The sequence below is a fragment of the Rhodoferax sp. GW822-FHT02D07 genome, from assembly GCF_058802405.1.
Window position 1 is genome coordinate 1 of record NZ_JBXAOD010000009.1, and the last position, 110,160, is coordinate 110,160.

Annotated in this window: 104 protein-coding genes and 4 tRNA genes (1 of these 108 only partly in view); 69 read left to right on the top strand and 39 right to left on the bottom strand. The window is 64.3% G+C overall.

The genetic code is table 11. From position 1 onward, the window contains the following. Positions 1-328 precede the first annotated feature (328 nt). The 4 genes from AC1RNN_RS17800 to AC1RNN_RS17815 all read left to right on the top strand — a co-directional run bounded on the left by AC1RNN_RS17800 (position 329) and on the right by AC1RNN_RS17815 (position 3,931). Positions 329-886, top strand: a complete 558-nt coding sequence (locus tag AC1RNN_RS17800; RefSeq protein ID WP_493090888.1) for a hypothetical protein — start codon at positions 329-331, stop codon at positions 884-886. A gap of 185 nt (positions 887-1,071) precedes the next feature. Continuing rightward, entirely contained in the window at positions 1,072-2,157 is a 1,086-nt protein-coding gene (locus AC1RNN_RS17805) for a RelA/SpoT domain-containing protein (protein ID WP_493090887.1), read from the top strand. 568 nt (positions 2,158-2,725) lie between these two features. Further along, positions 2,726-3,223, top strand: coding sequence for a GlcG/HbpS family heme-binding protein (locus AC1RNN_RS17810; RefSeq protein WP_294766193.1), 498 nt, complete (start codon positions 2,726-2,728; stop codon positions 3,221-3,223). A gap of 9 nt (positions 3,224-3,232) precedes the next feature. Next, positions 3,233-3,931, top strand: a complete 699-nt coding sequence (locus AC1RNN_RS17815) for an ankyrin repeat domain-containing protein (protein WP_294766195.1) — start codon at positions 3,233-3,235, stop codon at positions 3,929-3,931. On the opposite strand, the gene xdhB is transcribed toward AC1RNN_RS17815, so the two are convergent. After that, positions 3,912-6,260, bottom strand: coding sequence for a xanthine dehydrogenase molybdopterin binding subunit (gene xdhB, locus AC1RNN_RS17820; protein WP_493090885.1), 2,349 nt, complete (start codon positions 6,258-6,260; stop codon positions 3,912-3,914). The genes AC1RNN_RS17815 and xdhB overlap by 20 nt on opposite strands. After that, the gene (gene xdhA / locus AC1RNN_RS17825) at positions 6,257-7,735 is read right to left on the bottom strand and encodes a xanthine dehydrogenase small subunit (protein ID WP_493090884.1); all 1,479 of its coding nucleotides are present in this window, start codon (positions 7,733-7,735) and stop codon (positions 6,257-6,259) included. The genes xdhB and xdhA overlap by 4 nt, the downstream gene beginning before the upstream one ends. Positions 7,736-7,820: 85 nt before the next feature. Between xdhA and AC1RNN_RS17830 the strand changes: the two genes are divergently transcribed. From AC1RNN_RS17830 to AC1RNN_RS17860, 7 genes are all read left to right on the top strand, one after another. Continuing rightward, the gene (locus AC1RNN_RS17830; protein WP_493090883.1) at positions 7,821-8,753 is read left to right on the top strand and encodes a LysR family transcriptional regulator; all 933 of its coding nucleotides are present in this window, start codon (positions 7,821-7,823) and stop codon (positions 8,751-8,753) included. Positions 8,754-8,776: 23 nt separating this feature from the next. After that, on the top strand, positions 8,777-10,363 hold the full coding sequence (locus AC1RNN_RS17835; protein WP_493090882.1) for an ABC transporter ATP-binding protein: 1,587 nt from the start codon (positions 8,777-8,779) through the stop codon (positions 10,361-10,363). Then, complete coding sequence (locus tag AC1RNN_RS17840) at positions 10,356-11,441, top strand: ABC transporter permease (RefSeq protein ID WP_493090881.1); 1,086 nt, start codon at positions 10,356-10,358, stop codon at positions 11,439-11,441. Before AC1RNN_RS17835 ends, AC1RNN_RS17840 begins: the two co-directional genes overlap by 8 nt. Next, positions 11,441-12,361, top strand: coding sequence for an ABC transporter permease (locus AC1RNN_RS17845; RefSeq protein ID WP_493090879.1), 921 nt, complete (start codon positions 11,441-11,443; stop codon positions 12,359-12,361). Before AC1RNN_RS17840 ends, AC1RNN_RS17845 begins: the two co-directional genes overlap by 1 nt. Positions 12,362-12,412: 51 nt before the next feature. Next, the gene (locus tag AC1RNN_RS17850; protein WP_493090877.1) at positions 12,413-13,570 is read left to right on the top strand and encodes a BMP family ABC transporter substrate-binding protein; all 1,158 of its coding nucleotides are present in this window, start codon (positions 12,413-12,415) and stop codon (positions 13,568-13,570) included. A 71-nt stretch (positions 13,571-13,641) separates the two neighbouring features. After that, entirely contained in the window at positions 13,642-14,622 is a 981-nt protein-coding gene (locus AC1RNN_RS17855; RefSeq protein ID WP_493090875.1) for an aromatic ring-hydroxylating dioxygenase subunit alpha, read from the top strand. After that, positions 14,622-15,674 (top strand): adenosine deaminase, encoded by a 1,053-nt coding sequence (locus AC1RNN_RS17860; RefSeq protein ID WP_493090873.1) that lies wholly within the window; start codon positions 14,622-14,624, stop codon positions 15,672-15,674. Before AC1RNN_RS17855 ends, AC1RNN_RS17860 begins: the two co-directional genes overlap by 1 nt. Before the next feature lie 39 nt (positions 15,675-15,713). Here AC1RNN_RS17860 and AC1RNN_RS17865 read toward each other — a convergent pair whose 3' ends face one another. Further along, positions 15,714-16,517, bottom strand: coding sequence for a tetratricopeptide repeat protein (locus AC1RNN_RS17865; protein ID WP_493090872.1), 804 nt, complete (start codon positions 16,515-16,517; stop codon positions 15,714-15,716). 139 nt (positions 16,518-16,656) lie between these two features. On the opposite strand from AC1RNN_RS17865, the gene AC1RNN_RS17870 reads away from it, so the two are divergent. From AC1RNN_RS17870 to AC1RNN_RS17905, 8 genes are all read left to right on the top strand, one after another. Beyond that, the gene (locus AC1RNN_RS17870; protein WP_493090870.1) at positions 16,657-17,760 is read left to right on the top strand and encodes a BMP family ABC transporter substrate-binding protein; all 1,104 of its coding nucleotides are present in this window, start codon (positions 16,657-16,659) and stop codon (positions 17,758-17,760) included. Positions 17,761-17,769: 9 nt separating this feature from the next. After that, the gene (queE, locus tag AC1RNN_RS17875) at positions 17,770-18,405 is read left to right on the top strand and encodes a 7-carboxy-7-deazaguanine synthase (RefSeq protein WP_493090868.1); all 636 of its coding nucleotides are present in this window, start codon (positions 17,770-17,772) and stop codon (positions 18,403-18,405) included. Next, on the top strand, positions 18,402-18,806 hold the full coding sequence (locus AC1RNN_RS17880; RefSeq protein WP_493090866.1) for a 6-carboxytetrahydropterin synthase: 405 nt from the start codon (positions 18,402-18,404) through the stop codon (positions 18,804-18,806). The genes queE and AC1RNN_RS17880 overlap by 4 nt, the downstream gene beginning before the upstream one ends. Positions 18,807-18,889: 83 nt before the next feature. Beyond that, positions 18,890-20,200: a guanine deaminase gene (gene guaD, locus AC1RNN_RS17885; protein WP_493090865.1), complete on the top strand. Its 1,311-nt coding sequence runs from the start codon at positions 18,890-18,892 to the stop codon at positions 20,198-20,200. A gap of 109 nt (positions 20,201-20,309) precedes the next feature. Further along, entirely contained in the window at positions 20,310-21,539 is a 1,230-nt protein-coding gene (locus AC1RNN_RS17890; RefSeq protein ID WP_493090864.1) for an MFS transporter, read from the top strand. A gap of 68 nt (positions 21,540-21,607) precedes the next feature. Further along, positions 21,608-22,144 carry a deoxycytidylate deaminase gene (locus tag AC1RNN_RS17895; RefSeq protein ID WP_493090863.1) on the top strand — a complete coding sequence of 179 codons (537 nt, stop codon included), beginning with the start codon at positions 21,608-21,610 and terminating at the stop codon, positions 22,142-22,144. Next, on the top strand, positions 22,141-23,049 hold the full coding sequence (gene ypfJ / locus AC1RNN_RS17900) for a KPN_02809 family neutral zinc metallopeptidase (RefSeq protein ID WP_493090862.1): 909 nt from the start codon (positions 22,141-22,143) through the stop codon (positions 23,047-23,049). The genes AC1RNN_RS17895 and ypfJ overlap by 4 nt, the downstream gene beginning before the upstream one ends. 152 nt (positions 23,050-23,201) lie before the next feature. Further along, the gene (locus AC1RNN_RS17905) at positions 23,202-24,665 is read left to right on the top strand and encodes a DEAD/DEAH box helicase (RefSeq protein ID WP_493090861.1); all 1,464 of its coding nucleotides are present in this window, start codon (positions 23,202-23,204) and stop codon (positions 24,663-24,665) included. Positions 24,666-24,728: 63 nt separating this feature from the next. On the opposite strand, the gene AC1RNN_RS17910 is transcribed toward AC1RNN_RS17905, so the two are convergent. Then, a complete protein-coding gene (locus AC1RNN_RS17910; RefSeq protein WP_493090860.1) occupies positions 24,729-25,568 on the bottom strand; it encodes a symmetrical bis(5'-nucleosyl)-tetraphosphatase in 840 nt (279 codons plus the stop codon). Between the two features lie 24 nt (positions 25,569-25,592). On the opposite strand from AC1RNN_RS17910, the gene AC1RNN_RS17915 reads away from it, so the two are divergent. Further along, positions 25,593-26,894, top strand: a complete 1,302-nt coding sequence (locus AC1RNN_RS17915) for a hemolysin family protein (protein WP_493090859.1) — start codon at positions 25,593-25,595, stop codon at positions 26,892-26,894. Between the two features lie 12 nt (positions 26,895-26,906). Here the strand turns inward: AC1RNN_RS17915 and AC1RNN_RS17920 are convergent, their stop codons facing one another. The 9 genes from AC1RNN_RS17920 to AC1RNN_RS17960 form a co-directional block, all read right to left on the bottom strand. Further along, entirely contained in the window at positions 26,907-27,677 is a 771-nt protein-coding gene (locus AC1RNN_RS17920) for a YdcF family protein (RefSeq protein WP_493090858.1), read from the bottom strand. A 14-nt stretch (positions 27,678-27,691) separates the two neighbouring features. Next, positions 27,692-27,907, bottom strand: coding sequence for a hypothetical protein (locus tag AC1RNN_RS17925; protein ID WP_493090857.1), 216 nt, complete (start codon positions 27,905-27,907; stop codon positions 27,692-27,694). A gap of 55 nt (positions 27,908-27,962) precedes the next feature. Next, a tRNA-Thr gene (locus tag AC1RNN_RS17930) sits at positions 27,963-28,038 on the bottom strand. Between the two features lie 37 nt (positions 28,039-28,075). After that, positions 28,076-29,107 carry a class 1 fructose-bisphosphatase gene (locus AC1RNN_RS17935; protein ID WP_493090856.1) on the bottom strand — a complete coding sequence of 344 codons (1,032 nt, stop codon included), beginning with the start codon at positions 29,105-29,107 and terminating at the stop codon, positions 28,076-28,078. 26 nt (positions 29,108-29,133) lie between these two features. After that, positions 29,134-29,982 (bottom strand): tetratricopeptide repeat protein, encoded by an 849-nt coding sequence (locus AC1RNN_RS17940; RefSeq protein WP_493090855.1) that lies wholly within the window; start codon positions 29,980-29,982, stop codon positions 29,134-29,136. A 15-nt stretch (positions 29,983-29,997) separates the two neighbouring features. After that, a complete protein-coding gene (gene pepN, locus AC1RNN_RS17945; protein ID WP_493090854.1) occupies positions 29,998-32,706 on the bottom strand; it encodes an aminopeptidase N in 2,709 nt (902 codons plus the stop codon). Continuing rightward, on the bottom strand, positions 32,690-33,364 hold the full coding sequence (locus tag AC1RNN_RS17950) for an HAD family hydrolase (protein ID WP_493090853.1): 675 nt from the start codon (positions 33,362-33,364) through the stop codon (positions 32,690-32,692). Before AC1RNN_RS17950 ends, pepN begins: the two co-directional genes overlap by 17 nt. A 5-nt stretch (positions 33,365-33,369) precedes the next feature. Then, positions 33,370-34,474 (bottom strand): peptide chain release factor 2 gene (prfB, locus tag AC1RNN_RS17955; RefSeq protein ID WP_493090896.1). Its coding sequence is split into 2 segments (ribosomal slippage): positions 33,370-34,392 and positions 34,394-34,474, totalling 1,104 coding nucleotides; the frame shifts between segments, so codons are not numbered across the junction. Positions 34,475-34,548: 74 nt separating this feature from the next. After that, complete coding sequence (locus tag AC1RNN_RS17960) at positions 34,549-35,847, bottom strand: hypothetical protein (RefSeq protein WP_493090852.1); 1,299 nt, start codon at positions 35,845-35,847, stop codon at positions 34,549-34,551. A 103-nt stretch (positions 35,848-35,950) separates the two neighbouring features. Between AC1RNN_RS17960 and AC1RNN_RS17965 the strand changes: the two genes are divergently transcribed. After that, positions 35,951-38,659: a polysaccharide deacetylase family protein gene (locus AC1RNN_RS17965; protein ID WP_493090851.1), complete on the top strand. Its 2,709-nt coding sequence runs from the start codon at positions 35,951-35,953 to the stop codon at positions 38,657-38,659. Positions 38,660-38,680: 21 nt separating this feature from the next. On the opposite strand, the gene AC1RNN_RS17970 is transcribed toward AC1RNN_RS17965, so the two are convergent. After that, complete coding sequence (locus AC1RNN_RS17970; RefSeq protein ID WP_493090850.1) at positions 38,681-39,583, bottom strand: alpha/beta fold hydrolase; 903 nt, start codon at positions 39,581-39,583, stop codon at positions 38,681-38,683. Positions 39,584-39,618: 35 nt separating this feature from the next. On the opposite strand from AC1RNN_RS17970, the gene AC1RNN_RS17975 reads away from it, so the two are divergent. From AC1RNN_RS17975 to AC1RNN_RS17985, 3 genes are all read left to right on the top strand, one after another. Next, on the top strand, positions 39,619-41,412 hold the full coding sequence (locus AC1RNN_RS17975; RefSeq protein ID WP_493090848.1) for an acetate--CoA ligase: 1,794 nt from the start codon (positions 39,619-39,621) through the stop codon (positions 41,410-41,412). Continuing rightward, positions 41,393-42,232 carry a glycine-rich domain-containing protein gene (locus tag AC1RNN_RS17980; protein ID WP_493090846.1) on the top strand — a complete coding sequence of 280 codons (840 nt, stop codon included), beginning with the start codon at positions 41,393-41,395 and terminating at the stop codon, positions 42,230-42,232. The genes AC1RNN_RS17975 and AC1RNN_RS17980 overlap by 20 nt, the downstream gene beginning before the upstream one ends. A 69-nt stretch (positions 42,233-42,301) precedes the next feature. Next, positions 42,302-43,369, top strand: coding sequence for an aldo/keto reductase (locus tag AC1RNN_RS17985; protein WP_493090845.1), 1,068 nt, complete (start codon positions 42,302-42,304; stop codon positions 43,367-43,369). Here AC1RNN_RS17985 and AC1RNN_RS17990 read toward each other — a convergent pair. Next, positions 43,366-43,596: a hypothetical protein gene (locus tag AC1RNN_RS17990; RefSeq protein WP_493090844.1), complete on the bottom strand. Its 231-nt coding sequence runs from the start codon at positions 43,594-43,596 to the stop codon at positions 43,366-43,368. The two genes, AC1RNN_RS17985 and AC1RNN_RS17990, sit on opposite strands and share 4 nt — an antisense overlap. Before the next feature lie 87 nt (positions 43,597-43,683). On the opposite strand from AC1RNN_RS17990, the gene AC1RNN_RS17995 reads away from it, so the two are divergent. Continuing rightward, positions 43,684-44,175 carry an aminoacyl-tRNA deacylase gene (locus AC1RNN_RS17995; protein WP_493090842.1) on the top strand — a complete coding sequence of 164 codons (492 nt, stop codon included), beginning with the start codon at positions 43,684-43,686 and terminating at the stop codon, positions 44,173-44,175. A 6-nt stretch (positions 44,176-44,181) separates the two neighbouring features. Further along, positions 44,182-44,823: a glycerol-3-phosphate 1-O-acyltransferase PlsY gene (gene plsY / locus AC1RNN_RS18000; RefSeq protein WP_493090841.1), complete on the top strand. Its 642-nt coding sequence runs from the start codon at positions 44,182-44,184 to the stop codon at positions 44,821-44,823. Between the two features lie 21 nt (positions 44,824-44,844). On the opposite strand, the gene AC1RNN_RS18005 is transcribed toward plsY, so the two are convergent. Genes AC1RNN_RS18005 through AC1RNN_RS18015 form a run of 3 tightly spaced genes read right to left on the bottom strand, consistent with a single transcriptional unit; the run spans position 44,845 to position 46,951 of the window. Then, the gene (locus tag AC1RNN_RS18005; RefSeq protein WP_493137486.1) at positions 44,845-45,816 is read right to left on the bottom strand and encodes an HD-GYP domain-containing protein; all 972 of its coding nucleotides are present in this window, start codon (positions 45,814-45,816) and stop codon (positions 44,845-44,847) included. Beyond that, positions 45,816-46,460 carry a retropepsin-like aspartic protease family protein gene (locus AC1RNN_RS18010; RefSeq protein WP_493090839.1) on the bottom strand — a complete coding sequence of 215 codons (645 nt, stop codon included), beginning with the start codon at positions 46,458-46,460 and terminating at the stop codon, positions 45,816-45,818. Before AC1RNN_RS18010 ends, AC1RNN_RS18005 begins: the two co-directional genes overlap by 1 nt. 5 nt (positions 46,461-46,465) lie before the next feature. Continuing rightward, a complete protein-coding gene (locus tag AC1RNN_RS18015) occupies positions 46,466-46,951 on the bottom strand; it encodes a YajQ family cyclic di-GMP-binding protein (protein WP_493090837.1) in 486 nt (161 codons plus the stop codon). A 33-nt stretch (positions 46,952-46,984) separates the two neighbouring features. Here AC1RNN_RS18015 and murB point away from each other — a divergent pair, with 33 nt between their 5' ends. The 7 genes from murB to AC1RNN_RS18050 all read left to right on the top strand — a co-directional run bounded on the left by murB (position 46,985) and on the right by AC1RNN_RS18050 (position 57,948). Further along, complete coding sequence (murB, locus tag AC1RNN_RS18020; protein WP_493090836.1) at positions 46,985-48,058, top strand: UDP-N-acetylmuramate dehydrogenase; 1,074 nt, start codon at positions 46,985-46,987, stop codon at positions 48,056-48,058. Between the two features lie 25 nt (positions 48,059-48,083). Then, a complete protein-coding gene (locus tag AC1RNN_RS18025) occupies positions 48,084-49,052 on the top strand; it encodes a complex I NDUFA9 subunit family protein (protein ID WP_493090834.1) in 969 nt (322 codons plus the stop codon). A gap of 385 nt (positions 49,053-49,437) precedes the next feature. Further along, positions 49,438-51,861 carry a type I restriction-modification system subunit M gene (locus AC1RNN_RS18030; RefSeq protein ID WP_493090832.1) on the top strand — a complete coding sequence of 808 codons (2,424 nt, stop codon included), beginning with the start codon at positions 49,438-49,440 and terminating at the stop codon, positions 51,859-51,861. 5 nt (positions 51,862-51,866) lie between these two features. Further along, positions 51,867-53,141: a restriction endonuclease subunit S gene (locus AC1RNN_RS18035; RefSeq protein WP_493090830.1), complete on the top strand. Its 1,275-nt coding sequence runs from the start codon at positions 51,867-51,869 to the stop codon at positions 53,139-53,141. Continuing rightward, complete coding sequence (locus AC1RNN_RS18040; RefSeq protein WP_493090828.1) at positions 53,138-54,085, top strand: endonuclease NucS domain-containing protein; 948 nt, start codon at positions 53,138-53,140, stop codon at positions 54,083-54,085. Before AC1RNN_RS18035 ends, AC1RNN_RS18040 begins: the two co-directional genes overlap by 4 nt. Then, positions 54,082-57,228, top strand: a complete 3,147-nt coding sequence (locus AC1RNN_RS18045; protein ID WP_493090827.1) for a type I restriction endonuclease subunit R — start codon at positions 54,082-54,084, stop codon at positions 57,226-57,228. The genes AC1RNN_RS18040 and AC1RNN_RS18045 overlap by 4 nt, the downstream gene beginning before the upstream one ends. A gap of 3 nt (positions 57,229-57,231) precedes the next feature. Next, positions 57,232-57,948, top strand: a complete 717-nt coding sequence (locus AC1RNN_RS18050) for a M48 family metallopeptidase (RefSeq protein WP_493090826.1) — start codon at positions 57,232-57,234, stop codon at positions 57,946-57,948. A 134-nt stretch (positions 57,949-58,082) separates the two neighbouring features. Here AC1RNN_RS18050 and argG read toward each other — a convergent pair whose 3' ends face one another. The 3 genes from argG to AC1RNN_RS18065 all read right to left on the bottom strand — a co-directional run bounded on the left by argG (position 58,083) and on the right by AC1RNN_RS18065 (position 60,262). Beyond that, positions 58,083-59,414, bottom strand: coding sequence for an argininosuccinate synthase (argG, locus tag AC1RNN_RS18055; protein ID WP_493090825.1), 1,332 nt, complete (start codon positions 59,412-59,414; stop codon positions 58,083-58,085). Between the two features lie 92 nt (positions 59,415-59,506). Further along, a complete protein-coding gene (gene ppnP / locus AC1RNN_RS18060; RefSeq protein WP_493090824.1) occupies positions 59,507-59,833 on the bottom strand; it encodes a pyrimidine/purine nucleoside phosphorylase in 327 nt (108 codons plus the stop codon). Between the two features lie 78 nt (positions 59,834-59,911). After that, on the bottom strand, positions 59,912-60,262 hold the full coding sequence (locus tag AC1RNN_RS18065; RefSeq protein WP_493090823.1) for an ArsC family reductase: 351 nt from the start codon (positions 60,260-60,262) through the stop codon (positions 59,912-59,914). Between the two features lie 256 nt (positions 60,263-60,518). On the opposite strand from AC1RNN_RS18065, the gene folC reads away from it, so the two are divergent. The 9 genes from folC to AC1RNN_RS18110 all read left to right on the top strand — a co-directional run bounded on the left by folC (position 60,519) and on the right by AC1RNN_RS18110 (position 67,757). Further along, positions 60,519-61,847 carry a bifunctional tetrahydrofolate synthase/dihydrofolate synthase gene (gene folC, locus AC1RNN_RS18070; protein WP_493090822.1) on the top strand — a complete coding sequence of 443 codons (1,329 nt, stop codon included), beginning with the start codon at positions 60,519-60,521 and terminating at the stop codon, positions 61,845-61,847. Between the two features lie 14 nt (positions 61,848-61,861). Then, complete coding sequence (locus tag AC1RNN_RS18075) at positions 61,862-62,713, top strand: SPOR domain-containing protein (RefSeq protein WP_493090820.1); 852 nt, start codon at positions 61,862-61,864, stop codon at positions 62,711-62,713. A gap of 13 nt (positions 62,714-62,726) precedes the next feature. Further along, complete coding sequence (locus AC1RNN_RS18080) at positions 62,727-63,212, top strand: CvpA family protein (RefSeq protein WP_493090819.1); 486 nt, start codon at positions 62,727-62,729, stop codon at positions 63,210-63,212. A gap of 14 nt (positions 63,213-63,226) precedes the next feature. Continuing rightward, the gene (gene purF / locus AC1RNN_RS18085) at positions 63,227-64,729 is read left to right on the top strand and encodes an amidophosphoribosyltransferase (RefSeq protein ID WP_493090817.1); all 1,503 of its coding nucleotides are present in this window, start codon (positions 63,227-63,229) and stop codon (positions 64,727-64,729) included. Positions 64,730-64,737: 8 nt separating this feature from the next. Beyond that, on the top strand, positions 64,738-65,952 hold the full coding sequence (locus AC1RNN_RS18090; RefSeq protein WP_493090816.1) for an O-succinylhomoserine sulfhydrylase: 1,215 nt from the start codon (positions 64,738-64,740) through the stop codon (positions 65,950-65,952). Continuing rightward, positions 65,949-67,349 (top strand): glutamate--tRNA ligase, encoded by a 1,401-nt coding sequence (gene gltX / locus AC1RNN_RS18095; RefSeq protein WP_493090815.1) that lies wholly within the window; start codon positions 65,949-65,951, stop codon positions 67,347-67,349. Before AC1RNN_RS18090 ends, gltX begins: the two co-directional genes overlap by 4 nt. 76 nt (positions 67,350-67,425) lie before the next feature. Then, positions 67,426-67,501 (top strand) — tRNA-Ala (locus AC1RNN_RS18100). Between the two features lie 33 nt (positions 67,502-67,534). Next, positions 67,535-67,610 (top strand) — tRNA-Glu (locus AC1RNN_RS18105). Between the two features lie 70 nt (positions 67,611-67,680). Then, positions 67,681-67,757: transfer RNA gene (locus AC1RNN_RS18110), tRNA-Asp, on the top strand. A 71-nt stretch (positions 67,758-67,828) separates the two neighbouring features. Here AC1RNN_RS18110 and tam read toward each other — a convergent pair. Both tam and AC1RNN_RS18120 read right to left on the bottom strand, forming a co-directional pair. Continuing rightward, positions 67,829-68,593, bottom strand: coding sequence for a trans-aconitate 2-methyltransferase (gene tam / locus AC1RNN_RS18115; RefSeq protein ID WP_493090814.1), 765 nt, complete (start codon positions 68,591-68,593; stop codon positions 67,829-67,831). 62 nt (positions 68,594-68,655) lie between these two features. Then, positions 68,656-69,756, bottom strand: coding sequence for a GlxA family transcriptional regulator (locus tag AC1RNN_RS18120; protein ID WP_493090812.1), 1,101 nt, complete (start codon positions 69,754-69,756; stop codon positions 68,656-68,658). 152 nt (positions 69,757-69,908) lie between these two features. On the opposite strand from AC1RNN_RS18120, the gene AC1RNN_RS18125 reads away from it, so the two are divergent. The 10 genes from AC1RNN_RS18125 (at position 69,909) to AC1RNN_RS18170 (ending at position 79,729) form a co-directional block, all read left to right on the top strand. Next, complete coding sequence (locus tag AC1RNN_RS18125) at positions 69,909-70,775, top strand: ABC transporter substrate-binding protein (RefSeq protein ID WP_493090811.1); 867 nt, start codon at positions 69,909-69,911, stop codon at positions 70,773-70,775. A 67-nt stretch (positions 70,776-70,842) separates the two neighbouring features. Continuing rightward, on the top strand, positions 70,843-71,619 hold the full coding sequence (locus AC1RNN_RS18130; RefSeq protein WP_493090810.1) for an amino acid ABC transporter ATP-binding protein: 777 nt from the start codon (positions 70,843-70,845) through the stop codon (positions 71,617-71,619). Further along, entirely contained in the window at positions 71,616-72,275 is a 660-nt protein-coding gene (locus AC1RNN_RS18135) for an amino acid ABC transporter permease (RefSeq protein WP_493090809.1), read from the top strand. Before AC1RNN_RS18130 ends, AC1RNN_RS18135 begins: the two co-directional genes overlap by 4 nt. Further along, on the top strand, positions 72,272-72,958 hold the full coding sequence (locus AC1RNN_RS18140) for an amino acid ABC transporter permease (protein ID WP_493090808.1): 687 nt from the start codon (positions 72,272-72,274) through the stop codon (positions 72,956-72,958). The genes AC1RNN_RS18135 and AC1RNN_RS18140 overlap by 4 nt, the downstream gene beginning before the upstream one ends. Then, on the top strand, positions 72,955-74,358 hold the full coding sequence (locus AC1RNN_RS18145; protein WP_493090807.1) for an amidase: 1,404 nt from the start codon (positions 72,955-72,957) through the stop codon (positions 74,356-74,358). The genes AC1RNN_RS18140 and AC1RNN_RS18145 overlap by 4 nt, the downstream gene beginning before the upstream one ends. After that, on the top strand, positions 74,355-75,221 hold the full coding sequence (locus AC1RNN_RS18150) for an amino acid ABC transporter substrate-binding protein (RefSeq protein WP_493090806.1): 867 nt from the start codon (positions 74,355-74,357) through the stop codon (positions 75,219-75,221). The genes AC1RNN_RS18145 and AC1RNN_RS18150 overlap by 4 nt, the downstream gene beginning before the upstream one ends. A 46-nt stretch (positions 75,222-75,267) precedes the next feature. Continuing rightward, entirely contained in the window at positions 75,268-76,857 is a 1,590-nt protein-coding gene (locus AC1RNN_RS18155; RefSeq protein WP_493090805.1) for a methyl-accepting chemotaxis protein, read from the top strand. 12 nt (positions 76,858-76,869) lie between these two features. Next, a complete protein-coding gene (locus AC1RNN_RS18160) occupies positions 76,870-77,814 on the top strand; it encodes an ornithine cyclodeaminase family protein (protein WP_493090804.1) in 945 nt (314 codons plus the stop codon). Then, a complete protein-coding gene (locus AC1RNN_RS18165; RefSeq protein ID WP_493090803.1) occupies positions 77,811-79,037 on the top strand; it encodes a D-amino acid dehydrogenase in 1,227 nt (408 codons plus the stop codon). The genes AC1RNN_RS18160 and AC1RNN_RS18165 overlap by 4 nt, the downstream gene beginning before the upstream one ends. 32 nt (positions 79,038-79,069) lie before the next feature. Next, positions 79,070-79,729, top strand: coding sequence for a DUF1345 domain-containing protein (locus tag AC1RNN_RS18170; protein WP_493090802.1), 660 nt, complete (start codon positions 79,070-79,072; stop codon positions 79,727-79,729). Here AC1RNN_RS18170 and AC1RNN_RS18175 read toward each other — a convergent pair. From AC1RNN_RS18175 to AC1RNN_RS18185, 3 genes are read right to left on the bottom strand one after another with little or no spacing between them, the layout of a single operon-like run. Continuing rightward, complete coding sequence (locus tag AC1RNN_RS18175) at positions 79,701-80,630, bottom strand: DMT family transporter (protein ID WP_493090801.1); 930 nt, start codon at positions 80,628-80,630, stop codon at positions 79,701-79,703. The two genes, AC1RNN_RS18170 and AC1RNN_RS18175, sit on opposite strands and share 29 nt — an antisense overlap. Beyond that, entirely contained in the window at positions 80,627-81,121 is a 495-nt protein-coding gene (locus tag AC1RNN_RS18180; protein WP_493090800.1) for a methylated-DNA--[protein]-cysteine S-methyltransferase, read from the bottom strand. The genes AC1RNN_RS18175 and AC1RNN_RS18180 overlap by 4 nt, the downstream gene beginning before the upstream one ends. 43 nt (positions 81,122-81,164) lie before the next feature. Beyond that, positions 81,165-82,676, bottom strand: coding sequence for an AlkA N-terminal domain-containing protein (locus AC1RNN_RS18185; protein WP_493090798.1), 1,512 nt, complete (start codon positions 82,674-82,676; stop codon positions 81,165-81,167). Between the two features lie 145 nt (positions 82,677-82,821). On the opposite strand from AC1RNN_RS18185, the gene AC1RNN_RS18190 reads away from it, so the two are divergent. From AC1RNN_RS18190 to AC1RNN_RS18200, 3 genes are read left to right on the top strand one after another with little or no spacing between them, the layout of a single operon-like run. Continuing rightward, entirely contained in the window at positions 82,822-84,198 is a 1,377-nt protein-coding gene (locus AC1RNN_RS18190; RefSeq protein ID WP_493090797.1) for a phosphomannomutase/phosphoglucomutase, read from the top strand. Continuing rightward, the gene (gene waaC / locus AC1RNN_RS18195) at positions 84,195-85,262 is read left to right on the top strand and encodes a lipopolysaccharide heptosyltransferase I (protein ID WP_493090796.1); all 1,068 of its coding nucleotides are present in this window, start codon (positions 84,195-84,197) and stop codon (positions 85,260-85,262) included. Before AC1RNN_RS18190 ends, waaC begins: the two co-directional genes overlap by 4 nt. Further along, positions 85,231-86,589, top strand: a complete 1,359-nt coding sequence (locus AC1RNN_RS18200) for a 3-deoxy-D-manno-octulosonic acid transferase (RefSeq protein ID WP_493090794.1) — start codon at positions 85,231-85,233, stop codon at positions 86,587-86,589. The genes waaC and AC1RNN_RS18200 overlap by 32 nt, the downstream gene beginning before the upstream one ends. 42 nt (positions 86,590-86,631) lie before the next feature. Here the strand turns inward: AC1RNN_RS18200 and AC1RNN_RS18205 are convergent, their stop codons facing one another. The 6 genes from AC1RNN_RS18205 to AC1RNN_RS18230 all read right to left on the bottom strand — a co-directional run bounded on the left by AC1RNN_RS18205 (position 86,632) and on the right by AC1RNN_RS18230 (position 94,060). After that, on the bottom strand, positions 86,632-87,936 hold the full coding sequence (locus AC1RNN_RS18205; protein WP_493090792.1) for a TolC family outer membrane protein: 1,305 nt from the start codon (positions 87,934-87,936) through the stop codon (positions 86,632-86,634). A gap of 92 nt (positions 87,937-88,028) precedes the next feature. Continuing rightward, entirely contained in the window at positions 88,029-88,370 is a 342-nt protein-coding gene (locus AC1RNN_RS18210) for a rhodanese-like domain-containing protein (protein WP_493090790.1), read from the bottom strand. A gap of 18 nt (positions 88,371-88,388) precedes the next feature. Then, positions 88,389-89,042 (bottom strand): protein-L-isoaspartate O-methyltransferase family protein, encoded by a 654-nt coding sequence (locus AC1RNN_RS18215; RefSeq protein ID WP_493090789.1) that lies wholly within the window; start codon positions 89,040-89,042, stop codon positions 88,389-88,391. 51 nt (positions 89,043-89,093) lie between these two features. Then, on the bottom strand, positions 89,094-92,243 hold the full coding sequence (locus AC1RNN_RS18220) for an efflux RND transporter permease subunit (RefSeq protein WP_493090788.1): 3,150 nt from the start codon (positions 92,241-92,243) through the stop codon (positions 89,094-89,096). Beyond that, on the bottom strand, positions 92,244-93,377 hold the full coding sequence (locus AC1RNN_RS18225; RefSeq protein ID WP_493090787.1) for an efflux RND transporter periplasmic adaptor subunit: 1,134 nt from the start codon (positions 93,375-93,377) through the stop codon (positions 92,244-92,246). It lies immediately after the preceding gene. Further along, positions 93,374-94,060 carry a TetR/AcrR family transcriptional regulator gene (locus AC1RNN_RS18230; protein WP_493090786.1) on the bottom strand — a complete coding sequence of 229 codons (687 nt, stop codon included), beginning with the start codon at positions 94,058-94,060 and terminating at the stop codon, positions 93,374-93,376. Before AC1RNN_RS18230 ends, AC1RNN_RS18225 begins: the two co-directional genes overlap by 4 nt. A gap of 137 nt (positions 94,061-94,197) precedes the next feature. On the opposite strand from AC1RNN_RS18230, the gene msrA reads away from it, so the two are divergent. Then, positions 94,198-94,737 (top strand): peptide-methionine (S)-S-oxide reductase MsrA, encoded by a 540-nt coding sequence (gene msrA / locus AC1RNN_RS18235; protein ID WP_493090785.1) that lies wholly within the window; start codon positions 94,198-94,200, stop codon positions 94,735-94,737. A 17-nt stretch (positions 94,738-94,754) separates the two neighbouring features. Here the strand turns inward: msrA and AC1RNN_RS18240 are convergent, their stop codons facing one another. The 6 genes from AC1RNN_RS18240 to AC1RNN_RS18265 form a co-directional block, all read right to left on the bottom strand. After that, on the bottom strand, positions 94,755-94,937 hold the full coding sequence (locus AC1RNN_RS18240; RefSeq protein WP_493090784.1) for a hypothetical protein: 183 nt from the start codon (positions 94,935-94,937) through the stop codon (positions 94,755-94,757). A 126-nt stretch (positions 94,938-95,063) separates the two neighbouring features. After that, entirely contained in the window at positions 95,064-96,290 is a 1,227-nt protein-coding gene (locus AC1RNN_RS18245; protein WP_493090782.1) for a hypothetical protein, read from the bottom strand. A gap of 9 nt (positions 96,291-96,299) precedes the next feature. Further along, positions 96,300-97,229, bottom strand: coding sequence for a metal ABC transporter substrate-binding protein (locus AC1RNN_RS18250; RefSeq protein ID WP_493090781.1), 930 nt, complete (start codon positions 97,227-97,229; stop codon positions 96,300-96,302). A 46-nt stretch (positions 97,230-97,275) separates the two neighbouring features. Then, positions 97,276-98,166 carry a metal ABC transporter permease gene (locus AC1RNN_RS18255; protein WP_493090779.1) on the bottom strand — a complete coding sequence of 297 codons (891 nt, stop codon included), beginning with the start codon at positions 98,164-98,166 and terminating at the stop codon, positions 97,276-97,278. An 8-nt stretch (positions 98,167-98,174) separates the two neighbouring features. Next, positions 98,175-98,984 (bottom strand): metal ABC transporter ATP-binding protein, encoded by an 810-nt coding sequence (locus AC1RNN_RS18260; RefSeq protein ID WP_493090778.1) that lies wholly within the window; start codon positions 98,982-98,984, stop codon positions 98,175-98,177. After that, entirely contained in the window at positions 98,981-99,133 is a 153-nt protein-coding gene (locus AC1RNN_RS18265; RefSeq protein ID WP_493090776.1) for a hypothetical protein, read from the bottom strand. The genes AC1RNN_RS18260 and AC1RNN_RS18265 overlap by 4 nt, the downstream gene beginning before the upstream one ends. A gap of 103 nt (positions 99,134-99,236) precedes the next feature. Between AC1RNN_RS18265 and AC1RNN_RS18270 the strand changes: the two genes are divergently transcribed. From AC1RNN_RS18270 to AC1RNN_RS18295, 6 genes are all read left to right on the top strand, one after another. After that, the gene (locus tag AC1RNN_RS18270; RefSeq protein ID WP_493090775.1) at positions 99,237-99,749 is read left to right on the top strand and encodes a Fur family transcriptional regulator; all 513 of its coding nucleotides are present in this window, start codon (positions 99,237-99,239) and stop codon (positions 99,747-99,749) included. Then, complete coding sequence (locus tag AC1RNN_RS18275) at positions 99,746-100,435, top strand: ABC transporter ATP-binding protein (RefSeq protein ID WP_493090773.1); 690 nt, start codon at positions 99,746-99,748, stop codon at positions 100,433-100,435. The genes AC1RNN_RS18270 and AC1RNN_RS18275 overlap by 4 nt, the downstream gene beginning before the upstream one ends. 11 nt (positions 100,436-100,446) lie before the next feature. Then, positions 100,447-101,655: an ABC transporter permease gene (locus AC1RNN_RS18280; protein WP_493090771.1), complete on the top strand. Its 1,209-nt coding sequence runs from the start codon at positions 100,447-100,449 to the stop codon at positions 101,653-101,655. A gap of 19 nt (positions 101,656-101,674) precedes the next feature. After that, on the top strand, positions 101,675-101,917 hold the full coding sequence (locus AC1RNN_RS18285; protein ID WP_493090770.1) for a hypothetical protein: 243 nt from the start codon (positions 101,675-101,677) through the stop codon (positions 101,915-101,917). A 65-nt stretch (positions 101,918-101,982) separates the two neighbouring features. Then, complete coding sequence (locus tag AC1RNN_RS18290) at positions 101,983-102,513, top strand: DUF3299 domain-containing protein (RefSeq protein WP_493090768.1); 531 nt, start codon at positions 101,983-101,985, stop codon at positions 102,511-102,513. A gap of 24 nt (positions 102,514-102,537) precedes the next feature. Beyond that, on the top strand, positions 102,538-103,488 hold the full coding sequence (locus AC1RNN_RS18295; RefSeq protein ID WP_493090895.1) for an AEC family transporter: 951 nt from the start codon (positions 102,538-102,540) through the stop codon (positions 103,486-103,488). Between the two features lie 428 nt (positions 103,489-103,916). Here AC1RNN_RS18295 and pdxH read toward each other — a convergent pair whose 3' ends face one another. After that, a complete protein-coding gene (pdxH, locus tag AC1RNN_RS18300) occupies positions 103,917-104,555 on the bottom strand; it encodes a pyridoxamine 5'-phosphate oxidase (protein ID WP_493090766.1) in 639 nt (212 codons plus the stop codon). A 36-nt stretch (positions 104,556-104,591) separates the two neighbouring features. Between pdxH and AC1RNN_RS18305 the strand changes: the two genes are divergently transcribed. The 7 genes from AC1RNN_RS18305 to AC1RNN_RS18335 all read left to right on the top strand — a co-directional run. Beyond that, positions 104,592-105,164 carry a nucleotidyltransferase family protein gene (locus AC1RNN_RS18305; protein ID WP_493090764.1) on the top strand — a complete coding sequence of 191 codons (573 nt, stop codon included), beginning with the start codon at positions 104,592-104,594 and terminating at the stop codon, positions 105,162-105,164. A gap of 178 nt (positions 105,165-105,342) precedes the next feature. Continuing rightward, the gene (gene edd, locus AC1RNN_RS18310; protein WP_493090763.1) at positions 105,343-107,208 is read left to right on the top strand and encodes a phosphogluconate dehydratase; all 1,866 of its coding nucleotides are present in this window, start codon (positions 105,343-105,345) and stop codon (positions 107,206-107,208) included. A gap of 33 nt (positions 107,209-107,241) precedes the next feature. Further along, positions 107,242-107,883, top strand: coding sequence for a bifunctional 4-hydroxy-2-oxoglutarate aldolase/2-dehydro-3-deoxy-phosphogluconate aldolase (eda, locus tag AC1RNN_RS18315; RefSeq protein WP_493090762.1), 642 nt, complete (start codon positions 107,242-107,244; stop codon positions 107,881-107,883). Positions 107,884-108,042: 159 nt separating this feature from the next. Next, the gene (gene arfB / locus AC1RNN_RS18320; RefSeq protein ID WP_493090761.1) at positions 108,043-108,507 is read left to right on the top strand and encodes an alternative ribosome rescue aminoacyl-tRNA hydrolase ArfB; all 465 of its coding nucleotides are present in this window, start codon (positions 108,043-108,045) and stop codon (positions 108,505-108,507) included. Between the two features lie 97 nt (positions 108,508-108,604). Continuing rightward, positions 108,605-109,255 (top strand): dihydrofolate reductase family protein, encoded by a 651-nt coding sequence (locus AC1RNN_RS18325; protein WP_493090759.1) that lies wholly within the window; start codon positions 108,605-108,607, stop codon positions 109,253-109,255. Positions 109,256-109,285: 30 nt separating this feature from the next. Then, positions 109,286-109,765 carry a VOC family protein gene (locus AC1RNN_RS18330; protein WP_493090758.1) on the top strand — a complete coding sequence of 160 codons (480 nt, stop codon included), beginning with the start codon at positions 109,286-109,288 and terminating at the stop codon, positions 109,763-109,765. An 11-nt stretch (positions 109,766-109,776) separates the two neighbouring features. Beyond that, positions 109,777-110,160: the 5' portion of an SRPBCC domain-containing protein gene (locus tag AC1RNN_RS18335; protein ID WP_493090757.1), read on the top strand. It continues 51 nt past the right edge of the window; the window shows 384 of its 435 coding nt (coding positions 1-384); its start codon is at positions 109,777-109,779; its stop codon lies beyond the right edge, outside the window.

Sequence of the window (110,160 nt, forward strand, 5' to 3'; positions counted from 1 at the left end):
CCACGGATGACACTAGACTACGAAACGCCTGCTGAACGATTCAGCCAACTTGTTGCAGCGACCGGTTGAATCCGCCGTTGATTAGTACGGAAATCTGCAGTCTGGGGCAGAAGCTGACGTTCGCAGATTCACCCGAACGGGGGATATTCAAGGCTTAGCTGAATAGGCAAACTAAGGGGGAATTACTGGAGCTTCCGCTGTTTTATAAGTGCATACCGCGCAGACAGAGTAACAAAAAATCCTATCTTCTATAGACCGAGCTCCCACTGTATTCCGCGATTCCTTACGAAACATATTGCATTTGGCAGCCCACTACTTTGAATAATCTATGAGTAACAACAACGAGAGCGACAACGATGACAAGGTACTCGCAATTGATGAAGCAATTCAGCAATGCGACGTGATAGTGAAGCATCACAACGGAGGAGCTAGAAATTTGCTGGTAATGGTGATCATTGCATTCTTGTTTACGCTACTTCTTGGCTTCTTCTTTGTCTTTCAGAACACCGTCATACGATCTGATAAACCGATGGGTGACATTTTTGCCTACCTACTATTTGGCTCTTTCGTCACAGTATTCGCCGTACTGATGGCTACGCATAGGTTTCACCTAGCTGAAGCGTCGAGAATGAATCATATTCGGATGGGGTTTATGAGGGTACGTGTAGCAGGTCGCAATTCCAAGCCGGGTTGGCAAGGTGAGGTTCGCCAAGCCCTTACAGGGGGAGCTTTTGCAAACATTGATCATTCAAACGGATTTTCCTTAGCAAGAGGCAAGTCTTCATTGGATAGCCCGCTTCCTGGTCATCCAGTATCCGATTTATCTGCACAGTTCTTCAATAAAGTACTTGAAAAACTTGACGTCACGGTGAAGGCCAAGGATTGAGTAAAAAGCATGAAGTGGTTGACCAAATTCTAGTTAGGGCCTCTGTCTTGGTCCCCGCCTAACTGCTGGGTCAAGCGGAGGCCCAATGGGGCCATAACGCCACCATTTTTCTGGTACTTGTTGATGCCCTGCACCCTATCGGGCTCCCGCGCTGCGTCCTTTGGGCGTTAGGTAGCACAAATCCTATGTCTCACTCCATTCCGCTTTTCAGCAAGAGCACCGTTGATAGAGCTGGCCGAACGCTCGCCGCTACGAGTAGCGCCGATGAGTTTGATGACGCGGCATGGGACATATTAGGCAACTGGCGCGCATCTCACGCCTTTCCACTGAACACCATCACGGTCAGTTTAAAAGGAAAAGTTACCCGACTCCATTTGAATGCGGTGGTTGTTCAGCGCTTGAAGCGCTCACGTTCTATCCTGTCAAAACTTTCGCGGGACTCTATGCGACTCACGCAGATGCAAGACATCGGTGGATGTCGCGCGGTAGTCCCTTCGATTGAAGACGTTTACAACCTGCGCGATAAGTTCTACAAGAGTCGATCAAAGCACGTCTTGATATCAGAGGACGACTACATTGCGACCCCAAAGGCGTCTGGCTATCGGGGAATACATCTGATTTACAAGTTCCAAAGCTCCGTCAAACCTGAGTACAACAACCTTCTTTTAGAAGTTCAACTTCGCTCTCACGTCCAGCATGCATGGGCGACTGCCGTCGAAACTGTTGGAGCCGTAGTCGGACAAGCGCTTAAGTCCAGTCAAGGCGAGAGTATGTGGCTTTCCTACTTTCAGACTGCTTCACTCGCGCTCGAGTACTCCGAGACGCCAGCATTCGGAAGAAACCCACACATGTCACGCGGCCAAGTTGCGAGAGATCTGGAGAGGCTCAACACGAGGTTAGATGTCAACAAGAAGCTCACTGCGTTCCGCGCTGCGCTTCGCGCAACGGAGCAACCCAAGGCGAAGAACGCCGGTTACTTTCTCCTAGTGCTTCTTCCGGATGAGCCTGGATTGCAGGTGTTCTCCTTTGCAAAGGAGGAAGCGGATGCCGCGCAGAAAGAGTATCAGCGGTACGAGCGTCTACTTCCTTTTCGGTCACGCCAGATTCCGCTTTTCCCTGAGCTTGCCGACTATTCAGGCGCTCAAGTCGTTCTTGTCGGTGCAGAGTCGTTCAGGTCAATTCGAGAGGCATATCCGAACTACTATCTCGATACGGAGCAGTTTTTGTCGCTCATCACACAGTTCATACATAGGTATCGGCGTGCGGCATAGCCTTTAGATTGGGAGTGACGTCCCCGGCGTGGGCGAATTAATCGGATAGATCAGGCTCTTTCAGAGCTATATGAATGACAACAAATGGCCTTCTGTGCTGCTTAGACCAAGCTCAATGCCGCTACGTTGTTGGAACTGCAATCGTGTCGAACTTTTGACTGATCAAGGCACGGATGCTTGGACTCGCAACTGTTGGTGAATGCCTCGGTAATGGCGGTGTGGCCTCGGGTTAAACCGCTGGCACCGCGGCATTGCGCTGGCTAGTCTAGTGAGTAAACCAGCAAGTGTTTACAGCATCTGGTCAAGGAACAAGGCATCAAATGCAGCATGAGCCGGGCCGGCGAGGCCTTACTAAATGTCTGTAATCAGACCGCGTAAATTGACTTGGCGCATGTAGCCATGGGTAGCATCCCATCCCCCGGTTGGCTTAGCTTCGTCACTCCACCTCCGTATTTCTACGGACCCCCGCACGTAAGCCTACGAATACCCCGCAGCGCCCCCTTTTTCTACAGTTCTCCCAACGGCAAACAACTGTCTGCCGTCCCTCAAAACCCTTTAGGAGAACCGTATGAACAAGTCCCTGTCTGCCCTCGCTATCGCTTCCATCACCCTGTTGGCCGCCTCCGGCGCACAAGCCGAGGCCGTGCGCACCGAGCGCAATATGTCGCTGGAGCTGGCCAGCCGCATTGCCACCGCTGCCGTGGCCGCCTGCCAGGACAAGGGCTATGCGGTGACTACCACCGTGGTGGACCGCGCGGGCACTGTGCGCGCTGTGCTGCGTGCCGACAACGCCGGTCCCCACACCGTGGACGCCAGCCGCGCCAAGGCTTACACCTCGGCCTCTGCCAAGAACACCACGCTTGCCATGATGGAGAACGCGCAGAAGAACCCCGCAGCCGCCACGCTGGTCTATCTGCCCGGCATGTTGCTGGTGGGTGGTGGTGTGCCGGTGAAGGTGGGCAATGAAGTGATTGGTGCCGTGGGCATTGGCGGTGCGCCCGGCGGTCACCTGGACGAACAATGCGCAGTGGCGGCCCTGGACAAAGTTGCCGACCTGCTGAAGTAAGGAGCTGCCATGCGCCCGCGCTCTTCCGTTCTTGCCATCAGCCTTGCCTGGGCTTTGCTGGGGCTGGCCCCCGCCCAGGCGCAGATTGCGCCCAACGCCGCGCAGGCGGCGCAGTACACCGGCCTGCTGGGCGCGGCGCACCGTGGCGACGTGGCCAAGTTGCGCACGCTGCTGGCGGGCAAGCCCAACCTGGAAGTGCGCGACGCGCAGCAGCGCACGCCGTTGCATGTGGCCACCTATGCCAGCCAGCGCGAAGCGATTCGCCTGCTGGCGGCAGCCGGGGCGGACCTCAACGCCATGGAGTACCAGCAGTACGACCCGGTGACGATTGCGGCGGTGGCGAATGACGAAGAGACGCTGGCCCTGCTGCTGCAACTGGGCGCGAGCGCCAAGAACACGACCAGCCCGTACGAGGGCACGGCGCTGATTGCCGCCGCGCACCTGGGCCACACGGGGGTGGTGCGCCAGCTCATTGCGGCCGGGGCGCCGCTGGACCATGTGAACAACCTGCACTGGACGGCGCTGATTGAGGCCGTGGTGCTGGGCGATGGCGGCGCGCGCCATACCGATGTGGTGCGCCAGCTGCTGGCGGCCGGGGCCAACCCCAAGCTGACCGACCGCAGCGGCCACACCGCGCTGCAACTGGCCCAGGCCCGGGGCTACCAGGCCATGGTGCAGCTGCTGCAGGCTACTTCTTCAAAGCCTTGAGCACGTTTTCGGCGGTGGCGGGTGCGGTCAGCCGCACCAGTTCATCGTCGCCGCGCGCCTGGGATACGGCGTCGCGCAGCGCCTCATACACACTGATGGCGAGCATGAAAGGCGGCTCGCCCACGGCCTTGCTGCCAAACACGTTGTCTTCGCGGTTGGGTTCGGGCCAGAGGTCGACCTTGAAGTGCTCGGGGATGTCGCCCGCGGTGGGAATCTTGTAGGTGCTGGGCGCGTGGGTGGCCAGGTAACCCTTGTCGTTCCACACCAGCTGCTCGGTCGTGAGCCAGCCCATGCCCTGCACAAAGCCGCCCTCGATCTGGCCCACGTCAATCGCTGGGTTGATGCTGGTGCCCACGTCGTGCAGGATGTCCACCTTGAGCACCTTGCTCTCGCCCGTCAGCGTGTCGATGACGACTTCGGTACACGCCGCGCCGTAGGCAAAGTAGTAGAAGGGGCGGCCACTCAGCGTGGTCTTGTCGTAGTGGATTTTGGGCGTGCGGTAGAAGCCGTCGCTCCAGAGCTGGATGCGGTTGGCGTAGGCCATGCCCACCACTTCGTCAAAGCTGCGCGTGGCCTTGGGCGAGAACACCTCGCCACCCTTGAACTTGATGGCGCCGGCGCCGCAGCCGTCCAGCCCGCAGACAAACGCGGCTAGGTTGTCGCGCACATGGCGGGCGGCAAACTGGGCGGCGCGCGCATTCAGGTCGGTGCCCGCGCTGGCAGCGGTGGCCGATGCGTTGGGCACCTTGCCGGTGTCACTGGCGGTGCACAGCACGCGTTCAAACGGAATGCCCAGCTCGTCCGCCACAATCTGCGCCACCTTGGTATGCAGGCCCTGGCCCATTTCGGTGCCGCCGTGGTTCACCTGCACGCTGCCGTCGGTGTACACATGCACCAGCGCGCCGGCCTGGTTGAACAGCGTGGCGGTAAAGCTGATGCCGAATTTGACCGGGGTGAGGGCGATGCCGCGCTTAAGCACCGGGCTGCCGGCGTTCCATGCGGAAATGGCATCTACCCGGCACCGATAGTGCGCGGACAGCTCCAGTTTTGATAGCAGGGGCAGGAGAATGTTGTCCTCTACCTTCATCTGGTAGTGGGTGGTGTCGCGCCGAACTGGGTTATGAGGCGCCGTGCCGGGAATGGCTTCATCGCTGTAAAGGTTGCGCTTGCGCACGTCCAGCGGGTCCAGCTTGAGTGCGCGGGCGATGTCGCCCATCACGGTCTCAATCAGGATCACACCCTGCGGCCCGCCGAAGCCGCGAAAGGCCGTGTGGCTTTGTGTGTTGGTCTTGCAGCGGTAGGAGGCAATGTCCACGTCCTGCAGGTAGTAAGCGTTGTCGCTGTGGAAGATGGCGCGGTCGGCCACGGGGCCGGACAGGTCGGCGCTGAAGCCGCAGTTCACCGCCATGCTGAGCTTGAGCGCGGTGAGGCGGCCGGTGTCGTCAAAGCCCACGGTGTAGTCGTAGGCAAAGGGGTGGCGCTTGCCGGTGACCATGAAGTCGTCGTCGCGGTCCAGCCGCAGCTTGATGGGGCAGCGCAGCTTGTGCGCTGCCACGGCCGCCCAGACGGCCAGATGGCCGGCCTGGGTTTCCTTGCCACCAAAGCCGCCGCCCATGCGCCGGCATTCCACGCGCACGGCGTGGTTGTCAATGCCCAGCGCGTGGCTCACCCAGTGTTGCACCTCGCCCGGGTGCTGGGTGCTGCTGTAGACCCACCACTGGTTTTGCTCCAGCGGCAGCACATAGGCAATCTGCCCTTCCAGGTAGAAGTGTTCCTGGCCGCCGACTTCCAGCGTGCCATGCAGGGAATGTTCTGATGCAGCCAGCGCCGCTTCGGCGTCGCCACGGCGCACATGCACCGGCGGCAGCACAAAGCTTTGGGCTTCCAGCGCCTGCTGCACGCTCAAGATGGCGGGCAGGGGCTCAATATTCAGCTGCACCTTGCGCGCGGCTTGGCGAGCCTGCATCACCGTCTTGGCCACCACCACGCCCACCACCTGGCCGACGAAGTTCACGGTGTCCATGGCAAACACGGGTTCGTCGCCCGCAAAGGCGGCCAACATGGGGTCGCCCGGAATGTCGGCGCTGAGCAGCACATCCACCACGCCGGGCATGGCGCGTGCGGCGGTGCTGTCTACGCCCAGCAACTTGCCGTGTGCCACGGTGGACAGAATGGGCGCGGCGTACAGGGTGCCGCGCACCTCGGGCAGGTCGTCGATGTAGTGCACCGCGCCGGCCACCTGGGCCACGGCGCTCTCGTGTGCCTGGCTCACGCCGGCTGCGGGGCCGCGGGCCAATTGGGAGGAGGGGGCAGAAGTGTGCGTGCTCATGCGGCTTCTCCTTCGAGCGCAAAGCTCTCCAGGTTGATGGCAGCCAGGCCCTGGCTCTCCAGCCAGTAGCGTTGCAGCAGGTTGCCCAGTACCTCGCTGCGGTAGGCGCTGCTGGCGCGCATGTCGCTGATGGGGCTGAACTCGGCGCGCAGCGTGGCCATGGCGGCCATGACGGTGTCCGCCGTCCAGGCCTGGCCGGTCAGGGCGGCCTCGGTCTTGCGGGCGCGCACCGGTGTGGCAGCGACGCCGCCCACGCCAATGCTGGCTTGGGCGACCTTGCCATCCACGATGTGCAGGTTCAGCGCCAGGCAGACGGCGGAGATGTCGTCCTCAAAGCGCTTGGAAATCTTGTAGACCCTGGAGCGCTCGGCGGCCACCGCCTTGGGCACCTTGATCCAGGCCAGCACCTCGTCTTGGGCCATCACGTTCTGGCGGTAACCGGTGTAGAGGTCTTCGAGGCGCAGCTCGCGGTGTACCGCCTTGCCCTTGCGCCAGGCCATCAGCACCACGCTGGCGCCCAATGCGATCAGCAGCGGCATGGAATCACCAATCGGCGAGCCGTTGGCCACGTTACCGCCCAGCGTGCCGGCGTTGCGCACCGGCAGGCCGGCAAAGCGGCTGGCAAACACGCCCAGCTGCGGCCGGTCCGCCACCAGGGCGGCAAAGGCGTCGGTCAGCGTCACGGCGGCGCCGATGGCGATGTGGTGTGGATAGGCTTCCACCCGGCGCAACTCGGCCACCTGGGTCACGTCCAGCACGGCCGGGAAGCTCTTGTGCATCTTGGTGACCCACAGGCCCACGTCGGTGCAGCCGGCCACGATTTGCGCGTTTGGCTGGGCAGCGCGCGCCTGCAGCAGGGCGGGCAGGGTTTGCGGGAGCTTGTAAGTCAAATCGGCCTCTGGCCCCCGTGGAATCTGCGCGAGCAGCTGCAATTTTGATAGCGTTTGCGCTTCGTCTACCGGCACGGCGGGCAGGCCCAGCATGGTCTGGGCCGCGTCCAGGATGGGGCGGTAGCCGGTACAGCGGCAGAGGTTGCCGCTCAGGGCGTGCTGGGCGTCGGCGCGGGTGATGGGCTGGCCCGCGTGGGCGTGTTTCTGGTACAGGTCAAACAGGCTCATCACAAAGCCCGGCGTGCAGAAGCCGCACTGGCTGCCGTGGCATTGCACCATGGCCTCCTGGGCGGGGTGCAATTGGCCGTCATCGGCCGCAATGTCTTCCACCGTCCAGAGGGCCTTGCCCTCCAGGCTGTGGGCCATCTTGATGCAGCTGTTGACGGCCTTGGTCTGCAGCTGGCCGTTCACCGCCTCGCCCACCACCACGGTGCAGGCGCCGCAATCGCCCTCGTTGCAGCCCTCCTTGGTGCCGGTGCAGTGCAGGTCTTCGCGCAGCACCTCCAGCAGCGTGCGGGTGGGGGGTACATCGTGCAGGGTGACGATCTCGCCCTGGCGTACAAATCTCAGTGTGTGGCTGCTCATGGATGGGTTCCTCGTGCGGGAGGGTAATTCGGGAGCGGGAGCGCTGCCATACGCATTAGCATATGGCACCAATTCCAAGCTGTGTATGAGAGACCAATCCCTTTTCGACAAGATAGACCTTCATTTGATCAGGGTCCTTCATACCGTGTTGACTGAGCGCAGCGTGTCCAAAGCCGCCATCCGTCTGGGCATGCACCAGCCGGCGGTGAGCGCGTCGCTCAAACGCCTGCGCGACTTCGCCGGCGACCCACTTTTGGTGCGCTCCGGCTCGGGCATGGTGCCCACCGAGACGGCGCTGCGCATGCTGGAACCCAGCGCGAGCATTTTGCGTGCCGCCGAGATGCTGTTTTCCGACGCGCGCGGTTTCGAGCCCGCCACCGCACGCAACACTTTCCGCCTGGCCGCCAGCGACTACCTGGATCCGCTCTTTCTGCCCCAGCTGGTGACGCAGATCAAGACCCTGGCGCCCGGTGCCGAGATCGAGATTCACCCCCTCACCGCCGCCAGCGACTACCGCACCCTGCTGGCCCAGGGCGATATCGATGTGGTGATCGGCAACTGGCCGCAGCCCCCCGATGACCTGCACCTGGGCCGCCTGTTTGGCGACGAGGTGGTGTGCCTGGTGTCCAAAAAACACCCGGCCGTGCGCCGCGGCTGGGACCAGACCTCGTGGCTGGAGGCCGAGCACATTGCGCCCAGCGCCACCCACCCCGGCGCCAAGGGCGTAATCGACGAGCATCTGGGCAGCCTGGGACTGCAGCGCCATATCGTGGCGCGCTGCCCGCATTTCAGCCTGATTCCGGGCATGGTGGCATCAACCTTGCTGGTGCTGACCACCGGCCGGCAGTACTGCGAACGCTTTGTGGACACACTACCGGTCAAAATACTGCCTTGCCCCGTGGAGTTCCCGCGCATGATGTACTACCAGCTCTGGCACGCCCGCACCCACACCAGCGCGTCCAACAAGTGGCTGCGCGAGCGCATCAAGTCGGTCGCGGCCGAACTCCGAAAAGAATAAGAGAAACAGAGAGACCCCAGTCCATGGCTTCTGCTCCCCCAGCCTCTCCCTCTGCCGCCGTGCCCCGGCTGCAGCTCACCGGCATCACCAAGGCCTACCCCGGCGTCATTGCCAACAGCGATGTTTCCCTCACCGTGCTGCCCGGCCAGACCCATGCGGTGCTGGGCGAAAACGGCGCCGGCAAGTCCACGCTGATGAAGATCATCTACGGCTCGGTCAAGCCCGACGCCGGCCAGGTGCTGTTCAACGGCCAGCCCGTCAACATCCGCAACCCCAAGGAAGCGCGGGCGCTGGGCATCAGCATGGTGTTCCAGCACTTCAACCTGTTCGACACCATCACCGTGGCCGAAAACGTGTGGCTGGGCTTGGACAAGGCGCAAAGCCTGGAGCAAGTCACCGCCAGCATCACCGCCAAGGCCACCGAATACGGCCTGGACATCGATCCCACCCGCCCGGTGCACACGCTGTCCGTGGGCGAGATGCAACGCGTGGAAATCATCCGCGCACTGCTGACCAACCCGCAGCTGCTGATCCTGGACGAGCCCACCTCGGTGCTGACACCGCAGGCGGTGGAAAAACTGTTTGTGGTGCTCAAGAAGCTGGCCTCGCAGGGCTGCAGCATCCTCTACATCAGCCACAAGCTGCACGAAATCCGCGAACTCTGCACCGCCTGCACCGTGCTGCGTGGCGGCAAGGTCACTGGCGTGTGCAACCCGGCCGAAGAATCCAATGCCTCGCTCTCGCGCCTGATGATTGGCGCCGAACCGCCGCAGCTGGAGCACCGCCCGCAGAAGGCTGGTGCCCCGGTGCTGACCGTGAACCAACTCAGCCTGGCGCGCGAGGACCAGTTTGGCGTGGACCTGAACGGCATCTCGCTCACCGTGCATGCGGGCGAGGTGGTGGGTATTGCCGGCGTGTCGGGCAATGGCCAGAAAGAACTGTTGTATGCGCTGTCGGGCGAGGACTGCCGCGCGCCCAAGGGCAGCGTGCGCATGGGGCAAGCCGATGTGTCGGCGCTGCACCCCGGCGGCCGGCGCAAGCTGGGCCTGCACTTTGTGCCCGAGGAACGCCTGGGCCGCGGTGCGGTGCCTACGCTGAGCCTGGCGGCCAATCTGCTGCTCACGCGCACCGAATCGCTGGCTGCGCCGCGCTTTGCGGGGGGCTGGATCAAGGTGCGCCAGCTCGAGGCCCACGCGGCCCGCATCATCGGCGCCTTCAACGTCAAGGCCAACGGCCCGGTGGCGGCAGCGCGCTCGCTCTCGGGCGGTAACCTGCAGAAGTTCATCGTCGGCCGCGAAATCGAAGCCGCGCCGCGCCTGTTCATAGTGTCCCAGCCCACCTGGGGCGTGGACGTGGGTGCTGCGGCGCAGATCCGCGGCGCCATCCTGGCGCTGCGCGACGCCGGCTGCGCCGTGCTGGTAGTGAGCGAGGAACTCGATGAATTGTTTGAGGTGAGCGACCGCCTGCACGTGATTGCACGCGGCAAGCTCTCGCCCTCGGTGGCCGTGGCCGATGCTACGGTGGAAAAGATTGGAGAGTGGATGAGTGGTTTGTGGGAAGGCGCCCAGCCCGCCAAGCATGCCGAGGGTGCGGAGGTGGTCCATGGCTAGCACCGGTCTGAAACTGGAGGCGCGGCCCCAGCCATCCAAGGTTTGGAGCTACGGCTCGCCGCTGCTGGCGTTGCTGTGCACCGTCATCATTGGTGTGATCCTGTTCGCTGCGCTGGGCAAGGACCCGGTGCGCGGCCTGGGGGTGTTCTTCTGGGAGCCCATCAAGAGCGGCTATGCGCTGGGCGAGCTGGTGGTCAAGGCCACGCCGCTGCTGCTCATCGCACTGGGGCTGGCCGTGTGCTTCCGATCCAATGTCTGGAACATTGGCGCCGAGGGCCAATACATCATTGGTGCGGTCACAGCCAGCGGCGTGGCCCTGCTGGCTGACAAGGCCACGGGCGGCTGGATGGTGGCGCCCGTGCTGCTGGCGGGCATTGCCGGGGGCATGTTCTGGGCCGGCATTACCGCCTTTTTGCGTGACAAGTTCAACGCCAACGAAATTCTGGTGAGCCTGATGCTGGTCTACGTGGCCGTGCAGGTGCTGGGCTACCTGGTCTATGGCCCCTGGAAAGATCCGCTGGGCTACAACTTTCCGCAGACCAAGACCTTTGAGGCGGCTGCACGCATTCCGCGCCTGTTCCAGGGCTCGCGGGTGAGCATCGGTGTGTTGTTTGCGCTCGTTGGCGTGGCCGGGGTCTGGATCTTCCTGTTCCGCACGCGCGCTGGCTTTGCCCAGCAGGTGGGTGGCTTGGCGCCTGCAGCGTCGCGCTACGCGGGATTTTCCTCGCGCAAGGCGCTGTGGACGGCGCTGCTGGTGTCGGGTGCCACGGCCGGTCTGGCTGGTGCGCTGGAAGTGGCCGGCCCCATCGGCCAGCTCACGCCCTATGTGCCCGCTGGCTACGGTTTCGCCGCCATCATCGTGGCCTATGTGGGTCGCCTGCACCCGGTGGGCATGGTGTTCTCGGCCCTGCTGATGAGCATGTTTTATATCGGTGGCGAGCTCGCGCAGTCGCGCCTGGGCCTGCCCAAGTCGCTGACGGGCGTGTTCCAGGGCCTGCTGCTGTTCAGCCTGCTGGCCTGTGACACCTTGGTCAACTACCGTCTGAAGTGGGTCTCCGCCGCCGGAGGAAAGAAGTAATGGACGCCTACGCACTGCTGATCGCAGCCACGCTCAACGCCGGCACCGTGCTGGCCATCGCCTCGCTGGGCCTGCTCATCAACGAAAAGGCCGGCATCGTCAACCTGGGCGCCGAGGGCATGATGCTCTGCGCCGCCATCGCCGGCTTTGCCGCTGTGGTGCACACGGGCAGCGACGTGGCCGGCTTTGCCGCCGGCATGCTTGCAGGCGCCGTCATGGCCGCCATCTTTGGCGTGCTGGTGATCTGGCTCAACACCAACCAATACGCCACCGGCCTGGCGCTGAGTCTTTTCGGCGCGGGTTTCTCGGCCTTTGCCGGCATCTCCTATGTGCAGGAGAAGATGCCCGACCGCCCCAGCTTCGCCATTCCCGGCCTGGCCGACATTCCCTTCTTCGGCCCGGCCCTGTTTCGCCACCACCCCATGGTCTACCTGACGGTGATCTTTGCGCTGGGGCTGATCTGGTTCCTCTACCGCACGCGCGCCGGCCTCATTCTGCGCAGCGTGGGCGAGAGCCCCGAATCTGCCCATGCACTGGGCTACCCGGTGCGTGCCATCCGCCTGCAGGCGGTAATTGTGGGCGGCGCGCTGTGCGGACTGGCTGGTGCCTATATCTCGGTCATTTACACCCCACTGTGGGTGGAGGGCATGGTGGCCGGCAAGGGCTGGATCGCGCTGGCCCTGACCACCTTCGCCACCTGGCGCCCGGCACGGGTGTTGCTTGGGGCTTACCTGTTCGGTGGCGTGACCATGTTGCAGTTCCATCTGCAGGGCGCGGGCGTGGAGGTGCCCAGCCAGTTCTTGACCATGCTGCCCTATGTCGCCACCATCGTGGTGCTGGCCCTGATCTCGCGCAACCCGCGTTGGATTCGGATTAATATGCCAGCTTCCATTGGCAAGCCCTTCTATCCGGGCTCCTGAGCCCCCGATTTTTTTCGTTCGTTTGACCTATCGTTCTACAAAGGAAGTGACATGACAGATCTGAATAAACGTTCACTGCTCCAGATTGCGGCCCTGACCGCAGTCGCGGCAGCTGCCCTGGTGGGCTGTGGCAAGAAGGAAGAGCCGGCTCCTGCGCCTGCTCCCGCTCCTGCCGCTGAAGCTCCCGCCCCCAAGGCTGAGCCCCTGAAGATTGCTTTCGCCTACGTCGGCCCCGTGGGCGACGGCGGCTGGACCTTCGCGCACGACAACGGACGCAAGGCCCTGGAAAAGGAATTCGGCGACAAGATCGTCACCTCCTTCGTGGAAAACGTGCCCGAATCTGCTGATGCCGAGCGCGTGATCCGCGAAATGGCCAGCAGCGGCAACAAGCTGATCTTCGGCACCACCTTCGGTTACATGGAGCCCATGCTCAAGGTGGCCCCCGAGTTCAAGGACGTGAAGTTCGAGCACGCCACCGGCTACAAGCAAGCCGAGAACATGCGCACTTACGACAGCCGCACCTACGAAGGCGCCTACATGGCTGGCGTGATCGCCGGCAAGATGACCAAGACCAACACGCTGGGTGTGGTGGCTTCCATCCCAATCCCCGAAGTGATCCGCAACATCAACAGCTTCACCCTGGGCGCGCAAAGCAGCAACCCCAAGGTCAAGACCAAGGTGGTGTGGGTGAACGGCTGGTTTGACCCACCGAAGGAAACCGAAGCCGCAACTTCGCTGATCAACGGCGGCGCCGACATCCTGTTCCAGAACACCGACTCTCCCGCTGTGCTGAAGACCGCAGAAGCCAAGGGCAAGCGCGCCTTCGGCTGGGATTCGGACATGACCGCCTACGGCCCCAAAGCCCACCTGGCATCCTCCATCATCAACTGGGGTCCCTACTACATCTCGGCCACCAAGGCCGCGCTGGATGGCTCCTGGAAGGGTGGCACAGGTTCCTGGCTGGGCGTGAAGGACGGCGCGATCGACATCGTCTCCATCGCTGAAGACGTGCCCGCCGAAACCAAGGCCAAGATAGACGAGATCAAGAAGGGTCTGACCGACGGTTCCTTCGCGATCTGGAAGGGTCCGCTCAAGGACAACGCTGGCAAGGAAGTGCTGAAAGACGGCGAAACCGCCGACGACAAGTTCCTGTCTGGCGTGAACTTCTACGTCAAGGGCGTGGAAGGCAAGGTTCCTGGCGCCAAGTAATGGCAACTGCCTGATGAAGGGCCGCCTCCGGGCGGCCCTTTGTCTTTCTGAACACGAAGAAAAGAGACTGCATGCGTGAATCGGCCCTCTGGCACCCCGTAGCCCTGAGTACAGCCCTGACCGAGGCCCTGCTGGGAGTGGAACTGCTGGGCGAGTCCCTGGTGCTGTGGCGTGACGCCGGCGGCCAGGCCCACGCCTGGGCCGACCAGTGCCCGCACCGCGGGGCGCGCTTTTCGTTGGGGCGCGTCTGCAACGGCCACCTGGAATGCCCCTACCACGGTTGGCAGTTCGATGCCCAGGGCCAGTGCGCCCACGTACCCGCACTGCCGCAGTTTGTGCCCCCGGCCACGCACCGTGCGCGCACCCATGCCGCGCGCGAGCAATACGGCCTGGTCTGGGTCTGCTTGGACGGAGCCACTGACAGCAAGCCACCGCCCTTTGCCGCCGAGGCCGATGCGCAGTTGCGCAAGGTCAACTGCGGCCCTTACGACGTGGCGGCCAGTGCGCCGCGCATCATCGAGAATTTTCTGGACATGGCCCACTTTGGCTTTGTCCACGACGGCTGGCTGGGCATGCGCGCCGCCACCGCCATTGACGACTACACGGTAGAAAGCACGCCCACCGGCCTGCGCGCCACGCAGTGCAAGGCCTGGCAGCCGCAGAGCAATGTGCACTCCACCGCGCCCGCGCAGGTGGAGTACACCTACGAGGTGGTCGCGCCCTACACGGCGGTGCTGACCAAGGTGCCGGATGCAGCCAGCGTGGCGCTGCAGGGCTTTCGCGAGTCCATCGCGCTGTTCATCTGCCCGCTCACACCCGAAACAAGCCGCGTCTGGTTCCGCCTGGCCATGGCCGATTTCGCTTCGCCCGACAGCAAGCTGCAGGACTTCCAGCACACCATCTTCATGCAGGACAAACCGGTGCTTGAATCGCAAAGCCCCAAACGCCTGCCACTGGACCTGCGCGCCGAATTGCACACAGCGGCGGACAAGGCATCCTCTGCCTACCGCCGCTTTCTTAAACAACAGAACATCACTTTTGGAGTCTGCTGATGGCCTCTACCTACCACACCGTCAAACCCTTTGCGGCAGACCGCTTGCCCGCGCTGCTGCGCGCCATGCCCAAGGCTGAGTTGCACATGCACATCGAAGGCTCGCTGGAGCCCGAGCTGATGTTTGCACTGGCCAAGCGCAACAACGTGCCCCTGCGCTTTCCCAGCGAACAGGCACTGCGTGACGCCTATGTGTTCAACAACCTGCAGGAGTTCCTGGACATCTACCACGAGGGCACCATGGTGCTGAAGACCGAGCAGGACTTCTACGACATGACCTGCGCGTATCTCGCGCGTGCGCAGGCCGACAACGTGCTGCACACCGAAATCTTCTTCGACACGCAGACCCATACCGGCCACGGCCTGAGCGCCGATGTGGTCATCAATGGCCTGTACCGCGCCTGCGCCGATGCGCCGGCCAAGTTCGGCATGACGGCCTCGCTGATCCTGTGCTTCCTGCGCCACCTCATCGAAGAAGAGGCTTTTGAATGCCTGGAGCAGGCGCTGCCGCTGCGCGACAAGATCGTGGGCATTGGCCTAGCGTCCAGCGAGGTGGGCCATCCACCCGAAAAGTTTGCCAAGGTCTACGCGCGGGCGCGTGAGCTGGGCTTCCGTCTGGTGGCCCACGCGGGTGAGGAGGCGCCGCCGGCCTATATCTGGAGCGCGCTCGATGTGCTGAAGGTGGAGCGTATCGACCACGGTGTGCAGGCCATTCACGATGCAGCGCTGATGCAGCGCCTGGCCAAAGACAAGATGCCGCTGACGGTGTGTCCGCTGTCCAACCTGAAACTGCGTGTGTTCCCCACGCTGGCGCAGCACAACATCGGCACCATGTTGGACGCCGGCATCATGGCCACCGTCAACTCGGACGACCCGGCCTACTTTGGTGGGTACCTGAACGAAAACTTCACCCAGACCTTTGCGGCGCTGGGCCTGGGCGCGCAGCAGGCCTACACGCTGGCGCGCAACAGCTTTGAAGCCAGCTTCATCGATGCCAGCGCCAAGCGCGCCTACATCGACCGGCTCAACGGCGTGTTCGAAACCTTTGTCTGAGGCGTAGCGCTATCGTTTTGGTAGCTGCTCGCGCACTGTTTACAGGAGCTGGTGGCCGTTTTCCTTGAGGAAACGGGCCTGCTCTAGCATCTGCTGCCCCACGGCGCGAAAGCCGGCGTGGGGTGATGCCATCAGCAGCGGGCCCACTTCTTCCTGGTAGGCGCGCGTGGCTGTGAGCGGCACCTTGCGCAGCCACTCCAGCGCTTCGTCCAGATGGCCGCGCTGCGCCAGCATGCCGGCGTAGTTGAACTGGCCGCGGAAGTCACCGCCCCTAGCGCCTTCCTCAAAGCAGACGAAGGCGGCGTCCAGGTCCTTGGGCACCACCAGGCCGGTTTCGTAGTAGCGGCCAATCTTGGTTTTGGACTTCACGTGGCCCTGGCTGGCGGCCTGGCGGTACCACTGCAGCGCGGCGTCGTGGTCCTGCGGCACGCCCTTGCCGGTGGCCAGCAGGTTGGCCAGGTTGTACATGGCGGCGTCCAGGCCCTTGTGGGCGGCCTGGCGGTACCAGTTGGCTGCGGCAAAGTTATCGGCCTGCGTGCCCCAGCCATTTTCGAAGCAGCGCCCCGTCATGTTCATGCCCATGGGGTGGCCCTGCCGGGCCGCCTTCAGAAACCAGGCCAGACCGTCGACCGCGTTGGGGGCGACGCCATGGCCGTCCAGCAGCCATTGGCCCAGGGTGATCTGGGCGTCGGCATTGCCCAGGCGCGCGCCATGCAGCATCCATTGCGCGGCGGCTGCCGGCTCTGCCGCAATGGCCGCTTCCCAGTCGGCCGGGCGCAGAGCGGCCATGTCTTCGGGGGAGGCGGGCAGGGGAGGCAAGGGAGCGTGCGAAACGGCAGACATGAGTGCAGACCAGCAGATGAGAATAGCTCTCAATTATGCCAAGACTGGCGTGCGAAGGCCCTGCGGGTAAAATACGCCCCAAGGCCCGCTGCTCCGGCGGGCCTTGCCGTTTGTATTCGGAGCCATGTAGAGGACTACCATGTATAAAAACCTCGCCGCCACGCTCGTGGCCGCTTGTTGTTTTCTGTTGGCGCCGCTGGGTGCCATTTCCCAAACCACAGACCCCGCCAAGGACCAACCGCTCAAGATCGGCTTTGTCTATGTTGCGCCCCTGGGCGATGCCGGTTGGGTGCGCCAGCACGAGGAAGGCCGCCAGGCCGTGGCCGCCGCGCTGGGCGCCAAAGTGCAAACCACCTATGTGGAAAACGTGGCCGAGGGCCCGGACGCCGAGCGTGTGATCCGCGACCTGGCGCGCCAGGGCTACCAGCTCATCTTCACCCCCAGCTTTGGCTACATGGAACCCACGCTCAAGGTGGCGCAGGAGTTTCCGGACGTGAAGTTCGAGTCCATCACCGGCTACAAGACCGCGCCCAATGTGGCCACGGCCAATGTGCGCTACTACGAAGGCCGCTACCTGGCCGGCTTGGCAGCAGGCCGCATGACCAAGAGCAACGTGGCCGGCTACGTGGCGGGTTTTCCCATCCCCGAAGTGCTGCAAGGCATCAACGCCTTCACGCTGGGCATGCGTTCAGTGAACCCGCAGGCGCAGGTCAAGGTAGTGTGGCTGGGCGAGTGGTTCAACCCGCCGCGCGAGCGCGATGCCGCCATGACCCTGTTCAATCAGGGCGTGGACGTGATGGCCTTCCACACCGGCTCCACCGCCGTCATGGCGGCCGCCCAGGAGCGCGGCAAGCTGGCCGTGGCCTACCACTCCGACATGCGCAAAGTGGCGCCCGATGCGCAGATCGTGGCGGTGACCCACCAGTGGGGCGCCTACTACACGGCGCGTGCCAAGGCCGTACTGGACGGCAGCTGGAAGAGCGGCAACGTCTGGGGCGGTGTGAAGGAAGGAATGATCCGCGTGGGCGACTTTGGCAGCAAGGTGCCCAAGGCCGTGCAGGCCGAAGTGCTGCAGCGCCAGAAGGACATTGCGGCCGGCAAGCTGCACCCCTTCCAGGCCAAGGCTGATGTGCTGGACAACGAAGGCAAGCTGGTCATCGCCAAGAGCCAGACCCTGAGCGACGCGGGCATCCTGGGCATGAACTGGCTGGTGGCCGGCGTGCAGGGCAAGCTCAGCCACTAGGGGCCTGCGATGACATACCAGGTCAAGGAAATCTTCTACACGCTGCAGGGCGAGGGCTCCAACGCGGGCCGCCCGGCGGTGTTCTGCCGCTTCGCGGGCTGCAATCTCTGGACCGGCCGCGAGCAGGACCGTGCCAGCGCCGTTTGCCAGTTCTGCGACACCGACTTTGTGGGCACCGACGGCACGCTGGGCGGCAAGTTCAAGACCGCAGAGGCACTGGCCGAGCGCATTGCCGCGCAGTGGCCTGCAACCGATGCAGCGAACCGCTTTGTGGTGCTGACCGGCGGCGAACCCCTGTTGCAGGTGGACGCCGCGCTGATAGATGCGCTGCACGCACATGGCTTCCAGATTGCGGTGGAAACCAATGGCACGATTGCCGCGCCCGAGGGCATCGACTGGATCTGCGTGAGCCCCAAGGCGGGCTCCACCTGGGTACAGCGCAGCGGGCATGAGCTCAAGCTGGTCTGGCCGCAGCCCGGTATCACACTGGCCGAGTGCGAAGCCGCTGACTTTGAGCACCGCTACCTGCAACCTATGGACAACATCCTGCGGGCCGACAACACCCGGGTCTGCATCGCCCAGTGCCTGGAGCGCCCGCAGTGGCGCCTGTCTCTGCAAACCCACAAGATCACGGGCATCCGATGACCCAAGTTCCCGCCATCCCCATTCCCCGCCGCTGCGAGGTGAGCCAGAAGTTCTTCTTCGACGCCGCCCACACTCTGAAGCGCACCCTGGACGATGCCGAAGAAGTGGCCGGCAGCCGCCGCATCCACGGCCACACCTACCACGCCGAAGTCACCGTGGCCGGCAATGCCGACGAAGATACCGGCATGGTGGTGGACCTGGGCCACCTGCGCAACGCTATCGCCCAGCTGCGCCCGCAGCTGGACCACCACCTGCTCGACGAAGTGGAAGGCCTGGGCCCGCCCACGCTGGAAAACCTGGCCGCCTTCATCTGGCGCGCCATGGCGCAGCAGTTCAGCGGCCTGTGGCAGGTGCGAGTCTGGCGCGAGGGCATTGGCGACAGCTGCACGCTGCGCGCCTGACGACCTGAACGTGTGGCCCGGTCCATAAGGCCTATGCGTGCCTTGGTATGGACATTGCTGCGCTGCGCTATATGCTTGCCCGCATGAAAGCCTACCGCGCCTCCCTTTTATGGTTTGCCCCCGACGCCCCGGGGCAGGCCCGTTTTGAAACCGATGGCCTGCTCGTTGTGGGCCCCAATGCCCAAGGCACCCAGGTGGTGCAGGCCATTGGCGCATACAGTGCCATCGCTTCCCAGTACCCCGATGTGGCAGTGGAGCACTTTCCGGGCCGCATCATCGCGCCGGGATTTATCGACCTGCACATCCACTACCCGCAGACCAACGTCATCGGCTCGCCTGCGCCTGGCCTGCTGCCCTGGCTGGAAAACTACACCTTTCCAGAAGAAAAACGCTTTGCAGCCCCCGAGTACAGTGCGCAAGCAGCTACTTTTTTTATAGCAGAACTGTTGCGCAATGGTGTCACCAGCGCGCTCACCTTTGCCACCTCGCATGTGGAATCGGTCCACGCGCTGTTTGCCGAGGCCCAGGCCCACAAGATGCGCCTCATCACCGGTCTGTGCCTCATGGACCGCCATGCGCCCGCGGACCTGCTGAACCAGGGGCAGGGCGGCGTGAGTGGCACCGAGCAAAGCCTGCGCGACACCGAGGCGCTGATCCAGCGCTGGCACGGCGTGGACCGGCTGGGCTATGCCATCACCCCACGCTTTGCCCCCACCAGCACCGACGCGCAGCTGCGCGGCGCCGGTGAGCTGGCCCGGCAGTACGGTGATGTGTGGATACAGAGCCACGTGGCCGAAAACAAGGACGAAATCACCTGGGCGCGTGAGCTGTTCCCAAAGTCCCGCAGCTACCTCGCCACCTACGACGACTTTGGCCTGATGCGCGACCGCGCCATCTACGCCCACTGCATCCATTTCGACGATGATGACCGGGCGCTGATGCGCGATACCGGCGCCGCAGCGGCCGTCAGCCCCACCAGCAACCTGTTCCTGGGGAGTGGCTTCTTCGACTATGAGGGCGCCGACCGCATGGGCTACGCCTACGGCCTGGCCAGCGATGTGGGCGGCGGCACCAGTTTCAGCCCCTTCCACACCATGCTGGCCGCCTACTACGTGGGCCGCGAGGGCCAGACCAAGCCCGGCTTGTCACTCTCGCCCCAGCACTTGTGGTGGCAGCACACGGCGGGTGCGGCGGCGGCCTTGGGGCTAGCTGGCGTGGTGGGCAACCTGCTGCCCGGCTGCGAGGCGGACTTTGTGGTGGTGAACCCCCAGGCCACACCCCTGGTGGCGCGCAAGACGGCGCTGGCCTCCAACTTGGACGAGCTGCTGTTCAGCCTCGTCGTGCTGGGGGACGACCGGCTGATTGAGCGCACCGTCATTTCCCAGGCGGTGTAGCGCTGTAGATCACCATTGATCCAGTTTTTTTGCTACCGGTGTTGCTCTGTGATTCTGCTGAGGACCTAGGGTTATCCCGTATAGTCTCCTGGGTATCCCCAAGGACCCCATGACTGCGACAGAAGAACCCCCCGCGCTGACTCGTTTTCAGATTTTTCTGGTGATCGTGGCATTGGCCTGTGGCGGCTTCGCCATTGGTACCGGCGAGTTCGCCATCATGGGCCTGCTGCCCGATGTGGCAAACACCTTTGCGGTGACCACCCCGCAGGCGGGCTATGTCATCAGCGCGTATGCGCTGGGCGTGGTGGTCGGCGCGCCGCTGATGGCCATTGCCGGCGCCAAGTCCTCGCGCCGCACGCTGCTGCTCATCTACATGGCGATCTTTGCCGTGGGTAACCTGGCCAGCGCACTGGCGCCCGGTTTCCTCAGTTTTGTGGTGCTGCGCTTCCTGACGGGGCTGCCGCATGGCGCTTATTTCGGCGTTGCGGCCTTGGTCGGTGCCTCTTTGGTGCCGCCGCATATGCGGGCGCGCACGGTGGGCTATGTGATGCTGGGGTTGACCGGTGCCACCTTGATTGGCACACCGGTGATGGCGCTCTTTGGCCAGTACCTGAGTTGGCGCGTCCTGTTCTTTGCGGTGGGCTTGATCAGTGTGCTGACGGTCACTCTCATCTGGATGTACCTGCCGCGCGACAAGCCGGAAGCTGGTGCCAGCGTGATGCGTGAGTTGGTGGCATTCACCCATCCGCAGGTGCTGCTGACCCTGACCCTGGCGGCGACTGGCTTCGGCGGCATGTTTGCCATTTTTTCCTACATCGCTGGCACCGCCACCGACGTGGCCGAGATGCCGGTGGGCATGATCCCGGTCATCATGGGTCTGTTTGGCATCGGCATGAACGTGGGCAATGTGGTTGGCTCCAAGATGGCAGACAAGGCACTCATGGGCACGATCGGTGGCATGTTGGTGTTCAACATCGTCGTGATGACCTTGTTCAGTCTGACCGCATCGTCGCCCTGGATGCTGTGCCTTACCTCGTTCCTGATCGGTTGCACCTTTGCGGCCGGACCGGCCATCCAGACCCGGCTGATGGATGTGGCCGCCGATGGGCAGACACTGGCCGCGGCGTCCATGCATTCGGCCTTCAACATCGCCAATGCACTTGGCGCCTGGCTGGGTGGGCTGGTGATCGCATTGGGCTACGGCTATGACGCGACGGGCTATGTGGGCGCCTTTTTGTCGTTCGTTGGGCTCTTCGTTTTTGCGGCATCCGTTTGGTTGGAGCGGCGCGGCAGCCCCGCGCGCGGCCTGGGGGCGCTGGCGCCCGTGCGGCAGCAGTAGGCGGCGGAAAAGCGTGTGCTGTGGCCGGTGCTAGACTGGCCCCAACTTCTGCACGCGTTTTGGGCGGTATGAAAAACGACTCCTTGATCCACTGGCATTCCATGTTCATGGGTGTGGCGCTGCTGGCCGCCGCACGCTCCAAGGACGCGCGCAAGCGCAACGGTGCCTGCATCGTCAGCCCGGATAACAAGATTTCCGGCGTGGGCTACAACGGCCTGCCGCGCGGCTGCGACGACAGCGACGAGCACTACTGGCAGGACGATGACAGCGACCCGCTGAACTCGCGCCACAGCTACATCGTCCACGCCGAGCAGAACGCCATCCTCAACTGCACCACGCTGCCGCTGCACGGCTCCACCATCTACGCCACGCAGTACCCCTGCCCCAAGTGCGTGCAGTCCATCATCCAGGTCGGCATCAAGCGCGTGGTCTATCTGGACAAGAAGGAACACCAGGAGCGGGTCAACGGCGCGTCCGAAAAAATGCTGGCCGATGCCGGCGTGGCCATCGAATCCCTGCAGGACTTGCACCCCGGTTCCGCCGACTGGTCGGCCGAACTGGCCCAGTTCATCGAAAACTCCACCCCGGAAAAGCCCACGATATGAAGTGGGAAGGCAACCGCCAGTCTGACAACGTCGAAGACCGCCGCGATGGCGGGGGCGGAGGCTTCAGCGGCGGTGGAGGTGGCCTGGGCGGCCTGCTGGGCGCGCTCTTGGGCAGTCGCTTGGGCATGGGCACCCTGGTCGTGGCCCTGTTGGGTGGCTGGGCCCTGGGCATCAACCCGCTCACCATCCTGGGCCTGCTCAGCGGCAATGGCGCCCCCACCGCCCAGGTGCAGCAGGGGCCAGCCCACCGCCCGCCGGCAGACGATCGCATGGCCAAGTTTGTGTCCACCGTGCTGGCCGATACCGAAGACGTCTGGACCGATGTGTTCAAAAAGGGCGGGGCCGACTACCAGAAGCCCCGGCTGGTGCTGTTCCGCGGTGCCACCCCCACGGCCTGCGGCCGAGGCCAGAGCGCCATGGGCCCGTTTTACTGCCCGGCCGACCAGAAGGTCTATATCGACTTGGGCTTCTACGAAACCTTGCAAAAGCAGCTGGGCGCCCCCGGTGACTTCGCCCAGGCCTACGTGATTGCCCATGAGGTGGGCCACCATGTGCAAAACCTGCTGGGCATCAGCGCCAAGGTGCAAGAGGCCCGCAGCCGGGCCAGCAAGGCGGAAGGCAACGCCCTGAGCGTGCGCCTTGAGCTGCAAGCCGACTGTTTTGCCGGCGTTTGGGCCCACCACGCCAACAACACCCGTCAGTTGCTGGAGCAGGGCGACGTGGAAGAGGCTATGAATGCCGCCGCCAAGATCGGCGACGACGCCTTGCAGCGCGGCAGCGGCCATGCCGTGGTGCCCGAGAGCTTCACCCACGGCAGCAGCGCCCAGCGCCAGCGCTGGTTCTCCACCGGCCTGAAAACGGGATCTGTAAAAGCCTGCGACACGTTTTCGACCCGGTCTTTATAGGAGTAGGGGATAATCGGGGTTTGCCCTGAGTCTTGGGGCGCCCCGCTATCGGATGGATAGCACTCATTTGGCTATGCCTGACCGAATTGACTACTGAACTGCAATCCCCCGCTTCCGCGCCTGCCAACGCCGCACCCGCCGAAGCCCCGCCCATGCGATACGCCGATCTGGCGCTGGCCGAGCCGCTCTTACGCGCCGTGGCCGACATGGGCTACGAATTCATGACGCCCATCCAGCAGCAGGCGATTCCCGTGGTGATTACGGGCAAAGACGTGATGGGCGCCGCCCAGACCGGTACCGGCAAAACCGCTGCTTTCTCGCTGCCCCTGCTGCACCGCCTGATGAAGCACGAGAACGCTTCGACCTCTCCCGCCCGACACCCTGTGCGCGCCCTAGTGCTGCTGCCCACGCGCGAGTTGGCCGACCAGGTGGCCCAGCAGGTAAAGATGTACGCCAAGCACACCAACCTGCGCAGCACCGTGGTGTTTGGCGGTATGGACATGAAGCCCCAAACCCTGGAGCTGAAAAAAGGCGTGGAAGTGCTGGTGGCCACCCCCGGCCGCCTGCTGGACCACATCGAAGCCAAAAACGCCGTGCTCAACCAGGTCGAATACGTGGTGCTGGACGAAGCCGACCGCATGCTGGACATCGGTTTTCTGCCGGACCTGCAGCGCATCCTGTCCTACCTGCCCAAACAGCGCACCACACTGCTGTTCTCGGCCACGTTCTCGCCCGAAATCAAGCGTCTGGCGAACAGCTACCTGCAAAACCCCGTCACCATCGAAGTGGCCCGTTCCAACGCCACGGCCTCTACGGTGGAGCAGCATTTCTACAGCGTGCCCGATGAAGAAAAGCGCCATGCGCTGCTGCAGATCGTGCGCCGCAAGGGCATCAAGCAGGCCTTTGTGTTTGTGAACAGCAAGCTGGGCTGTGCCCGCCTGGCCCGTTCGCTGGAGCGCGATGGTCTCAAGACCGCCGCCTTGCATGGCGACAAGAGCCAGGACGAGCGCCTCAAGGCGCTGGACGCCTTCAAGAAGGGCGAAGTGGAGCTGCTGGTGTGTACCGATGTGGCCGCGCGCGGTCTGGACATCAAGGACGTGCCAGCAGTGTTCAACTTCGACATCCCCTTCAACGCCGAAGACTATGTGCACCGCATTGGCCGCACCGGCCGAGCTGGTGCCTCTGGTCTGGCCGTGAGCTTTGTGGGCGGCAACAACGACGCCCGCCTGGTGGCCGACATCGAGAAGCTCATCAAGACCAAGATCGAGCTGGAAGCCGTCGAGTTTGACGAGGACCAGCCCGACATCCGCCGCCAGGGCCGCATCAATGATGGCCGCCGCATGTACCAGGAAGACGGTGGCGACAACGGCCGCGGCGCCGGCCGCCGCATGCGCGACGAGAGCTACGGCGCCCGCACCCCGCGTGCAGCGCGTGGTGAGTATCCCCGCCAGGTGCCCGCAGCCCCGCGCGACCCCTTCTTCGACAAGCCCTACGAGCCGTCGGCCGCGCCTGAAGCCGCGCCGGCCTGGGAGTCGGCAGCTCGTCCCACAACGCGCAGCATTTCGGCCAATATCAAGCCGAAACGCAAGGTCGCAGCCTTGTTCAAGGCGGGTTGAGCCACTCAACCTCAACAAAAAACGGCGCCTGATGCGCCGTTTTTTGTGGGTCTGCGGTGGCTCTCACTCCCCCGGCGCCTGAGACTGCTCGCAGTGCACCTGCAGCAATTCGGCGGGCCCGGGCGCCACGCGAAGTGCGCTAAGACAACCACCCCACACACAGCCGGTATCCAGCGCCAGTAAATCGGTTCGATTCAGCCAACCCAGCGTGGACCAGTGGCCACAGGCCACCGTCACATCCGCAGTGCTGCGCCCTGGCACGTCGAACCAGGGCATGTAACCCTCCGGTGCCTGATCCAGCCCGCCGCTATGGGCAAATTCCATCTCTCCTCGTGGGGTACAGAAGCGCATACGGGTCAGCGCATTCACGATCACGCGTAGCCGCTCAATGCCCGACAGCCTCTCGTCCCATTGCACAGGGGCATTGCCGTACATGGCGTGGAAGAAGCTGGTGGCCTGGTCCGAGCGCAGCACTGCCTCAACTTCGGCAGCCAGTGCTATGGTTTTGCTAGCTGTCCACGCAGGCAGTACGCCTGCGTGAACCATCAGAATGTCTTGTCCATCGATGCGTTCCAGCATGGCCAGACGCTGCTGGCGCAGCCAGTCCAGCAGGGCGAGGCGGTCGGGGGCGGCCAGCAGATCGGTTAGCGTGTCCTTGCGGCTGGGGCCGCGCGCACCGTGGGCCACGGCCAGCAAGTGCAAATCGTGGTTGCCCAGCAGGCAGCGCGCCGAGCTGCCAAAGCCCATGAGCCGGCGCAGTACGCCCGCCGAGTCGGGGCCGCGGTTCACCAGGTCGCCCAGCAGGTAGAGCGTGTCGCGGCTGGGGGAGAAGTCGATGCGTTGCAGGAGCTGGGCCAGTGCGGCGTCGCAGCCCTGAACATCCCCGATAAGGTACATTGCCATGGTGTTTATTGTCGTTTGGCTTTCATGGATTTTTTGCTCATCATCGTTTTGACCCTGTTGAATGGCGCTTTCGCCATGTCCGAGCTGGCACTCACCGCCAGCCGCAAGATCCGGCTACAGACCATGGCCGAAGCAGGGGACAAAGGGGCCAAGGCGGCCCTGGCCTTGATGGATAACCCCACCCAGTTTCTCTCTTCCGTGCAGGTCGGTATCACCTCCATCGGCATGCTCAACGGCATCGTCGGCGAGGCCGCCTTCAGCGACAACCTGGCCGCTTGGCTGCGCAGCATGGTCAGCATCTCCGACCGTGCGGCCGAAATCTCGGCCACCGCCATCGTGGTGACCATCATCACTTTCATCACCATTTTGTTTGGCGAGCTGGTGCCCAAGCGCATTGGTCAGCTCTACCCCGAGACCGTGGCGCGTGTGGTAGCCCTGCCCATGACCTGGGTGGCCACCGGTGCCAAGCCCTTTGTGCGCCTGCTCTCCATGTGCACCCACGGCATGCTCAAGCTGCTGCGCATCGACGCCAGCGACACCCGCTCGGTGACGCAGGCGGAAATCTCTGCCAGCCTCGAAGAAGGGGTGGACGCCGGCATCATCGAAGAGCACGAGCACCAGATGGTGCGCAACGTGTTCCGTCTGGATGACCGCCCCCTCACCTCCATGATGCTGCCGCGCACCGATATTGCCTGGCTGGATGGCAGCCAGACTGTGGCGCAAAGCCTGGCCCAGGCGGGTGCCAAGGCTGCGCATGGCGGCCACTCTTGGTACCCGGTGTGCCGTGATTCACTGGACAACGTGGTGGGCCTCATCAGCGTGGCGCGCCTGCTGGAGCTGGGTGCGGACCATGCAGGGCCCATCGAAGACGTGGTGGAGCCTGCCGTGTTTGTGCCCGAGACGCTCAGCGGCATGGAGCTGATCGAACAGTTCCGCGTCAAATCCGCGCGCATGGTGTTTGTGGTGGATGAGTACGGCGTGGTGCAGGGCCTGATCACGCCGCACGACCTGCTCGAAGCCATTACCGGCGAGTTGCAGCCCGATGCCCAGAACGAGGCTTGGGCTACGCTGCAGGACGACGGTTCCTGGCAGCTTGACGGCCTGATGCCCCTGGCCGAACTGAAAGCCCGGCTGGAGATTGACGATGCCTTGCCAGACGAAGAGCGTGGCCGCTACAACACGCTGGCCGGTCTGCTGATGGCCGTCTCCGGCCACTTGCCCGAGCCTGGCGAGCGCATTGCCTGCGCTCACTGGCTGTTTGAGGTGGTCACGCTGGAAGGCCGCCGCATCGACCAAGTGCTGGCCCGCCGCACTCTGAACGACTGAACCTGCTCCGGTTTACAGGCGCCCGGTCAGCTTGTAGGCCACGATGCCCACCAGTTCGTGCAGGGCGTTTTGCCAGTCCATGGCGCCGCCGCCCAGCGCAAAGTCCGTCCAGTCGCTGTCTGCGCCGGTGCGAAAGTCCACCGGGTACGCCGTCACGTTCCAGCCCGCCTTCGCAAACGTGGCCATGGAGCGGGGCATATGCGATGCAGAAGTGACCAGCAACCAGCGTTGTGTCGGGTCCACGCCGGGCAGCTTGGCGGTCAGGACGGCGTTCTCGTAGGTGTTGCGCGAGGCAGATTCGTATTGCACCTGTGAATCCTTGACGCCCAGGCTGTCAAAGAAAATCTTGGCGCGTTCGGCCTCCGTCTGCCCCACGCCCATGAGCATGCCTTCACCGCCCGTAAACACCACGCGCAGGCCCGGGTTCTGGCGCAGCAACGCCACGGTGGCCGTCATGCGCTCGCCTGCATCATTGAGCATGGGCTGCACATGGGCCATCTGGGTGCGGCCAGATTCCAGCCCTCCGCCGAGTACCACCACACCCACATAGCCTTCCAGCTTGGCGTCCGGTGCCATCTCGGTGTAGCGGTTTTCCAGCGCGCGCAGCACGGCCTCAGGCAAGGGCTTCCATGCCGTCACCAACATGCCCAGCAGCGCCAAGGCCACCAGCGCGCGGCTGATCCGCGGGCGCCGTTTTGCATACAGCAGGCTGAGCACCAGCACTACAAACACCCAGACCAGCGGTTGCGTAATCAGGGCAAGAATCTTGGAGAGAATGAACATGGGGAGGGGCTTGCTTACTTGTTGTCTTCCGGCATGGGCCGCGCCTGCTGCAGCGTGCTTTCCACCGCCTGCTTGATCTGCTGTTGCACCTGCTGGCTTTGCTGCTGCGGGGTAGCGGCAGGCGCGGCGCCGGGGACCACACTGGCCGTGGGGCTCAGCTGTTTCTTGGCCAGCACGCCGACGATGGCGAGCACGATGAGCAGACCGACAATTCCAAATATGGCACGCATGGCAACCCCTTCTGTGAAAAAACCCGCTGACCTTGCGATCAACGGGTTTCAAGAATGGTGCCGGAGAGATGAATCGAACACCCGACCTTCTCATTACGAATGAGCTGCTCTACCGACTGAGCTACACCGGCAACGTAGCCCGCCATTATAGCGGGCGGGCCACTTCGGTCAGGCGGCTTCAGCGTGGTAGCGCGTGACGCGGTCGACCTCGTTCTTGCTGCCCAGGATCACACTCACGCGCTGGTGCAGCTGGGTGGGTTGGATGTCGAGGATGCGCTGTTTGCCATCCGTGGCGGCACCGCCTGCTTGCTCAATCAGCCAGCCCATGGGGTTGGCCTCGTACATCAGGCGCAGCTTGCCGGGTTTGTGGGGTTCGCGCTTGTCCCAGGGGTACATGAAGACGCCGCCCCGGGTGAGGATGCGGTGCACATCGGCCACCATGCTGGCAATCCAGCGCATGTTGAAGTCCTTGCCGCGCGGGCCTTCCTTGCCTTGCAGACATTCGTCGATGTAGCGCTTCACGGGTGCGTCCCAATGGCGCATATTGCTCATGTTCACCGCGAACTCCTGGGTGTCTTCCGGCACGCGCACGTTTTCCTGCGTCAGCACAAAGGAGCCTTGCTCACGGTCCAGCGTGAACATGGCCACGCCATCGCCCACGGTCAGCACCAGTGTGGTTTGCGGACCGTAGATGCAGTAACCAGCGGCGACCTGCTGGTGGCCGGGTTGGAGGAAATCCTGCTCGCTGACGGCGGGCCCTTCGGGTTCCTTGTGCAGCACGCTGAATATGGTGCCGATGCTCACGTTCACATCGATGTTGCTGGAGCCATCCAGCGGATCGAACATCAGCAGGTATTCACCCTGCGGGTAACGATGCGGCACCACGTAGATGCCTTCCATTTCTTCGCTGGCCATGGCCGCAAGGTGGCCGCCCCACTCGTTGGCCTCGATCAGCACTTCATTGGCGATGATGTCGAGCTTCTTTTGGATTTCGCCTTGCACGTTTTCGCTTTCGGCCGCACCCAGAACGCCGCCCAGCGCGCCCTTGGTCACGGCCAGGCTGATGCTTTTGCAGGCGCGGGCCACCACCTCGAGCAGCAGGCGCAGCTGCGGCGGAATGGCGCCTTGGCCGGCGGCTTGGCCTTCGTGGCCGCGCTGCTTCTCGATGAGGTAGCGCGTGAGCGATATGCGTTGTGTCATGGGGAAAGTCCTTGGTTTTTTGAAAATCAGTCGGCCTGCTCGCGTGCGTCCAGCTCGGCCAAGATGGCCTGGGCTTCGTCCAGCAGGTCCTCGTCGTCGCTGGTCTGGGCAATGGCCACGCGCTGCTCAAACAGGGTACGAGCCAGGCTTGCGTCGCCACCCTCATGGGCGAGCACGCCTTGCTGGAACAGTGTGTCCAGAATGATGTCGTTGTCTTGCAGGGCCTGGCCCAGCGCCAGGCGCTGTTGCAGGTAGGTGTTGGCCTGGGCGTGGTCGCCCAGCTCGTAGGCGTTTTGCGCCAGGTTGTTGATGACGCCGGAGAGGCGCTGGTCGGTCGCAGTCCCAAAGGCCGCTTGCGCGTCGGTCAGCAGCTGCTGGTTGTGGGTCAACGCATCGGCGTAGCGTTCGGCCTCATGCAAGGCGTAGCCGATTTCTTCGCGGATGCCCAGTTTCTGCTCCAGGCTTAGCGTAGCGCTCTCGTGCGCCGACCATTCAGCTGCGGGCTGCAGTTGGGCGATGGCGGTGTCGTACGCCTCGGCCTCCAGGGCCGATTTGCCCAGGGCGTAATGCTGTTCATAGCGGTCTGTGGGGTTCAGTGCACCACGCGCCTCGCGGATCGCCAGTGCGCGCAGACCCAGGGGCAAGCCTTCGCTGTGTCGCTGGCGCTTGCCGTACACCACAAACTCCAGCCATAGCAGGTCGGCCAGCTCTGCAGACTCTGCACCCACCTTCTCGGCCAGGGGGCGCAGTGCTTCCAGGTCAGCCGACATGGCAGAGCCGCTGAACATGGCGTCCGCGTCGTACACGGTGTCGCGCAGCGGATTGAAACGCTGCGCGAACTTCTCGGCGGGGGAGGCGAATCCGAACAGGGCCATGGGCGTGCCCGCTGCTTAGTCGGCCAGCGCGCGGTCGACTACCTCGCGCACGTCGTTGCTGAGGTCGGCCTTGGCGGCCACGCGCACCAGCGCTTCGCGTGCGGCGCTGCGGTAGGGCTCGGCCAGCTTCTTCCAGCGGTCCAGTGCGCGGGCCAGGCGGGCGGCCACTTGCGGGTTGATGCCGTCGAGCTCGATCACACGGTCGGCCCAGAACACATAGCCTGCGGCGTCCGCGCGGTGGAAGCCACCGGGGTTGGCGCTGCAGTAGCTGAAGATGACGCTGCGCGCGCGGTTGGGGTTGCGGATGTTGAAGTCCGGGTGCGCCAGCAGCTGGCGCACGGCAGGCAGCACCTGGCCGCCGCGGTCGCTCGTTCCCGCCTGCAGGGCAAACCACTTGTCCAGCACCAGTGCTTCGTCCTTGAACAGGGCGTGGAAGCGGGCCAGTGCAGGCGCAGCCAGCGCGTGGCCGCTGCCCACCAGGGCGGACAGGGCGTTGAAGCGGTCGGTCATGTTGCTGGCGTCCTTGAAGCGCTGCAGCGTCTTGCCGGGCCACACCGCGTCACCGCTCTGCACGGCAGCCAAATTCAAGAAAGTGAGCGCCATGCCGGCGAGGGCACGGCGGCCGCTGGAGACGGGGTCAGGCCGGTAGGCGCCGTTGTCCTTGTGGGCCTCAAACGCCCATTCCCAGTCGGTCTGCAGGGCGGTGGCCAGTTGCAGGCGCATGGCTTCGCGCACGGCGTGGATGCGCTGTGGATCCACCACTTCCAGCTGTTCGGCGATGTAGGTTTCGCTGGGCAGGGTCAGCACCAGTTCTTTGAACGCGGCATCCAGCGTGGAGTGGCGCAGCACGGCGCGCATGGCGGCAATGTAAGCATCATTCAGGGGTTGAGCCCTCGTGGATTCTGCGCCAGCAGCTATTGAATTGATAGCGCTGCGCAGCGCCAGTCGCTGACCGGCTTCCCAGCGGTTGAAGGGGTCGGGGTCGTTGGCCAGTAGCGTGAGCAGCTGGGCATCGCTGTAGTCAAAGTCCAGTACCACGGGCGCTGAGAAACCGCGCAGGATAGAGGGAACGGGTTCCTCGGTCACGCCAGTGAAGGTGATGCTTTGTTGTGCAGCGGTCAGCACCAGCAAGTAGCTGTCGGCGCCATTCGCATGGCCGTCCTGGACGTGCAGTGGGAGCGCCAAGCCACTGGCCGCGCCCACCAGACCCAAGCTCACGGGAATCACAAAAGGTTCCTTGTTGGCCTGGCCCGGTGTGGGTGCGCAACTCTGGGTGAAGTGCAAGGTGTAGGTCTGGGCGCCAGCGTCGTATTCGCCACGGGCCGCCACGCGGGGCGTACCGGCTTGGCTGTACCAGCGCTTGAACTGCGGCAGCAAGGTCGCCAAGGGCGAGCCCAGGTTGGCGTCGGCGATTGCTTGCGCAAAGTCGTCGCAGGTGACGGCTTGGCCGTCAAAGCGCTGGAAGTACAGGTCCATCCCCTTGCGGAAACCGGCACGGCCCACCAGGATCTGCATCATGCGTACAACCTCGGCACCTTTTTCGTAGATGGTGACGGTGTAGAAGTTGTTGATCTCGATGTAGCTGTCGGGCCGCACCGGGTGGGCCATGGGGCCCGCGTCTTCTGGGAACTGGGCGGTGCGCAGCACGCGCACGTCTTCAATGCGCTTGACCGCGCGGGCGCTGGGCTCGGCGCACAGGTCCTGGCTGAACTCCTGGTCGCGGAAAACGGTCAGGCCTTCTTTCAGGCTCAGCTGGAACCAGTCGCGGCAGGTGATGCGGTTGCCGGTCCAGTTGTGGAAGTACTCATGGCCGACTACGCTTTCGATGTTGCTGTAGTCCACATCGGTGGCGGTGGCCTGGTTCGCCAACACGTATTTGGTGTTGAAGATGTTCAGGCCCTTGTTCTCCATGGCGCCCATGTTGAAGTCGCTGGTGGCGACGATCATGAAGCGCTCCAGGTCCAGCGGCAGGCCGAAGCGGGCTTCGTCCCAGGCCACGCTGGCCATCAGGCTGTTCATCGCGTGCTCGGTTTTGTCCAGGTCACCGGGGCGCACATAGACCTGCAGCAAATGCTCCTTGCCTGCGCGCGACACGATGCGCTGCTCGCGCGCCACCAGCTGGCCGGCCACCAGGGCGAACAGGTAGCTGGGTTTCCTGTGCGGATCCACCCACTTGGCGAAGTGGCGACCTTCGTCCAGGTCGCCGCTGTCCACCAGGTTGCCGTTGGACAGCAGCACCGGGTACTTGGCTTTGTCGGCGCGCAGCGTCACCGTGTACATGGCCATCACATCCGGACGGTCCAGGAAGTAGGTGATGCGGCGGAAGCCCTCGGCCTCGCACTGCGTGAAGAAGGACTCGTTGCTTACGTACAAGCCCATGAGCTTGGTGTTCTTCACGGGCGCGCAGGTGGTGAAGATTTCCAGCGCGAAGGGCTCGTTGCCTTCGGGCAGGTTTTCCAGCACCAGTTGGTTGTTCTCCATCTTGAAGCTGGTGCCCTGGCCGTTGACCAGCACGCGGGCCAGATTCAGCTCCTCGCCATCCAGACGCAGGGGCTGGGCTGCAACATCGGGGTTGCGGCGCAGCGTCATCTTGTTGAGCACGCGGGTCTTGGACGGGTCCAGATCAAAGCTCAGATCGACGGTGTCGATCCAGAAGGCGGGCGCAGTGTAGTCCGCGCGTTGGATCACCGTGACGGGGCCTGAGGCCTCACGAAGTTGCAACATGGTGGGTCTCCAGAAATTGGGATGTGATCAGGGCGTGGTAGTCGGGCACCACCGCCAGGACATGGGGGCCTTGCAGTTCTTCGGGCACGTGGCTGCTGGCGATGCCCACAGCCCGCATGCCGGCGCGGCGGGCCGCTTCGATGCCCAGCGGCGCGTCTTCAAACACGATGCAGCGCGCAGGGTCCACACCCATACGGCGCGCGGCCTCCAGAAAGATGGCTGGCTCGGGCTTGCCGGGCAGGCCCTCGTCGCCGCCCACGGTGGTCAGCGGGGCAATGGGCATGCGCAGGTGCTGGTAGGCAAAGGCCTGGTTCTGGCGGTCGCCCGCCGTACCCACACCCAGCTTGAGGCCGCGCGCATGTGCCAAACCAAAGAAGGCCTTGAAGCCCGCCACCTCGGCAAAGATGGGCGCAAAGATCTCGCGGTACACGGCCTCCTTGTCATGCACATGGGCCATGGCCTGCTCCACCGTCATCTCGGGCTGGTCGAACAGGTCGCGCATGCATTCCACACCGGTGCGGCCGGTGGTGCGGCGCATCAGGTCGGCAATGTCCACGTTCAGCCCCTGGCGCTGGGCGAACACCGCCCAGCTTTCCTTGTGCGAGGGCATGGAGTCGATCATGGTGCCGTCCATGTCAAAGATCAAAGCGTCCACCATGTCGTTCAGATACCTTGTTTGAGAGAAGCCTGGATGAACACATCCAGATCGCCATCGAGCACCTTTTGGGTGGCCGAGACTTCGACGTTGGTGCGCAGGTCCTTGATGCGGCTGTTGTCCAGCACGTAGCTGCGGATCTGATGGCCCCAGCCCACATCGGTCTTGCTGTCTTCCAGCTTTTGCTGTTCGGCCTGGCGCTTGCGCAGCTCGTGGTCGTACAGGCGGCTGCGCAGACGCTTCCAGGCCACGTCGCGGTTGCTGTGCTGGCTGCGGCCGTCCTGGCACTGCACCACGATGCCCGTGGGGATGTGGGTCAGGCGCACGGCCGAGTCGGTCTTGTTGATGTGCTGGCCGCCGGCGCCGGAGGCGCGGAAGGTGTCGGTGCGCACGTCGCTGGGGTTGATCTCGATCTCGATGGAGTCGTCAATTTCGGGATAGACGAAGACGGACGCAAACGAGGTGTGGCGGCCGCCCGAGCTGTCGAACGGGCTCTTGCGCACCAGGCGGTGCACGCCGGTTTCGGTGCGCAGGTGGCCAAAGGCGTATTCGCCTTCGATCTTGATGGTCGCGCTCTTGATGCCGGCGGTGTCGCCGTCGGTCAGTTCTTCCACATTGGCCGTGAAGCCCTTGCGTTCGGCGTACTTCAGGTACTGGCGCAGCAGCATGCTGGCCCAGTCGCAGGCCTCGGTACCGCCGGCGCCTGCCTGGATGTCCAGGAAGCAGGGCAGGGGGTCGGCCGGATTGTTGAACATGCGGCGGAACTCCAGGCCTTCGACGATTTCGGTGAGCTTGGCGGCCTCGGCCTCGATGGTGAGCAGGCCGGCCTCGTCGCCGTCTTCCTTGCTCATCTCGAACAGCTCGGTGTTGTCGGCCAGGTTGCTGGTCAGGTCATTGAGCGTGACGACCACTCCGTCCAGCAGCTTCTTCTCTTTGCCCAGTTCCTGGGCCTTTTTGGGGTCGTTCCAGACCGCGGGGTCTTCTAGCGATGCATTGACGGTGCGTAGGCGCTCGGCTTTGGCATCGTAGTCAAAGATACCCCCGAAGTTCCTGGGTCCTGCTTGTCAGGTCCGCCAGGGTGGTGCCAATCAGGTTGACGCGTTCTGCTTCGATCATGGTGTTCTCGTTCTTGGAAAGGGGAAAACACCGATTTTCTCATGCTTGGCGCCCCCCGGGCGCCCCTGGCATCAGCGGCCGAACAGGCCCTTGAGCACATTGCCCAGGCCGGGTACGCCGGGCACGGCAGGCAGCAGGGATTTGTTCTCCTGCGGCGCCTCCGGGCTCGGCGCTTCGGCCTTGGGGGCTGCTGCGGGTGCGCGCTGGCCACTGGAGCCATCCAGCGGCAGCATGGCCACGGATTTCACCCGCACGCGGGCTGCCCAGTCCGGCGCCCATGGAATCTTCTTGTCCGTGGGGCGGGGCGGGTGGGCCAGGTTCAGCTCCTGCCCGTAGGCGATGCCGCGCACCATGGCGCCATCGGCCTTGGCAAAAATGCCGGCCGGAATGGCGCACTGCGTCTGGCTGCCGGGCAGCAGGGTCTTGTCGGCCAGCCATTTGTCCAGATTGGCCGGGCTCAGGTAGTCCATCAGGCCCCAGCCGGGCTCGGGCGTTTCGGCCGAGCTCCAGAGCACCATCTCGTTGCCGCCATCCTTGCTGTCGCTGCCGCCCATGGCGCTGAGGAACACTGCGCGGGCATTGGGCTGGGCGGGCCAGCGCACCTGCGTGGCCTGGGCGCCGCCGCCACTGGCGCTCAGGCCCAGCGGGGGCATGAAGTCCTGCACCTGGTTGATGGTGAACTGCAGGCCGGCCGGAATGCCGTCGCCAGTGACCTGGTGGTCCCCCACCAACGAGGCACCCTTGGGCACCATCTGCTTGTTCTGGGCGTTGGGCCAGATGGCATGGCCGGGTGCGGCCACGGCACCGCGCTCGCGCGTGGCGCGTCCGCGCATGAATTGGGCGTAGTCCTCGGGCTTGGCGGTGGAAAAGTCCAGCACCTTGGGCTGGCCCGCGCGCACGGTCTCGCCGCAGCCCCAGTACAGCAGGATGCGGCCCTTGGGCTGCTCGGGCACGGACTCTTCGGTCTCGCCGCGCCCCTGGGGAATGGTGTTCTTGGTGGCCACGGGTTCGGGGGGCAACAGGGCCAGGCTGGGGCCCATGGTCATGCCGGCGGGGATGGCTTGCGTGCCCTGGGTGCCGGCGGGCTTGCGCTGGGTGGTGACGGCAATGTCCAACCAGCGGCCGGGCATCATGCCCTTGGTCGAGCCAAAGCTGTTCTCGCCCACGCCTTTCATGCCCATCATCCCGGCGGCCATGCCGCCGAGGCCGCCCAGAGCCGGCATCTCGTCCATCCCGGCCATGCTCATGGTGGCCACGTCCATCCAGTACTGCGCCACGGGTGGTTTGACGACCTGGGTCTGCGCATGGGCCTGGCCCATTGCCAAAAGCAGGGGGCTGAGCAGAAGGACTGTGCGACGGGGGGTGTGCATGGCGGGGGCTCCTGTGGCGTTTGCGTTGCATTATGGGTCCAGTGCATGACACAGGGCCATCGCTATGATCGCCGCACACCAATGACAAGGGCGGAGAGACGGCATGCAGAAAAAGTGGATGGGGCTTGGGGCGGCAGCGGGCGTTGCCCTCGTGGCGGGCGCTGTATGGTGGACGCAGCGTACGCCCGCGCCCGTGGCACAGCAGCCGACGACCCAGGTCAGCACGGTGGATGCTCGCCCGTTTTTGCAAGGCCTGCAGGACGTGTTGGCGGCCTATCGCCAGATCATCGTGCTGTTTGCCGATGAAAAGACCATGGCCGCCAATGAACGTGCTTTGGCCAATCAGGTGGGGCAGGGGCTGTTCCATGAAAACCGCCAGCGCGCGGTGGACCTGGAGGCCAAGCTGGAGGCGCTGACATCGGCCGGCAGCCCCCAGCGCTTCGAGGCGATAGCCGCCATGCTGGATTACGTGGAGAGTGATCCGGGCCTTTTTGATGCGGACCGGCTGGCGTTTCGCGAGTTGCTGCGCAGCCTGCAGGCCGATGTGGGGCGCGACTCCTCTTTGCCCGCCATCAAGCTGCACAAGCGCATCGGCGAAGACCTGGATGCACTCGCAGAGATCGAGCGCACCTACGAGAAAGAAATACGCCTTGTGTTCGGTCGCTTTGAGACGCGTGCCATCGACCTCAAACGCGAGCGCTGGGAGGACTACTTGGTCAAGCTCAAGACCCTGTACAGCCGCGAAATAATCCTCAAGGACTATGGCGTGGTGTTGCCCTATGCCTTGCCCAAGGAGCCGGTGGCCAAGAGCAAGAACGAGGATGAGGGCGAGGTGTTCGGCCACAGCCTCCCACCCAAGACCATCGTGCTCACCTTTGACGATGGCCCGCACGGCAGTTACACCCCCGAGATTGCAGCCATCCTCAAGCAATACGGCGCACCGGCCATCTTCTTCCAGGTGGGCAGCAACCTGGGCTCTGTGGCCGCGGATGGCAAGCCCAAACTCAACGCCAAGACGGCCGACGTCAGCCGCAAACTGCTCGACGCCGGGCATACGCTGGCCAACCACAGCATGACGCACGCGCAACTCTCCAAGCGCAGTGGTGACGCGCTCAAAACCGAAATTCTGGGTACGGACGCCTTGCTGCAGGCCGTGGACGCGCGGCGCTCCCCGCTGTTCCGCTTCCCCTATGGCGCGCGCAACGAAGAGGGCCTGGACCTGCTGGCGACGGCCCACCTGCGCTCCATCATGTGGAACATCGACTCCTTGGACTGGGCCGACCCGGTCCCCAGCGCCATTGCCGACCGTGTGCTACAGGCGGTGGCCAAAGAGGGGCGGGGCATTGTGCTCTTCCACGATATCCATGAGCGCACTGTCAAAGCCTTGCCTGCCGTGCTGGAGCGTCTGGTGGCCGAGGGTTACCAGTTTGCCGGCTGGGATGGCAAGGGTTTCACGGTGGCCAAAGGCGCGGCGGCTCCGTCTGCGGCGGTGCCCACTGCGGGCAATCCCGGCTACCGCGATTCCTGGGCCATCGTTATCGGCATTGACGACTACGCCAAGTGGCCCAAGCTGCAGTACGCCACGCGCGATGCCCAGGCGGTGCGCGAGACGCTGATCCAGAAGTTCGGCTTTCCTAGCGACCATGTGGTCTCGCTCACCAACAAGGAAGCCACACGCACCGGCATCCTCGCGGCCTTCCATGACAAGTTGGCCCACAGCGGCATGCAGAAGGGGGATCGCTTGTTCGTCTTCTTTGCGGGTCATGGCGCGACCCGGCAGCTCAGCTCCGGGCGCGATCTGGGCTACATCGTGCCCGTAGATTCGGACCCCAACCAGCTCGCCACCGATGCCATTCCCATGACCGAGCTGCAGAACATTGCCGAGAGCCTGACCGCCAAGCATGTGCTGTTTGTGATGGACGCCTGCTACAGCGGCCTGGGGCTTACCCGCGGCGGCGGCCCCGGCAACTTCCTCCGCGACAACGCCAAACGCCTTGGCCGCCAAATGCTGACCGCCGGCGGCGCGGATCAGCTCGTGGCCGATGGCGGGCCCAACGGACACTCGGTCTTCACCTGGGCGTTTCTGCAAGGCCTGTCCGGCAAGGGTGATTTGAATGGCGACGGCATCATCACCGCCACCGAACTGGCGGCCTATGTGGCGCCTGCGGTGTCGGCCGTTTCGCGCCAGACGCCCGCCTTTGGCAGCCTGCCCGGCTCGGAGGGCGGCGACTTTGTGTTCGAGATGCCGGTGGCCGACGAGTTTCTGAGCGGTCAGACGGCACAGCTCTCTGGTGACGCCATTGCGCTCAACAGCAAGCTTGACGCCACCCGCCCAGCCCTGCCTGTGGGCGATGGCAAACCTGCCACGTTGCCGGCCACCACCACGGTGGTGGTGAAAGACTTGCAGGGCGGGGAGCAGAAAATCGTCACCCCGCTGGCCGTGCCCAGCTCATCGCGCCAGTTGGCCCAGCGCGCCAACGACCGGGGCCTGCAGCTCTACAAGGAAAAGCAGTACGCCCTGGCCGAAGCCCAGTTCACCGAAGCACTCAAGCTGCGTCCCGACTTTGCCTTGGCGGCCAACAACCTGGGTTTTGTGTACTACAAGCAGGACAAGTTTGCCGAGGCTGCGCGCTGGTTTGAGAACACGGTCAAGATAGATCCGTCCCGTGCCGTGGCATACCTGAACCTGGGCGATGCCTACGCCAAGGCCAGCCAGGCAGACAAGGCGAAGAAAGCCTTCTCGACCTACCTGGAACTTGCGCCCAACGGCAGTGGCGCGGGCTACGCGCGCCAGCAGGTCGACAAGCTGTAAGCCTGGCGCCGGGTCGGGCGCCTAGGCGATGAAACGCTCGATCAGCGCGGCCAGTGCGGCCGGCTGGTCGTGGTGCATCATGTGCCCCGCGTTGTCGATGCGGGCGATCTCCACCTGCGGCACCACCTTCAGCCGCTCGTGGTATTCGGCCAGGGTGAATTTGCCTTTCCACCACATCTCCAGGCTGTTGTCGGACGCTTCCACCGCCAGCACGGGCATGGTCAGGCGCTTGTAGATCTCCAGCACTTCTTCCACGCGGTAGAGCTGGGCATTCGTCACCTTGTGGGCCGCGTCGCCCAGGATGGCCCATTGGCCATCGGGTGTTTCGGCGGCCCAGTGGCGGGCCAGCCAGTCGGCCTTGTCCTGGTCCAGGCGCGGGTTGGTCTTCATGAGACGGCGGGCCACGCCGCTGGCGCTGTCGTAGGCTTTGAGGTCCATCTCGCCCGCGTGCAGTTTTTTCAGTTCATCCATCCAGCTCGCAAAGCGGCCTGGCGCCTGCGCGGGGCGGGTGGCGGGCATGCCGAAGCCTTCCAGATTGACGAGGCGGCGAATGCGCTCGGGCCGCACGCCGCCGTACAGCATCACCACATTGCCACCCATGCTGTGACCCACCAGGTTGACTGGCTGGCCAGGTGCGTAGTGGTCCAGCAGAAAGTCCAGGTCGGCCATGTAGTCGGGGAACCAGAAGTTGTCGGCGCCGGGGGCCTTGGTTTGGCCGTAGCCGCGCCAGTCGGGGGCAATGATGTAGTGGTCCTGGGCAAACGCGTCCACCACAAACTGGTAGCTCGCTGCCACGTCCATCCAGCCGTGCACCATGACCAGCGGCACCTTGCCCGGTGCGGGCGTGCCCCAAACCTGCACGTAGTAGGTGAGATTACGGATGGGGACGAATTCGCTGCGGCAGACGCGTTTGACTTGGTACATTCGCCAAATCATAAGGACAGATGAGGAGACAGGGCATGCCAGTCAGTCAAGGCAGAGACACCACTTCCCGCCGCAAGAAATCCGGCCCGCCAGCGGCCTACACGGCCCTCCACGCCGGCTTTGGCTGGCAGGTGCCGCAACACTTCAACATGGCCCAGGCCTGTAGCCAGCGCTGGGCGGCATTGCCGGATGCTATGAAAAGAGTAGCTATTTGCGCATATTCCACGGGGGCTGATAGCACTTTTCTTACATATGCGCAGCTGCAGGAGCAGGCCAACCGGCTCTCCGATGCCTTGCGCGCATTGGGCGTGCAGCGCGGCGATCGCGTGGCCATCGTGCTGCCGCAGCGGTTCGAGACGGCGGTGGCCTATATGGCCGTACTGCAACTGGGCGCGGTGGCCATGCCGCTGTCCATGCTGTTTGGCCCAGAGGCGCTGCAGTTCCGCCTGCACGACAGTGAAGCCGTGGTGGCCATTTGCGACGCCGGTTCCCTGCAGGCGCTGCACAGCGTGCGCGCACACTGCCCGCTGCTGCGCTCGGTCATCGGCGTAGGGGATGTGGCCGCCACACGCGGCCTGGCGGACTTGCACTGGAATGCCGTTCTGGCCCAGGAGCCGCCTCAGTTCACCCTGGTGAATACGCTGGCCGAAGAACCCGCCGTGCTCATCTACACCAGCGGCACCACCGGCAACCCCAAGGGTGCGCTGATCCCCCATCGCGCCCTCATCGGCAACCTGCCGGGCTTTGTCGCCAGCCAGAACTGGTTCGGGTTTGATGGCAAGAAGAATGCGGACTCCAAGGCCATCTTCTGGTCTCCGGCAGACTGGGCATGGACCGGTGGGCTCATGGATGCACTGCTGCCCAGCCTGTACTTCGGCCGCCCCATCGTGGCGTACAACGGCCGCTTCAGCCCGCAGACGGCGCTGGAGTTGATGCGTGACTGCGGCGTCACCCACACCTTCCTTTTCCCCACCGCGCTTAAGGCCATGATGAAGGCCTACCCCGGCACCAAGAGCAAAACCGTACGCCAGCAGTTCAAGCTCAAACTGCAAGCCATCATGAGCGCGGGCGAGGCAGTGGGCGACGCAGTGTTCGGATACTGCGCCACGCAGCTCGGCGTGCCGCCCAACGAAATGTTTGGCCAGACCGAGATGAACTACATCGTGGGCAACTGCAACCGGCTCTACCCGTCCAAGCCCGGCAGCATGGGCATGGGCTACCCCGGCCACCGCGTGGCGGTGATTGACGACGAAGGCAACGAATGCCCCGTGGGTGTGCCCGGCGACGTGGCGCTGCACCGCTATGACGTGCATGGCCACCCTGACCCCATCTTCTTCCTGGGCTACTGGAAGAATCCCGCCGCCACCGAAGGCAAGTTCACCGGCGACTGGTGCCGCACGGGCGACTTGGCGGTGCGCGACGCCGACGGCTACCTCTGGTACCAGGGCCGCAGCGACGATGTGTTCAAGGCCGCGGGCTATCGCATTGGTCCCGGCGAGATCGAGAACTGTTTGGTCAAACACCCCGCCGTCATCAACGCCGCCGTGGTGCCCAAGCCCGACGCCGAGCGCGGCGCGCTGGTCAAGGCCTACGTCGTCATTGCTCCTGATTTCATAGCTGCTTGCGCAAATAACACGGGGGCCAGGGCCCAATTGCATGCCCAACTCACGCTGGAGCTGCAGGCCCACGTGAAAGGCCAGCTCGCGCCCTACGAGTACCCCAAGGAGATCGAATTTGTGGACGCCCTGCCCATGACCACCACCGGCAAGGTGCAGCGCCGCGTGCTGCGCCTGCAAGAGGAGGCGCGCTATGCGGCTGCCCGGGCTTAAACCGCTGTGGCATCCGACGCTGCTGCGCCGCATTGCGTTGCTGAGCTGGGTCAAATGGCTGCCCTGGCCGCTGTTCGCCGTGGCCCTGTATGCCTTGCGCCCCGGGGCGAGCTTCAAGGGCGTGGTGACGGTGCTCGGCCTCGCCATCGTGGGCGTACTGATGTATGTGGCGCTAACGGCGTGGGAACTCAGCCTGCGCCGACAGTTTGTGCGTGAGGCACCACTACCGCGCTTTCTGGGCACCAAGCTGCGCGAGCACTACCCCCAACTCAGCCTGCGCGACACCGAGCTGGTGTTTCACGGTCTGCGCCAGTTCTTTATCGCCTACCTGCGCAGCAACCGTGACTTTGTGGCCATGCCCTCCAAGGTGGTGGACGCGGCTTGGCACGAATTCATCTTGCACACGCGTGGCTACGCGCAGTGGTGCGACGCGGCCTTTGGCGGCCTGCTGCACCACAGCCCGGCCGAGGTGCTGGGCCGCGACCCCAAGCGCAACAGCGGCCTGCGCCGGTCCTGGTTCTGGGCCTGCAAGGAGGAGAGCATTGACCCGCACAAGCCGACCCGATTGCCCTTGCTGTTTGCGCTGGACAAAAAGTTTGCGATTGCGGGCGGCTACACCTATGTGCCTGACTGCCGCAATATCGACCGCCAGAGCAGCTCCGATACCTACTGCGGCACCAGCTTTGGGGACGGCGGTGGAGGTGGAGGCTGCGGTGGCGGGGGTGACGGTGGCGGGTTCAGCTTCAGCTCGGACGGCAGCAGCGACAGTGGCTGCGGTGGCGATGGCGGGGGATGCGGAGGAGGCTGTGGCGGCGACTAGGGTATTCAAGCCGCGCTACCATCGTTCGATCACCTTCTTTTTCCGCCACTTTTACCCTCACGCCCTGCCATGAAAACCGTACAACTCGGCTCCAGCGACCTGCACGTCACCCCCATCTGCCTGGGCACCATGACCTTTGGCGAGCAGGTGGACGAACCCACCTCCCATGCCATCCTCAGCCGCTCGCTGGAGCGGGGCGTGAACTTCATCGACACGGCCGAGATGTACTCCGTGCCCCCGCGCGCCGAGACCTTCAACCTGACCGAAAAAATCATCGGCAACTGGATCCGCAAGAATCCTGCAGCCCGCGAAAAGCTGGTCATCGCCACCAAGGTGGCCGGCCCCTCGCGCGGCATGCCCTGGGTGCGCAACGGTAGCAGCAATCTGACGGCCGAAGACATCGTGGCGGCCTGCGAAGGCAGCTTGCAGCGCATGAACATCGAGACCATCGACCTCTACCAGATCCACTGGCCCGTGCGCCACGTGCCCATGTTCGGCGGCATGTATTACGACCCCAAGAACGAAAACGTGGGCGGCAGCGCCATTGAAGAGCAGCTGCGCGCCATGGACACGCTGGTCAAGGCCGGCAAGGTCCGCGCCATCGGCCTCTCCAACGAGACGCCCTATGGCGTGCACGAGTTTGTGCGCCTGGCCGAGCAGCACGGCTTGCCGCGCATTGCCTCGGTGCAGAACAATTACGGCCTGCTGGCTCGCACGGTGGAGAACGGCTTGGACGAAACCTTGCATCGCCTGGGCGTGTCGCTGCTGCCGTATTCGCCGCTGGCTTTTGGCTTGCTGACGGGCAAGTACGATGCCGAAGGCCTCCTGGGTGAGAACGTGTCGCAGGACTGGCGCCTGCGCAAGTTCGAGTCCACGCGCAAGCAGCGCTGGGGCCGCCCCGACGCACTCAAGGCCGCACGCCGCTACAACGCGCTGGCCAAGGAATACGGCTTCACGCCCAGCCAGATGGCCCTGGCCTTCTGCTACACCAAGTGGCAGGTGGCGAGCACCATCATTGGCGTGCGTACGCTGGAGCAGTTGGACCAGAACATCGACGCCTGGGGAACCACGCTGCCCGAAGAGCTGCTCAAGAAGATTGACGAAGTCCGCTGGGAAATCCGCGACCCGGCCGTCTAGCCTTTGAGCATGTCTTCCACCGCCGCCTTGGCTTCGGCCAGGTTGGTAAAAAAGCGGGTGGGCTGGGGCGGAGCTTTGGGCATGTGAGACGGTGGCGGCCAGAGGCGCTCGTCCAGCCAGCTGGCGGCGACACCGCCTATGTCCTTGATCTTGAGGGCGCAGACGGGCACTTCATCCATCAGGGCGGTGCACACGCCGGGCGTATCGTTCCAAGTCAGTTGTGCCATGACGGCCTCGTTCTAGTTGTCGTCCCCCATATTAGGAGCCGGGGCGGGATTGGGCAAGCTGCGGTAAATACTGAGGAAAATACCCCCATGGCCAAGAAAGACCACGTCTCAGAAACCCCTGCCACCCAGCTGCTCAAGGCGAGCAAGGTGGCGTTCACCGAACACCCCTACGAATACCTGGAGCACGGCGGCGCCCAGCACAGCGCGCAGGTGCTGGGCTTTGACCCGTTCACCGTGGTCAAGACGCTCATCATGCAGGACCAGGACGCCAAACCCCTGGTGGTGCTGATGCATGGCAACCGCAAGGTATCCACCAAGAACCTGGCACGCCAGATCGGCGCCAAATCGGTGGAGCCTTGCGCGCCCGAGGTGGCCAACCGCCACAGCGGCTACCTGGTGGGTGGCACTTCGCCCTTCGGCACGCGCAAGACCATGCCGGTCTACATCGAGGAAACCATCCTGGCGCTGCCGCGCATCTGCATCAACGGCGGGCGGCGTGGTTATTTGGTGGGCATCGATCCCCAGGTCTGCGTGGATTTGCTGGGTGCCAAACGGGTACAGTGCGCGCTGGAAGAGTGATTGGAGATGGACTTGAATTCTGTGCTGTACCCCCTGCTGGCCACGGTGGCCGCCTACCTGATTGGTTCCCTATCGTTTGCGGTCATCGTCAGCCGCGTCATGGGCCTCAACGATCCGCGCACCTATGGCAGCAAGAACCCGGGAGCCACCAACGTGCTGCGCTCGGGCTCCAAGGCCGCAGCGGTGGTGACGCTGCTGCTGGACGCCCTCAAGGGCTGGGTGCCCGTGGTGGTCGTGAAATGGTGGGGCGAGCCCTATGGCCTGGGTGAAGGCACCATGGCGCTGGCGGGGCTGGCGGCCTTTCTGGGCCACCTGTTCCCCATCTTCTTCCGCTTTGTGGGCGGCAAGGGCGTGGCCACAGCGCTGGGCGTGATCGTGGGTATCAGCGGCTGGCTGGGTCTGGCCACGGGGCTGACCTGGCTCATCATCGCCTTCTTCTTCCGCTATTCCTCGCTGGCTTCGCTGGTGGCTGCGCTGTTTGCGCCGGCCTATTACGCCTTTGGTGATGGCGTGGCCTGGTCCATGGAAAAGAGTTTGTTGCTGGCGGTGTCCGCCATGTCGCTGCTGCTGATCTGGCGCCATGCCGAGAACATTTCGCGCCTGGTGCAGGGCAAGGAATCCAAGCTCGGCAGCAAAAAGAAAGCGTAAAGCTTTGGTGCGCGCTGCGCCTCAGGCCATGGCCAGCGCCTGGGCGCCCAGCTGCAGCAGGTGGAAGTGGTTGAGCGGCGCGCGCACTGCGGACGAGGGTAGGGCCGAACGGATGCGCGGATAGGCCTCGGCCGTGCTGTGCAGGCGGGGTGTGTTTTCCAGCTCGCCCCCGGGCTTGCCCACTACCACCACAAAGGGCTGGTTACTCTTGTGGCTGCGTCGCACCACCACGGCCAGCTCGTCGTTGTCCAGCCGCACATAGGTGCCGGGTGGGCACAGGCCCACGGCCCGCACCAGCGCCTGGCCAATCTCGTCAATGGATGTGGTGGCTCGCGTCATCACCGAGCGCGCGGATTCGATCGCGCTGCGCCCTGTCCGCGATTTGCGCGGGCTGATCATGGCCGCGTAGCGGTCCACCATCTTGAGAATGCGCGCCAAACGCACCGGTGCCGGCACCAGACGCATATCGTTCTTGTCCACCGCGTCGTCATGGTGGCTGGAGACCACGTCCAGCCAGTCGTCATCGGCCACGCCCAGGTTGGCCAGCATCATGGCGCCCTTGATGGCGTGGGCGCGAATCGCGTCCTGCTGGGCCGGACTGGGCTTCTCGGCCTGGTTGGCCAGCTCGTCCTGCAGCGCCGTCATGGCGATGTTCATGGTCAGCGCGGCGTGCACCAGGCTGTTGCGCTCCTTCAGCGGCAGGCCCAGCTCGCTGGCGAGCAGATGGCACAGCACGCCACAAACCAGGGAGTGCGATGCGCTATAGCCCACGGGCGAATTGCTGGCCAGCTGGAACAGCAGGTACAGGCCCACATCGGGGTCGCGCTGCAGCAAGCCCTGCATCCAGCGGTCGTACTGCAGCACGCGGTGAGCGAACTGCTGCGCGTTGGAGGGGTTGGACAGAATGATGCCCAAGCCGCTCTCCAGATCAGACCACTGGCCCAGCAGATCTTCGTAAGCGTTTACATCCCGGACGTCCATGGCACTTGGCATCAGAAGCGGCGCTCCAGCACCATCTGGTCGTTGGTGCGCGTCATCTGAAAGCGATTGAGAAAACTATTGCCAAGCAGCACATAGGGCATGCTGCCCGGCGAAACTACGGCCTCCACGCCACTTACCATCACATCTCCCACGCGCACGGTGTCCAGCGTGATGCGCCAGCCCTGTGCGATGCCGTTGGCCGTGCTCATTTGGATCGGCAGGCCGATCTGGTAATTGATGCCCAGTCGCTTGGCATCGGCCACGCTCATGGCCACGGTGGTGGCTCCTGTATCCACCATGAAACTCACCACCCGACCGTTGATCTGGCCTTCGCTCATGAAATGCCCGCCTGGCCCCACCGCCAGCACCACGCGGCTACCGCTGAGCTGCTGGCCCGCGCCACTGCCCACGCTCGCGGGCGCATCGCCCACGCGCAGGGTCTGGCGCTTGCCGCCCACTTCCAGTGTGATCTGCTCGCCCTGGATGGACACGACCTTCACGCCCTTGTGCGTCTCGCCCACAGCCACCGCCTTGGGAAACCCGCCATCCACGATCAGCAGCGCCTTGCTGCCCAGCGTGCCGTTGATAGCCACCGTCTGCGCCCCCACGGGGGCAGCCAGCAGGGCGGCAACGGCCAGAGCCAGGGCGCGGCGCATGGTGCTTAGTCCCGGAAGTTGTTGAAGTCCAGCGGCACGTCCGTCACGTCCTTGCGGATCAGCGCCATCGCCGCCTGCAGGTCGTCGCGCTTGGCGCCGGTCACGCGTACTTTTTCTTCCTGGATGGCGCTTTGCACCTTGAGCTTGCTCTCCTTGATCAGCTTCTGGATCTTCTTGGCCAGCTCGGACTCAATGCCGCTCTTGACCTTCACCACGCGCTTGACCTTGTCGCCGCCCATCTTTTGCAGGTCGCCAATGTCCAAAAAACGCACATCCACGTTCTGCTTGGTGAGTTTGTTGCGCAAAACGTCCAGAATCTGGTCGATTTGGAAGTCTGCGTCGCCAATGACGGTGATTTCTTTGTCCTTGATTTCGATAGAGGCCGATGTGCCCTTGAAATCAAAACGGGTGCCAATTTCCTTGGCGGCGTTGTCCACGCCATTGCGCACCTTGACCAGGTCAGGCTCGCACACGGTATCAAAAGAAGGCATAGCTGTAAGAGTTTGAATGCGAAAATCAACCCAATGTTAGTCGAGAACAACGTCCCCCTGCAGGGATTGAATACCTTCCGTATCGTCGCCAAAGCCCACCAGCTGGTGCGCGTGCGCTCCGAGGCCGATATCCACGCCCTGCTGGCCGATCCGGCCCTGGCCGCGGCCCCCAAGTTCGTACTGGGCGGCGGCAGCAATATCGTGCTGACCGGCGACGTCAAACCCCTGGTGCTCAAGGTGGAGGTCGCCGGCCGCTGCGTGGTGGCCGAGACCGATCGCCACGTCATCGTCGAAGCCGGCGCCGGCGAGGTCTGGCACGACTTCGTCACCTGGACGCTGGACCAGGGCCTGCCCGGCCTGGAAAACATGGCCCTCATCCCCGGCACCGTGGGCGCGTCGCCCGTGCAAAACGTGGGCGCCTACGGCGTGGAGCTGCAAGACCGCTTTGATTCGCTCGACGCCGTGGACCTGCAAACCGGCCAGGCGTTCAGCCTCAATGCTGCGCAGTGCGCCTTTGGCTACCGCGATTCTGTCTTCAAGCACAGCAGCCAGCCCGGGGCCGACGGCGCCCACCAAGCCCTGGGCCTGAAGGACCGCGCCCTCATCCTGCGCGTGCGCTTTGCGCTGCCCAAGGCTTGGAAGCCCGTGCTGGGCTATGCCGACCTGGAGCGCAAGATGGCCGAGACCGGAATCGAGCAGCCCACGGCCCGCCAGATTTACGACTGGATTTGCGAGGTCCGCCGCGCCAAGCTGCCCGACCCCGCCCAGATCGGCAACGCCGGCAGCTTCTTCAAAAACCCCACCGTCACCCCCGAGCAGTGCGCCGACATCATCGCCCGCGACCCGAAAGTGGTGCACTACCCCCTGCACGACGGCAGCATCAAGCTTGCCGCCGGTTGGCTCATTGACGCCTGCGGCTGGAAAGGCAAAAGCGTGGGCCAGGCCGGTGTGTACGAAAAGCAAGCCCTGGTGCTGGTAAACCGCGGCGCCGGGGTGAACGGCGAAGGCGCCACCGGCGGCGAGGTAATGACCCTGGCCAAAGCCATCCAGACCAGCGTGTACGAACGCTTTGGCATCCGCCTGGAGCCCGAACCCGTCGTCCTCTAATCCGCCACCTCAGGAGCACCCCGCCATGGCTTCCATTCTCGTTCTCGGCGGCACCGGTTTTGTCGGTGCCCATGTGTGTGAACAGCTGGTGCGCGCCGGCTGGCAGGTCACCGTGGCCACCCGCAAGCGCCAGCACGCCCAGCGCGTGCAGCTGCTGCCCGGCCTCACGGTGCTGGAGGTGAATGTGCACGACCCCGCCGCCTTGGCCCGCGCTGTGCAGGGCCACCAGGCCGTGGTCGACCTCATCGCCGTGCTGCACGGCAACGCCGCCCGGTTTGATGCGGTGCATGTGCAGCTGCCCCGCAGCCTGGCCCAGGCCTGCAGCAGCGCCGGTGTGCAGCAGCTGGTGCACGTGAGTGCGCTGGGGGCCAACAGCGCCCAGCCCGACGCCGCGCCCTCGCTCTACCTGCGCAGCAAAAGCCAGGGAGAGGCCGCCCTGCAGCAAGCCGCAGCGTCCGCCCCCTGGCGCCTCACGCTGCTGCGCCCCAGCGTCATTTTTGGGGCCGAAGACAAGTTCCTCAACATGTTCGCCAGCCTGCAAAAGGTGTTCCCCCTCATGCCCCTGGCCGGGGCCGACGCGCGCTTTCAGCCCGTGTGGGTGCAAGACGTGGCGCAGGCCGTGGTGCGCAGCCTGCAGCCCGGCAGCCCCGCCGTGGTGGAGGCCTGTGGCCCCGATGTGTTCACCCTGCGCCAGCTGGTGCAACAGGCGGGCCAGTGGGCCGGCGTTAACGAAGGGCGCGGCCGCCCCGTCATCGGCCTGCCGCAGTGGCTGGGCAGCCTGCAGGCCCTGGCCATGGAATGCCTGCCCGGCGAACCCCTCATGAGCCGCGACAACCTCGCCTCCATGCGCGTGGACAACGTCGCCACCGGCCAAGTGCCCGGCCTGCAGGCCCTGGGCATCACCCCCGCCGCGCTGCCCCCCATCGCCCAAGACTACCTGCGCCGCCACAGCGCAGACTACGGCCTGCTGGGTGTGCGCATGAAGCGCTATTGAGGGCACTGGCGGTGCGATACGCTATGGTTTTAATAGCTGCTCGCGCAACATCTATGTGGGCTAGTGGCCATTTTTATCCAATATCGTCAAGGCTAAGTCCCTAGGCAGCAAGAAGGCCTTTAGATCTTGCGCCGGCCAAACTGCCGCTACAGTAGTGCCCCAAAGACCGTGCCAACGGCCCAACACGCGATTCAAGGGGAGGGGAGCATGCTGCTCAAGACAGCCGACGACAACACCAAGTGCTTGGCGCTGCCGGACTTCCCCCGGCTTTGGGGCAGCGGTATTGCCGGGAACATCAAGGCTTGTTTGCTTTGACGACCTGAGCACATTTCAACTATCACGCCTCAGCACACTGCTACATTGAGTCTAAGAACAACCACAACACATGGCCATCAAAAAGTCCGACCTCTATTCCAAACTTTGGGCCTCCTGCGACGAACTCCGCGGCGGGATGGATGCCAGCCAGTACAAGGACTACGTGCTGGTGCTGCTGTTCATCAAGTACATCAGCGACAAGTACGCCGGCCAGCCCTTTGCGCCCATCCAGATCCCCGAGGGCGCGAGCTTTGCCGATATGGTGGCGCTCAAGGGCAAGAGTGACATCGGCGACCAGATCAACAAGAAGATCGTCCGCCCGCTCGAAGAAGCCAACCGCCTGCGCATCAAGGCTGACTTCAACGACGACGCGCTGCTGGGCCAGGGCAAGGAGAAGGTCGACAAGCTCACCAACCTGATCGGCATCTTCGAATCCAAAGACCTGGATTTCTCCAAGCATCGTGCCGATGGCGACGACATCTTGGGCGATGCCTACGAATACCTGATGCGCCACTTCGCTACCGAGAGTGGCAAGAGCAAGGGCCAGTTCTACACCCCGGCCGAGGTGAGTCGCATCATGGCCCAGGTGCTGGGCATCGCCCAGGCCAAGACGACGCCTGACACCACCGTGTATGACCCTACCTGCGGGTCTGGATCGCTTTTGCTGAAAGTGGCCGAGGCGGCGCGCACGCCGGTGAGCGTTTACGGCCAAGAGAAGGAAGAAGTCACCAGCGGCCTGGCCCGCATGAACATGATCCTGCACCACAACCCCGGTGCGGTGATCGAGCAGGGCAACACGTTGGCCGATCCCAAGTTTCTGGAAGGCGGCCAGCTCAAGACCTTCGACTACGTGGTGGCCAATCCTCCGTTCTCCGACAAGCGCTGGAGCAATGGCCTGGTGGGCGACGCCTACGGGCGCTTTGACGGTTTCGGCACGCCACCCGACAAGCAGGGCGACTATGCCTACCTGCTGCACATCATCCGCTCGCTCAAGAGCACTGGCCGGGCCGCCTGCATCTTGCCGCATGGCGTGCTGTTCCGCGGCAATGCCGAGGCCGAGATTCGCAAGAGCTTGGTGCGGCGCGGTCTCATCCAAGCCATCATCGGCCTGCCGGCCAACTTGTTTTACGGTACCGGTATCCCGGCCTGCATCTTGGTCATCGACAAAGCAGGCGCTTCGGCACGCAGGGGCATCTTCATGATCGACGCCGCCCAAGGCTACATGAAAGACGGCCCCAAGAACCGGCTGCGCGAGCGCGATATCCACCGCATCGTGGATGCGTTCAGCACGCTCGACTGCAGCGACCCACGCTACGCCCGCATGGTGGGCTTGGACGAGATCGAGAGGAACGACTTCAACCTGAACCTGCCGCGCTACATCGACAGCAGCACGCCTGAGGACCAACAGGATATCGACGCTCACCTCAACGGCGGCATCCCTGAGGCGGATGTGCAAGCGCTCGGCCGCTACTGGGCCGTGTGCCCCAAGCTGCGCGCCGCCCTTTTCAAGCCGCGCCGACCCGGCTATCTGGACTTGGCGGTGGCACCTGCGGCCATCAAGTCCACCATCCATCAACACCCGGAGTTCCAGGCGTTCACCACAGCGATGAACCAGCACTTCGACACCTGGCGCGTGGCGGCGGCCAGTAGCCTCAAGGCATTGGAGAAGGGCGCTTTCCAACCGAAAGACTTGATCCGCGGCGCCGAAGGCCTGCTCGCCCACTACGAGCACCAGCCCACCGCAGAGAAGCTCATCGACCCCTACGCCGTCTACCAGCACCTCATGGACTACTGGGTCGAAACCATGCAGGATGACGCCTATCTCATCGCCGAAGACGGTTGGAAGGCCACGCCCTACCGCGTGCTGGAGACCAAGAAGAGCAAAGATGGCTCACCAGGCAAGACCGTGGACAAAGGCTGGGCCTGCGATCTGGCGCCCAAGGCACTGCTGGTGCAGCACCACTTTGCCGCCGAGAAGGCGGAGTTAGACAAGCTGAACGCAGAGCTGGAAAGCACCCAGGCCGCGATGACTGAACTGGAAGAAGAGCACAGCGGCGACGATGCGGTGTTTGGCGGCTTCGACAAGATCAACGATGCAGCAGTGAAATCACGCATCAAGGAGATCGGGCGTGATGCAGATGCGGCTGACGAACTGGCTGTGCTGAAAGCTTGGCTGGCCCTGTCAGAGCAGACTGGCCGCCTGAAGCGGCTCATCAAGTCGCTGGACTTTGAGTTGGACGCCAAGGCCCTGGCCCGCTACCCCACGCTGACGCCCGACGAGGTGAGGGTCCTGGTGGTGGACCACAAGTGGATGGCGACGCTGAGTACTGCCGTGCATGGCGAGCTGGACCGCGTGAGCCAGGCGCTGACCGGACGGGTGAAGGAACTGGCCGAGCGTTATGGTCGGACGATGCCGGAGCTGGTACAGCAGGTGAATGACCTAGAAGCCCGGGTGGCGGGACACCTGGCGAAGATGGGTTTCACAGCGATATGACGGCTATGAGCTCTAACGGATTGGCAAATCCTCACCTCAAGAAGACGGAGCTTGGCGTCATCCCCCACGACTGGGATGTCAAGGCATTAGGAGATCTCTGTGAATTTGAGAACGGAGATCGAAGTAGCAACTACCCGTCAGGGAAGGATTTTTCGTACAGTGGTATTCCGTTTGTAAATGCAGGACACGTCGCCAATGGCAGGATCGATGTCAGCCGAATGGATTTCATTACTCGCGAAAGCTATTCCCGCTTAACGCGAGGAAAAGTACGCTCCGGCGATATCTTGTACTGCATACGTGGCTCCTTAGGAAAATTCGGGCTAGTTCCAAAGGGCTTCGAACAAGGCGCCATCGCTAGCTCCCTTGTCCTCGTGCGCTCCAAGCCCACAAGACTTTCACGCGAGTATTTGGCCTGCTACTTTGGATCTGCCTTGTGCTCTCAAATGATCGAGAGCTGGGCTAGCGGCGCTGCTCAACCGAATCTCGGGGTGCAGGATCTCGCAAGATTCCTGATGCCGCTGCCTGCATCACCCTATGAGCAGCAAGCCATTGCAACGTCCCTCACCGACGCCGACGCCCTGATCGACTCGCTGGAGCAACTGCTGACTAAGAAGCGCCAGATCAAGCAAGGCGCCATGCAGGAACTGCTCACTGGCAAGCGGCGGTTGCCGGGGTTCAAAGGGAAGTGGGGCAAGGCGACATTTGCCGATGTGGCCTTCATCGATCCAGAGAACCTCGGCAGTGGTACGAGTGCCGACTTTTCTTTCAACTACATCGCGTTAGAAGGTGTCAATCAAGGACGGCTGGATTCATTTGCCGAACTCCGGTTCGACAGCGCACCATCAAGGGCTAGGAGAGTACTGAGGGACGGCGACGTTCTGGTGTCGACTGTTAGACCAAACCTTAAGTCCCACCTGCTGCTTGATACGCTCCATGGAAACTGGATTGCTTCAACCGGCTTTTCTGTTGTTCGCTGCAAACCAGACATCGCGTGCCCGGGTTTTCTGTTCGCACTACTTTTTTCGGCGATCATTGAACAGCAGATAGATGCGTTGTTGACAGGATCAAACTATCCGGCAATCAATGGACGGGATGTTGCCAACCTCGCCTTTATCTGCCCCCCCTTCGATGAGCAGGTTGCAATTGCAGAGTACATGTCCGACATAGACGCCGAAATCACTGCCCTCGAATCTCGCCTCACCAAAGCCCGCGCCCTCAAGCAAGCCATGGCCCAAGCCCTGCTTACCGGCCGTATCCGCCTCGTGGAGCCCACCGCATGACACAACCCTCCAAGAATTACTACCGCGTGATGCTGGGTCGCCAAAGCGTCCATGCGTCCGAGTGTTTCGCCGGTGGTTTCATCGGCGCGGATTACGAAATCCACCAGGATCTCAGCGGCCAGTTGCCCGAGGAGTGGAGGCAGTTCAACGCCGCCTTCATCCCGGTGTTCTTGGCTGGCCACCCTGACAAAAGCAGGATCGCAGCGGGCCTAGCCTGCGGCGCGCTGTGGACGGTGGCCAAGGGCATCTGCACTGGCGATGTAGTGCTATGCCCGGACGGCACCGGCCAGTACCACGTGGGCGAGGTGCAAGGCGGCTACCACTACGCCCCCGGCCAGGTGCTGCCGCACCGCCGCCCGGTGAAATGGTTGCCGCTGACCATCGCCCGCGCGGCCATGAGTGAAGCGCTGCGCAACTCGACCGGCTCCATTGGTACAGTGAGCACCATCACCGAGTACCACCAGGAGATTGAGCAGTTCTTGGCTGCGCTGCCCGGTCAGGCCGCACCCAACATTGTTGCCACCGACCCGGTGGTGGAAGACCCAGTGGCCTTTGCGATGGAGAAGCACCTGGAGGACTTTCTGGTGAAGAACTGGGCGCAGACCGAGCTGGCGCACACCTTCAAGATTTACGAGGAAGATGGCGAGCTGGTGGGGCAACAGTACGGCACCGACGCTGGGCCCATAGACATCCTGGCCATCAGCAAGGATGGCAAACGCCTGCTGGTGGTGGAGCTCAAGCGGGGGCGCGCTTCGGACGTGGTGGTCGGACAGATCCTGCGCTACATGGGCTACGTCAAGGAGCAGATCGCCGAGCCGCACCAGGCCGTGGAAGGCGCGATCATTGCGCTGGATGACGACCAGAAGCTGCGCTGGGCCTTGGCTGCAGTGCCCAGCATCAGCTTCTACCGCTATCAAGTGAGTTTCAAACTGATCAAGCATTGACGCCAGACGACAGCGTTGCGCAGGGGGAAAAACAGATGAACAACGTGAGCAAGCCCGAACGCGCCACCCAAAATCGGGTGATTGCGCTCTTTACCCAGCAGCTGGGCTACCGCTATCTGGGCGACTGGTCAGACCGCGAGGGCAACCACTGCATTGAGGAAAGTTTGCTCGCGACGCACTTGGCCGGCAGGGGCTACAGCCCCGCACACATCAGCGCCGCGCTGCATAAGCTGCGCTCAGAAGCCTTGGTGCACGGGCGCACGCTGGTTGCCGCCAACCAGGCTGTGTACCAACTGCTGCGCTATGGGGTGACGGTGAAGGTGGCGGTGGGTGAGGCGAGTGAGACAGTGCATTTGGTGGACTGGGACCAACCCGCCCACAACGATTTTGCGATTGCGGAGGAAGTGACGCTCAAAGGCGGGCACGAACGCCGGCCTGACATCGTGCTGTACCTGAACGGCATTGCTGTGGGCGTGCTGGAGCTGAAGAGCAGCCGCGTGGGGCTGGGCGAGGGCATACGGCAATGCTTGTCGAATCAGTTGCCAGAGTTCCACGATTGGTTTTTCAGCACGGTGCAGCTGGTGCTGGCAGGCAATGACTCGGAAGGCCTGCGCTACGGCACTATTGAGACGCAAGAGAAGTACTTTCTCACCTGGAAAGAAGACGAGGCTGACAACGCGGGTTATAAGCTGGACAAGTATTTGGCCAAGCTGTGCAGCAAGGCCCGACTGCTGGAGCTGATGCACGACTTCGTGTTGTTTGATGGTGGCGTCAAAAAGCTCCCACGGGTGCACCAGTACTTTGGCATTAAGGCTGCGCAGACCCATGTGCAGCAGCGGCGCGGCGGCATTGTCTGGCACACCCAGGGAGCGGGAAAAAGCATCTTGATGGTGTTGCTGGCGCGCTGGATTCTGGAGAGCAGCCCTGCGGCGCGCGTCGCGATCATCACCGACCGGGATGAGTTGGACCGGCAGATCGAACGCGTGTTCAAGGACGCGGGCGAGACCATTCACCGCAGCCAGAGCGGCCGCAACCTGATAGCGCAACTGGCCCAGCCCAATCCGCGACTATTGTGCTCGCTGGTGCACAAGTTCGGCCGCCGGGACGTGGACGACTTCGAGGCCTTCATCCGCGAGCTTGAAGCGCAGCCCACCCAGACCCAGGGCGAGATCTACGTCTTCGTGGACGAGTGCCACCGTACCCAAGGTGGCAGGCTGCACCGGGTGATGAAGGCCATGATGCCCAACGCGGTGTTCATCGGCTTCACCGGCACGCCGTTGCTCAAGAGCGATGCCCAGACCAGCCTGGAGGTGTTTGGCGGTTATATCCACACCTACAAGTTCGCGGAAGCTGTGGAAGACGGGGTGGTGCTCGATCTGGTCTACGAGGCGCGCGACATTGACCAGAAGCTGGGCAGCAACGAGCAAATCGATCAGTGGTTCGAGGCCAAGACCAAAGCCCTGAATAGCTGGCAAAAGGACGAGCTGAAGAAGCAGTGGGGCACGATGCAGAACGTGCTGAGCTCGCGCGCCCGCATGGACCGCGTGGTGGCCGATATCGTGTTTGACTTTGCCGTGAAGCCGCGACTTTCAAACGAGCGCGGCAACGCGATTCTGGTGGCTTCCAGTATCTATGAGGCTTGCAAGTACTTTGAGCTGTTCGGCAAGACGGTGTTCAAGGGCCGCTGTGCGGTAGTGACGTCTTACAACCCGCAGGCCTCGGATGTGAGCAAAGAAGAGACGGGCGCCAACACCGAGAGCGACAAGCAATTCATCTACAACACCTACACCGAGCTGCTGAAAGACGTGGTGGCTGAGCCGGGCAAGAGCAAGACAGAAAGCTACGAGCAGCAGGCCAAGGAACGTTTCATCAAAGCGCCTGCAAAGATGAAGCTGCTGATCGTGGTGGACAAGCTGCTGACGGGCTTTGATGCACCGCCTTGCACCTACCTCTACATCGACAAGTCGATGCAGGACCACGGCTTGTTCCAGGCCATTTGCCGCACCAACCGGCTGGACGGCGAAGATAAGGACTTTGGTTACATCGTTGACTACAAGGATCTGTTCAAAAAAGTGGAGAAAGCGATTGCCGTCTACACCGCAGAACTGGATCACAGCGCAGGTGGGTCTAACCCAGAAATCTTGATCAAAGACCGGTTGGAGGCGGGACGTGAACGCCTGGACGACGCAGTGGAGGCATTGGCCTTGCTCTGCGAGCCCGTGAAGCCGCCCAAAGGTGATCTGGAGCACATTCACTATTTCTGCGGCAACACTGAGATTGCCGACGACCTTAAGGCGCGTGAGCCGCACCGTGTAGCGCTCTACAGGGCGGTGGTGGCCCTGGTGCGTGCCTATGCCAACCTGGCAGATGAGCTGGAGGCGGCCGGTTACACCCCTACACAGATCGAGTTCCTGAAGGACCTGCAGAAGCATTACCTGAACTTGCGTGAGATCATCCGCAAGGCTGCAGGCGAGACGCTGGATCTGAAGCCTTACGAGGCGGACATGCGTCACCTCATCGACACCTACATCGAGGCGCAGGCTCCAAGGAAGATTTCGCCATTTGACGGGATCGGTTTACTGGACTTGATCGTGAAGACGGGGATTGCGGACGCGATTGCCGAACGGCTGGGCGATATGAAGGGGAACAAAGAGTCCATCGCCGAGACGATTGAGAACAACGTGCGCAGCAAAATTCTGAAGGAGCAGCTGACGGACCCGGCCTACTTTGCCAAGATGTCGGCGCTGCTGGACGAGATCATTCGCCTGCGCAAAGAGAAGGCTATCGAGTATGAGGAATACCTGGCGCGCATTGCTGATGTGGCCAAGAAGGTGAGCGCCGGCAAGGCCGATGACACACCGGTGCAGTTGAAGACCTCGGGCCAACTCGCTCTGTACAACAACCTAAAGGACCACGTGGCCGCCGACCTCGCGCAGGAGCCCGTGGCACCCTATGCCGGTAAGACGGCGGCTCTGGAAACGGCGCTGAGGCTGGATACAGCCATCAAGACCAAACGACCTGACGGCTGGCGTGGCGTGGTGGCCAGAGAGCAGATGGTGAAGCAGGCGATGTTTGAGGTATTGCTGGACATCAAGGAAGTGAATCGCCTGTTCCCCATCGTCTTTGCCCAGAAGGAGTACTGACCTGTGCGGGATCTGCTCGACTTTGGCGAGTTGCACGCGGAGGTGACTCGCAAGGCGATCAAGCATGTGCACCTAAGTGTGTTGCCCCCTGCTGGCAAGGTGCGCGTGGCTGCACCGCAAGCGATGCCACTGGAGACCATACGACTGTTCGTGGTGGCCAAGCTGGCGTGGATACGTTCACAGCAGCGCAAGCTGCGCTCTCAAGAGCGCGAAACACCACGTGAGTATCTGAACAAGGAGAGTCACTATCTTTGGGGCAAGCGGTACCTGCTGGAGGTGAAGCACGCAGACGCGGCGCCCGCGGTGAGCCTGAGTCCGAGAAAGTTGTACTTGCAGGTGCGTTCTGAAGCTAACTCGGCGCGCTGCGAAGAGGTGTTGGATACTTGGTACCGGCAACAGGTGCATGAAGCGGTTCCGGCACTTCTTGCCAAGTGGGAGCCGTTGCTACGGGTCAAGGCCAAGCGCGTCTTCGTGCAGCGCATGAAGACCAAGTGGGGCAGCTGCACCCCTGAATCTGGCTATATCCGTCTCAATACCGATCTGGCCAAGAAGCCCCTGGAGTGCCTAGAATACATCTTGGTGCATGAGTTGGTTCACTTGCTGGAGCCGACCCACAACGAGAAGTTCATCACCTTGATGGATTTGTATTTGCCGAACTGGCAGCACTTAAGGAAGCGGCTCAACAGTTTGCCGGTGAGGCATGAGGAGTGGGGATATTGAGCCACTCAATTCGATTACGAAATCGATGTTGCCTTACCGAAAACTTGCCGATGATGACCACAATAACGGCCTAAATAAAAAAGCCCGTCAGGCTCCCGCCTGACGGGCTTTGTCATTGGCGCATCAGCCGGGGCTTACTTACCCAACTTCAAGAAATCATCCCCCTTGCCCAACTCCAGCAACCCGGCGTTGGAATACACCTGCAGCTTGGCGCGGGTGTCGGTAATGTCCAGGTTGCGCATGGTCAGTTGGCCGATACGGTCCAGCGGGCTGAAGGGCGCGTCTTCCACCTTTTCCATGCTCAGGCGCTCGGGCGCGTAGGTCAGGTTCGGCGATTCGGTGTTCAGCAGCGAGTAGTCATTGCCGCGGCGCAGTTCCAGGGTCACGGTGCCGGTCACGGCCTTGGCCACCCAGCGTTGGGCGGTTTCGCGCAGCATGATGGCTTGGCTGTCGAACCAGCGGCCCTGGTATAGCAGGCGGCCGAGCTTGCGGCCGTTGTCGCGGTATTGCTCGATGGTGTCTTCGTTGTGGATGCCGGTGACCAGGCGCTCGTAGGCGATGAACAGCAGCGCCAGGCCAGGGGCTTCGTAGATGCCGCGGCTCTTGGCTTCGATGATGCGGTTCTCGATCTGGTCGCTCATGCCCAGGCCGTGGCGGCCGCCGATCTCGTTGGCCTTCAAGATCAGGCTCACGAGGTCGGGGTATTGCACGCCGTTCAGCGCGACGGGGCGGCCTTCTTCAAAGGTAACGCTCACCTCTTCGGCCTTGATGGCGCAGTCTTCGCGCCAGAAGGGCACGCCCATGATGGGGTTGACGATCTTGATGCCGCTGTTCAGGAACTCCAGGTCTTTGGCCTCGTGCGTGGCGCCCAGCATGTTGCTGTCGGTGCTGTAGGCCTTCTCGGCGCTCATCTTGTAGCCAAAGCCGCTGGCGGTCATGAAGGCGCTCATCTCGGCGCGGCCGCCCAGTTCGTCAATAAAGGTCTGGTCCAGCCAGGGCTTGTAGATCTTGAGCGCGGGGTTCACCAAGAGGCCGTAGCGGTAGAAGCGCTCGATGTCGTTGCCCTTGAAGGTGCTGCCGTCGCCCCAGATGTTGACGTCGTCTTCCTTCATGGCGCTCACCAGCATGGTGCCGGTCACGGCGCGGCCCAGCGGGGTGGTGTTGAAGTAGGTCTGGCCGGCGGTGGTGATGTGGAAGGCGCCGGCTTGCAGGGCGGCAATGCCTTCGGCAGCCAGCTGCGGGCGGCAGTCCACCAACCTAGCCTTGATGGCGCCGTATTCCATGGCCTTCTTGGGGATGGCGTCGTAGTCGGCCTCGTCGGGCTGGCCCAGGTTGGCGGTGTAGGCGTAGGGCAGGGCGCCCTTCTTCATCATCCAGTGCAGCGCGGCGCTGGTGTCCAGGCCGCCCGAGAAGGCGATGCCGACCTTTTGGCCGGTGGGGATGTTTTGCAGAATGGTGTTAGACATAAAATTGGCCTCTAGCCCGCATGGATGTTGCGCGAGCAGCTATAAAAAATGGAGCGTTTGCGTCTGCTGGGGGAGCCGTAATCAACCACTGATTAGCCGAAATGGCAGATGTAGTGGTAGGCGGCGTGGCCCTCGGTCACGCGGATTTGGAACTTGGCGTTGCCGGGCACGCTGAACTTTTCGCCTTCGCCGCTGGTGACCCAGGTGTCCGTGCCGTCGAGTTTGTAATCGCAGCTGCCGCCCACGCATTCCATGATCTCGGGGGCGCCGGTGTTGAAGGTCAGCGTGGCGGGCAGGATGACGCCGACCGACTTCTTGGTGCCATCGGCCAGGGTGAAGCCGTGGCTCACGCACTTGCCGTCAAAGTAGACATTGGCCTTGGTGGTGATGGAAACGCCGGGAATCTGGGTAGTGGTCATGGTGCGGGGGCCAAAGATGGATGGTGAAAGGGGCCGGCGCGCGGCGCGCCGGGAACCCGTGATTTTACGGGCTGCGGGCTAGCCCAGCCGGGCCTGGAAAGCGGCCTCGGCAAAGCCCACGCTCACCTGGCCGTCTGCCCAGACGACCACGGGGCGCTTGATGACGCTGCTGTGCTCCTGCATCACGGCCATGGCCGAAGGCGTGTCCACCACGCTGGCCTGGGTGGCCTCGTCCAGCTTGCGCCAGGTAGGGCCCTTGCGGTTGATGATCTTGTCCAGGCCCACGGCGTCAATCCAGCCGGGGAGCAGGGCGGTGGGTACGCCCTGTTTCTTGAAGTCGTGAAACGCGTAGTCCACGCCATGGTCGGTGAGCCAGGTGCGGGCTTTTTTGACGGTGTCGCAGTTGGGAATGCCGTAGAGGGTGATCATGCCCCTGATTCTACTTTCAGGGTGTTTTAAGAACCCAGCCCCCGTGGATAGTGCGCAAGCAGCTACCAAATTGATAGTAAAAGGCTTCTGACGCCGGCGTTCCCACCCGCTGGCAGATCAGGCGGTGCGGGCGTTCTGCGAAGGTAAAGGAGGAGGCCGCAGGCCGGGGAACACGCAGCAGAACGCCCGCACCGCCTGATCCGCACAAAGCCCCGCAACCCAAAGCCCCAGAGCCAGCCCTGCGACAATCCGGCCCATGGAATCCCCCGCAACGCTACAAGACTGGCTCGCCCACTGCGAGCGCCTGCACCCCAAGGGCATCAACGGCATCGAACTGGGCCTGGACCGCGTGCGCAGCGTCGCCCAGCGCCTGAACCTGCACTTCAGCTGCCCGGTGTTCACCGTGGCTGGCACCAACGGCAAGGGCTCCACCTGCGCCATGCTCGAATCCATCCTGCGCGAGGCGGGCTACAAGACCGGCGTCTACAGCTCGCCCCACCTGGTGCACTTTGAGGAGCGCATGCGCCTGAACGGCTTGGCTGCGGACGCTAGCAAAATCGTAGCTGCTTGCGCAGAGGTGGAGCGGGCCAGGGTCGTAAATGGTGCTGAAGTCCAGCTCACCTACTTCGAGTTCACCACCCTGGCCATCCTGCTGGCGCTCTCCCGCGAAGGGCTGGATGCCGTCATTCTGGAAGTGGGCCTGGGCGGGCGCCTGGACGCCGTCAACATCATTGACACTGACTGCGCCGTCATCACCAGCATCGACCTGGACCACATGGAGCTGCTGGGCGACACCCGCGAAGCCATCGGGTTCGAGAAGGCGGGCATCATGCGCGCCGGCCGCCCGGTCATCGTCAGCGACCCGGTGCCGCCCCAAAGCGTGCTGGACCATGCGGCGCAAGTGGGCGCTGACCTGTGGACCGTGGGGCGGGACTTCAATGTGTCCGGCGACAAGCAGCAATGGGGCTGGGCCGGGCGCGGCCGGCGCTACGCGGGCCTGGCTTACCCGGCGCTGCGCGGCGCCAACCAGCTGGTCAACGCCGCCGGCGTGCTGGCCGCGCTGACCGCGCTGCGCGAGCAACTGCCCGTCACGGCCCAGGCCGTGCGCAATGGCCTGGCTTTTGTGGAGCTGCCGGGGCGCTTCCAGATCATTCCCGGCCAGCCCGTGCTGGTGTTGGATGTGGCGCACAACCCGCATTCGGTGGCCGCGTTGGCCGCCAATCTGGACGCCATGGGCTTTTACCCGACCACGCACGCCATCTTTGGCGCCATGGCCGACAAGGAACTGGCGCCCATGTTTGCCAAAGTGGTGCCGCTCATGGACCGCTGGTATTTCACCGACCTGCCCAGCCCGCGCGCTGCGACTGGCGCGGATTTGAAGGCCCAGTGGGAGGCGCAAAACACCCGCAAGGACGCCTCGGCCCAGGCCTTTGCCAACCCCCTGGATGCCCTGCGCGCGGCCATCGCCGCGGCAGACCCCGCTGATAGAATCGTCGTCTTTGGATCGTTCTACACCGTGGGCGGTGTGCTGCAAGAGGGCACGCCCAAGCTGAACGCCAAGCATCTCCAGCCCCAAGTCCCCTGAACCGTCTCCAAAGCATGGCCTTTTTCAAGTTTCGCAAGGGTGGCGACGAGCAGCCCACCCCACCCAGCGCCACCGAGAGCGTGGAAGTCATGCGCAAGCGCGCACGCCATCGCCTCATCGGCGCGGCCGTGCTGGTGCTCTTGGGCGTGATTGGGTTCCCGCTGTTGTTTGACAGCCAGCCGCGCCCCATCGCGGTGGACATCCCCATCGAAATTCCCGACAAGGCCAAGGTCGCCCCGCTGGGTGCCCCGCCCGTGGCTGCGGCCAGCACTAGCGCGCCCTCGCAAGTCAGCGGTGGCAGCATTGGTGGTGCCACACCCGCGCCAGCTGCCTCTGCGGTAGCCAAGCCGGAAATCAAACCCGAGCCCAAGGCCGAGACCATCATCACCGAGTCCAAGCCAGTCCCCAAGGCCGAGGTCAAGCCTGTCGCCAAGCCAGAGCCCAAACCGGAAACCAAAGCCGAGGCCAAGCCGGTAGCGAAGCCCGAATCCAAGCCCGCCGAGAAGGCAGTGGACAAAACCGCCGCTAAGGCAGCCGATGCCGCCAAGGCCCAGGCCCTGCTGGACGGCAAACCTGCCGCCAAACCGGTCGCCAAGCCCGCAGAGACCAAAACTGAGGCCAAAGCCAGTGCCTCGGATGGCCGCTTTGTCGTCCAGGTGGGCGCCTATGTCGAGGCTGCCAAGCTGCGCGAGGCACGCCAGAAGGTGGAATCGGCCGGCTACAAGACTTATACCCAGGTGGTGGGCACCAAGGACGCACAGCGCACCCGCGTGCGCGTGGGCCCGTTTGCCAACAAGGCCGAGGCACAAAAGGCGGCCGACAAGCTCAAGAAGCTGAACCTGCCTGCGGCGATCTTGGAACTGTAGGCGCCGGCCCCACATGCCTACCTTGGACTGGATATTCCTGGCGATCTTGCTGTTCTCCCTGTTGCTGGGGGCTTGGCGCGGCTTGATGTACGAGGTGTTCTCGGTACTGAGCTGGGCCGTGGCCTTTGTGCTGGCGCAGTGGTTTGCGCCCGATGCTGCGCAGTGGATCCCGATCAGTGGCGACGCCGAGGCCGTGCGTTACGCCGGTGGTTTTGTGTTGGTGTTTGTGGCGACGGTGTTTGCCGGCGGCCTGGTGGCCTTTGTGATCAAGAAGCTGGTGTCGGCTGCGGGCATGAGCCCCGCTGATCGCATGCTGGGCGCTGTGTTTGGCCTGGTGCGCGGCATGTTGTTGTTGCTGGCGGCCACCGTGGTGGTCTCCATGACGCCGTTGCACACGGCCGACTGGTGGCGCAACGCCATGGGCCCGCGCATGACAGGCACCGTATTGGCAGCGGTCAAGCCCGTGCTGCCTGAAGAATTTGGCAAGTATTTACCTTGAGTGAGTGAACTCCTATGTGTGGAATCGTCGGCGTTGTCAGCAACGCACCCGTCAATCAGCTGATCTATGACTCCCTGCTGCTCCTGCAGCACCGGGGCCAGGACGCGGCCGGCATCGTCACCCAGCAGGACCGCAAGTTCTTCATGCACAAGGCCAAGGGCATGGTGAAGGACGTGTTCCGAACGCGCAACATGCGCGCCTTGCTGGGCAACTCCGGCCTGGGCCAGGTGCGTTACCCCACGGCGGGCAATGCCTTCAGCGAAGAAGAGGCCCAGCCCTTCTATGTGAACGCGCCCTTCGGCATCGTGCTGGTGCACAACGGCAACCTCACCAATGCCAAGGCCCTCAAGGCCGAGCTGTTCAACCTGGACCACCGCCACATCAACACCGAGAGCGACTCCGAGGTGCTGCTCAATGTGCTGGCCCACGAGATCGAAGTTGCCACGCGTGGCCTGCCGCTGCTGCCGCAGGAGCTGTTTGCCGCCGTGTCTCGTGTCCACAAGCGCATCAAGGGCTCCTACGCCGTCATCTGCCACATCGCCGGCCACGGCCTGCTGGCCTTTCGCGACCCCTATGGCATCCGCCCCCTGTGCATTGGCAAGGGTGCCGACGGCACGCACATGGTGGCCAGCGAATCGGTGGTGCTCGAAGGCACCAGCCACCAGTTCGTGCGCGACGTGCAGCCCGGCGAGGCCGTGTTCATTGCGCTGGACGGCACGGTGCACAGCCAGCAGTGCGCCGACAAGCCCCAGCTCATGCCTTGCATCTTTGAGTTCGTCTACCTGGCCCGCCCGGACTCCGTCATGGACGGCATCTCGGTCTACCAGGCCCGCCTGAACCTGGGCGAGACCCTGGCCAAGCGCGTGATCTCCACTGTGCCACCCAACGAGATCGATGTGGTCATACCCATCCCCGAGTCCAGCCGCCCCAGCGCTGCGCAACTGGCCCAACTGTTGGGCCTGCCCTACCGCGAAGGCTTCGTGAAGAACCGCTACGTGGGCCGGACCTTCATCATGCCGGGCCAGGGCGTGCGCAAGAAATCGGTGCGCCAGAAGCTCAACGTCATTGCCAGCGAATTCAAGGGCCGCAACGTGCTGCTGGTGGACGACTCCATCGTGCGCGGCACCACCTCCAAGGAAATCGTGCAGATGGCACGCGACGCCGGTGCGCGCAAGGTCTACATGGCCAGCGCCGCGCCGCCGGTGCGTTTCCCCAACGTGTATGGCATCGACATGCCCACCAGCAGCGAGCTGGTGGCGCACAACCGCACCGTGGAGCAGGTGCGTGAGCTCATCGGCTGCGACGCGCTGATCTATCAGGACGTGGATGGCATGAAGAAGGCCGTGGGTTCGCTGAGCAACAAGCTCGCCGGCTTTGACGCTTCCTGCTTCGACGGCGTCTATGTGACCGGCGACATCTCGTCCGACGACATCGCCCGCCTCAACGAAAACCGCGTGGGCGCAGAAGAAGGCCAGGAAGACACCTCGCGCCTGGCCCTGCCCAACCACGCCGACTGATACGCCCCATGACCGACCGACCCCTGCCTCCCGGCCTGCACCCGGCCACCCTCGCGGTCCGCGAAGGTGCGCCGCGCACCGCCTACGGCGAAAACTCCGAGGCCCTGTTCCTCACCAGCGGCTATGTGCAGCCCACGGCCGCCGCCTCTGCCGCGCGCTTTGCCGGTGAGGAAGATGGCTACACCTACAGCCGCAGCGGCAACCCCACCGTCACCAGCTTCGAGCGCCGCCTGGCCGCCATGGAAGGCGCCGAGGCCTGCATGGCCACTGCCACCGGCATGGCCGCCATCATGCTGATGTGCTTCAGCCTGCTCAAGTCGGGTGACCACGTGGTGTTCTCGCAGTCCATGTTCGGCTCCACTCTCAAGCTCATCGGTAGCGAGTTTGCGCGCTTTGGCGTGGAGTCCACCGTGGTGCCGCAGTCCGACATCGCGGCCTGGAAGGCGGCCGTCCGCCCCAGCACGCGCTTGCTGTTTGCCGAGACGCCTACCAACCCGCTGACCGAGCTCTGCGACATCGCAGCGCTGGCCGATATTGCCCACAGTGCTGGCGCGTTTTTGGCCGTGGACAACTGCTTTGCCACCCCCGTGCTGCAGCAGCCGCTGCGCCTGGGCGCCGACATCGTCATGCACTCGGGCACCAAATATCTGGACGGCCAGGGCCGCGTGATGGCCGGCGCGCTGTGCGCCAGTGAGGCCTTGGTGCGCGACAAATTCTTGCCCGTGCAGAAGAACTCCGGCATGGTGCTCTCGCCCTTCAACGCCTGGGTGGTGCTCAAGGGGCTGGAGACGCTGGAGCTGCGCATGAAGGCGCAGAGCGCCCAGACCCTGCAACTTGCCCAGTGGCTGGAAGCGCATCCCGCCGTGGCCCGCGTCTATTACCCGGGTCTGGAAAGTCATCCCCAGCATGCCCTGGCCCAGCGCCAGATGGGCGGCCTGGGCGGTGCGGTGCTCTCGTTTGACGTGAAGGCCTCTGGCCCCGAGCAAGCGCGAGCGCGCGCCTTCCATGTGCTGGACTCCATGCAGGTGCTCTCGCTGTGCACCAACCTGGGCGACACCAAGACCCTGTGCACCCACCCGGCCAGCACCTCGCACGGCAAGCTGGCCGAAGCGCAACGCCAGGCCGCCGGCATTGGCCAAGGCCTGATCCGCGTGGCCGTGGGCCTGGAATACTTTGACGACATCACCGCCGACCTGGCGCGTGGTTTGAATACGCTGACATGACCAAAATTCGTACGCGCATTGCGCCTTCCCCTACCGGTTTCCTGCACCTGGGCACCGCCCGTACCGCGCTGTACTCCTGGGCCTACGCGCGCCACTTCGGTGGCGAGTTTGTGCTGCGCATCGAAGACACCGACGTGGCTCGCTCCACGCAGGACTCGGTGGACCAGATCCTCGCGTCCATGCAATGGCTGGGCCTGGAATACAACGAAGGCCCGATCTACCAGATGCAGCGTCTGGACCGCTACAAGGCGGTGGTCGACCAACTGATTGCAGAAGGCAAGGCTTACTACTGCTACAGCACGCCCGAAGAGCTGGACGCCGTGCGCGAAGCCAAGAAGGCGCGTGGCGAAAAAGCCCTGTACGACGGCACCTGGCGCCCCGCACCTGGCAAGACCTTGCCGCCCGTGCCCGAAGGCGTGAAGCCCGTGGTGCGCTTCTGCAATCCGCAGGATGGCGATGTGACCTGGGACGACCTCGTCAAAGGCCCCATCACCATCAGCAATCGCGAGATCGATGACCTCATCATCGTCCGCACCGATGGCATCCCCACCTACAACTTCGCCGTGGTGGTGGACGACTGGGACATGCAGATCAGCCACGTCTTCCGCGGCGACGAGCACATCAACAACACGCCGTGGCAGATCAACATCTTCAACGCGCTGGGCGCACCGCTGCCCCAGTTCGGCCACTGCCCGGTCATCCTGGGCGACGACGGCCAGAAGCTGTCCAAGCGCCGCGGTGCTGTCAGTGTCACTGCCTACGAAGAGGGCGGCTACCTGCCCGAAGCCATGCTCAACTATCTGGCCCGCCTGGGCTGGAGCCATGGTGACGAAGAACTGTTCTCCCGCGAACAGCTGGTGAGCTGGTTCGACGGCACCCACCTCAACAAAAGCCCGGCCCAGTGGGACCCGGCCAAGCTGCTCTGGGTCAACGCCCACTACATCAAGCAGGCCGACAACGCGCGTCTGGCTCCACTGGTGGCCGCGCAACTGGCCAAGCAGGGCATCACGCTTTCAGCCGAGCAGGTTGAGAAGCATCTGCCCCAAGTCTGCGGCCTGCTCAAAGACCGTTGCGACACCACCGTGGCCTTGGCCACCTGGGCCGCCAAGTTCTACGCCGAGGTGCAGATCGATCCGGCCGAACAAGCCCAACATGTGACGGATGCTGTGAAGCCCGCCATCGCCCAGCTGCGCGACAAGCTCGCCACCTGCGCCTGGGACAAGGCCAGCATCGCCGCCGCCATCAAGGAAGTGCTGGCTGGCGCCGGTCTCAAGATGCCGCAACTGGCCATGCCTGTGCGCGTGCTCGTCATGGGTACGCCGCAGACGCCATCGTTGGACGCGGTGCTCGAATTAAGCAATCGTGAAAAAGTTCTGGCCCAACTTGCCAAAGCCTGAAAAACTTGTATATAATTTGAGGCTCGGAAGATGAGAACACTACAAAGCGAATAGCAAGTAGTATTCTCAGGTTCAAGGGGGTATAGCTCAGCTGGGAGAGCGCTTGCATGGCATGCAAGAGGTCAGCGGTTCGATCCCGCTTACCTCCACCACCAAGTCTTTCGAACGGATACGTCCAAGGTTTTGACCCTATCGTCTAGAGGCCTAGGACATCACCCTTTCACGGTGAGTACCGGGGTTCGAATCCCCGTAGGGTCGCCAAGTTTTTAGCGCAAGCTGAAACGGCACAAGTCGATAACACTTGGCTCGCAAGAGCGAACGTTGTCTACCAGGAGTGGTAGTTCAGTTGGTTAGAATACCGGCCTGTCACGCCGGGGGTCGCGGGTTCGAGTCCCGTCCACTCCGCCAAATCAAAAAGGGTTAACAGATTCGTCTGTTAACCCTTTTTTCTTTTTCGTCTGCCATTTCCGGTTCGCTATTCAGCGTCGTGCCACGATAAACAAGCGTGGAAACGGCAGCAGCACCGTGCCGTTGGGCAGCGCCGGATAGGCTTCGGTGATGGCTGCCAGGTAATGGGCGAGGTAAGCGTCCTTCTGGGCTGTCTCCAGCGGGGCCAGGTAGGGGCGCAGCGCGGTGCCCTTGAACCATTCGACCACGGCCTGCGGGCCACCGGTCAGGGGATGGAAGTAGGTGGTGCGCCAAATGTCCACGCTGGTGCAATGCGGTTGCAGCAGCCGGTAATAGAAATCTGCGCTATGGCGTTCGGGGTGGTGGATCTGGCCAATGGTGCTGGCCCACGGGCCTTGCACGGCGACCTTGCGTGCCAGCACATGGGCCGGTTCTTCCAGGTTGTCGGGCGTCTGGATGGCCAGACTGCCGCCGGGCGCGAGCTGGCGGACCAGGTGTGGATACAGCGTGGCGTGGTCGGGTAGCCATTGCAGGGATGCGTTGGCGAGGATCACGTCATAGGGCGCGCTGGCGCTCCAACTGCCGATGTCGGCGAGTTCAAAAGGAATATGTGGCAGGCGTTTCTGCGCGCTTTTCACCATGTCATCGGAGCTGTCCAAGCCGGACACTGCGGCCTGCGGAAAGCGCTCCACCAGCACTTCGGTGGAGTTGCCGGGGCCGCAGCCCAGATCGATCGCGCGCTGCACCTCCTGCGTGGGAATCGCGGCCACCAGGTCGCGCACGGGGCGGGTGCGCTCCTGTTCAAAGGCGGAATATTGTTTGGCAGACCAGGTCATGGAGTTCCTTTCAAAGGCGCTTCAACAGAAGGATTGCGGCGGGGAAGTGGAAGTTCCGTGCTTTACGCTGTGCTGGACGCCTTGCGCAGACGCCCCGGCGAAACGCCATAGAGTTGCTGGAAGTGACGTATGAAGTGCGAGGCGTCTGAGAAGCCGCATTCATAGGCGATGGTACTGATGGGCTGGTCGGTGTTGCTGAGAATCCACCGCCCGTATTTGAGGCGGGAGTTACGGTAGAACTCGGATGGCGAGAGCTGGGTCTCGGCGAGGAAGACGCGTTCGAGCTGGCGGCTGCTGGATCGAATGAGCTTGGCGATGACGGCGATCTCCAGCGGCGTGGTGATGTTCTTCTCCATGAGCACGATGGCCTCTTTGAGCTTGTCGCTGTCGCTGGAGGCATAGCCCAGCGCGCGCCGGCGCGTGAGGTGGGAGACCGAAGACTTCTGCGTCACCGTCATCTGGTGCACCACCTTGGCGGCGCGGTCGGGCCCGCAGTGCATGCGGATAAGTTCGGCGGCCAGTTCGATGATGGAGATGCCGCCCGCGCAGGTGATGCGGTCACCATCGATGAGGTAGTCGCAGTGCGTGGTGAAGGCCAGCTTGGGAAAGGTCTCCTTCCAGTCCTCCACATGAAAGGGGTGCACACAGGCCATGCGCCCCTCCATGAAGCCGTGCTTTGCCAGTACAAAGCTGCCGGTGCAGATGCCCATGAGCGGGATGCGCCGCTTGGTGGCCTGCTTGAGGAACTGCACGGCCTGCGGGTCGCTGGTCTTCATCGAGGGCAGCAGCCCGCCAATCACCGCCACATAGTCAAAGTCCAGGCCCGCGTCATCGGCACGCGCGGTGGGCACCAGCACGCCGCAGCTCGACGCCACTGGTTGGCCCTGGGCACTGAGCACCGTCCAGCTGCAGCGCACCTGGCGGCTCTGGTCGCCCAGGTCGGCCGCGTGGCGCAGCGCGTCGCACAGGCCAGCCAGCGAGAGCAGGGGAAAACGCGGCCACAGAAAGATGGCCACGCGCAGCTCCACGCCGCTGTCCTGTGCCGCACTTTTGGCCTTGGGTTTGCCCGCATCGAGCTTGCCAACCAGGGCGGCGCCGTCATCCGGTGGCGGTGAAGTGTCGGGGCGATTGCGGGTGACGGTTTTGCGCGGAGCGGTGCTCATGGGATGGTTTCGCAGATATCGGGAAGAACCCTGAATGTCGCATACGTTCTATTCGAACGCCAGCACTTCCTATGCCAAGTGGGGGGGCATTCCTACCATCCAAACCGTCATCCAACGACATTGTTTCAACCCCTTATTCCAGGAGTTTCTCCATGAAAAAAGACTTCGTTGCGCGCCTGCTGTGTACCCTGATTGGCGCTGTGGCGCTGGTTCCGCTGGCCCATGCGCAGGCCCTGCAAACCGTCGAAAAAGACACGCTCACCATTGCCTTTACGGGCGATATGCCCGGTACCGGCTACCAGGACGGCGCCATGATTGGCTATGACGGCGAGATCCTGCAGCGCGTGGCCGACGCCATCAAGCTCAAGGTCAAGCCCGCGCTGATGGAGTGGTCGGGCACCATCGCCTCGGTGCAGGCCAAGCGCGTGGACGTGATGGCCGGCACCATGGGCTGGACTGAGCAGCGCTCCAAGATCATGACACTGAGCGACCCTATCCACTACTTCAAGAACGGCATCACCCAGTCCAGCAAGACCGACTGGTCCCACCTCAAGGACCTCGAAGGCAAGAAGGTCGGCACCATTACTGGCTTCTCCTTCATCCCCGAGCTGCGCAAGATCAGCGGCCTGCAACTTAGCACCTACGACACCTCCGACGCCGCTGTGCGCGACCTGCTGGCCGGCCGCATTGATGCTGTGATTGGTGACCCCCCGGTGATGCAGTACGCCATCTCGCGCAACCCGCAGTGGAAGCTCAAGTTCAACGCCTTTGCCGACAACAACGCCGACTATCCGCTGCTCACTGGTTTGGGCCAGGTGGTGTTTGGCCTGAACAAGGACAACCCCGAACTCGCCAAGCTCGTTAACGCCGAAATCGCCAAGCTCTGGAAGGGTTGTGAGCTCAAGAAGATCGGCACCAAGTACGGCCTGGTGCAAGACGTCTGGTACGTGCCCGTGGGCCAGAACTTCCGCGCTGGCGTAGACCGCGCTGCCGACTGGAAGCTGCCAAGCTGCAAGTAAGTCCTGGCCGCGCACCGGAGTGCCGCGCGTGCGGCACTTCCTCCCAGAACAACAAGAGCACCGACATATGAACAAGGCATTACTACGCGTCGAAGGACTGCACAAGCGCTATGGCGCGCTGGAGGTGCTCAAGGGCATCTCCTTCGATTTGAACAAGGGCGAGACGCTGTCGCTCATAGGCCCCAGTGGCTCGGGAAAATCCACCTGCCTGCGCTGCCTCAATTTCCTGGAACGCCTGGACACCGGCTCGGTGCACCTGGGCGAAGAGCGTATCGGCCAGCGTGTGGACAAGCGCGGCCAGCTGCGCTTCATGAGTGACACCGAGCTCGCCCCACAGCGCCGCGAGATGGGCATGGTGTTCCAGCTGTTCTACCTCTGGCCGCACCTCACAGTGCGCGACAACGTCGCCCTGGGCTCCATCAAGGCCGCCGGTATGTCGCGCGCCGAGGCCTATGAGCTGGCCGACGCCATGCTGCACAAGGTGCACCTCTCGCAAAAGGCCAACGAATACCCCGACCGCCTCTCGGGTGGCCAGCAGCAGCGCGTGGCGATTGCACGCACACTGGCGCAGCAGCCTCAGGTGATTCTGTTTGACGAACCGACCTCGGCGCTGGACCCCGAGCTGGTGGGTGAGGTGCTCACTGTGATCCGCGAGCTGGCCGAAGAGGGCCGCTCGATGATTCTTGTCACCCACGAAATCCGCTTTGCACGTGACGTGGCCGACCGTGTCATCTTCATGGACGGTGGCCACATCGTGGAGCAGGGGAGTGCACAAGAGGTCATAGACCGGCCGCAGCAGCAGCGCACGCGCAACTTCCTGGGCCAGGCAGGGGTGCGGCCATGATGGCAGATCTGGACCTGTTCTCACGCATCCTGCTCGGGCTGCTTGGCGGCGCCAAAGTCGCCGTGCAGATTGCGGCCGGGGCGTTTGTGATCGCGCTCCTGGGCGGCATGCTGCTGGCTGTCACCATTACCTTTGTGCGCCTGCGCACCGTGCGTCTGGCCGTGGCTGCTTACATCGAATGGATGCGCAACATCCCAGCGTTGGCGCATCTGTTTGTCATCTACTTTGGCCTGGCCACCTTTGACATCCGCTTCTCACCGCTGACCGCGGCCATCCTGGGCTTGGGTCTGGTGGGGGCGGCCGTGCTCTGTGATGTGTTTGCGGCCGGCCTCAAAGTCATCCACGCCGGCCAGCGCGAAGCTGCACTCGCCGTTGGCCTGAGTCCGCGCCAGACCCTGCAGCACGTGCTGCTGCCGCAAATGTTTCGCCTGAGCTGGCCCGCGCTGACCAACTACAGCAGCCAGCTCGTCAAAGACACCTCCATCGCCTCGGCCATCGCCGCGCCGGAGGTCATGTTCTTTGCGCGCAACCTCGTGACGTCCACTTTCGAAACCACCTTGATCTACTTGGCCGCCATGCTGGTCTATGCGGGCATGGTGCTGCCGGTGAGCTGGGGCTTTGCGCGGGCCGAGCGCCTGATGGAGGGCCAGCGATGAACGCCTTTTTCTCCGTGTTCGAGCAGTACGGATCTGAGTGGATCCCGCGCCTGTTGGAGGCCGCACAGATGACGGCCAAGCTCTCGCTGGCCGGCTTTGCATTGGCTCTGTTGGGCGGTTGCCTGCTGGTCGCCATGCAGCGCAGCGGCGTAAAGGTGTTGCGTGTGCTGGCCCAGGTCTTCGTTCAGTTTGTGCGCACACTGCCGCTGCTGGCCTTGTTGCTGACACTGTACTTCGCACTGCCGCCGCTGGGGCTCACGCTCTCGGGCTTCTGGGCCGGCGTGCTGGGTCTGGGCCTGCATGGCGCAGCCTATGTGGCCGAAATCCTGCGTGGCGGCCTGCAATCGGTGCACCGCGGCCAGCGCGAGGCGGCTCTGGCCGTCGGCCTGCTGCCGCGCCAGGTGTTTGTGCAGGTGGTGTTTCCACAGGCGCTGCGCGTCATGCTGCCGGCCCTCGTCAACACCTTTGTGGCACTGCTCAAGGACAGTTCCTTGTGCGCGCTGATTGCCACCGACGAACTCATGCTGGCTGCGCGTGCCATGTCCAGCGAGTACTTCCTGCCGCTTCACATCTTCTTGCTGGTGGGCCTGTTCTACTTTGCGATTGCGTTCCCGCTGTCCATGCTCTCGCGGTGGCTGGAGCGCCGCCTGGCACGTGGCCGCCGTGTGATGGGGGCCACATGAATACCAGGGATTGGGCCTTTGCTTCCATCACTGACACGCTGACGGCGTTGGCCGACGGCCGGCTTGATAGCGAAACCCTGGTGCGTCAGCAGCTCGATCACGTCGAGGCGCACAACCCGCAACTGCAGGCCTATCTGGACGTCTATGCCGATGAGGCCCTGCAGGCGGCGCGTGCGCTCGATGCGTTGCGCCACGCGGGTTACACCGTGGGGCCGCTGCATGGCATCACCGTCGCCATCAAGGACCTGTTCGAGATCGAGGGACGCACGATTACAGCCGGTTCCAGGGCACTGCCGCCGCGCACCTCGGAGATCACTGCCACCGCAGTGGCGCGCCTGCGTGCGGCTGGCGCCATTGTGCTGGGCAAGACGCATACCGTGGAGTACGCCTTTGGCGGCTGGGGTACCAACGCCTCCATGGGAACACCCTGGAACCCGTGGGACCTGTCGGTGCACCGCGTGCCCGGTGGTTCCAGCAGCGGTTCGGCGGTGGCCGTGGCGGCCGGCATGGCCTGCGCCGCGCTGGGCACGGACACGGGCGGCTCGGTGCGCATCCCGGCCGGCCTGTGCGGGCTGGTCGGGCTCAAGACCACGCACGGTCTGATCAGTCGCTACGGCCTGATTGACCTCTGCCCCACGCACGACACCGTAGGCCCGCTGACGCGTACCGTGCAGGACTGCGCGCTGCTGCTCGACGTGCTGGCCGGAGCCGATCCGCGTGATACGGTGTCATGGCGTGCGCCGGTGCGTAATCTGTCGCAGGCGCTGGGGCAGCCGGTGGCGGGCCTGCGCGTCTGGGTGCTGCCACTGGCGGAACGCGAGGGCGTAGACCCCGAGGTATTGTTTGCCTACGACCGGGCACTTGCCACGCTGGAACAGCTTGGCATGGTGCTGGTGGAAAAGCCCTTGCCGCAAAGCCTGGAGACCTCCATGGCGATTGCCGGCAACCTCATGAGCGCCGAGGGCTATGCCAACCTGGGTGCGCTGTTCGAGCGCCCCGGCCTGCGCTTTGACCCACATATCCAGCGCCGCATCCTGCTGGGGCGCGACATCAGCGCGGCCGGCTACATCGGCCTGCTCAAGGCGCGCGAATCTGCCATCGACCAGATGCGCGAGGCCATGGCCGATGTGGATGTCTGTGTCTTCCCCACCAATGCCATCACTGCCATCGCGGTGGACGAGGTGGATGAGATGGCCACGCCGCTGTCGCGCTTTGGCCGCTTTGTGAACCTGCTGGACCTGTGCTCTGTCGCCGTGCCCGCCGGCTTGTCGGCCCAGGGCCTGCCCATCTCCATCCAGATCGTGGGCGGCCCCATGGCCGAGCCCACCATCCTGCGCGCGGCCCATGCCTTCGAGCAGGCCACCCCCTGGCACCGGGCCATTCCCCCGGCCTGGGCATGAGGGCCGTGCTGCTGGCTTGCGCCGGCCTGCTGGCCGCCGCAGCCGCATGGGCCCAGGGTGTGGAGAGTCCCACGCTGCAACGCATTGCCGACAAGGGCCTGATCCGCGTGGGCTACATCCCCACGCCCGGGACCTTCGCCTTCGAGAATGCCCAGGGCCAGACCGTGGGCTACTCCATCGACATCTGCAAGCAGGTCATTGAGAGCGTGCGCAAGACCCTCAAGCGCCCGGACCTTGCCGTGGTCTATCAGCCGCTGCAGGGCGCGCAGCGCATCCCGCTGCTCAAGTCCGGCGGCATCGACATCGAGTGCGGCGGCAACACCAACACCATGGCCCGGCAGAAGGAGGTGGACTTCTCCCACACTTTCTTCACCACCGGCGCGCGCCTGCTCACGCGCAAGCCCCTGGTGGTGGAGAAGAACGCCGACCTCTGGCGTCGTCGCGTCGCGGTGAGCCGGGGCACCACGGCCGAAGGCCTGGTCGCCAAGCTGCAGGCCGAGCAGAACCTGGAGGTACTGACCGTGGCCACCGATGGCGAGGGGCTGGCCCTGGTGGAGTCGGGCAAGGCAGACGCCTTTGCGCAGGATGACATCCTGCTCTACGGACTCATGGGGCAATCGCGCCACAAGCACTCACTCATGGTCACAGGCCGCTTTCTCTCGGTCGAGCCCTACGCCTTCATGTTGCCCAAGGGCGATGCCGCATTCACCGCCCTGGTGGACAAGACCCTGCTGTCGCTCATGGCCTCGGGCGAGTTGCGCGCGCTCTACCGCAAATGGTTTGAGACCGAGGGCCTGCAGGTGCCCATGAATGTCTACATGAAGGAAAACATCCGCTACCCCAACAAGTACGGCATTCCCTAGCAAGCCTGTCTTTCGCAATAAAAACCAACGTCGTTAGGAGTTCCCCATGTTTTTGATCCAGCGCATCAGCATCCGTCTGCGTTTTTACCTGGTCCTGGGCACCGTTTCGCTGTCCCTGGTGGTGCTGGGTGTCTGGGGATGGGTTTCGGGTGAACAACTGCGCCAGGACACCACGGCGCTGTTCAACGCATCCAATGCCGCCGCCACGCAGATCGCGGCGCTGCGTGAATCGCTGGGCCGCGTGCGACGCTGGGAAAGTGCAGCGATAGCCATTGGCAACTCCAATGCCGAGCAGGTCGAGGTGCTGATCACGCGTTGGCGCCAGGAAGTTGCGCGTGCCCGCGACACGGCTGCCGCGCTGCGTCAGACCCATGCTGACGATGCCACCATCGCACCCTTGCTCGACAGTCAGCGCCAGCAGTTGCAGGCCTATGCCACACTGATGGAGCCCACGCTGACCCAGTTGCAGGCTGGCGTGACCGACAGCATCTCCGCGCTGGCCACGGCGGCCAAGGCAGACACCCTGTTTGCGGGGCTGGAGGCGCTGACCGGCCAACTCGTCACGGCCTTGGCCGCGCAAGAGGTGCAGGCCCGGGAGCAGATGGCAGCCCAGGCCAGCGCGGCCTCGCTCTTGCGCCTGGGCCTGGTGGCGGCGACCCTGCTGCTCTATGTGCCGCTGATGTGGCTCACGCTGCGCTCGGTCTGCCAGCCGCTGGACCGCGCCGTGGCGATCGCCAGCCGCATTGCGGGTGGGGACCTCAGCCAATCCATTGCCGTGACCGGGCAGGACGAGACCGCACACCTGCTGCAGGCCATTGCCAGCATGCAGACCGCATTGGGTGGCGTGGTGGGCGATGTGCGCGAAGCGGCCGAATCCATACGCCTGGCCAGCGCCGAAGTCGCCAGCGGCAACCTGGACCTGAGCAACCGCACCGAGCAAACTGCCAGTGACCTGCAGCGTTCGGCCTCCCTGGTGCGCGCGCTCACGCAGACGGTGCAACACTCGGCCGCCTCGGCCGGCCGCGCCAATCAGCTGGCGGCTTCTGCAGCCGATGTGGCTGCGCAGGGTGGCACCGTGGTAGCCCAGGTGGTGGACACCATGCAGGGCATCAACCAGAGCTCGCACAAGATCTCCAGCATCATCGCGGTGATCGACACCATCGCCTTCCAGACCAACATCCTGGCGCTCAATGCAGCAGTTGAGGCGGCCCGGGCCGGCGAGCAGGGCAGGGGCTTTGCCGTGGTGGCCAGCGAGGTGCGCAACCTCGCCACGCGCTCGGCCCAGGCCGCTCGCGAGATCAAGGGACTGATAGTCGATAGCGTGCAGGGTGTGGAGGCGGGCTCGCAACTGGTGGGCACGGCCGGCCAGACCATGGGCAGCATCGTTGCCTCGGTGCAGCGCGTGACCGAAGCGATTGCCGAGATCAGCAGTGCCGCCGCCGAGCAGAGCACCGGCATGGACCACATCAACAGTACCCTGGGCGCGCTGGACCAGATGACCCAGCAGAACGCAGCCCTGGTGGAACAAAGCGCTGCCGCCGCCGAAAGCCTGCGCGGCCACGCCGAAAAACTCACCCAGATGGTGGGAACCTTCCGGCTCGCCCCGTCTTCCTCCCGTTCCCTATTGCCCTCCTGAGGAGTCGCACCCATGAAACTTCCCCATCTCGACGACAAAACCATTGCCGGCTTGCTCGACTACCCTGCGGTGGTCGATATGCTGCGCGCCTCGTTCGAAGACCTGGCCGCAGGCCGTGCCCAGATTCACCCGCGCCAGCGCACCGATGCAGGCGCGTTTCGCCTGAGCTCCATGGGCGCGGTGTGGAGCGCACGCAAGGTGGCAGGCCTCAAGGTCTACCCCACGGTGCAGGGGCAGTTCTCGTTCCTCATCACGCTGTTCAACCTGGAGACCAACCAGCCGCTGGCGGTGCTCGACGGCGCAGAGATCACCAAGTTCCGCACGGCCGGTATCACGGCCCTGCTGGCACGCCAGGCCGCGCGCAAAAGCGCCAAACGCCTGGCCCTGGTAGGCGCGGGTTTTCAGGGGCGAGCGCAAGTGCAGGCACTGTGCGAGTTCTTCCGCTTTGAGGACATTGCCATCGTCGATCCCGTGGTGGACGCGCGCTGGTGCGAGCAGCTTGCGCAGGGCAGTGGCGCTCAGGTGCGCGTCTGTACCGCCGAGGCGGCGGTGCGCGAGGCCGATATCGTGGTCACCGCCACGCGCTCGCCTACGCCCGTGTTCGATGGCCAATGGCTCAAGTCCGGTGCCTTTGTGTCGGCCATAGGCACCAGCACCCCCAAAGTGCGCGAGCTGGACGACGCCACGCTGTCCCGCGCCAGCCGCATCATTGTTGAATGGGCGCCGCAAAGCCTGCGCGAGGCCGGCGAGCTGGTGCTGTGGCAGCCCGCGTCGGAGGCGGAGCGTGACAAGGTGGTAGACATCCCCACCCTATGCGCCCTACAGCAGCCTTGGCGCGCCGCAGAGGACGACATCGTTGTCGCCAAGTCAGTCGGCGTGGGCCTCTCGGATGTGGCGTGCGCCTATCTGGCCTACAGCAACCGGGCGCTCACCAGCAACCTGGGGGTTGCGGCATGAAGGTCTGCGTGCTGGGCGCGGGCATTGTGGGGTGCTCCACGGCCTACCAGCTCGCGCAGCAGGGCTACACGGTGCATCTGGTGGACGCGGCCGATGGCCCGGGTCTGGGCACCAGCATGGCCAATGGCGCGCAGCTCAGTTACAGCTATGTGGAGCCACTGGCCTCGCCGCACACGCTGGCCTCCTTGCCCGGCATGCTGCTGTCCGCCAACTCGCCGCTGCGCTTTACGCCGCAGATGGATTGGCGCCAATGGGCCTGGGGCCTGCAGTTTCTGGCCGCCTGCACAGGGAACCAGGTGCGTGCGGGGACGCGCGCGCTGCTGCAGCTCTCGCAGCGCAGCCGCCAGACGCTCACGGACTGGATGGCAGCCGAGCAGTGGTCGTTTGACTTTGCGCGCAATGGCAAGCTGGTGCTATGCCCCAGCGCGGCCAGTGTGGAACGTCAGCGCGTGCAAATCGAGTTCCAGCGCGCACTGGGCTGCGAGCAGTCCATCCTCTCGGTGGACGCGTGTGTGGCGCGCGAGCCCGCGCTGCAGCACTACCGTGCGCACTTTGCGGGTGGGGTGTGGACGGCGGACGAGCGTGTGGCGGACCCGCATCGGCTCTGCCTGTCGATGACGGACAGCTTGCTGCGCCGGGGCGCTACGCTCTCCTTTCTGACGCAGTTGCAGGGTTTTGTGACGCGCCAGGACCGCGTGGTGGCCGTGCGTACCAGCCGGGGCGAGTTGCAGGCCGATGCCTTTGTGTTGGCCACGGGCGCCAGCGTGGCGCGCCATGCGGCCCAGTTGGGTCTATACCTGCCGGTTTATCCCATCAAGGGCTACAGCATTACCGTGCCGCTGCGGGCGGACGGCCTGGCGCCACGTACCAGTGTGACCGACCTGGCGCGCAAAACCGTGTTTGCCCCGTTGGGCGGGCGACTGCGCGTGGCCGCCATGGCCGAGGTCGGTGGCTATGGGCTGGAGATTCCGAACGACCGTGTGCAGCGCATGGTGGAAGCGGTGGAGGCGGTTTTCCCCGGCGCCTGCGATCTGGCATTGCCCAGTACCTGGGCGGGCTTGCGGCCTGCCACACCCACCTCGGTGCCCATCATCGGGCGGCGCAAATTCCGCAACCTCTTTCTCAACGCAGGCCACGGCGCGCTGGGCCTGACGCTGGCCGCCGGCAGCGCCGCTGCCTTGGGGCAGGAGATCGCAGAAACCCTGGGCCATCCCCCGGCTTGATGCGGGCGGCTCGCAGCGGCCACAATGGCTGCATGCGCAAACACTTCTCGGAAACCAATGGCCACCAGCGTTTAGTCTATGGCGCCGTGGTGGGGGCCGTGGCGGCACTGTTGCCCGTGCCACTCACCCTGGCCTCGCGCGGTCTGCTGGCTTGGACAGCGGGCGCCAGTGCCTATCTGGTACTGGCCTGGTGGCTGGCGGTGGAATTTGATGCGGCACGCACGCGCGCACGCGCCCAAGCCCAGGACCAGCCGGGCATGACTTTGTTCTTCCTGCTGCTGCTCTCGGTGTTTGCGAGCTTTGCAGCGATTGCGCTGATGCTGCAGCACGTCAAGGATTTGGCCGGTGCGCAGCGCGTGGCGCATCTGGGCCTGTCGATGTCTGCGCTGGCGGCGTCCTGGCTGCTGATGCAAACCATCTTTGCCTTCCGCTACGCCCACCTCTACTACCAGGAGGAGTTGCGTGGCCACGCGCATGGCGCGGGGCTGGAGTTTCCGGGCAAGCAGGCGCCCGACTACTTTGATTTCCTCTATTACGCCCACGTGGTCGGCATGACCTCGCAGGTGTCGGACGTGGTGGTCACCTCGCGCACCATGCGCCGGCTCACGCTTTTGCACAGCGTGACGGCCTTTGGCTTCAACATGCTGGTGCTGGCACTCTCCATCAACGTGATGGCGGGCGCGATCCAATAAGCCCGCTGGACAGTGCGGTGCCCAGCAGGATGATGGGGCCGCACACCAGCATCCAGGCCGTCACGGTCTCGCCCAGCAGCAGCACGCCATAGGCCACGCCGAATACCGGGATCGCATAGGTCACGGTCAGCGCCTTGGCGGGGCCGCGCTTGTCGATCAGGCGGAAAAAGATCACATAGGCCACGCCGGTGCACAGCACGCCCAGGGCGAGCAGGGCCAGCCAGGAGGAAGTGCTCGTTGCAGCACTGGGCCAGTACCAGATGGTGAAGGGCAGCAGCGCCAACGTGGCACCCACCTGGCTGCCCGTGGCCAGCACCATGGAAGGCACGCCAGCCAGGTAGCGGCGCGTGAAGCTGGCCGCAACCCCATAGAAGAAGCAGGCGGCCAAGCAGGCCAGCACGGCCCAACCGGTACCGCCGCCGCCCGTGCCGGGCGTGAAGCTGGACTTGCTCCAGGCCAGCAGCGCCACGCCGAAAAAGCCTACCAGCAGCCCTATCACACGCAAGCCCTGCGGCCTGTCCTTGAGCCAGACCCAGGCCACCAGCGCGCCAAACAGCGGCACCGTGGCATTGATGATGGACGAGAGACCGGTGGAAATGCTCAGTAGCGCATAGGACAGGCAGGCAAAGGGAATGGCCGAGTTGATCACGCCCACGGCGAAGACCAGCTTCCAGTGCTGGCGCAGCGCTGCCATTTGGCCCTGGTACCAGAGGATGGGCAGCAGAAACACGGCAGCAATGCCCACGCGCATGCCAGCCGTGGGGAGGGCGCCAAACTCCTTGGCGCCCATGCGCATGAAGAGAAAAGACGAGCCCCAAATGGCGGCGAGCAGCACAAACTCCGTCACCCACGCGGGCGCTGGTGCGGCGGGAGACGAGGTAGTGGAGACGGGAGTGGTCACGGTTGTCTTTCGAGTTGCAGCAGTGCGATTTTGCGGTCCAGCCCACCTGCGTAGCCGGTGACTGCGCCATTGGCACCCAGCACGCGGTGGCAGGGCACGATGACACTGATGGGGTTGCGCCCCACGGCAGCGCCCACGGCGCGCACGGCGGCAGGGTTCTGGATTTGCTGGCTGATGTGGCCATAGCTTACCGTGCCCCCCGGGGCAATGGCCTGCAGCCGCGCCCAAACGGCCTGCTGGAAGGCGGTGCCGCCCGACAGATCCAGCGGCAGGGCGAAGTGCTGGCGCTGCCCGGCGAAGTATTCCAGCAGTTGCTGGCTTGCGGCGCGCAGCAGCGGGTGCTCGGGGGCTAAGGGCCAGGCTTCAAAGGACGGCTGGTGCTGCTGGCCATCAAACCAGGCGCCAACCAGCGCTGCGTCGGTGGCAGCCAGCGTCATGGGTCCCAGTGGGGTGGCCAGGGATGTACGGACGGTGTGGGGTGAGAATTTCATAAAAACAGGCCTCCAGCCCTCATGGAATATGCGCGCGCAGCTATCAGTTCAGGAGTGACCAGGCGCGGACGGTGGCATAGCTGCGCCAGGGGCGCCACACTTGAGACGCCTGCTCTGCCGCCAGGGCTGGGCGTGGTTGCTCACGTACGCCCAAGGCCTTGTGCAAGGCCACATCGCCGGCCGGAAAAGCATCGGGCCAGCGCAATGCGCGCATGGCGATGTAGTTCGCCGTCCAGGCGCCAATGCCGGGCAGGGCCTGCAGGGCGGCCAGGGTGGCCGGTACATCGGCACTGGGGTTGAGCGTGAGCTGACCGTCGGCCACTGCGGCGGCAATGGCGCGTATGGCCTGCTGGCGCTGGCGGACGATGCCCAGACTGCCCAGGTCCTCGTCGCTGGCCTGGCGCAATGCCTGCGGGGTAGGGAACAGATGCGTGAGCCCGTCCAGGGGCGTGACCAGCGGCGTGCCAAAGCGTTGTACCAGGCGTGCGCCCAGGGTGCGCGCGGCCTGCACCGTGATCTGCTGGCCCAGCACGGCGCGCACGGCCAGCTCAAAGCCGTCCACCGTGCCCGGTACGCGCAGGCCTGCGCCGTCGGGAAAGCTGGCTTGCAGCACGGCATGGATGGCATTCGGGTCGGCATCCAGGTCCAGCAGGCTGCGCACGCGCGCCATCACTAGCGGTAGCGCGCTGGCCAGCGATTCGCTGACGGTGATGCGCACCTCGCTCTGTGCAGGGGCAAATTGCAACTGCACCCAGCCTTGCAGGGTGTGGCCGGCCCAGTCCAGCGCCAGCGTGCGCGCCAGACGCAGCGCGTCCACGTCCACCTGTTCCACGCCAGCCAGGCTGCGCAGCGCAAAGAAGCGCAGCAGCGCGGCCTCGTCCAGCGGCGGGCGGTAGGCCGCACGCAGTTGCAAACCATGGCCGCCGCTCTGGCCCGCCGCGCTGCGCAGCGCGCGTGGCTGCAGCCGGTACTGCGCGGCAAACACGGTGTTGAAGCGCCGCACGCTGGAAAAACCGCTGAGCGCCGCAATCTGTGCAATGGGCAACGCGGTGTCCGTGAGGAGTTGCTTGGCCGTGAGCAGGCGGCGTGTCTGCAGGTACTGCAGTGGGGAGACGCCCCACAGCGCTTCGAAGATGCGGCGCAGATGACGCTCGCTCACGCCCAGACGTTCGGCCACCTGGCCCATGCTGGGCGCGCCATCGCTCCAGAGCTGGGGTGCGTCCAGCAACTGCGCGGCCTGGCGCGCCAGGATGGCCGAGGCGTCCTGGGTGGACCAGGCCTGCGCGCCCAGGGCCTGCAGGCCCGAAGGCGCCAGCTCCGGGCGGCAACGCATGCACGGCCGGAAGCCCGCAGCCTCGGCTTGCGAGGCCAACGCGAAGAAACGGCAGTTCTCGGGCTTGGGGGCGCGCACCTTGCAAACCGGGCGGCAGTAGATGCCGGTGCTGGTCACGCCGGTGAAGAAGCGCCCGTCAAAGCGCGCGTCCCGGGCTTTGAGGGCCAGGTACTGGCCGCCATCGTCGGTGGCGGAGGTGGGAGGCGGGCTGGGCGTGTGCATGGAGGGAATGATACGAAGCCGCCCGCGCAGAATGCGCCGTTTTCGGACATGTGGCTACGGCGCAGGGGCGAGGGGTGCGCCGCCTACAATGTGCCGCCACACGCCCCGGCATCCGCGCGGGGCGGCAACAGGATTTTTTTGTTTCGTGCAGCTTGCCTCCCAGATCTTCAAGGCCTATGACATTCGCGGCGTTGTGCCCGTTACCCTGAACGCGGACTTTGCCCGCGGGCTGGGTCGTGCCTTTGGTACCTTGGCCATGGCCCGGGGGGAGCGTACGGTGGCCGTGGGTCGTGATGGGCGACTCAGCGGCCCGGTGCTGGCTGCGGCCCTCATGGAAGGGCTGCAGGAGGCCGGCGTGGCCGTCATCGATGTGGGCATGGTGACAACCCCCATGCTCTACTTTGCGGCGCACACGCTGTGCAGCAGCGGCGTGCAGGTGACGGGTAGCCACAACCCGCGCGATGACAACGGTTTCAAGATGGTGCTGGCCGGTGAGGCCATTTATGGTGAGGCCATCCAGGCCTTGCGGGTGCTGATGGAGCAGGAGCGCTGGGTGCTGCAGCCCGCTGGCAGCTGCCGCAGTGTGGACCTGCTGACCGACTACACCGCGCGCATTACCAGCGATGTGCGCCTGGCGCGGCCGGTGAAGGTGGTGGTGGACAGCGGCAACGGCGTGGCCGGTGCTTCGGCACCCGGCATTCTGCGTGCCCTGGGCTGCGAGGTGCAGGAGCTGTTCAGCACCGTGGATGGCAACTTCCCCAACCACCATCCCGACCCCAGCCAGCCCGACAACCTGCGCGACCTGATTGCCGCGCTGCAGGCTGGCGATGCCGAGCTCGGCCTGGCCTTTGATGGCGATGGTGATCGGCTGGGTGTGGTCACGCGTGATGGCGAAACGATTTACCCCGACCGTCAGCTCATGCTGCTGGTGCGCGATGTGTTGCAGCGTGTGCCGGGTGGCACCGTGGTGTTCGATGTGAAGTGTTCGCAGCAACTCTCACCCGCCATTGAGGCTGCGGGCGGTAAGCCGCTGATGTGGAAAACCGGCCATTCGCTGATGAAAGCCAAGATGCGCGAAGTGGGCGCACCGCTGGGCGGTGAGATGAGCGGCCATCTGTTCATTGAAGAGCGCTGGTATGGTTTTGACGACGGTACCTATGCCGCTGCGCGCCTGCTGGAGATTCTGAGTCGCACGCCCGATGCATCGGCCGAGCTGCAAGCCCTGCCTTCCAGTTTTTCCACGCCCGAGCTGCATGTGCCTTGCGCGCAGGCACACGCGGTGGTGGAGGCGTTGCTGCAGGTGGCTGCGTTTGATGCGCCTGCGGTGGTGAGCACGGTGGACGGCTTGCGCGTGGACTGGCCCGACGGCTTCGGTCTGCTGCGTGCCTCCAACACCACGCCGGTGCTGGTGCTGCGCTTTGAGGGGCAAACGCAAGCGGCCTTGCAACGCATTCAGGACACCATGCTGGGGCTACTGCGTCGCGTGTTGCCCGATGCGCAAGTGGGAGGGGCCTCGCATTGAAAGCCGCCGCGCCGCAGCGCATTCTGATTGTCAAGCTGTCTTCACTGGGGGATGTGGTGCACGCCATGCCCGCCGTGCAGGACCTGCGCCGCGCCTTTCCACAAGCGCAGATCGACTGGGTGGTGGAGGCCGCGTTTGCGCCCTTGGTGGCGCGTTGCGAGGGCGTGCGGCAGGTCATTCCCTGTGCGCTGCGCCAGTGGCGCAAAAGCCCGTTCAAGGCCGAGACACGCCGCGCCTGGCGCGCCTTCAAGGCGCAGCTGCGGGCCCAGGCCTATGACGCCGTGATTGACCTGCAGGGCCTGAGCAAGTCGGCGCTGGTGTCCTGGCTGGCGCGCACCACGCCCCAGGGCAAGCGCTATGGTCTGGCCAACCAGACCGAGGGCTCGGGCTTTGAGGCCCCCGCACGTTGGGTGGCTGATGTGGCCATCGAGATCGAACCTCGCGTCCATGCAGTGCAGCGTTCGCGCATCCTTTGCGCAGCGGCCTTGGGCTACGAATTGCAGGGCCCGGCGGTCTGTGGCCTCAAGCCCGGCGCATTGGTCAGCCCGCAGCCCACGGCCCAGGGCGACAACCCCTTTGTACCCAGAAAGGCCGTGGTGGCGCTGGTGCATGGCACCTCGCGGACCGACAAGGAATGGTCGCAGCAGTCCTGGGTGGAATTGGGGCGGCGCCTCAACCACGCGGGCTTTGCGGTGGCTCTGCCGCATGGCAATGCGGCCGAGAAGGCCACCAGCGAGGCGATTGCCGCCCAACTGCAGGACGCCTGGGTCTGGCCCGCCATGGCGCTGGACGCCATGACCGACACGCTGGCCCATTGCGCCGGGGTGGTGGGCGTGGACAGCGGCATCAGCCATATTGCCGTGGCGTTGGACCTGCCCCATGTGCAGATCTACAACTTCGATACCGCCTGGCGCACTGGCCCCGAGGTGCGCGCCGGCACTGACGAGGCCACGGCCCCGCGCTTGCCGTTGCGGCAAGTCAGCGTTTATGGCGAGCCTCAGCCCACGGTGGACGCGGTGTGGGAGGCCTGGGATGGCCTCGCCACGCCGGTGCTGTGCCAATGAGGCGGCCATGGTGATGCGCGCGCTTTACTCCGCAGTCGTCTGGCTGGCCCAGCCCCTGGTGCGGCGCAAGCTGCGCCGCCGCGCGCAGGCCGAGCCGCTGTACGGCGAGCACATGGATGAGCGCTTTGGCCACTACACCGGGACAGCGCCTGCGGGCGAGGGCCCGCTGGTCTGGCTGCATGCGGTATCGCTGGGTGAGACCCTGGCTGCGGCCACCCTGGTAGCGGCCCTGCGCAGCCAACTGCCCGGCATGCGTCTGCTGCTCACACACGGCACGGCGACGGGCCGCGCAGCCGGTGCGCGCCTGCTGCAACCTGGAGACATCCAGGTCTGGCAGCCCTGGGACACGGTGGGTGCGGTGCGCCGCTTCCTGGCCCATTTCCGCCCCCAGTTGGGCCTGCTGATGGAGACCGAGCTCTGGCCCAATCTGGTGGCGCAGAGCGCGCGTGCCGGCGTGCCGCTGTGCCTGGTGAATGCGCGTCTGAGCGAGAAGACCTTGCGCAGTTCCTTGCGTTGGGGGGCGCTCGCGCGGGATACCTATGCTGGCTTGCACGCTGCCTGGGCGCAAAGCGAGGCCGATGCCCAGCGCCTGCGCACCCTGGGTGCGCCGGTGCGTGGCGTCATGGGCAACTTCAAGTTCGATATGGCGCCCAACCCGGCCTTGCTGGCCCAGGGCCGTGCCTGGCGCGAGGCCAGCGCCCGCCCGGTGCTGATGTTTGCCAGCGTGCGCGAAGGCGAAGAGGCCATGCTCATTGAGCTTTTGAAGCGAAATACGCCTCCAACCCCAGTGGAATCTGCGCAAGCAGCTACCGAAACGATAGCGGCCAGAGTGCAGTGGCTGATCGTTCCCCGCCACCCACAGCGCTTTGACGAGGTGGCTGCGCTGTTTACCGCAGCGGGCTACACCGTGGCGCGCCGCAGTCAGTGGAGCAGTGGTGGCCCGATAGCGGCCGACATCTGGCTGGGCGATTCGCTGGGCGAGATGGCGCTGTACTTCGGCCTGGCCCATGCAGCCCTGTTGGGCGGCAGCTTTGCACCGCTGGGTGGCCAGAACCTGATCGAAGCGGCGGCCTGTGGTGTGCCCGTTTTCATGGGGCCGCACACCTATAACTTTGCCGAAGCCGCGCAGCTGGCTGCCCAGGCCGGGGCTGCATTCGAATGCGCAGACCTGGCCGATGCGGTGGACCGGGCGGCCGCGATGCTGCACGCAGCGCACGCCCTGGCCCAGGCGCAACAGGCCGCGCTGGACCTGGGTGCCGCCCACCGGGGCGCAGCGCAGCGTACGGCGCTGGCGCTGGCTGCCGTACTGGCAGAAAAAAGGCCCTGAGCGCGCAAGCGTCAGGGCCCGGTGCGCCGCAGTCGCCGGCGTTCAGGGTGCCAGCTGGCTGTTGATGGGCTTGAGGTCGTCGGCCGTCAGCGTGCCGCTGGCCTGCTTGAGCTTCAAGCCACCCACCAGCACGTCGTAGCGCGCCTTGGCCAGGCTGGCCTTGGTGCTGTAGAGCTGGCTCTGGCTGTTGAGCACATCGATGTTGATGCGCACACCCACCTGGTAACCCAGCTTGTTGGCGTCCAGCGCGCTCTGGCTGGAGGCCTCGGCGGCTTCCAGCGCCTTGACCTGGCCCTGGCCGGAGAGCACGCCAAAGAAAGCCGTGCGTGTGCCCTGTGCCACACTGCGGCGGCCGGCTTCCAGATCCGAACGGGCCTTGTCTTCCAGGGCCAGCGTTTCCTTGATGCGGTTTTGCGTGGCGAAGCCGGCAAACAGCGGCAGGTTGAAGGCCAGGCCCACGGTGGCCACATTCACGCGGCTGTCGGCGATCGCCGTGGAAGTACCGTTGTTGTTAACTGCCGAGTAGCTGCCGGTCAGGTCCAGCGTGGGCTTGTGGCCGGCTTCGGCCTTGGCAGTTTCCAGCTTGGCCACATCCAGCGCAACCTTGAGCTGTGCCAGGCCGGGGTGCTGCTCTTCGGACTGTTGTACCCAGGCTTCTGCATCGGCCGGTTCCAGCGGAGCCAGCACCACGGGCGCGGCCAGGGGTTTGGGCGCAGCGTCGCTTTTGCCCACGAGCTGGTTGAGTGCGATGGACTTGACGCGCAGGTCGTTTTCGGCAGCCAGTTCCTGGGCAATCACCAAGTCGTAGCGGGCCTGGGCCTCGCGGCTGTCGGTGATGGTGGAGGTACCGACTTCGAAGTTGCGCTTGGCCGAGGCCAGCTGCTCGGCCACGGCGGCCTTCTGCGCCTTCACAAAGGTCAGGCTGTCGCTGGAGGCCAGCACGTCAAAATAGGCCTGGCTCACGCGCACGATAAGGTCCTGCTCGGCGGCCTGCAACTGGGCCTTGGCCAGTTCCACCTGCTTCATGCCCTGGTCGTAGCTGGCTTGGTTGGCAGGGCGGTACAGCGGCTGGGAGGCGCTGATGGTGGCGGTTTGCGAGCCATATGAACGCTCGGGCGTGGGCAGGATTTCCTGGTTGGAGCGACTTGCACCCAGCGCAAAGTTGGCCGTGGGCAGCAGCAGGGCTTTGGCCTGTTCGGCCTTGGCCAGGTTGGCATCGAACTGGCTCTTGGCCGACTGGTAGCTGGCGTCATAGCCGCGCGCTGCGCCGTACAGGTCAAGCAGGCTCTGGGCGTGTGCCATGGGGGCCAGGGCGGCGCCCAGCAGGGCCAGGGGCAACAGTTTCATGCGCATGGGATTTCCTAGACGTGACATGGAGAAAGACTTTCTGGGCTCGGGAAGAGGGTGGTGAAAAGGGGCGTGTATCTCAGCAACGCACTTCAGTAGCGTGCAATGGCCGGGTTGCGTTCGGTAGACCAGGCATCAATGCCGCCAGCGATATTGGCCAGCTGCGTGAAGCCGCGCGCCTGCAGGAACTGGGCGACCTGCATGCTGCGCGCGCCGTGGTGGCACAGGCAGGCAATCGGGCGTGTCGTATCGAGTTCAGCCAGGCGCACCGGGATGGTCCCCATGGGGATGGCCAGCACTTCCACACCGTCTTCCGAGACCCGCGCCAAAGCCAGTTCGTGCGGCTCGCGCACGTCCAGCACCAGGGGCAGGCCGGGTGCGGAGAAGGACTGGAACCATTGTTCCAGCTGGCTTGGGCGGATGTGGTCAATCATGGTGTCGCGTAGGGATTATCAGAATTGGAAGCGCGAAGGCTCTGTAAAGTTCTGCAAACGTGGGGCGTTGACGTCCCAGGGTTCGGTGGTGCGGAAGTCGCTGGCGCTGGTGCGTGTGATCAGGGTGGCGCGCATTTGCGGTTCTTCACCCACGATGGCCAGCAGGCGGCCACCCACATTGAGGCGCTGCAGCAGGTCATGCGGCACGCGGGCCACGGAGCCGCTGAGTACGATGGCGTCAAACGTGCCTTCGCCGGCGGGCAGCTTGGCGCCGTCTTCCTGGCGCACGGTCACGTTGCGGATGCCGGCCTTCTGCAGGTTGCTGCGGGCCAGTTCCACCAGCTCGGGCAGCAATTCCACGCTCAGCACCTGGCGTGCGCGGTGCGACAGCAGGGCGGCCATGAAGCCGGAACCGGCCCCCACCTCGAGCACCGACTCATGGGGCTGCAGGGTCAGGTCTTGGAGCATGCGCGCCTCCAGGCGCGGTGCCAGCATGCACTGGCCGCCGGGCAGGGGGATCTCCAGGTCGGCAAAGGCCAGGGCCTTGTGGGCGGCAGGTACAAAGTCCTCGCGCGGCACGGTGTTCAGCAGTTCCAGCACGCCGGTGTCCAGCACATTCCAGGGCCGGATCTGTTGCTCAATCATGTTGAAGCGGGCTTGGGCGAAGTTCATTTCATTTCTCCTAGGACAAGGGCAGGCGTTGCGTGCGTTAAGGGCCGAATTTTACTGGGGGATGCGGGTTTTCCCGGCCCAGACCCGCCGCGCCCAGGCCGCCAGATCGTCCATATAGCAATACACCACGGGCACCACCACCAGCGTCAGCAGCGACGAGGTAATGACGCCCCCAATCACGGCCTGGCCCATGGGGGCGCGCATTTCGGAGCCTTCGGTCAGCGCAAAGGCCAGCGGCACCATGCCGAAAATCATGGCCAGCGTGGTCATGAGGATGGGGCGCAGCCGCACCTTGGCGGCCAGCAGCAGGGCTTCGGAGCGCTCCATACCGTCTTCACGCGCGCGGATGGCAAAGTCCACCAGCAGGATGGCGTTCTTGGTCACCAGACCCATGAGCATGACCACGCCAATGATGGAGAACATGGACAGCGTGGAGCCGAACATCATGAGCGCCAGCACCACGCCAATCAGAGTGAGCGGCAGCGCCGTCATGAGGGCCAGCGGTTGCAGAAAGCTCTTGAACTGGCTGGCCAGGATCATGTAGATGAAGACGATGGCCAGCACCAGCGCTGAGATGGCGTAGCCAAAGGCCTCGGCCATGTCCTTGGTGGAGCCGCTGAACTTGTAGCTGTAGCCGGCCGGCATGGCGATGCGATCCATGGCGGTGCGGATGTCGGCCGATACCTCACCGGCCGAGCGGCCCGAAACGTTGGCAGTGATGGAGACTTCGCGCGTGAGGTCGCGCCGATTGATCTGGTTGGCGCCCGTGGATTCCACCACCTGGGCCACCTGATTCAGGCGCACGATGCGCGCGCTGCCGTCGGCATTGCTGCCTACGGTGAAAGGCAGTTGCTGCAAGTCGGTGGGGCTGTTGCGCGCGTCGGGCGCCAGGCGCACGTTCACGTCATAGGTCTGGTCGTCGGGGGCGCGCCAATTGCCCACGGTCTGGCCGGCCACCAGGGTGCGCAGCGCGCTGCCGATCTGCGCCACAGACAGGCCCAGGTCCGAGGCCACGTCGCGCCGCACCTGCACATCCAGCGTGGGCTTGTTGGGCTTGACGCTGGAGTCCAGGTCGACCAGCCCGGGAATGTCGCGGATGCTGTCCAGTGCCAGGGTGGTGAGGCGTTCCAGCTCGCCCGTATCGGCGCCCTGGATGGAGAACAGGATTTGTTTCTGTCCGCCCACGGCGTCCATCAGGCCCGCGTGCGTCACCGTGATGCCGGGTACTTGGCGCAGGCGTTCGCGCAGCTTGACCGACATGGCGTCCACGCTGAGCTGGCGGTTCTTGCGGTCCACCAGACGGATATAGACGCTCGCGTAGATCTTGCCTTGGGCGTTGCCGGTGTTGATGGTGGTCAGCGTGTAGCGCACCTCGGGGAAGTCGCGGATGATGGCCTCGACCTGGCGCGCCTTGGCCTCGGTCACCTCGATGGAGGAGCCCACGGGCGTGTTGAAGTTGACGGTGGTTTCCGAGAAGTCCGACTTGGGCACGAATTCGGTACCCAGCAGCGGCACCATGAAGATGCTGCCCGCGAAGATGGCGATGGCCAGCCCGACGGTGGCGAGCTTGTGCTGCAAGGCCCAGCGCAGAATGCCCTGGTAGCCGTCGGCAAGGCTGTCAGTGGCGTGGTCAAACCAGCGCGTCACGCGGCCTACGGTGCGGTCATAGAAGGTGGTGGGTGCGGCGTCACTGCCGTGGCTGTGGATGCTGGGGTCGTGCCAGACGCTGGAAAGCATGGGGTCCAGCGTGAAGCTCACGAACATGGAGATCAGCACCGCCGCCACGATGGTGATGCCGAACTCGTGGAAGAACTTGCCGATGATGCCGCCCATGAAGCCGATCGGCAGGAACACTGCCACGATGGACAGCGTGGTCGCCAGTACGGCCAAGCCAATTTCCTGTGTGCCGTCGAGCGAGGCCTGGAAGGCGTTCTTGCCCATTTGCACATGGCGCACGATGTTCTCGCGTACCACGATGGCGTCATCGATGAGCAGGCCCACGCACAGCGAGAGCGCCATCAGCGTGATCATGTTGATGGTGAAGCCAAACCAGTTCATGAACAGGAAAGTGCCAATCAGCGCGATCGGCAGCGTCAGACCGGTGATGACGGTGGAGCGCCAGGAGTTCAGGAATAGGAAGACGATGAGCACGGTGAGCACCGCGCCTTCTATCAGCGTGCGGCGCACGTTGTCCACCGAGACGCGGATCTGGCGCGAACCGTCGGCAATGGGTTCGAGCTTCACGCCGGGCGGCAATTGCTTTTGCATCTCGGCCAGCGTGCTCACCAGGCCGTCGACCACGGCAATGGTGTTCTCGTCCTGCGACTTCTGCACTGTCAGCACTAGCGTGCGCTGGCCGTTGTAGAGCGCCAGGCTTTCCACTTCCTGCGCGCCGTCCGCCACGCGCGCGACCTGCTCCACTCGCACGGGTGCGCCGTTTCTGCGCGCCACGATGATCTTTCCGAAATCCTCGGGGCGCTGCATGCGCGCCTCGATCTGGATGACGCGCTCCTGCTCGCTGGAGCGGATGGCGCCCACGGGCAGGTCCTGGTTTTCATTGCGCACTGCGCTTACTACCTGATCGGGCGTGATGCCAAAGGACTCCAGCGCCTGCGGGTTCAGATAGACATTGATTTCGCGTTTGGTGCCGCCCACCACGGTCACCGAGCCCACGCCGCGCACGTTTTCCAGGCGCTTCTTTAAGGTCTGCTCGGCCCAGTTGGTGAGCTCGACCGCGGAAGGTGCTTTGGAGCCCGCTGAGGTATCAGGCAATACGGCCACCGACCAGATCGCGCGCGCGGCCGGGTCAAAACGCAGCACGCGGGGCTCTTTCACTTCGGCACGCAGATTGGGTTTGATGGAGGCCACCTTTTCGCGCACGTCCTCGGCCGCTTTGCGCCCATCCACATGCAGGCCGAACTCGATCACCACCACGCTCTGGCCTTCGTAGCTGCGCGAGGTCAGGGCATTGATGCCGGCAATCGAGTTGACGCCTTCTTCAATCTTCTTGGAGACCTCGCTCTCCACGATCTCGGGCGAGGCGCCGGGGTAGTCGGCAATCACCACCACCACGGGGAAGTCGATATTGGGGAACTGGTCCACGCGCAGGCGCTGCAGCGAGAACAGGCCCAGCACCACCAGGGCCAGCATGACCATGGTGGCAAACACCGGGTTCTTCAGGCTGACGCGGGTGAACCACATTCAGTTGCCACCCTGGCTGGTCTTGACGGCCGTGCCGGCGCGCACCGGGCCCACGCTGCCGGTCAGCACCGGGGTGCCTTCGGCCACGCCCTTGACGGCGGCAAAGCTCTGGCCTTGCAGTTCGCCGCGTGCGCCCACTTCCACCGTCTGGTGCTCCACCTTGCCGTTTTGCACGGTTTGCACATAGGGCTGGGGCTTGTCGGTGCGCACGGCCGAGAGTGGCAGCGCCAGCGCGCGTGCGCTGCCCAACTGCAGCTGGCCCTGGGCGAACAAGCCCTGGCGCAGTGCTGCATTGGGTTCCAGCGCCAGATAGGCGAGCACCGCACGGCTGCCGGCTACGGCGCTGGGGTTCACGCGCGTTACCTTGGCATTGAGTGTGGTGGCAGAGCCTTCCACGCTGAGCTGGGCGCTTTGGCCCACGCGCACCTGCAGTGAATCGCTGGCGCTGAGGCTGGCTTCGAGCTCCAGCCGGCTCAGGTCCACGATCTCCACAATGCGGGCATCCACTGCCACGCGCTCGCCGGGCTGGGCCAGGCGTTGCGCCACCTGGCCGCTGATGGGGGCGCGCAGCACCGTGTCGTCCAGCGACTTGGTCGCCACATCGGCACCGGCCTGAGCTGCGCGGTAACTGGCCTCGGCCGAGGCCAGGCTGGCCGAGGACGACTCCAGTGCCGTCTGCGAAATAAAGCCCTGGTTCACCAGCGAGCGGTTGTTCTCATAGCTGCGCCGGGCAATGTCCACTTGCGCTTTGGCTGCCTCGGCCTGTTGCTGGGCCTGGCGCACCCGGGCCTGGAATTCGGTGGAGTCCACGCGCGCAATCACCTGGCCGGCCTTGACCGTATCGCCTTCGCGCACGGTCAGCCCCAGCAGCTCGCCAGCCACGCGTGCCTTCACAAAGGCCGAATTCTGTGCCTTCAGCGGGCCCGAGATGCCCAGGCTTTGCGTCAGCTCCAGACTTTGCACCTGCACCACATCCTTGGGACCCAGCGCAATCGCCACCTGCAGCTTGCCGGCCGCCTCCTGGCTGGCCAGCGTGGCTTGCTGGGCTTTACGCGCGGCGACGGTGCGCAGCGCGCCCGCTGCCACCAGGGCCAGCACCAAGGCGCCAGCCGTCCATTTGATCCAGGGTTTCATGGGGAGATTGGGCTTGCGGTTGCGGGCGAGCGCACGGCCAGGCCCATGAGCAGGTTTTCCACCTGGATGTCCAGATAGGCTTTGGGGTCAAAAGGTATGTTCGGGGGCATGCAGGCGCCTATGCTTTGCTGCGATACGGCCAGGAACAGAAAGGGCGCCATGACCAAGTGCGAGCCATAGTCCAGATTGACGGCGCGGAACTCGCCACTATCCATGCCGCGCTGCAATACCCGGCGTATCAGGGCGTTGCCGGGCTGGATCACCTCGGTTTGGTAGAAGGCTGCCAGCTCGGGGAAGTTGCCTGCCTCGCTGAGCATGAGCTTGGAAATGCCAGCCGCCTTGGTGGAGCCCACGCGCTCCCACCAAGTGAAAACGCAGTAGCGCAGCAGCTCGGCGCTGCTGCCTTGGTACTCGTCCAGCTCCTGGCTCCAGGCGTCAAAGCGGCCCGAGATGTTCTCGCGCACCACGGCCTTGAACAGCTCTTCCTTGCTGGAAAAATAGAGAAACAGCGTTCCCTTGGAAACGCCCGCGCGCTTGGCCACCTCTTCGGCCCGGGTGGCGGCAAAGCCTTTCTCCACGAACAGGTCCATGGCTGCCGCCAGCAGCTCGCCCGGACGCGCGTCCTTGCGGCGCTCCCGTTTGGCGCGCACATTGCCGGAAAGAAGGTCGATAGGGCACTGCATAAATTACTGACTGATTGGTTATTAATGTAGCCGTCCACCTTGGCAGTGTCAATGCGGGCCTACCGGGATAGTCCATGTCCGTAAGATTCGAGGCTTGGCAACGACCAACGAATTTGTAGAACGACGGAGGTTTTTTCATGGCGGACACCCTGCAAACCATTACCCTGGGCGGTGGCTGCTTCTGGTGCACCGAGGCGGTGTACGTACAGGTGCGCGGCGTGGTGGACGTGGAATCGGGGTACAGCAATGGCCAGATGCGCGAACCGACGTACGAAGATGTGTGCACCGGCACCACGGGCCACAACGAGGTGGTCAAGCTGGTCTATGACCCGGCCCAGATCAGCACCCGGGAGGTACTGGAGATCTTTTTCGTGGTGCATGACCCGACCACGCTGAACCGCCAGGGCAACGACGTGGGCACGCAATACCGCAGCGGTATCTATGTGAGCACGCCCGAGCAAGCCGATGTGGCGCGTGAACTGATTGCCGAGATGGCGGGCAGCGGCGTCTACCGCCAACCCATCGTGACCGAGGTGCTACCCGTGGACAACTACTGGCCTGCCGAGGCCTACCACCAGGATTTCTTTGAGCGCAACCCGCACCAGGGTTACTGCATGGCCGTGGCCGCCCCCAAGGTAGCCAAATTCCGCAAGACCTTTGCGCGGCTGCAGAAGTAGGCCTGGGTTATTCGGTATCAGCGGCGGATCGGTGAGTCGCTGAAGATGCCCCAGCCCGACTTGGGTTGCGGCTTGGGCATTTCATCCTGCATGGACTCGGCGTATTTCAGCGCCCAGCCCACGCCCCCGATCAGGATTGCCAGTCCAACGACCAACTTCACTACCGTGACCCACAGCCGGGGTTCTTTATTGCTTTGCATGCGCGTGTCTCCAGTTGCACGTATTGTGCCTCTGTTGGCTGCCCTGCACGCACCCATGCTGCGCGAGCAGCTACTGGAAATATAGCAATGCGCTTGCCGATTGCAAGCGCATTGCCATGTGCGGATTCAGTCCGTATCCAGATTCACGCTGCGCAGCACCAGATTGCCCGCTTGTCCGCCCACGGGAAGGCGGTCGGTCTCCTTCAGATCCTGCGTGCGCAGCACATGGACCAGGCCGGTACGGGTGTCACTGACCACGATGCGCCCTTCGGCCACGGCCAACTGGGGCTTGGGCAGGCGCTTGTCGGCGTCGGCGGTTTCGTCCGTCCAGGCTGGGAGAACCTGGGCTTGCTGCAGCTCCTGCCGGGTGCGGCTGTCCAGGGCGAGCAACGTGCCGGTTTCCAGCAGTGCATAAGCGACGTTGGAGTGCTGGCGGTCCCAGGCAAAGTGCAGCAGCTTGGCGGGCAGGGTGAGCGCGGCGAGTTGGGGGGCTGCGGCATCGGCGGGCAAGGTCACAAAGAGCAAGCCGTCCGCGCCGAAGTTGCCCAGCAGGCGACCGTTGTCCTGCGCCTGCAGCAGGGTGCGCACCATGCGTGCGTCGCTGCCCTGCGGGTAGGGCAGCAGCGTGAACGCCCCCTGGCCTTGCTGGGCTGCATCGTTCCAGGCCAACAGGCCGTTGGCGCAGCCGAACAGGTGCCAGTCACCATAGCTCGCGTCGCCGTGCTGTTGCAGGCAAGCCGGGCTGCGCTGCAGCACGCGGCCACTGGCATCCACCAGTTGCGTGGCATCGGGCAGACTGCCTTCCGCGGCACCGGCTGACACCAGATAACGCTGGCCCGGCAGGGGCACGGCGACGCCGTGGTGCGGTTTGTTGGCCGTGATCGTCGCCACCTGACCGGGGGTGGCTGGGTTGTAGACGCGCACCAGGCCGTCCGTATCGAAAAACACGGCCAGCGTGCCTGCGCCGGGGTTGGCGTGCGAGGGCTTCTGGCCCGAAAGCACGGGGGCGGACAGAACCGGTTTGCCCGTCACCCAGTGCTGGTGGTCGCCATGGTCCTCGCGCCGCAGGCCCAACTGCAGCATCTGCACCTGCCCGGTCTTGTTCTGGACGGCGGCCAGCTCCATGTCGTCCAGCCCGGCGCGCAGGTAGGCCGGGCTGTGGATATTCAGAACGGCCACTTCTTCGCGTTCCTCCACGTCCCAGATGCGCAGGGTGGGTGTTTTTGCATCTGCCACCACCAGGCGCCAGACGCGGGCTTCATCCACAGGGGCCGTGCGTGTGGCGCAGGCGCCCAGGGTCAATGCCAGGCCCACGGCGGCCAGTGTGCGTGTCATGTGGGAGAAGGTGTGCATGGTGCTTCCTCAGTTCTGTTGCATGCCTGCGACCAGCTGCGTCACGTTGTGGCGCACCATCTGCAGGTAGGTAGCGCCGGGCTGGCCGGCGGGGGAGAGAGCGTCGGCATAGAGGGCCGCGCCCAGGGTCACGCCGGTGTCCTTGCTGAGCTGGGCAATGAGCTTGGGGTTGGCCATGTTTTCCACAAACACGGCGCGGATCTTTTCGCGCTGGATCTGGCGGATCAGCTGGGCCACCTGCTTGGCGCTGGGTTCAGTTTCGGTGTTGATGCCCTGGGGCGCGCGGAACTGCACGCCGTAGTGCGCGGCGAAGTAGCCAAAGGCGTCGTGCGAGGTTATGACTTTGCGCTTGGCGGCGGGCAGGCTGGCGATCTGCGCCTTGGCCCAGGTGTCCAGCGTCTGCAGTTCCTTGACGTAAGCCTCTGCGTTGGCGGTGTAGTCGCTGGCGCCTGCCGGGTCTACCCGGCCCAAACCGACGGCGATGTTGCGCACGTAGAGCACCACGTTGTTGGGGTTCTGCCAGGCGTGGGGGTCGGTCTCCGCGTGGGCATGGCCTTCGTGGCCCTTCTCCTCTTCCATCTGCCGGGCTTTGACGCCCTGGGTGGCGACCACGGTGTCGCCCTTGTAGCCGGCCGATTTGATCAGCTTGCCGGCCCAGGGCTCAAAGCTCAGGCCATTGAGTACTACCAGCCTCGCGGCCAACAAGGCCTTGGCGTCGGCAGGTTTGGGCTCGAACACATGGGCGTCTTCGTCCGGGCCGACCAGCGTGGTCACTGACACGCGGTCGCCGCCCACCACACGCACCAGATCGCCCAGGATGCTGAAGCTGGCAACGACAGGCAGCGGTTCGGCTGCACGGGCCAGGGGCGCAGCCAGGGCCAGTGCAGCCGCACTGGCCAGCAGAAAGCGGCGGGGCAAGGAAGGGAGCAAAGAAGGCATGGAAAGTCCTTGGAGTGGTGAAAAAAGGGAAAGCGGGGCGCGCCGTTCAGGCCACGCGGTGCGGGCGGGCGCGGAGGCGTGGCAGCCAGCCGCCAGGGGCCAGCAGCAGGGAGGTGGCGTAGAGCACGCCAGCGCAGCCGATGATGGTGGGGCCCGAGGGCGTGTCGAGGTGGTAAGACAGCAGCAGCCCGGCCACGCCGGCCAGAGCGGCCTGCGCACTGGCGTTGAGCAACTGCGCAGGCAGGCGGTCGTGCCAGAGGCGCGCGCTCACGGCGGGCAGCATCATCAAACCCACGGCCATCAGCGTGCCCAGGGTCTGAAACCCCGCGACGAGGTTGATCACCACCAGCATCAGAAAGCCCTGCTGCCACAGCCACGCAGGCAGGCCACGGCGGTGCGCGCCCAGAAACACGGGGTCAAAGGTCTCCAGCACCAGGCCGCGGTACATCAGCGCCAGCGCCAGCACGCTCAGCGTGGCCACGCCGGCCACCAGGCGCAGGCCGGCCGTGTCCACGCCCAGTGCGCTGCCAAACAGGATGTGCAGCAGGTCCAGCTGCGTGCCATGGCGTGCCAGCAGCGTGACGCCCAGGGCCAGCGCCACCAGGTAGAGCGCGGCCAGGCTGGCGTCTTCCTGCAGCGGGGTGAAACGGCTGACCGCGCCGGCCACACCCGCCACGAGCAGGCCGGCCAGCGTGCCGCCTATGGCCATGGCCGTGAGTGAGAGGCCGCAGATCATGAAGCCCAGCGCCACGCCGGGCAGGATGGCATGGCTCAGCGCGTCGCCCAGCAGGCTCATGCGCCGCAGCGTGAGGAACACGCCCAGTGGCGCAGCGCTGAGCGCGAGCGCCAGTGTGGCCACCAGTGCGCGGCGCATGAAGGCGAATTCGACAAAGGGGGAGAAGAGGGTGTCCCACAGCGGGCCCAGCAAGCTATCCATTGCAAGCCTCAGACAGTTGTGGCGAGGCGCCGGGCCAGCAGGGTGTCGAAGTCTTCGCCGCCGATCTGGCCATCCACATCGCAGAGGGCCGCGGTTTCGTCCCAGGCCTCGGCCATGGCGCGGGCGCGTTGCAGGTTGGTGTCGGTCAAGACCTCCGCCGTCGCGCCCCAGGCGATGCACTCACGCGCCAGCAGCAGGGTCTGCGGAAAGTGCGCGCGCACCTGTGCGTCGTCGTGCAGCACTGCCACCACGGTGCGGCCCCGGCGATGCCATTGCTGCACCAGCGCCAGCAGGCTGGCGGTGGTTTTGCTGTCCACCGCGTTGAAGGGTTCGTCCAGCAGGATGAGTTGCGCGTCCTGCACCAGCAGGCGCGCAAACAGCGTGCGCTGCAGCTGCCCGCTGGAGAGCGTGCCCACGGGCCGGCGTTCGAAACCTTGCAGGCCCACGGTCTGCAGGGCCGCGTCCACGCGCGCCTGCATGGTCGGCGTGCAGCGCCCCCAGGCGCCCGTGTGTTCCCACAGGCCAGTGAGCACGCAGTCCCGCACATCGAGCGGAAAGCCGCGTTCCAGCGCACTGTGCTGGGGCAGGTAGGCCAGGCGCAGGCCAGGGGCGAGTTCCACGCGGGCCTGCGGCTCCAGCGGCAGCAGGCCGGCCAGGCTTTTTAGCAGGGTGCTCTTGCCGGCGCCATTGGGCCCGATGACGGCGGTGAGCGAGCCCTGAGCAAAGTGGCCGCTCACATGGTGCAGCGCGGGGTGCTGCCGGTAGCTCACGGTCAGGTTGTGCAGGGTAATCGCGGCTGGGGCGGCGGGGGTGGTCATAGCGGTGCGACCTCCAGGCTGGCCCAGGCCACACCCAGCCACAGCAAGGCCAGCAGGGGCGCCACGGCCAGCACCCGCAACCAGGCCGGCCAGGCCAGCACGCTGCCACGCAAAGCCTGTGTAAAGAGGGAAAGAGGAGGGCGCTTCATGGGTAATAATGCAACTCGATTGCAATAAAAGCGTGCAATTTTAACGCAACTTAGTTGCGTTTCATTATTTATTGCAACACAATTGCATTTTTCTGAGGTGCCCATGCCCCCCATTTCCCCGTCCGACGACCCGATTGACGCGCTGCTCTCCGCCCACGGCCTGCGCCGCACGACGGCTGCGCGCCAGGTGCTGGGCTGGCTGCTGGCCCACCCGGACACCAGCTACACCCACGCCCAGCTGCAGGCTGCGCTCGCCGACGATGCCGAGTCCACGCTGGACCGCGTGACGCTGTACCGCCTGATCGATCGGCTCACGCAGGTGGGCCTGCTGCTGTGCCGCGTGGACAGCCAGCGCGTGCGCCGCTACCAGGCCATGCCGACCAGCGTGCACGCCATTCCCCACTTCGAATGCCAGAGCTGCCACCGCGATAGCCCGCTGGCTGGCGCCCTCAAGGCCAATGCCAATGACCTGGAAAAGGCCGCCCAAACCGCGCTGGAAACCCTGGCCGCTCTGGGCTACCAAGGCATGAGCATGGACTTTGCGGTACGCGGGGTATGCGTGGACTGCGCCACCGGCGCGGCCACCCCTGAAGCCGCCGCCGGGCCTGCCGCATGATCCGCACGCAGGGGCTGGCGTACCAATACCCCGGCGCCGAAGCGCTGCTGACCTTCCCCGATGTGGACGTGGCCCAAGGCGCGGTACTGCTGCTCAATGGCCCCTCGGGCTGCGGAAAATCGACCTGGCTGGCCTTGGTGGCGGGGCTGGTGGCACCCACGGCCGGTACGCTGGAGGTAGTGGGGCAACCGCTGCATGCTCTCAAAAACGTAGCTGCTGACGCATGGCGGGCGGGGGCTATCGGCTTTCTTCCCCAGAAGCTGCACCTGAGCGCGGCGCTGAGTGTGCAACACAATCTGGCCATGGCGCAGTGGGCTGCGGGCCAGCCTGAAGATGCGGGTGCCATCCGGGCCGCGCTGCAGGTACTGGGCGTGGCGGAGCTGGCGGGGCGCAAGCCCGCGCAGCTCTCGGGTGGGCAGGCGCAGCGCGTGGCGCTGGCGCGCGCCGTGCTGCTGCAACCACGTGTGCTGCTGGCCGACGAGCCAACGGCCAGCCTGGACGACGAGGCCGCTGCCGATGCTGTGGGCCTGCTGCTGCGCACGGCCCGCACCCAGGGCGCCACGCTGGTGATTGCCACGCACGATGCACGCGTCGCGGCCCTGATTCCGGCAGCCACCAATGGCGAAAAAGGCTCCCAGACCCTGTCGCTATTGCGCAAGCAGCTACAAAAAGAAGAGCAAACCTAGGGGGCAAGCGCATGAAAACCCTGTTGTTGGCCTGGCGCTACCTGTGGTCGCGCCCCTTGGGGGCGGTGCTCAATTTGTTGCTGTTGAGTCTGGGACTGGCCTCTGTCACCTTCCTGCTGCTGGTGGGCGCGCAGCTCTCTCGCGCCTTTGACCGGGACCTAGCCGGCATCGACGTGGTGGTGGGTGCCAAGGGCAGCCCCATGCAGCTCATCCTGGCCGGGGTGCTGCATGTGGACGTGCCGCCCGGCAATGTGCCGCTCAAGGCGGTGAAAGAGCTGGCCAAGAACCCGCTGGTGGCGCAGATCATCCCCATCAGCCTGGGTGACAACCTGCAGGGCTACCGCATCGTCGGCACCTCGCATGCCTACCTGGACCACTACGCCGCCAAGCTGGCACAGGGCCGGGTATGGGAGCCGGGGGTGCCCATGCAGGTGGTACTGGGCGCCACGGTGGCGCGCCAGTTGGGCCTGCAGCTGGGCCAGACCTTTGTGGGCTCGCACGGCCTGGGCACGGGTGGGCACCTGCATGGCGACAACCCCTACACCGTGGTCGGCATCCTCACGCCCAATGGCAGCGTGCTGGACCGCCTCGTCCTGACGGACACGGCCTCCGTCTGGAAGGTGCACGAGGACTACACGGCGGTGGACGACGAGGACCGCCAGATCATGGAAGAGGAGCGCGAGATCACCATGGCGCTCGTCCAGTACAAGACGCCCATGGCGGCGCTGAGCTTCCCGCGCTATGTGAACACCAGCACTGAGATGCAGGCTGCATCCCCCGCAGTGGAAGTCACGCGCCTGTTGCATATGCTGGGTCTGGGCACCGACGTGCTGCGCGCCTTTGCCGGCGTGTTGCTGCTGACCGCAGGCCTGAGCGTGTTCATTGCGCTGTGGAGTGCGGTGCGCGAGCGCCGGGCCGATCTGGCGCTGTTGCGCATGCTGGGCGCGCCGCCGCGCAAGGTAGCCGCGTTGCTGCTGAGCGAGGCGCTGTGGCTGGGCCTGTTGGCTGCTGTGTTGGGCCTGCTGCTGGGGCAGGGTTTTGCCGCGTTGCTGGGCTGGCTGCTGGCGCTGGACAACTCCCTGCTGATTGGCGGCCTGGTCTGGCCGGTGGAGCTGTGGGTCGTGCCGGCGTTGGCGTTGGGTGTCTCTTTGCTCTCCGCCTTGCTTCCTACCTTTGCCGCTTACCGTGTAAGCGTGCTCGAACTCCTGCAATCCCGTTGATTCACCACAGAGGAAATTTATGAAAAAAGCACTCCTGGCCCTCGTATTCCTTGCGCAAGCAGCTACGCTTTCCATAGCAAAAGAGAGCGCCGAAGAAACCAAGCAGGACGTGGCCCGCCACCGCGCCATGGCCGCTGCGCACGAGGCGGCCGCCAAATGCCGCGAGTCCGGCAAGGACGAAGACGTCTGCAACAAGGAACTGCAGGCCGCCTGCAAGGGCCTGGCGATCGGCAAGTTCTGCGGCATGAAGCACGAGCACTGAGGACCGCCACAGGTGGCTGGAATCGGGTGCGACGGTAAAATCACGCCCGTTGTTGGAGACACACCATGAAATCACTGGCCCGCGTGTTCGCCCTGTCCCTCAGCCTTGCGGCTCTGGCGGCAACTGCCCAACTCAGCTCACCCATGGGCGGGGCAGCCATACCGCCCGGCGGCATCCCGCTGGGTAGCGGGCCCGGTGTGCACAGCGCCAACAGCCCGTTTGCCCCGATCAAGGACCGCGCCGATGTGCTGCCCTGGTCGGTGCTCACCACGGTCAAGACCAAGAACGAAAAGAACCGCCTGCTGCCCGTCTTCCCCAGCGATGTGCAGGCCCTCAACAAGAAAACCCAGCGCATCCAGGGCTTCATGATGCCGCTGGAGCCCGGCGAAAAGCAGAAGCACTTTCTGCTGAGCTCGGTGCCGCTGACCTGCGCCTTCTGCGTGCCCGGCGGGCCCGAGAGCATGGTGGAAGTGAAGACCAAGACGCCGGTGAAATACTCGTTGGACGTGGTGGTGGTGGAAGGCCAGTTTGCAGTCCTCAACGACGATCCCTACGGCCTGTATTACCGCGTGACCGACGCGGTGGCGGTCAAGTAAAGAACGGACCGCGCATTGCTCTCGCTGGACCACCCGGTCGTCTCGTCCCTGTTGCCGGTGGTGCTGCTGATCGTGGTGGGCCTCATCACGGGCAAGGCCAAGCTCATCCGCCAGGAGGCGGTGCGCGACCTCTCCAACCTCGTCTTTCTGGTGCTCACCCAGGCGTTGCTGTTTCGCACCATGAGCAGCGTGCACGTGCAGGACTTGGACTTCGCCCCAGTCTCGCTCTATTTCGCCGTAGCCGCCGGCCTGTTTACCGCCATGTTGCTGGTGCAGGGTGCCAGTAGCCGTGCGGCCGTTATCGCGTTGTCAGGCACCTTCAGCAACACCGTGATGATCGGTATTCCGCTGGTGGGGCTAGCGTATGGCAAGGACGCGCTCGTACTGTTGTTCACCCTCATCTCTTTGCATGCGCTGGTGCTGCTGACCTTTGCCACCGTGGTGCTGGAGTTGCTGAGCGCACGCGAGCAAAGCGCGCAAGCGGATGCGCCGCTGCGGCACCCGCTGCAGTCGATTGGCCTGGCGGTGCGCAACGCGGTGGTCCACCCGGTGCCCATGCCCATCATTGCCGGCCTGCTGTACGCCCAAACCGGCTGGGGCCTGCCCGATGTGGTCGACCGCCCGCTGCAGCTGCTGGGCAACGCCTTCGGCCCGGTGGCGCTGGTGCTGGTGGGGGTGACGCTGTCGAATGCCGCCATTGGCCGCAACCTCAAGGGCGCCTTGGCCATTTCATCGGTAAAAACCTTGCTGCACCCCGCGCTGATGGCCCTGGTTGGGTATGCCTGTGGCCTGCGTGGCATGTCGCTCACGGTGCTGGTAGTGGCGGCATCGTTGCCGATTGGGGCGAATGTGTTTTTGTTCTCCCAGCGGTACCAGAAGGCTGAGGATTTGGTGACGGCTAGCGTTGCCGTTTCTACCCTAGTGGCGTTGGTGAGTGTGACTTTGGTGATGACGGTGGTGCCGTTGATTGCCTAGGCTTTGGGGTTGGTGGCACCGTTTTTTAAACACCCACTCCCCCAGCCCCTCGCCCCGTCGGCGAGGGGAGCTTTTAACAGCCATATCTTGTGGTGTCGCGCCGGCTGCCTGACTACTGGGGTGGCGTTGCCGCCATTGCTGCACACCACGGCCCGCGCTTGCGGTTGTGGCTACTTCGGAGAGATCTGTGTGCCAACGCTGGCGGCTACGCCCGCCAGTGGCTCCGCGCCCACATTTCCTCATTCACCACAACTGCTTGCACTGGCCGTGGCATGCCCACCCATTGGCAGCGCTACGTGCGTAGCCCTGTATCCGGCGCGAAGCCCCCAAATCGGCTGTTAAGAGGCTCCCCTCGCCGACGGGGCGAGGGGCTGGGGGAGTGGGTGTTAAAAAGGCGGTGGAGGCCCACCCAAAAACCAGCAGATAGCCTAAGGGGCCAACCGCTCGCGCTTCCACCCACCGTCCGCTTCCAAGGTGTAGCGCAGCCGGTCATGCAACCGACTCCTGCGCCCCTGCCAAAACTGCCAGCTGTCCGGCTTCAAGCGATAGCCTCCCCAATGCGGTGGCCGCGGCGGCTGCAGCAAAAACTGAGCGGCGTACTTGGCTGCATTGGTGACTAGCACGCTGCGCCCGGCAATCACCTCACTTTGGGGCGACGCCCAGGCCCCAATGCGCGAATCCAGCGGGCGGCTGTGGAAGTAGGCGTCGCTCTCATCATTGCTCACCTTTTCCACCACACCCTCGATACGCACCACGCGCTCCAGCTCTACCCAGTGGAACTGCAGGGCTGCGTAGGGGTTGCCGGCCAGTTCATGGCCCTTGCGGCTCTCAAAGTTGGTGTACCAGACGATGCCGCGCGCGTCATAGCCCTTGATCAGCACGATGCGGGTGCTGGGGCGCAGGTCGCTGCCTACGGTGGCCAGGGTCATGGCATTCGGTTCGGGTACTTGGCCGGTGATGGCTTCATTGAGCCACTGGTCAAACTGTTGCAGGGGATCGGCGTGCGAGGCTTTTTCGTCCAGCTCAGCGCGTTCGTAGCTTTTGCGGAGGTCGGCAATGGAGGTCATGCGGCCAGTATAGGCAGGCTCCGATACCATGGGGCGATGCCGTCCTTCTCGTCGCCTTTGCTACCCGATGCCGACCGCCTGCCGGTGGTGCTGGTGCTGGCCTCGGGTCGGGGCGAGCGCTTTCTGGCATCGGGCGGCACTGTGCACAAGCTGCAGGCTGATCTCTGTGGCAAGACCGTGCTGCAGCGCACGCTGGACGCTGTGCAAGCCAGCGGCCTGCGCTGGCACCTGGAGGACGCAGGCCACCCCGGCATGGGCGACAGCATTGCCGCCGCCGTGCGCGCGACGCGCGGTGCTGCGGGCGGCTGGATGGTGTTGCCGGCGGATCTGCCCCTGTTGCAACCGGACACCTTGGTTACCATCGCCCGCGCGCCTCTGGCGGGGGATGTTCTGGTACCGTACTTCGAAAGCCAGCGTGGCCACCCCGTACGCTTTGCGGCCAGCTGTGGGGATGCCCTGGCGGATTTAAAGGGAAATCAAGGTGCAGCCCCCGTGGTATCTGCGCGAGCAGCTATGAAATTGGTAGTGCACGACGCTGGCTGTGTGTTGGATATCGACACCGTGGCCGACCTGGAGCGGGCCCGTGCCGCGTGGAAGAGCAGGCGCTAGGGTTTCGCCGCCGGGCCGCCCCAAGGCGAAACAGCGCCCTTGGGGGGGGGGGGGGGCAGCGACCCGCACAGCGGTGGAGCGTGGGGGCTAGTTCGTACCCGCCTGGTAACTCGGCTTGTGCACAAGTGGGCCTTTCCGAGTTACCATCAGAAGGTGTAATTTAGTTACAAAGGGCACCATGCCAGACACTACCTCTTCCCCCGCATTGCACCCCGTTGTCGAGGCCGTGACCCGCCGCATCCTCGAGCGCAGCGTCTCCACCCGTGCCGCCTACCTGGCGCAACTGGAGTTGGCCGCCAACCGCAAGCCCGGCGCTGACCGCATGGGCTGCGCCAACGTGGCCCACGCCTTTGCCGCGATGCCCGACGCCGACAAGACCCGCGTCACCGGGCTGGACAAATTCAAGATCGTGGAAGAGAAGGGCGCCAACATCGGCATCGTCAACGCCTACAACGACCTGCTCTCAGCCCACGCGCCGCTGCAGCACTACCCCGACCTCATCAAGGTGGAAGCCCGCAAGCACGGCGCCACGGCCCAGGTGGCTGGCGGCGTGCCCGCCATGTGCGATGGTGTGACCCAGGGCACCCCGGGCATGGAGCTGAGCCTGTTCAGCCGCGACGCCATCGCCATGGCCACTGCCGTGTCGCTGAGCCACGATGTGTTTGATGCCGCGCTGATGCTGGGCGTGTGCGACAAGATCGTGCCCGGCCTGCTGATTGGCGCGCTGCACTTTGGCCACCTGCCCACCGTGTTTGTGCCCGCCGGCCCCATGACATCCGGCCTGCCCAACAACGAAAAAGCCAAGGTGCGCGAAAAAGCGGCCCAAGGCCTGGTGGGCCGCCCCGAGCTGCTGGCTGCCGAGAGTGCTGCCTACCATGGCGAAGGCACTTGCACCTTCTACGGCACCGCCAACAGCAACCAGATGCTGCTCGAAGCCATGGGTCTGCATGTGCCCGGCACTGCCTTCATCAACCCCGGCGAAGGCGTGCGCCAGGAGCTGACGCGCGAAGCCGTGCGTACCGTGCTGGGCATCACCAAGTCCAAGCGCTTTGCCCCCATTGGCAAGGTGGTGGACGAGCGCTGCATCGTCAACGCCATGGTGGCCCTGCTGGCCACCGGTGGCTCCACCAACCACCTGATCCACTGGGTGGCCGTGGCCCGCGCCGCTGGCATCGTGATCGACTGGAACGACTTTTCCGCTTTGTCCGATGTGGTGCCGCTGCTGAGCCGCGTGTACCCCAATGGCAGCGCCGATGTGAACCAGTTCCAGGCCGCAGGTGGCCCGGGCTATGTGATCCGCGAGCTGCTGGACGCCGGCTTCATGCACGCCGATGTACTGACCGTGCGCAGCGGTGGCCTGCGCGAGTTCACCGCCATTCCTTCGGCCAAAGCCGACGGCGCCTTGCAATGGACCGACCCCGGCGCCAGCAAGGACGAATCCGTGGTGCGCCCTGCGAGTGCGCCCTTCAGCGCCAGCGGTGGCCTGAAGTTGCTCAAGGGCAACCTGGGTCGCAGCGTGATCAAGGTGTCCGCCGTTCCGGACGACCGCCACATCATCGAAGCACCGTGCCGCGTGTTCGATTCGCAGGACGCGCTGCACAAAGCCTTCAGCGCCAACGAGCTGAACCAGGACGTGGTCTGCGTGGTGCGCTGGCAGGGCCCGCAAGCCAACGGCATGCCCGAGCTGCACAAGCTCACCCCGCCGCTGGCCGTTTTGCAAGGCAAGGGCTTCCGCGTGGCGCTGGTGACCGATGGCCGCATGAGCGGCGCATCGGGCAAGGTGCCCGCCGCCATCCACGTGTCGCCCGAAGCCGCCGCTGGTGGCCCGCTGGCCAAGGTGCGCGATGGCGACGTCATTCGCCTGGATGCCAACGCCGAAACCCTGCAAGTGCTGGTGAGCGATGCCGAATGGGCCGCCCGCCCGCTGGACACCATGCCCGACGAGCTGCGCGCTGCCAATGGCATCGGCATGGGCCGCGAACTGTTTGCCAACTTCCGCCGCAATGCCCTCGCCGCTGAAGAAGGCGCCTGCACTTGGTTTTAAACCAACAATCTATAACGTCGATCTGGAATTTATATGTCTCAAACCCCCGCCTTTACCGCCCTGCAAGTGATGCAGGACGCCCCCGTCATCCCCGTCATCGTGTTGAACGACGTGGCCCATGCCGTGCCCATGGCCCGCGCCCTGGTGGCCGGCGGCGTGCGCATGCTGGAAGTGACGCTGCGCACCCCCCAGGCCCTGGCCTGCATGGAAGCCATCGCCCGTGACGTGCCCGAAGCCGTGGTCGGCGCCGGCACCGTGCGCAGCAAGGCGGATGCCCAAGCCGCCGCCAATGCCGGTGCACGCTTTGCGGTGAGCCCCGGCTACACCAGCGCCGTCGGCCAGGCCTGTCGCGACCTGGGCCTGTCGCTCCTGCCTGGTGTGGCCACTGGCAGCGAAATCATGATGGCGCAGGAAGACGGCTTCACCCAGCTCAAGTTCTTCCCCGCCATGCAAGCCGGCGGCCCCGCCATGCTCAAGGCCTGGAGCGGCCCGTTCTTCGACGTGAAGTTCTGCCCCACCGGCGGCGTGACGCTGCAGAACGCGCCCGAGTTCCTGGCCCTGCCCAACGTGGTCTGCGTTGGCGGCTCCTGGATCGTCCCGGCCGACGCGATGGCAAAGGGCGAGTGGGACAAGATCACCCAGCTGGCCAAGGACACGCAGGCTTTGCGCAAGTAAGCTGCGCAGGTTGATTTAAACGAAAGAGGGCTGCGGCCCTCTTTTTTATTGCGCGAGTAGCTATGAAGTTTGTAGCATCTTCCAAAAGGCAAGGCACGAACTGTCGCAGGGGCTGTGGAGCCGCCTGCGGTTATCTGCCGGCACGGGTATAAATCGGCCATGAAAAACTTGGCTGAGGACCCGACTGCCCCACCTGTGGCATTCGCTGCAGAGAAGGGAGCCTCCACGCTCCCGAAGGTTGCAGAACATGAAGTCGAGTTCACGGCGATTCGCAGCCAGGGGCCCGGTGGCCAGAACGTCAACAAGGTCTCGACCGCCGTGCAGCTGCGCTTCAGCGTGGCTGCGTCGTCCTTGCCCGAGGCGGTGAAAGCGCGTCTTCTGGCGCAGCCGGATCAGCGAGTTTCCAAGGATGGGACGGTGGTTATCAAGGCCCAGTCGGCACGAACGCAGGAGCGCAACAAGGCCGAGGCACTGGCGCGTTTGCAGGCCATGGTCGACGCCGCAGCCATCGTGCGCCCCCCGCGCCGCAAGACCAAGCCGACGCTGGCTTCGAAGAAACGCCGCCTGCAAGCCAAAGCGGGGCGGGGCGATCTCAAGGTGCTGCGGGCGAAAGTTTCTGCCTGAGTGCGCCTGGCCTTGGCGGCGGAGCAAAATGCCGCCAAACGCCACGGCAAGCTTCGCAAGCCAGAGCCTGCTTTTTCCCGCAACGCCAGGAGACCCCATGTCCAAACTTCGCGTAGAAAGTTTCACCATTTCGCTGGACGGCTTTGGTGCCGGTCCTGACCAGGACCTCGCCAACCCGCTCGGCGTGGGCGGTACCGCGCTGCATGGCTGGGCCATGTCGACGCGCACGTTTCAGACCAAGGTGTTTGGCAACGCGGACGGCGGTGCGGCAGGCATTGACGATGACTTCGCCCAGCGCGGCTTCCATAACATGGGCGCCTGGATTCTGGGGCGCAACATGTTTGGCCCGGTGCGTGGGCCCTGGCCGGACGAGAGCTGGCGAGGCTGGTGGGGTGAGAACCCGGTGTACCACGTGCCGGTGTTTGTGCTGACGAACCACGCGCGCCCACCGCTGGTGATGGAGGGCGGAACCACCTTCCATTTCGTGACCGAAGGCCCCGTTGTCGCGCTGGAGCGTGCTCGCGCGGCGGCCGGGGGCAAGGATGTGCGGGTGGGCGGCGGTGTGAATACGATTCAGCAGTATCTGCGCCTGCGACTGATTGACGAGATGCACATCGCCATCTCGCCGGTGTTGCTGGGGGCTGGGGAGCGGCTCTTTGAAGGCATCAACCTGCCGGCCTTGGGTTACGCCTGCACCCGGCACGAGAGTACACCGCTGGCCACGCACATCGTGTTGACGCGGCAGTAATCACGACAACGCAAACCGAAGGAGAAGCGTATGACCCCCAAGAACACGATTTGTATCTGGTACGACGGTGGCGCTCTGGAGGCTGCCGAGTTCTATGCCAAGACCTTCCCCAATAGCGCAGTGGGCGCCGCCCACCATGCGCCGGGCGATTACCCCATGGGCAAGGCGGGCAATGTGCTGACGGTGGAGTTCACCGTGATGGGCATTCCGTGCCTTGGGCTCAATGGCGGGCCGATGTTCAAGCACACCGAGGCGTTCTCGTTCCAGGTGGCGACGGACGACCAGGAGGAGACAGACCGGTTGTGGAACGCCATCGTGGACAACGGCGGGCAGGCAAGCCAGTGCGGCTGGTGCAAGGACAAGTGGGGCCTGTCGTGGCAGATCACGCCGCGTGCTCTGACGGACGCGATGGCCGCCCCGGATCGCGCTGCCGCCAAGCGGGTGTTCGAGGCCATGATGGAAATGGGAAAAATCGACATCGCCAAGATTGAAGCCGCCCGCCGCGGATAAAAGGACACTACATGGAACCTATCGAACAGCGCTCGGACATCCGGAGTTTCTTCATTGCCGCCACGCCGGCACAGGTGTTTGCCGCCATGAGCGACCCCGCGCGCGTGGAACGCTGGTGGGGGCCGGAGGGCTTTCGCAATACCATCCACACCTTCGACTTCCAGCCCGGCGGGCAGTGGCTGCTGACCATGCATGGACCGGACGGCACGGACTACCCGAACGAGAGCCGCTTCACCCGTCTGGTGCCGGGTGCGTTGTTTGAGATCGAGCATTTCAGCGGACACCACTTCTTTCTCACCATCAGCTTGCAGGCCTCAGGCCAGGGTACGCAGGTGCACTGGCAGCAGACCTTTGACACGGTGGAGCACTACGCGCGGATTGCCCAGTTTGTGGCT

What these genes read in the sequence shown, in the direction of transcription:
- AC1RNN_RS17895 (WP_493090863.1), top strand. Translation starts at nt 21,608, where the DNA reads ATGAAAAACGACTCCTTGATCCACTGGCATTCCATGTTCATGGGTGTG.
- AC1RNN_RS17845 (WP_493090879.1), top strand. Translation starts at nt 11,441, where the DNA reads ATGGACGCCTACGCACTGCTGATCGCAGCCACGCTCAACGCCGGCACC.
- AC1RNN_RS17995 (WP_493090842.1), top strand. Translation starts at nt 43,684, where the DNA reads ATGGCCAAGAAAGACCACGTCTCAGAAACCCCTGCCACCCAGCTGCTC.
- AC1RNN_RS18135 (WP_493090809.1), top strand. Translation starts at nt 71,616, where the DNA reads ATGATGGCAGATCTGGACCTGTTCTCACGCATCCTGCTCGGGCTGCTT.
- AC1RNN_RS18325 (WP_493090759.1), top strand. Translation starts at nt 108,605, where the DNA reads ATGTCCAAACTTCGCGTAGAAAGTTTCACCATTTCGCTGGACGGCTTT.
- AC1RNN_RS17890 (WP_493090864.1), top strand. Translation starts at nt 20,310, where the DNA reads ATGACTGCGACAGAAGAACCCCCCGCGCTGACTCGTTTTCAGATTTTT.
- edd (WP_493090763.1), top strand. Translation starts at nt 105,343, where the DNA reads ATGCCAGACACTACCTCTTCCCCCGCATTGCACCCCGTTGTCGAGGCC.
- AC1RNN_RS18265 (WP_493090776.1), bottom strand. Translation starts at nt 99,133, where the DNA reads ATGAAGCGCCCTCCTCTTTCCCTCTTTACACAGGCTTTGCGTGGCAGC.
- AC1RNN_RS17805 (WP_493090887.1), top strand. Translation starts at nt 1,072, where the DNA reads ATGTCTCACTCCATTCCGCTTTTCAGCAAGAGCACCGTTGATAGAGCT.
- plsY (WP_493090841.1), top strand. Translation starts at nt 44,182, where the DNA reads ATGGACTTGAATTCTGTGCTGTACCCCCTGCTGGCCACGGTGGCCGCC.
- AC1RNN_RS17915 (WP_493090859.1), top strand. Translation starts at nt 25,593, where the DNA reads ATGGATTTTTTGCTCATCATCGTTTTGACCCTGTTGAATGGCGCTTTC.
- AC1RNN_RS18200 (WP_493090794.1), top strand. Translation starts at nt 85,231, where the DNA reads ATGGCCTCGCCACGCCGGTGCTGTGCCAATGAGGCGGCCATGGTGATG.
- AC1RNN_RS18210 (WP_493090790.1), bottom strand. Translation starts at nt 88,370, where the DNA reads ATGATTGACCACATCCGCCCAAGCCAGCTGGAACAATGGTTCCAGTCC.
- AC1RNN_RS17830 (WP_493090883.1), top strand. Translation starts at nt 7,821, where the DNA reads ATGAGAGACCAATCCCTTTTCGACAAGATAGACCTTCATTTGATCAGG.
- AC1RNN_RS17815 (WP_294766195.1), top strand. Translation starts at nt 3,233, where the DNA reads ATGCGCCCGCGCTCTTCCGTTCTTGCCATCAGCCTTGCCTGGGCTTTG.
- AC1RNN_RS17940 (WP_493090855.1), bottom strand. Translation starts at nt 29,982, where the DNA reads ATGGCCCTGTTCGGATTCGCCTCCCCCGCCGAGAAGTTCGCGCAGCGT.
- AC1RNN_RS18220 (WP_493090788.1), bottom strand. Translation starts at nt 92,243, where the DNA reads ATGTGGTTCACCCGCGTCAGCCTGAAGAACCCGGTGTTTGCCACCATG.
- AC1RNN_RS18035 (WP_493090830.1), top strand. Translation starts at nt 51,867, where the DNA reads ATGAGCTCTAACGGATTGGCAAATCCTCACCTCAAGAAGACGGAGCTT.
- ypfJ (WP_493090862.1), top strand. Translation starts at nt 22,141, where the DNA reads ATGAAGTGGGAAGGCAACCGCCAGTCTGACAACGTCGAAGACCGCCGC.
- AC1RNN_RS18245 (WP_493090782.1), bottom strand. Translation starts at nt 96,290, where the DNA reads ATGCACACCTTCTCCCACATGACACGCACACTGGCCGCCGTGGGCCTG.
- murB (WP_493090836.1), top strand. Translation starts at nt 46,985, where the DNA reads ATGTTAGTCGAGAACAACGTCCCCCTGCAGGGATTGAATACCTTCCGT.
- AC1RNN_RS18280 (WP_493090771.1), top strand. Translation starts at nt 100,447, where the DNA reads ATGAAAACCCTGTTGTTGGCCTGGCGCTACCTGTGGTCGCGCCCCTTG.
- AC1RNN_RS18185 (WP_493090798.1), bottom strand. Translation starts at nt 82,676, where the DNA reads ATGCACACGCCCAGCCCGCCTCCCACCTCCGCCACCGACGATGGCGGC.
- AC1RNN_RS18075 (WP_493090820.1), top strand. Translation starts at nt 61,862, where the DNA reads ATGGCCTTTTTCAAGTTTCGCAAGGGTGGCGACGAGCAGCCCACCCCA.
- AC1RNN_RS17925 (WP_493090857.1), bottom strand. Translation starts at nt 27,907, where the DNA reads ATGCGTGCCATATTTGGAATTGTCGGTCTGCTCATCGTGCTCGCCATC.
- eda (WP_493090762.1), top strand. Translation starts at nt 107,242, where the DNA reads ATGTCTCAAACCCCCGCCTTTACCGCCCTGCAAGTGATGCAGGACGCC.
- AC1RNN_RS18225 (WP_493090787.1), bottom strand. Translation starts at nt 93,377, where the DNA reads ATGAAACCCTGGATCAAATGGACGGCTGGCGCCTTGGTGCTGGCCCTG.
- AC1RNN_RS17860 (WP_493090873.1), top strand. Translation starts at nt 14,622, where the DNA reads ATGGCCTCTACCTACCACACCGTCAAACCCTTTGCGGCAGACCGCTTG.
- argG (WP_493090825.1), bottom strand. Translation starts at nt 59,414, where the DNA reads ATGTCTAACACCATTCTGCAAAACATCCCCACCGGCCAAAAGGTCGGC.
- AC1RNN_RS18030 (WP_493090832.1), top strand. Translation starts at nt 49,438, where the DNA reads ATGGCCATCAAAAAGTCCGACCTCTATTCCAAACTTTGGGCCTCCTGC.
- tam (WP_493090814.1), bottom strand. Translation starts at nt 68,593, where the DNA reads ATGACCTGGTCTGCCAAACAATATTCCGCCTTTGAACAGGAGCGCACC.
- xdhA (WP_493090884.1), bottom strand. Translation starts at nt 7,735, where the DNA reads ATGAGCAGCCACACACTGAGATTTGTACGCCAGGGCGAGATCGTCACC.
- AC1RNN_RS17855 (WP_493090875.1), top strand. Translation starts at nt 13,642, where the DNA reads ATGCGTGAATCGGCCCTCTGGCACCCCGTAGCCCTGAGTACAGCCCTG.
- AC1RNN_RS18005 (WP_493137486.1), bottom strand. Translation starts at nt 45,816, where the DNA reads ATGCCAAGTGCCATGGACGTCCGGGATGTAAACGCTTACGAAGATCTG.
- AC1RNN_RS18255 (WP_493090779.1), bottom strand. Translation starts at nt 98,166, where the DNA reads ATGGATAGCTTGCTGGGCCCGCTGTGGGACACCCTCTTCTCCCCCTTT.
- xdhB (WP_493090885.1), bottom strand. Translation starts at nt 6,260, where the DNA reads ATGAGCACGCACACTTCTGCCCCCTCCTCCCAATTGGCCCGCGGCCCC.
- AC1RNN_RS18205 (WP_493090792.1), bottom strand. Translation starts at nt 87,936, where the DNA reads ATGAAACTGTTGCCCCTGGCCCTGCTGGGCGCCGCCCTGGCCCCCATG.
- msrA (WP_493090785.1), top strand. Translation starts at nt 94,198, where the DNA reads ATGGCGGACACCCTGCAAACCATTACCCTGGGCGGTGGCTGCTTCTGG.
- AC1RNN_RS18015 (WP_493090837.1), bottom strand. Translation starts at nt 46,951, where the DNA reads ATGCCTTCTTTTGATACCGTGTGCGAGCCTGACCTGGTCAAGGTGCGC.
- AC1RNN_RS17840 (WP_493090881.1), top strand. Translation starts at nt 10,356, where the DNA reads ATGGCTAGCACCGGTCTGAAACTGGAGGCGCGGCCCCAGCCATCCAAG.
- AC1RNN_RS18260 (WP_493090778.1), bottom strand. Translation starts at nt 98,984, where the DNA reads ATGACCACCCCCGCCGCCCCAGCCGCGATTACCCTGCACAACCTGACC.
- AC1RNN_RS18230 (WP_493090786.1), bottom strand. Translation starts at nt 94,060, where the DNA reads ATGCAGTGCCCTATCGACCTTCTTTCCGGCAATGTGCGCGCCAAACGG.
- guaD (WP_493090865.1), top strand. Translation starts at nt 18,890, where the DNA reads ATGAAAGCCTACCGCGCCTCCCTTTTATGGTTTGCCCCCGACGCCCCG.
- AC1RNN_RS18130 (WP_493090810.1), top strand. Translation starts at nt 70,843, where the DNA reads ATGAACAAGGCATTACTACGCGTCGAAGGACTGCACAAGCGCTATGGC.
- AC1RNN_RS18150 (WP_493090806.1), top strand. Translation starts at nt 74,355, where the DNA reads ATGAGGGCCGTGCTGCTGGCTTGCGCCGGCCTGCTGGCCGCCGCAGCC.
- AC1RNN_RS17865 (WP_493090872.1), bottom strand. Translation starts at nt 16,517, where the DNA reads ATGTCTGCCGTTTCGCACGCTCCCTTGCCTCCCCTGCCCGCCTCCCCC.
- AC1RNN_RS18270 (WP_493090775.1), top strand. Translation starts at nt 99,237, where the DNA reads ATGCCCCCCATTTCCCCGTCCGACGACCCGATTGACGCGCTGCTCTCC.
- AC1RNN_RS18145 (WP_493090807.1), top strand. Translation starts at nt 72,955, where the DNA reads ATGAATACCAGGGATTGGGCCTTTGCTTCCATCACTGACACGCTGACG.
- purF (WP_493090817.1), top strand. Translation starts at nt 63,227, where the DNA reads ATGTGTGGAATCGTCGGCGTTGTCAGCAACGCACCCGTCAATCAGCTG.
- AC1RNN_RS17960 (WP_493090852.1), bottom strand. Translation starts at nt 35,847, where the DNA reads ATGCACACCCCCCGTCGCACAGTCCTTCTGCTCAGCCCCCTGCTTTTG.
- AC1RNN_RS17800 (WP_493090888.1), top strand. Translation starts at nt 329, where the DNA reads ATGAGTAACAACAACGAGAGCGACAACGATGACAAGGTACTCGCAATT.
- AC1RNN_RS18160 (WP_493090804.1), top strand. Translation starts at nt 76,870, where the DNA reads ATGAAACTTCCCCATCTCGACGACAAAACCATTGCCGGCTTGCTCGAC.
- AC1RNN_RS18040 (WP_493090828.1), top strand. Translation starts at nt 53,138, where the DNA reads ATGACACAACCCTCCAAGAATTACTACCGCGTGATGCTGGGTCGCCAA.
- AC1RNN_RS18120 (WP_493090812.1), bottom strand. Translation starts at nt 69,756, where the DNA reads ATGAGCACCGCTCCGCGCAAAACCGTCACCCGCAATCGCCCCGACACT.
- AC1RNN_RS17910 (WP_493090860.1), bottom strand. Translation starts at nt 25,568, where the DNA reads ATGGCAATGTACCTTATCGGGGATGTTCAGGGCTGCGACGCCGCACTG.
- AC1RNN_RS17975 (WP_493090848.1), top strand. Translation starts at nt 39,619, where the DNA reads ATGCCAGTCAGTCAAGGCAGAGACACCACTTCCCGCCGCAAGAAATCC.
- AC1RNN_RS18155 (WP_493090805.1), top strand. Translation starts at nt 75,268, where the DNA reads ATGTTTTTGATCCAGCGCATCAGCATCCGTCTGCGTTTTTACCTGGTC.
- AC1RNN_RS17985 (WP_493090845.1), top strand. Translation starts at nt 42,302, where the DNA reads ATGAAAACCGTACAACTCGGCTCCAGCGACCTGCACGTCACCCCCATC.
- AC1RNN_RS17935 (WP_493090856.1), bottom strand. Translation starts at nt 29,107, where the DNA reads ATGACACAACGCATATCGCTCACGCGCTACCTCATCGAGAAGCAGCGC.
- AC1RNN_RS18165 (WP_493090803.1), top strand. Translation starts at nt 77,811, where the DNA reads ATGAAGGTCTGCGTGCTGGGCGCGGGCATTGTGGGGTGCTCCACGGCC.
- AC1RNN_RS17970 (WP_493090850.1), bottom strand. Translation starts at nt 39,583, where the DNA reads ATGTACCAAGTCAAACGCGTCTGCCGCAGCGAATTCGTCCCCATCCGT.
- folC (WP_493090822.1), top strand. Translation starts at nt 60,519, where the DNA reads ATGGAATCCCCCGCAACGCTACAAGACTGGCTCGCCCACTGCGAGCGC.
- AC1RNN_RS18330 (WP_493090758.1), top strand. Translation starts at nt 109,286, where the DNA reads ATGACCCCCAAGAACACGATTTGTATCTGGTACGACGGTGGCGCTCTG.
- AC1RNN_RS18170 (WP_493090802.1), top strand. Translation starts at nt 79,070, where the DNA reads ATGCGCAAACACTTCTCGGAAACCAATGGCCACCAGCGTTTAGTCTAT.
- AC1RNN_RS17810 (WP_294766193.1), top strand. Translation starts at nt 2,726, where the DNA reads ATGAACAAGTCCCTGTCTGCCCTCGCTATCGCTTCCATCACCCTGTTG.
- AC1RNN_RS18180 (WP_493090800.1), bottom strand. Translation starts at nt 81,121, where the DNA reads ATGAAATTCTCACCCCACACCGTCCGTACATCCCTGGCCACCCCACTG.
- AC1RNN_RS17870 (WP_493090870.1), top strand. Translation starts at nt 16,657, where the DNA reads ATGTATAAAAACCTCGCCGCCACGCTCGTGGCCGCTTGTTGTTTTCTG.
- AC1RNN_RS18140 (WP_493090808.1), top strand. Translation starts at nt 72,272, where the DNA reads ATGAACGCCTTTTTCTCCGTGTTCGAGCAGTACGGATCTGAGTGGATC.
- AC1RNN_RS17905 (WP_493090861.1), top strand. Translation starts at nt 23,202, where the DNA reads ATGCGATACGCCGATCTGGCGCTGGCCGAGCCGCTCTTACGCGCCGTG.
- AC1RNN_RS18010 (WP_493090839.1), bottom strand. Translation starts at nt 46,460, where the DNA reads ATGCGCCGCGCCCTGGCTCTGGCCGTTGCCGCCCTGCTGGCTGCCCCC.
- arfB (WP_493090761.1), top strand. Translation starts at nt 108,043, where the DNA reads ATGAAAAACTTGGCTGAGGACCCGACTGCCCCACCTGTGGCATTCGCT.
- AC1RNN_RS18290 (WP_493090768.1), top strand. Translation starts at nt 101,983, where the DNA reads ATGAAATCACTGGCCCGCGTGTTCGCCCTGTCCCTCAGCCTTGCGGCT.
- AC1RNN_RS18285 (WP_493090770.1), top strand. Translation starts at nt 101,675, where the DNA reads ATGAAAAAAGCACTCCTGGCCCTCGTATTCCTTGCGCAAGCAGCTACG.
- AC1RNN_RS18250 (WP_493090781.1), bottom strand. Translation starts at nt 97,229, where the DNA reads ATGCCTTCTTTGCTCCCTTCCTTGCCCCGCCGCTTTCTGCTGGCCAGT.
- AC1RNN_RS18065 (WP_493090823.1), bottom strand. Translation starts at nt 60,262, where the DNA reads ATGATCACCCTCTACGGCATTCCCAACTGCGACACCGTCAAAAAAGCC.
- AC1RNN_RS18275 (WP_493090773.1), top strand. Translation starts at nt 99,746, where the DNA reads ATGATCCGCACGCAGGGGCTGGCGTACCAATACCCCGGCGCCGAAGCG.
- gltX (WP_493090815.1), top strand. Translation starts at nt 65,949, where the DNA reads ATGACCAAAATTCGTACGCGCATTGCGCCTTCCCCTACCGGTTTCCTG.
- ppnP (WP_493090824.1), bottom strand. Translation starts at nt 59,833, where the DNA reads ATGACCACTACCCAGATTCCCGGCGTTTCCATCACCACCAAGGCCAAT.
- AC1RNN_RS17880 (WP_493090866.1), top strand. Translation starts at nt 18,402, where the DNA reads ATGACCCAAGTTCCCGCCATCCCCATTCCCCGCCGCTGCGAGGTGAGC.
- AC1RNN_RS18090 (WP_493090816.1), top strand. Translation starts at nt 64,738, where the DNA reads ATGACCGACCGACCCCTGCCTCCCGGCCTGCACCCGGCCACCCTCGCG.
- pdxH (WP_493090766.1), bottom strand. Translation starts at nt 104,555, where the DNA reads ATGACCTCCATTGCCGACCTCCGCAAAAGCTACGAACGCGCTGAGCTG.
- AC1RNN_RS17920 (WP_493090858.1), bottom strand. Translation starts at nt 27,677, where the DNA reads ATGTTCATTCTCTCCAAGATTCTTGCCCTGATTACGCAACCGCTGGTC.
- AC1RNN_RS17835 (WP_493090882.1), top strand. Translation starts at nt 8,777, where the DNA reads ATGGCTTCTGCTCCCCCAGCCTCTCCCTCTGCCGCCGTGCCCCGGCTG.
- AC1RNN_RS17965 (WP_493090851.1), top strand. Translation starts at nt 35,951, where the DNA reads ATGCAGAAAAAGTGGATGGGGCTTGGGGCGGCAGCGGGCGTTGCCCTC.
- AC1RNN_RS18125 (WP_493090811.1), top strand. Translation starts at nt 69,909, where the DNA reads ATGAAAAAAGACTTCGTTGCGCGCCTGCTGTGTACCCTGATTGGCGCT.
- pepN (WP_493090854.1), bottom strand. Translation starts at nt 32,706, where the DNA reads ATGTTGCAACTTCGTGAGGCCTCAGGCCCCGTCACGGTGATCCAACGC.
- AC1RNN_RS18305 (WP_493090764.1), top strand. Translation starts at nt 104,592, where the DNA reads ATGCCGTCCTTCTCGTCGCCTTTGCTACCCGATGCCGACCGCCTGCCG.
- AC1RNN_RS17850 (WP_493090877.1), top strand. Translation starts at nt 12,413, where the DNA reads ATGACAGATCTGAATAAACGTTCACTGCTCCAGATTGCGGCCCTGACC.
- AC1RNN_RS18215 (WP_493090789.1), bottom strand. Translation starts at nt 89,042, where the DNA reads ATGAACTTCGCCCAAGCCCGCTTCAACATGATTGAGCAACAGATCCGG.
- AC1RNN_RS17950 (WP_493090853.1), bottom strand. Translation starts at nt 33,364, where the DNA reads ATGGTGGACGCTTTGATCTTTGACATGGACGGCACCATGATCGACTCC.
- AC1RNN_RS18080 (WP_493090819.1), top strand. Translation starts at nt 62,727, where the DNA reads ATGCCTACCTTGGACTGGATATTCCTGGCGATCTTGCTGTTCTCCCTG.
- AC1RNN_RS18025 (WP_493090834.1), top strand. Translation starts at nt 48,084, where the DNA reads ATGGCTTCCATTCTCGTTCTCGGCGGCACCGGTTTTGTCGGTGCCCAT.
- AC1RNN_RS17980 (WP_493090846.1), top strand. Translation starts at nt 41,393, where the DNA reads ATGCGGCTGCCCGGGCTTAAACCGCTGTGGCATCCGACGCTGCTGCGC.
- AC1RNN_RS18240 (WP_493090784.1), bottom strand. Translation starts at nt 94,937, where the DNA reads ATGCAAAGCAATAAAGAACCCCGGCTGTGGGTCACGGTAGTGAAGTTG.
- AC1RNN_RS17990 (WP_493090844.1), bottom strand. Translation starts at nt 43,596, where the DNA reads ATGGCACAACTGACTTGGAACGATACGCCCGGCGTGTGCACCGCCCTG.
- queE (WP_493090868.1), top strand. Translation starts at nt 17,770, where the DNA reads ATGACATACCAGGTCAAGGAAATCTTCTACACGCTGCAGGGCGAGGGC.